General features: G+C 63.9%; 116 protein-coding genes and 1 tRNA gene (1 of these 117 running past the window's edge). 41 read left to right on the top strand and 76 right to left on the bottom strand.

Annotated elements, in window-relative coordinates:
• Positions 1–223, bottom strand: the 5' portion of a protein-coding gene (locus DH08_RS34705) for a glycosyltransferase (RefSeq protein ID WP_192183696.1). 4,361 nt of this gene lie to the left of the window's left edge; the window shows 223 of its 4,584 coding nt (coding positions 1–223); its start codon is at positions 221–223; the stop codon falls past the left edge of the window.
• A 405-nt stretch (positions 224–628) separates the two neighbouring features.
• Here DH08_RS34705 and DH08_RS34700 point away from each other — a divergent pair, with 405 nt between their 5' ends.
• Together DH08_RS34700 and DH08_RS34695 are read left to right on the top strand one after the other, a co-directional pair.
• Complete coding sequence (locus DH08_RS34700) at positions 629–1,441, top strand: ABC transporter permease (protein WP_246801221.1); 813 nt, start codon at positions 629–631, stop codon at positions 1,439–1,441.
• Positions 1,442–1,445: 4 nt separating this feature from the next.
• On the top strand, positions 1,446–2,189 hold the full coding sequence (locus tag DH08_RS34695) for an ABC transporter ATP-binding protein (protein ID WP_192183695.1): 744 nt from the start codon (positions 1,446–1,448) through the stop codon (positions 2,187–2,189).
• Between the two features lie 60 nt (positions 2,190–2,249).
• On the opposite strand, the gene rfbD is transcribed toward DH08_RS34695, so the two are convergent.
• From rfbD to DH08_RS34670, 5 genes are all read right to left on the bottom strand, one after another.
• A complete protein-coding gene (rfbD, locus tag DH08_RS34690; RefSeq protein ID WP_192183694.1) occupies positions 2,250–3,158 on the bottom strand; it encodes a dTDP-4-dehydrorhamnose reductase in 909 nt (302 codons plus the stop codon).
• Positions 3,155–4,252 (bottom strand): dTDP-glucose 4,6-dehydratase, encoded by a 1,098-nt coding sequence (gene rfbB / locus DH08_RS34685; RefSeq protein ID WP_192183693.1) that lies wholly within the window; start codon positions 4,250–4,252, stop codon positions 3,155–3,157. The genes rfbD and rfbB overlap by 4 nt, the downstream gene beginning before the upstream one ends.
• 25 nt (positions 4,253–4,277) lie before the next feature.
• On the bottom strand, positions 4,278–4,832 hold the full coding sequence (rfbC, locus tag DH08_RS34680; RefSeq protein ID WP_192183692.1) for a dTDP-4-dehydrorhamnose 3,5-epimerase: 555 nt from the start codon (positions 4,830–4,832) through the stop codon (positions 4,278–4,280).
• Positions 4,833–5,714 (bottom strand): glucose-1-phosphate thymidylyltransferase RfbA, encoded by an 882-nt coding sequence (rfbA, locus tag DH08_RS34675; protein WP_192183691.1) that lies wholly within the window; start codon positions 5,712–5,714, stop codon positions 4,833–4,835.
• Positions 5,715–5,953: 239 nt separating this feature from the next.
• Positions 5,954–6,547: a biotin transporter BioY gene (locus tag DH08_RS34670; protein ID WP_192183690.1), complete on the bottom strand. Its 594-nt coding sequence runs from the start codon at positions 6,545–6,547 to the stop codon at positions 5,954–5,956.
• Positions 6,548–6,661: 114 nt separating this feature from the next.
• On the opposite strand from DH08_RS34670, the gene DH08_RS34665 reads away from it, so the two are divergent.
• Positions 6,662–7,570, top strand: coding sequence for an MBL fold metallo-hydrolase (locus DH08_RS34665; RefSeq protein ID WP_192183689.1), 909 nt, complete (start codon positions 6,662–6,664; stop codon positions 7,568–7,570).
• A gap of 3 nt (positions 7,571–7,573) precedes the next feature.
• On the opposite strand, the gene DH08_RS34660 is transcribed toward DH08_RS34665, so the two are convergent.
• The gene (locus DH08_RS34660; RefSeq protein WP_192183688.1) at positions 7,574–8,359 is read right to left on the bottom strand and encodes a DUF1499 domain-containing protein; all 786 of its coding nucleotides are present in this window, start codon (positions 8,357–8,359) and stop codon (positions 7,574–7,576) included.
• Positions 8,360–8,441: 82 nt separating this feature from the next.
• Entirely contained in the window at positions 8,442–10,070 is a 1,629-nt protein-coding gene (locus tag DH08_RS34655; RefSeq protein ID WP_192183687.1) for a fatty-acid--CoA ligase, read from the bottom strand.
• Positions 10,071–10,248: 178 nt separating this feature from the next.
• Between DH08_RS34655 and DH08_RS34650 the strand changes: the two genes are divergently transcribed.
• Both DH08_RS34650 and DH08_RS34645 read left to right on the top strand, forming a co-directional pair.
• Positions 10,249–10,605: a hypothetical protein gene (locus tag DH08_RS34650; protein ID WP_192183686.1), complete on the top strand. Its 357-nt coding sequence runs from the start codon at positions 10,249–10,251 to the stop codon at positions 10,603–10,605.
• A 125-nt stretch (positions 10,606–10,730) separates the two neighbouring features.
• Positions 10,731–11,120, top strand: a complete 390-nt coding sequence (locus DH08_RS34645; protein WP_192183685.1) for a DUF427 domain-containing protein — start codon at positions 10,731–10,733, stop codon at positions 11,118–11,120.
• Positions 11,121–11,183: 63 nt separating this feature from the next.
• On the opposite strand, the gene DH08_RS34640 is transcribed toward DH08_RS34645, so the two are convergent.
• The 3 genes from DH08_RS34640 to ppdK form a co-directional block, all read right to left on the bottom strand.
• Positions 11,184–11,921, bottom strand: a complete 738-nt coding sequence (locus DH08_RS34640; protein ID WP_192183684.1) for a polysaccharide deacetylase family protein — start codon at positions 11,919–11,921, stop codon at positions 11,184–11,186.
• A 128-nt stretch (positions 11,922–12,049) separates the two neighbouring features.
• Complete coding sequence (locus DH08_RS34635; RefSeq protein ID WP_345892489.1) at positions 12,050–13,240, bottom strand: glycosyltransferase family 9 protein; 1,191 nt, start codon at positions 13,238–13,240, stop codon at positions 12,050–12,052.
• Positions 13,241–13,345: 105 nt separating this feature from the next.
• Entirely contained in the window at positions 13,346–16,030 is a 2,685-nt protein-coding gene (gene ppdK / locus DH08_RS34630; RefSeq protein ID WP_192183683.1) for a pyruvate, phosphate dikinase, read from the bottom strand.
• A 250-nt stretch (positions 16,031–16,280) separates the two neighbouring features.
• On the opposite strand from ppdK, the gene DH08_RS34625 reads away from it, so the two are divergent.
• A complete protein-coding gene (locus tag DH08_RS34625; RefSeq protein ID WP_192183682.1) occupies positions 16,281–16,625 on the top strand; it encodes a VOC family protein in 345 nt (114 codons plus the stop codon).
• A gap of 121 nt (positions 16,626–16,746) precedes the next feature.
• Positions 16,747–16,821, top strand: a tRNA-Gln gene (locus tag DH08_RS34620).
• Between the two features lie 50 nt (positions 16,822–16,871).
• On the opposite strand, the gene smc is transcribed toward DH08_RS34620, so the two are convergent.
• The 3 genes from smc to DH08_RS34605 all read right to left on the bottom strand — a co-directional run bounded on the left by smc (position 16,872) and on the right by DH08_RS34605 (position 21,828).
• Positions 16,872–20,330, bottom strand: coding sequence for a chromosome segregation protein SMC (gene smc / locus DH08_RS34615; protein WP_192183681.1), 3,459 nt, complete (start codon positions 20,328–20,330; stop codon positions 16,872–16,874).
• A gap of 102 nt (positions 20,331–20,432) precedes the next feature.
• Entirely contained in the window at positions 20,433–21,176 is a 744-nt protein-coding gene (locus tag DH08_RS34610; RefSeq protein ID WP_192183680.1) for a DsbA family protein, read from the bottom strand.
• A gap of 142 nt (positions 21,177–21,318) precedes the next feature.
• Positions 21,319–21,828: a DUF721 domain-containing protein gene (locus DH08_RS34605; protein ID WP_192183679.1), complete on the bottom strand. Its 510-nt coding sequence runs from the start codon at positions 21,826–21,828 to the stop codon at positions 21,319–21,321.
• Positions 21,829–21,862: 34 nt separating this feature from the next.
• Here DH08_RS34605 and mutY point away from each other — a divergent pair, with 34 nt between their 5' ends.
• Together mutY and DH08_RS34595 are read left to right on the top strand one after the other, a co-directional pair.
• The gene (gene mutY / locus DH08_RS34600) at positions 21,863–22,993 is read left to right on the top strand and encodes an A/G-specific adenine glycosylase (protein ID WP_192183678.1); all 1,131 of its coding nucleotides are present in this window, start codon (positions 21,863–21,865) and stop codon (positions 22,991–22,993) included.
• On the top strand, positions 22,990–23,604 hold the full coding sequence (locus DH08_RS34595) for an HAD family hydrolase (RefSeq protein WP_192183677.1): 615 nt from the start codon (positions 22,990–22,992) through the stop codon (positions 23,602–23,604). The genes mutY and DH08_RS34595 overlap by 4 nt, the downstream gene beginning before the upstream one ends.
• A gap of 1 nt (position 23,605) precedes the next feature.
• Here the strand turns inward: DH08_RS34595 and DH08_RS34590 are convergent, their stop codons facing one another.
• A complete protein-coding gene (locus tag DH08_RS34590) occupies positions 23,606–24,739 on the bottom strand; it encodes a site-specific DNA-methyltransferase (protein ID WP_006206321.1) in 1,134 nt (377 codons plus the stop codon).
• Between the two features lie 192 nt (positions 24,740–24,931).
• On the opposite strand from DH08_RS34590, the gene DH08_RS34585 reads away from it, so the two are divergent.
• Positions 24,932–25,621, top strand: coding sequence for an HAD family hydrolase (locus DH08_RS34585; protein WP_192183676.1), 690 nt, complete (start codon positions 24,932–24,934; stop codon positions 25,619–25,621).
• A 29-nt stretch (positions 25,622–25,650) separates the two neighbouring features.
• On the opposite strand, the gene DH08_RS34580 is transcribed toward DH08_RS34585, so the two are convergent.
• Positions 25,651–26,370, bottom strand: a complete 720-nt coding sequence (locus DH08_RS34580; protein ID WP_192183675.1) for a hypothetical protein — start codon at positions 26,368–26,370, stop codon at positions 25,651–25,653.
• 128 nt (positions 26,371–26,498) lie between these two features.
• On the opposite strand from DH08_RS34580, the gene thrC reads away from it, so the two are divergent.
• The 4 genes from thrC to DH08_RS34560 are packed head-to-tail and all read left to right on the top strand — an operon-like array spanning position 26,499 to position 32,698.
• Complete coding sequence (gene thrC, locus DH08_RS34575; protein WP_192183674.1) at positions 26,499–27,896, top strand: threonine synthase; 1,398 nt, start codon at positions 26,499–26,501, stop codon at positions 27,894–27,896.
• A 14-nt stretch (positions 27,897–27,910) separates the two neighbouring features.
• Positions 27,911–29,203, top strand: a complete 1,293-nt coding sequence (locus DH08_RS34570) for a M16 family metallopeptidase (protein WP_120014271.1) — start codon at positions 27,911–27,913, stop codon at positions 29,201–29,203.
• Between the two features lie 15 nt (positions 29,204–29,218).
• Positions 29,219–29,815, top strand: a complete 597-nt coding sequence (locus tag DH08_RS34565; RefSeq protein WP_192183673.1) for a GNAT family N-acetyltransferase — start codon at positions 29,219–29,221, stop codon at positions 29,813–29,815.
• A 3-nt stretch (positions 29,816–29,818) separates the two neighbouring features.
• Complete coding sequence (locus DH08_RS34560; protein ID WP_192183672.1) at positions 29,819–32,698, top strand: EAL domain-containing protein; 2,880 nt, start codon at positions 29,819–29,821, stop codon at positions 32,696–32,698.
• A gap of 3 nt (positions 32,699–32,701) precedes the next feature.
• Here the strand turns inward: DH08_RS34560 and DH08_RS34555 are convergent, their stop codons facing one another.
• Positions 32,702–33,310, bottom strand: coding sequence for a YqgE/AlgH family protein (locus DH08_RS34555; RefSeq protein ID WP_040584182.1), 609 nt, complete (start codon positions 33,308–33,310; stop codon positions 32,702–32,704).
• Positions 33,311–33,525: 215 nt separating this feature from the next.
• Here DH08_RS34555 and DH08_RS34550 point away from each other — a divergent pair, with 215 nt between their 5' ends.
• The 3 genes from DH08_RS34550 to DH08_RS34540 all read left to right on the top strand — a co-directional run bounded on the left by DH08_RS34550 (position 33,526) and on the right by DH08_RS34540 (position 35,510).
• The gene (locus DH08_RS34550) at positions 33,526–34,332 is read left to right on the top strand and encodes a protein-disulfide reductase DsbD domain-containing protein (protein WP_192183671.1); all 807 of its coding nucleotides are present in this window, start codon (positions 33,526–33,528) and stop codon (positions 34,330–34,332) included.
• A gap of 123 nt (positions 34,333–34,455) precedes the next feature.
• A complete protein-coding gene (locus DH08_RS34545; protein WP_192183670.1) occupies positions 34,456–34,932 on the top strand; it encodes a peroxiredoxin in 477 nt (158 codons plus the stop codon).
• A gap of 101 nt (positions 34,933–35,033) precedes the next feature.
• On the top strand, positions 35,034–35,510 hold the full coding sequence (locus DH08_RS34540; RefSeq protein WP_192183669.1) for a DUF2938 domain-containing protein: 477 nt from the start codon (positions 35,034–35,036) through the stop codon (positions 35,508–35,510).
• Positions 35,511–35,512: 2 nt separating this feature from the next.
• Here the strand turns inward: DH08_RS34540 and DH08_RS34535 are convergent, their stop codons facing one another.
• The 13 genes from DH08_RS34535 to coxB all read right to left on the bottom strand — a co-directional run bounded on the left by DH08_RS34535 (position 35,513) and on the right by coxB (position 45,816).
• Positions 35,513–36,115: a histidine phosphatase family protein gene (locus tag DH08_RS34535; protein ID WP_192183668.1), complete on the bottom strand. Its 603-nt coding sequence runs from the start codon at positions 36,113–36,115 to the stop codon at positions 35,513–35,515.
• Positions 36,116–36,154: 39 nt separating this feature from the next.
• Positions 36,155–36,685 carry a ribonuclease HI gene (rnhA, locus tag DH08_RS34530; RefSeq protein ID WP_192183667.1) on the bottom strand — a complete coding sequence of 177 codons (531 nt, stop codon included), beginning with the start codon at positions 36,683–36,685 and terminating at the stop codon, positions 36,155–36,157.
• Positions 36,686–36,690: 5 nt separating this feature from the next.
• Positions 36,691–37,653, bottom strand: a complete 963-nt coding sequence (locus DH08_RS34525) for a homoserine kinase (RefSeq protein ID WP_192183666.1) — start codon at positions 37,651–37,653, stop codon at positions 36,691–36,693.
• A 7-nt stretch (positions 37,654–37,660) separates the two neighbouring features.
• A complete protein-coding gene (gene ispH / locus DH08_RS34520) occupies positions 37,661–38,671 on the bottom strand; it encodes a 4-hydroxy-3-methylbut-2-enyl diphosphate reductase (RefSeq protein WP_192183665.1) in 1,011 nt (336 codons plus the stop codon).
• Between the two features lie 70 nt (positions 38,672–38,741).
• On the bottom strand, positions 38,742–39,497 hold the full coding sequence (locus DH08_RS34515; protein ID WP_192183664.1) for an SURF1 family protein: 756 nt from the start codon (positions 39,495–39,497) through the stop codon (positions 38,742–38,744).
• A complete protein-coding gene (locus tag DH08_RS34510) occupies positions 39,494–39,880 on the bottom strand; it encodes a DUF983 domain-containing protein (RefSeq protein ID WP_006206338.1) in 387 nt (128 codons plus the stop codon). Before DH08_RS34510 ends, DH08_RS34515 begins: the two co-directional genes overlap by 4 nt.
• A 3-nt stretch (positions 39,881–39,883) precedes the next feature.
• Positions 39,884–40,375 carry a L,D-transpeptidase family protein gene (locus DH08_RS34505; protein WP_192183744.1) on the bottom strand — a complete coding sequence of 164 codons (492 nt, stop codon included), beginning with the start codon at positions 40,373–40,375 and terminating at the stop codon, positions 39,884–39,886.
• 141 nt (positions 40,376–40,516) lie between these two features.
• Positions 40,517–41,398 (bottom strand): cytochrome c oxidase subunit 3, encoded by an 882-nt coding sequence (locus tag DH08_RS34500; RefSeq protein ID WP_192183663.1) that lies wholly within the window; start codon positions 41,396–41,398, stop codon positions 40,517–40,519.
• Between the two features lies 1 nt (position 41,399).
• Complete coding sequence (locus DH08_RS34495) at positions 41,400–42,029, bottom strand: cytochrome c oxidase assembly protein (protein ID WP_192183662.1); 630 nt, start codon at positions 42,027–42,029, stop codon at positions 41,400–41,402.
• A gap of 8 nt (positions 42,030–42,037) precedes the next feature.
• Positions 42,038–42,199, bottom strand: a complete 162-nt coding sequence (locus tag DH08_RS34490; protein WP_192183750.1) for a hypothetical protein — start codon at positions 42,197–42,199, stop codon at positions 42,038–42,040.
• 2 nt (positions 42,200–42,201) lie between these two features.
• Positions 42,202–43,146 carry a heme o synthase gene (locus tag DH08_RS34485; protein ID WP_192183661.1) on the bottom strand — a complete coding sequence of 315 codons (945 nt, stop codon included), beginning with the start codon at positions 43,144–43,146 and terminating at the stop codon, positions 42,202–42,204.
• Between the two features lie 73 nt (positions 43,147–43,219).
• Positions 43,220–44,872 carry a cytochrome c oxidase subunit I gene (gene ctaD, locus DH08_RS34480; RefSeq protein ID WP_006206344.1) on the bottom strand — a complete coding sequence of 551 codons (1,653 nt, stop codon included), beginning with the start codon at positions 44,870–44,872 and terminating at the stop codon, positions 43,220–43,222.
• 38 nt (positions 44,873–44,910) lie between these two features.
• Positions 44,911–45,816, bottom strand: a complete 906-nt coding sequence (gene coxB, locus DH08_RS34475; protein ID WP_192183660.1) for a cytochrome c oxidase subunit II — start codon at positions 45,814–45,816, stop codon at positions 44,911–44,913.
• Between the two features lie 387 nt (positions 45,817–46,203).
• On the opposite strand from coxB, the gene DH08_RS34470 reads away from it, so the two are divergent.
• Both DH08_RS34470 and tldD read left to right on the top strand, forming a co-directional pair.
• Complete coding sequence (locus tag DH08_RS34470) at positions 46,204–46,749, top strand: invasion associated locus B family protein (protein ID WP_192183659.1); 546 nt, start codon at positions 46,204–46,206, stop codon at positions 46,747–46,749.
• Between the two features lie 135 nt (positions 46,750–46,884).
• The gene (gene tldD / locus DH08_RS34465; protein ID WP_192183658.1) at positions 46,885–48,297 is read left to right on the top strand and encodes a metalloprotease TldD; all 1,413 of its coding nucleotides are present in this window, start codon (positions 46,885–46,887) and stop codon (positions 48,295–48,297) included.
• Positions 48,298–48,305: 8 nt separating this feature from the next.
• Here tldD and DH08_RS34460 read toward each other — a convergent pair whose 3' ends face one another.
• The 10 genes from DH08_RS34460 to DH08_RS34415 all read right to left on the bottom strand — a co-directional run bounded on the left by DH08_RS34460 (position 48,306) and on the right by DH08_RS34415 (position 57,073).
• On the bottom strand, positions 48,306–49,547 hold the full coding sequence (locus DH08_RS34460) for a class I SAM-dependent RNA methyltransferase (protein WP_192183657.1): 1,242 nt from the start codon (positions 49,545–49,547) through the stop codon (positions 48,306–48,308).
• Entirely contained in the window at positions 49,544–50,308 is a 765-nt protein-coding gene (locus DH08_RS34455) for a TlyA family RNA methyltransferase (RefSeq protein ID WP_192183656.1), read from the bottom strand. The genes DH08_RS34460 and DH08_RS34455 overlap by 4 nt, the downstream gene beginning before the upstream one ends.
• Before the next feature lie 112 nt (positions 50,309–50,420).
• Positions 50,421–50,714 (bottom strand): hypothetical protein, encoded by a 294-nt coding sequence (locus tag DH08_RS34450; protein WP_192183655.1) that lies wholly within the window; start codon positions 50,712–50,714, stop codon positions 50,421–50,423.
• 147 nt (positions 50,715–50,861) lie between these two features.
• Complete coding sequence (gene dxs, locus DH08_RS34445) at positions 50,862–52,820, bottom strand: 1-deoxy-D-xylulose-5-phosphate synthase (RefSeq protein ID WP_246801217.1); 1,959 nt, start codon at positions 52,818–52,820, stop codon at positions 50,862–50,864.
• 63 nt (positions 52,821–52,883) lie between these two features.
• Complete coding sequence (locus tag DH08_RS34440; protein ID WP_192183653.1) at positions 52,884–53,804, bottom strand: pirin family protein; 921 nt, start codon at positions 53,802–53,804, stop codon at positions 52,884–52,886.
• Between the two features lie 14 nt (positions 53,805–53,818).
• A complete protein-coding gene (locus DH08_RS34435; RefSeq protein WP_192183652.1) occupies positions 53,819–54,085 on the bottom strand; it encodes a DUF2277 domain-containing protein in 267 nt (88 codons plus the stop codon).
• Positions 54,086–54,131: 46 nt separating this feature from the next.
• On the bottom strand, positions 54,132–54,383 hold the full coding sequence (locus tag DH08_RS34430) for an exodeoxyribonuclease VII small subunit (RefSeq protein WP_192183651.1): 252 nt from the start codon (positions 54,381–54,383) through the stop codon (positions 54,132–54,134).
• A gap of 3 nt (positions 54,384–54,386) precedes the next feature.
• Positions 54,387–55,313 carry a histone deacetylase family protein gene (locus DH08_RS34425; protein ID WP_192183650.1) on the bottom strand — a complete coding sequence of 309 codons (927 nt, stop codon included), beginning with the start codon at positions 55,311–55,313 and terminating at the stop codon, positions 54,387–54,389.
• 81 nt (positions 55,314–55,394) lie between these two features.
• Positions 55,395–56,381, bottom strand: coding sequence for a hypothetical protein (locus tag DH08_RS34420; protein ID WP_192183649.1), 987 nt, complete (start codon positions 56,379–56,381; stop codon positions 55,395–55,397).
• 104 nt (positions 56,382–56,485) lie between these two features.
• The gene (locus DH08_RS34415) at positions 56,486–57,073 is read right to left on the bottom strand and encodes a TetR/AcrR family transcriptional regulator (RefSeq protein WP_192183648.1); all 588 of its coding nucleotides are present in this window, start codon (positions 57,071–57,073) and stop codon (positions 56,486–56,488) included.
• Positions 57,074–57,192: 119 nt separating this feature from the next.
• On the opposite strand from DH08_RS34415, the gene DH08_RS34410 reads away from it, so the two are divergent.
• Positions 57,193–58,416: an MFS transporter gene (locus tag DH08_RS34410; protein WP_192183647.1), complete on the top strand. Its 1,224-nt coding sequence runs from the start codon at positions 57,193–57,195 to the stop codon at positions 58,414–58,416.
• A gap of 85 nt (positions 58,417–58,501) precedes the next feature.
• Here the strand turns inward: DH08_RS34410 and DH08_RS34405 are convergent, their stop codons facing one another.
• From DH08_RS34405 to aroC, 3 genes are read right to left on the bottom strand one after another with little or no spacing between them, the layout of a single operon-like run.
• On the bottom strand, positions 58,502–58,924 hold the full coding sequence (locus DH08_RS34405; RefSeq protein WP_192183646.1) for a hypothetical protein: 423 nt from the start codon (positions 58,922–58,924) through the stop codon (positions 58,502–58,504).
• Between the two features lie 19 nt (positions 58,925–58,943).
• The gene (gene ribB, locus DH08_RS34400) at positions 58,944–60,044 is read right to left on the bottom strand and encodes a 3,4-dihydroxy-2-butanone-4-phosphate synthase (protein WP_192183645.1); all 1,101 of its coding nucleotides are present in this window, start codon (positions 60,042–60,044) and stop codon (positions 58,944–58,946) included.
• 30 nt (positions 60,045–60,074) lie between these two features.
• Positions 60,075–61,175 carry a chorismate synthase gene (aroC, locus tag DH08_RS34395; RefSeq protein ID WP_192183644.1) on the bottom strand — a complete coding sequence of 367 codons (1,101 nt, stop codon included), beginning with the start codon at positions 61,173–61,175 and terminating at the stop codon, positions 60,075–60,077.
• A 183-nt stretch (positions 61,176–61,358) separates the two neighbouring features.
• Here aroC and DH08_RS34390 point away from each other — a divergent pair, with 183 nt between their 5' ends.
• The gene (locus DH08_RS34390) at positions 61,359–61,613 is read left to right on the top strand and encodes a DUF1344 domain-containing protein (RefSeq protein ID WP_006204310.1); all 255 of its coding nucleotides are present in this window, start codon (positions 61,359–61,361) and stop codon (positions 61,611–61,613) included.
• A gap of 10 nt (positions 61,614–61,623) precedes the next feature.
• On the opposite strand, the gene DH08_RS34385 is transcribed toward DH08_RS34390, so the two are convergent.
• From DH08_RS34385 to DH08_RS34370, 4 genes are all read right to left on the bottom strand, one after another.
• Positions 61,624–62,211 (bottom strand): histidine phosphatase family protein, encoded by a 588-nt coding sequence (locus DH08_RS34385; RefSeq protein WP_192183643.1) that lies wholly within the window; start codon positions 62,209–62,211, stop codon positions 61,624–61,626.
• Between the two features lie 114 nt (positions 62,212–62,325).
• Entirely contained in the window at positions 62,326–63,144 is an 819-nt protein-coding gene (gene fabI, locus DH08_RS34380; RefSeq protein WP_192183642.1) for an enoyl-ACP reductase FabI, read from the bottom strand.
• A gap of 108 nt (positions 63,145–63,252) precedes the next feature.
• On the bottom strand, positions 63,253–64,182 hold the full coding sequence (locus DH08_RS34375; RefSeq protein WP_192183641.1) for a DnaJ C-terminal domain-containing protein: 930 nt from the start codon (positions 64,180–64,182) through the stop codon (positions 63,253–63,255).
• A gap of 101 nt (positions 64,183–64,283) precedes the next feature.
• Positions 64,284–64,745, bottom strand: a complete 462-nt coding sequence (locus tag DH08_RS34370; protein WP_192183640.1) for an RT0821/Lpp0805 family surface protein — start codon at positions 64,743–64,745, stop codon at positions 64,284–64,286.
• Positions 64,746–64,774: 29 nt separating this feature from the next.
• Here DH08_RS34370 and pdxH point away from each other — a divergent pair, with 29 nt between their 5' ends.
• Entirely contained in the window at positions 64,775–65,404 is a 630-nt protein-coding gene (gene pdxH / locus DH08_RS34365; protein ID WP_282595074.1) for a pyridoxamine 5'-phosphate oxidase, read from the top strand.
• A gap of 19 nt (positions 65,405–65,423) precedes the next feature.
• Here the strand turns inward: pdxH and DH08_RS34360 are convergent, their stop codons facing one another.
• Both DH08_RS34360 and DH08_RS34355 read right to left on the bottom strand, forming a co-directional pair.
• Complete coding sequence (locus tag DH08_RS34360) at positions 65,424–66,176, bottom strand: crotonase/enoyl-CoA hydratase family protein (RefSeq protein ID WP_192183638.1); 753 nt, start codon at positions 66,174–66,176, stop codon at positions 65,424–65,426.
• 19 nt (positions 66,177–66,195) lie between these two features.
• Complete coding sequence (locus DH08_RS34355) at positions 66,196–67,965, bottom strand: acyl-CoA dehydrogenase family protein (RefSeq protein WP_192183637.1); 1,770 nt, start codon at positions 67,963–67,965, stop codon at positions 66,196–66,198.
• Between the two features lie 196 nt (positions 67,966–68,161).
• On the opposite strand from DH08_RS34355, the gene DH08_RS34350 reads away from it, so the two are divergent.
• Positions 68,162–68,398, top strand: a complete 237-nt coding sequence (locus DH08_RS34350; protein WP_192183636.1) for a hypothetical protein — start codon at positions 68,162–68,164, stop codon at positions 68,396–68,398.
• Between the two features lie 131 nt (positions 68,399–68,529).
• Positions 68,530–69,645 carry a glycoside hydrolase family 25 protein gene (locus DH08_RS34345; RefSeq protein ID WP_192183743.1) on the top strand — a complete coding sequence of 372 codons (1,116 nt, stop codon included), beginning with the start codon at positions 68,530–68,532 and terminating at the stop codon, positions 69,643–69,645.
• Positions 69,646–69,772: 127 nt separating this feature from the next.
• On the opposite strand, the gene purD is transcribed toward DH08_RS34345, so the two are convergent.
• Together purD and DH08_RS34335 are read right to left on the bottom strand one after the other, a co-directional pair.
• Positions 69,773–71,056 carry a phosphoribosylamine--glycine ligase gene (purD, locus tag DH08_RS34340; protein ID WP_192183635.1) on the bottom strand — a complete coding sequence of 428 codons (1,284 nt, stop codon included), beginning with the start codon at positions 71,054–71,056 and terminating at the stop codon, positions 69,773–69,775.
• Positions 71,057–71,218: 162 nt separating this feature from the next.
• On the bottom strand, positions 71,219–72,010 hold the full coding sequence (locus DH08_RS34335; RefSeq protein WP_192183634.1) for a phytanoyl-CoA dioxygenase family protein: 792 nt from the start codon (positions 72,008–72,010) through the stop codon (positions 71,219–71,221).
• Positions 72,011–72,100: 90 nt separating this feature from the next.
• Here DH08_RS34335 and DH08_RS34330 point away from each other — a divergent pair, with 90 nt between their 5' ends.
• Both DH08_RS34330 and ubiA read left to right on the top strand, forming a co-directional pair.
• On the top strand, positions 72,101–73,012 hold the full coding sequence (locus tag DH08_RS34330; RefSeq protein WP_192183633.1) for a LysR family transcriptional regulator: 912 nt from the start codon (positions 72,101–72,103) through the stop codon (positions 73,010–73,012).
• A gap of 51 nt (positions 73,013–73,063) precedes the next feature.
• Entirely contained in the window at positions 73,064–74,047 is a 984-nt protein-coding gene (gene ubiA, locus DH08_RS34325) for a 4-hydroxybenzoate octaprenyltransferase (protein WP_192183632.1), read from the top strand.
• Positions 74,048–74,149: 102 nt separating this feature from the next.
• On the opposite strand, the gene DH08_RS34320 is transcribed toward ubiA, so the two are convergent.
• The 3 genes from DH08_RS34320 to DH08_RS34310 all read right to left on the bottom strand — a co-directional run bounded on the left by DH08_RS34320 (position 74,150) and on the right by DH08_RS34310 (position 77,315).
• Complete coding sequence (locus DH08_RS34320; protein WP_192183631.1) at positions 74,150–74,716, bottom strand: DUF6101 family protein; 567 nt, start codon at positions 74,714–74,716, stop codon at positions 74,150–74,152.
• Between the two features lie 184 nt (positions 74,717–74,900).
• Positions 74,901–76,331, bottom strand: coding sequence for an FAD-binding oxidoreductase (locus DH08_RS34315; protein WP_192183630.1), 1,431 nt, complete (start codon positions 76,329–76,331; stop codon positions 74,901–74,903).
• 18 nt (positions 76,332–76,349) lie between these two features.
• Positions 76,350–77,315, bottom strand: a complete 966-nt coding sequence (locus DH08_RS34310; protein WP_192183629.1) for an L-threonylcarbamoyladenylate synthase — start codon at positions 77,313–77,315, stop codon at positions 76,350–76,352.
• 165 nt (positions 77,316–77,480) lie between these two features.
• Here DH08_RS34310 and DH08_RS34305 point away from each other — a divergent pair, with 165 nt between their 5' ends.
• Complete coding sequence (locus tag DH08_RS34305; protein WP_192183628.1) at positions 77,481–77,963, top strand: hypothetical protein; 483 nt, start codon at positions 77,481–77,483, stop codon at positions 77,961–77,963.
• Between the two features lie 139 nt (positions 77,964–78,102).
• Positions 78,103–78,492 carry a hypothetical protein gene (locus DH08_RS34300; protein ID WP_192183627.1) on the top strand — a complete coding sequence of 130 codons (390 nt, stop codon included), beginning with the start codon at positions 78,103–78,105 and terminating at the stop codon, positions 78,490–78,492.
• 106 nt (positions 78,493–78,598) lie between these two features.
• Here the strand turns inward: DH08_RS34300 and DH08_RS34295 are convergent, their stop codons facing one another.
• The 8 genes from DH08_RS34295 to DH08_RS34260 all read right to left on the bottom strand — a co-directional run bounded on the left by DH08_RS34295 (position 78,599) and on the right by DH08_RS34260 (position 87,760).
• A complete protein-coding gene (locus DH08_RS34295) occupies positions 78,599–78,934 on the bottom strand; it encodes an ATPase (protein WP_192183626.1) in 336 nt (111 codons plus the stop codon).
• Positions 78,935–79,042: 108 nt separating this feature from the next.
• On the bottom strand, positions 79,043–81,211 hold the full coding sequence (gene glyS, locus DH08_RS34290; protein ID WP_192183625.1) for a glycine--tRNA ligase subunit beta: 2,169 nt from the start codon (positions 81,209–81,211) through the stop codon (positions 79,043–79,045).
• A 402-nt stretch (positions 81,212–81,613) separates the two neighbouring features.
• On the bottom strand, positions 81,614–82,588 hold the full coding sequence (locus DH08_RS34285) for a glycine--tRNA ligase subunit alpha (protein ID WP_192183624.1): 975 nt from the start codon (positions 82,586–82,588) through the stop codon (positions 81,614–81,616).
• Positions 82,589–82,859: 271 nt separating this feature from the next.
• Complete coding sequence (locus tag DH08_RS34280; protein ID WP_192183623.1) at positions 82,860–84,629, bottom strand: tetratricopeptide repeat protein; 1,770 nt, start codon at positions 84,627–84,629, stop codon at positions 82,860–82,862.
• Between the two features lie 179 nt (positions 84,630–84,808).
• Positions 84,809–85,225 (bottom strand): DUF1284 domain-containing protein, encoded by a 417-nt coding sequence (locus DH08_RS34275; RefSeq protein WP_192183622.1) that lies wholly within the window; start codon positions 85,223–85,225, stop codon positions 84,809–84,811.
• A 6-nt stretch (positions 85,226–85,231) separates the two neighbouring features.
• Positions 85,232–85,831, bottom strand: coding sequence for a biotin transporter BioY (locus DH08_RS34270; protein ID WP_192183621.1), 600 nt, complete (start codon positions 85,829–85,831; stop codon positions 85,232–85,234).
• A gap of 162 nt (positions 85,832–85,993) precedes the next feature.
• Complete coding sequence (locus tag DH08_RS34265; RefSeq protein ID WP_192183620.1) at positions 85,994–86,662, bottom strand: GntR family transcriptional regulator; 669 nt, start codon at positions 86,660–86,662, stop codon at positions 85,994–85,996.
• 81 nt (positions 86,663–86,743) lie between these two features.
• On the bottom strand, positions 86,744–87,760 hold the full coding sequence (locus tag DH08_RS34260; RefSeq protein WP_192183619.1) for a polyprenyl synthetase family protein: 1,017 nt from the start codon (positions 87,758–87,760) through the stop codon (positions 86,744–86,746).
• 162 nt (positions 87,761–87,922) lie between these two features.
• On the opposite strand from DH08_RS34260, the gene DH08_RS34255 reads away from it, so the two are divergent.
• The 6 genes from DH08_RS34255 (at position 87,923) to moaB (ending at position 91,681) form a co-directional block, all read left to right on the top strand.
• Positions 87,923–88,147, top strand: a complete 225-nt coding sequence (locus DH08_RS34255) for a putative signal transducing protein (RefSeq protein ID WP_192183618.1) — start codon at positions 87,923–87,925, stop codon at positions 88,145–88,147.
• Entirely contained in the window at positions 88,147–88,947 is an 801-nt protein-coding gene (locus tag DH08_RS34250) for a tRNA1(Val) (adenine(37)-N6)-methyltransferase (RefSeq protein WP_192183617.1), read from the top strand. The genes DH08_RS34255 and DH08_RS34250 overlap by 1 nt, the downstream gene beginning before the upstream one ends.
• A gap of 141 nt (positions 88,948–89,088) precedes the next feature.
• Positions 89,089–89,952, top strand: a complete 864-nt coding sequence (locus tag DH08_RS34245; protein ID WP_192183616.1) for a S49 family peptidase — start codon at positions 89,089–89,091, stop codon at positions 89,950–89,952.
• A gap of 83 nt (positions 89,953–90,035) precedes the next feature.
• Positions 90,036–90,221 (top strand): hypothetical protein, encoded by a 186-nt coding sequence (locus tag DH08_RS34240; protein WP_192183615.1) that lies wholly within the window; start codon positions 90,036–90,038, stop codon positions 90,219–90,221.
• Positions 90,222–90,246: 25 nt separating this feature from the next.
• Positions 90,247–91,143: a 4-(cytidine 5'-diphospho)-2-C-methyl-D-erythritol kinase gene (locus DH08_RS34235; protein ID WP_192183614.1), complete on the top strand. Its 897-nt coding sequence runs from the start codon at positions 90,247–90,249 to the stop codon at positions 91,141–91,143.
• Complete coding sequence (gene moaB, locus DH08_RS34230; RefSeq protein ID WP_192183613.1) at positions 91,130–91,681, top strand: molybdenum cofactor biosynthesis protein B; 552 nt, start codon at positions 91,130–91,132, stop codon at positions 91,679–91,681. The genes DH08_RS34235 and moaB overlap by 14 nt, the downstream gene beginning before the upstream one ends.
• Positions 91,682–91,690: 9 nt before the next feature.
• Here the strand turns inward: moaB and DH08_RS34225 are convergent, their stop codons facing one another.
• Positions 91,691–92,662 (bottom strand): hypothetical protein, encoded by a 972-nt coding sequence (locus DH08_RS34225; RefSeq protein ID WP_192183612.1) that lies wholly within the window; start codon positions 92,660–92,662, stop codon positions 91,691–91,693.
• 203 nt (positions 92,663–92,865) lie between these two features.
• Positions 92,866–93,369 carry a glycosyltransferase family 2 protein gene (locus DH08_RS34220; RefSeq protein WP_192183611.1) on the bottom strand — a complete coding sequence of 168 codons (504 nt, stop codon included), beginning with the start codon at positions 93,367–93,369 and terminating at the stop codon, positions 92,866–92,868.
• A 150-nt stretch (positions 93,370–93,519) separates the two neighbouring features.
• Between DH08_RS34220 and DH08_RS34215 the strand changes: the two genes are divergently transcribed.
• Entirely contained in the window at positions 93,520–94,674 is a 1,155-nt protein-coding gene (locus DH08_RS34215; protein WP_006201974.1) for a PA0069 family radical SAM protein, read from the top strand.
• A gap of 160 nt (positions 94,675–94,834) precedes the next feature.
• Positions 94,835–95,530 (top strand): ribonuclease HII, encoded by a 696-nt coding sequence (locus DH08_RS34210; protein ID WP_192183610.1) that lies wholly within the window; start codon positions 94,835–94,837, stop codon positions 95,528–95,530.
• Between the two features lie 117 nt (positions 95,531–95,647).
• On the opposite strand, the gene DH08_RS34205 is transcribed toward DH08_RS34210, so the two are convergent.
• The 7 genes from DH08_RS34205 to DH08_RS34175 form a co-directional block, all read right to left on the bottom strand.
• Positions 95,648–96,139: a F0F1 ATP synthase subunit B gene (locus DH08_RS34205; protein WP_192183609.1), complete on the bottom strand. Its 492-nt coding sequence runs from the start codon at positions 96,137–96,139 to the stop codon at positions 95,648–95,650.
• A 10-nt stretch (positions 96,140–96,149) separates the two neighbouring features.
• Positions 96,150–96,746 carry a F0F1 ATP synthase subunit B gene (locus DH08_RS34200; protein ID WP_192183608.1) on the bottom strand — a complete coding sequence of 199 codons (597 nt, stop codon included), beginning with the start codon at positions 96,744–96,746 and terminating at the stop codon, positions 96,150–96,152.
• 65 nt (positions 96,747–96,811) lie between these two features.
• Complete coding sequence (locus DH08_RS34195) at positions 96,812–97,036, bottom strand: F0F1 ATP synthase subunit C (protein WP_006206606.1); 225 nt, start codon at positions 97,034–97,036, stop codon at positions 96,812–96,814.
• 66 nt (positions 97,037–97,102) lie between these two features.
• A complete protein-coding gene (locus DH08_RS34190; RefSeq protein ID WP_006206607.1) occupies positions 97,103–97,861 on the bottom strand; it encodes a F0F1 ATP synthase subunit A in 759 nt (252 codons plus the stop codon).
• Between the two features lie 67 nt (positions 97,862–97,928).
• The gene (locus DH08_RS34185; RefSeq protein WP_192183607.1) at positions 97,929–98,324 is read right to left on the bottom strand and encodes an AtpZ/AtpI family protein; all 396 of its coding nucleotides are present in this window, start codon (positions 98,322–98,324) and stop codon (positions 97,929–97,931) included.
• A gap of 267 nt (positions 98,325–98,591) precedes the next feature.
• Complete coding sequence (locus DH08_RS34180) at positions 98,592–99,776, bottom strand: cell wall hydrolase (protein ID WP_192183606.1); 1,185 nt, start codon at positions 99,774–99,776, stop codon at positions 98,592–98,594.
• A 143-nt stretch (positions 99,777–99,919) separates the two neighbouring features.
• The gene (locus DH08_RS34175) at positions 99,920–101,221 is read right to left on the bottom strand and encodes an MFS transporter (protein ID WP_192183605.1); all 1,302 of its coding nucleotides are present in this window, start codon (positions 101,219–101,221) and stop codon (positions 99,920–99,922) included.
• A 113-nt stretch (positions 101,222–101,334) separates the two neighbouring features.
• On the opposite strand from DH08_RS34175, the gene DH08_RS34170 reads away from it, so the two are divergent.
• Complete coding sequence (locus DH08_RS34170; RefSeq protein ID WP_192183604.1) at positions 101,335–102,255, top strand: LysR substrate-binding domain-containing protein; 921 nt, start codon at positions 101,335–101,337, stop codon at positions 102,253–102,255.
• A gap of 45 nt (positions 102,256–102,300) precedes the next feature.
• On the opposite strand, the gene der is transcribed toward DH08_RS34170, so the two are convergent.
• The gene (gene der, locus DH08_RS34165) at positions 102,301–103,728 is read right to left on the bottom strand and encodes a ribosome biogenesis GTPase Der (protein WP_192183603.1); all 1,428 of its coding nucleotides are present in this window, start codon (positions 103,726–103,728) and stop codon (positions 102,301–102,303) included.
• A 66-nt stretch (positions 103,729–103,794) separates the two neighbouring features.
• Complete coding sequence (locus tag DH08_RS34160) at positions 103,795–104,460, bottom strand: tetratricopeptide repeat protein (protein ID WP_040584283.1); 666 nt, start codon at positions 104,458–104,460, stop codon at positions 103,795–103,797.
• A gap of 202 nt (positions 104,461–104,662) precedes the next feature.
• Between DH08_RS34160 and DH08_RS34155 the strand changes: the two genes are divergently transcribed.
• A complete protein-coding gene (locus tag DH08_RS34155; RefSeq protein ID WP_192183602.1) occupies positions 104,663–105,670 on the top strand; it encodes a polysaccharide deacetylase family protein in 1,008 nt (335 codons plus the stop codon).
• A 31-nt stretch (positions 105,671–105,701) separates the two neighbouring features.
• Here the strand turns inward: DH08_RS34155 and sbmA are convergent, their stop codons facing one another.
• The 3 genes from sbmA to DH08_RS34140 all read right to left on the bottom strand — a co-directional run bounded on the left by sbmA (position 105,702) and on the right by DH08_RS34140 (position 108,745).
• Positions 105,702–106,961 (bottom strand): peptide antibiotic transporter SbmA, encoded by a 1,260-nt coding sequence (gene sbmA / locus DH08_RS34150; RefSeq protein WP_192183601.1) that lies wholly within the window; start codon positions 106,959–106,961, stop codon positions 105,702–105,704.
• 121 nt (positions 106,962–107,082) lie between these two features.
• The gene (locus DH08_RS34145; RefSeq protein ID WP_246801213.1) at positions 107,083–108,237 is read right to left on the bottom strand and encodes a YbfB/YjiJ family MFS transporter; all 1,155 of its coding nucleotides are present in this window, start codon (positions 108,235–108,237) and stop codon (positions 107,083–107,085) included.
• A 304-nt stretch (positions 108,238–108,541) separates the two neighbouring features.
• Positions 108,542–108,745, bottom strand: coding sequence for a hypothetical protein (locus DH08_RS34140; RefSeq protein WP_192183600.1), 204 nt, complete (start codon positions 108,743–108,745; stop codon positions 108,542–108,544).
• A gap of 97 nt (positions 108,746–108,842) precedes the next feature.
• Here DH08_RS34140 and DH08_RS34135 point away from each other — a divergent pair, with 97 nt between their 5' ends.
• The 3 genes from DH08_RS34135 (at position 108,843) to DH08_RS34125 (ending at position 111,557) form a co-directional block, all read left to right on the top strand.
• Complete coding sequence (locus tag DH08_RS34135) at positions 108,843–109,757, top strand: LysR substrate-binding domain-containing protein (RefSeq protein ID WP_192183599.1); 915 nt, start codon at positions 108,843–108,845, stop codon at positions 109,755–109,757.
• Positions 109,758–109,841: 84 nt separating this feature from the next.
• Positions 109,842–111,098: an aminopeptidase gene (locus DH08_RS34130; RefSeq protein WP_192183598.1), complete on the top strand. Its 1,257-nt coding sequence runs from the start codon at positions 109,842–109,844 to the stop codon at positions 111,096–111,098.
• A gap of 102 nt (positions 111,099–111,200) precedes the next feature.
• Positions 111,201–111,557 (top strand): DUF488 domain-containing protein, encoded by a 357-nt coding sequence (locus DH08_RS34125; RefSeq protein WP_192183597.1) that lies wholly within the window; start codon positions 111,201–111,203, stop codon positions 111,555–111,557.
• The last annotated feature ends 246 nt before the right edge of the window (positions 111,558–111,803 follow it).

The following is a 111,803-nucleotide window of genomic DNA, read 5'->3' as shown; positions in this document are numbered from 1 at the left end:
CTGCTTGGTCGATGTCGACGCCCGTTATCTCCCGGGCATGCTTGAAATATTTAGCCCAAATCTCGAGCGAGCCGCCATTCTGCACACCGATTTCGAGCAGACGAAGCGGCTTTTGGCGCAGCGGCTCGAAGAGCCTTTCGTACACGTTGAGGTAGTGTTCCCACTTATCTGACACTTTGCCACGGTGTGCGTCAAATAGCTCATTGAGCGGTCTTTGCGTCATTCAGCATCTTCGCGATTCACCGTCTTTTGGGATTTTCCAGCTGTTTTCGGTGGCCTTGACCGCCAGCAGCTCCCTCAACAGCCCACGCTCTCCTGCGGGGTTATGAATCCTTGCATTTGAATTCGGCGCCGTGATAGAGGACCGGCTGACCAGAAGCAATAGCTTGCTTCCAGGGTGGCCATGGCCGCCCAAAGTCGCCGAATAAGGATGGGTCGGCTGGTAATTGAGGTAGGTTGACGCCGGTCCTGTTGGCATGATGCGCATCGTATCAACCAGATTTGATGGTTCTTGGCCCCAGTGAGAGGCACGATGCTGGCGACAATCCCTCAGAACGAATGACGTGTGCTCTATCGCGAGTCGTGGAGACGCCTGAGTTTGGTTTGAGCGTCACCGGGTTTCCCTGAATTGGCCGATGAAATGACAGTTATGACTTTCCCCGACGCCGTCACGGACATAAGCGAGGCCATCAAGAAACACCATCTGGCGACGACGTTTGGCTGGCAAGATGTCGCCCAGCGCTATCGCCGTTCACGGATCGGGGCATTCTGGCTCACCATCAACATGGGCGTGATGATCGGTGCCCTGGGACTTATTTTCGGCAATCTTTTTCGAACGCCGATGCAAGAGTTCCTTCCGTTTGTCGGATGCGGCCTGATTGTCTGGGGTTTTATCTCCTCTTGTCTAAGCGATGGCTGCACCAGCTTCATAGGCGCCGAAGGCATCATCCTCCAAGTCCGAATGCCTTTGTTCACTCATGTGATGAGGACACTTTGGCGCAATACAATAGTGTTTGCGCATAATTTGGTGGTCATACCCGTCGTGCTGGTTATTGTAACGGCACCTATTTCATGGGTCGCGATACTAGCCCTGCCTGGGTTCATACTCGTCTCGCTAAACCTTCTGTGGATGATGCTTGTCCTTGCGACAATTTGCGCACGCTTCCGCGATATGACGCAGGTGATGCAAAACTTTCTTCAAGTGATTTTCTATCTGACCCCAATCATCTGGCAGACGAAGACATTGCCGGTGGGTATGCCTCAGTACCTTTTCGATTTGAATCCATTTTACCATCTGATTACGCTGATCCGCGGTCCGTTGCTCGGCCAGATTCCGTCACCTGTCACCTGGCTTTACGCAATAGCGATGTTAGCCGTTGGTTGGCTGTTCGCGTTGTGGCTGTTCGGCCGTTATCGCAAGCGCATCCCGTACTGGTTGTAATTGCATGGCTAAGATTCACCTAGATAAGGCCTCGGTCTCCTTTCCCGTTTACAACGCTGCGAGCCGGTCTTTGAAGAATCGGGTTCTGAAGGTTGCGACCGGCGGCGCCATCGAAAGACGATTCGACGGGCTGGTCGTCGTGAAAGGTCTCGACGAGATTGACCTCGCAATCCATGAGGGCGAACGAGTAGGGCTTGTCGGCCACAACGGTTCCGGCAAGACGACGCTGCTTCGATTGCTTTCAGGCATCTACGCGCCGACCTCGGGAAGCGCGGCAATCGACGGCGAATGCGTCTCGCTTATCAACATTGGGCTTGGCATAGACCCCGAAGCTACAGGGCGAGAAAATATCAAATTGCGGGCCGCAATGATGGGCATGACGACGAAGGAACTTAGCTCGAGATACGATGAAATTGCCGAGTTCTCAGGGCTTGGAGACTTCTTGGACATGCCCTTCCGTACCTATTCCTCAGGGATGCAGCTTCGGTTGGCTTTCGCGACTTCAACTTCAATCCGACCCGAAATTCTGATCATGGACGAGTGGCTCTCGACAGGCGATGAAGACTTCAAGGATCGAGCAAGACAACGGCTCAACGAGATCGTGAGCTCGACCAAGATCCTGATCTTGGCCAGCCATTCGAGGGAATTGCTGCTAGGGAATTGCGATCGATTAATTTGGCTGGAGCACGGCCGGGTAAGAATGGATGGCCCGGCTAAAGCGATTGCGGATGAGTATTTCGGCCGATAGCGGTCGCGGCGTCAGCTTTCGCCGCCTCCTGAGGTGCGATCCTCGAACGACCGAACTCGTTCACGCGCCCAATGCCTGCCTCGTCTCGCCACCCATCAGCCGACGCACCACCTTCTCCGTCGACCCGCGCCACGCAGGCGCGGTCCATCCAAACGTGGCCGCGAATTTCGCGCTGGAAAGCCGCGAATTGGCCGGGCGCTTTGCCTTGGTCGGATAGTCACTGGTCGCGATGTCGCGTACCCGCGCATGAGGGCCGCCAGACGCCTGGCTTGTGTCCATGATCTGGCGGGCAAAGCCACTCCAGTTCGTCTCCCCGCTGCCCGCCAGGTGATAGAGGCCGTAGGCGGCAAAGTTGCTGTCGCCCTGCAGCATCGCCGCCGCATGCACAACGGCGTCGGCGATGTCGAGTGCCGAGGTTGGATTTCCCCATTGGTCGGCTACCACCGAAATCTCGTCACGATCGGCGGCAAGCCTGAGCATGGTCTTGACGAAATTCCTGCCGAAGGGGCTGTAGACCCAGGCCGTGCGCAGGATGAGGTGGCGCGGATTGGCCGCCGCCACGGCTTTCTCGCCGGCAAGGTTGGAGGCGCCGTAGACGCCGAGCGGCGCGCTCGCGTCGGTCTCGACATAAGCGCTGTCCTTTGCGCCGTCGAAAACATAGTCGGTCGACAGGTGGATCACAGGAACACCGAGGCGTGCCGCTGCCTCCGCCACCTTGCCCGCGCCAACGGCGTTCACGGTGAAGGCCAGGTCAGGCTCGTCCTCGGCCTGGTCGACAGCGGTGTAGGCAGCGGCCGAAACGATGATGTCCGGACCTGCCGCCGCCAGCGCCTCGAATACGGTCTCGGGCCGCGCCAGGTCGAGCGCCGGCCGGCCGACGGCGATCACCTCCACGCCCGTGACCGCGCGCGCCACCTCGCTCAGGCTGGTAGCGACCTGGCCCTCGCGTCCGGTGACGACAAGCCTCACGCCGCGCCCTTCCTGTCTTCAGCCGGGCTGTCTTCAACCGGGCTCTGGCCCAGCCGCTCGCCGGCATAGCGCTGTTCGCGAATCGGTCCCCACCACCATTTGTTGTCGAGGAACCAGTCGACCGTCCTTGCCAGGCCGCTGTCGAAATTCTCCTTTGGCGACCAGCCGAGGTCACGACTTATCTTGGAGGCGTCGATGGCATAGCGGCGGTCGTGGCCGGGGCGGTCTGTGACGAAGGAGATCAGGTCGCGGTAGCGCTTGCCGCCGGCGCGCGGCCTTCTCAGGTCGAGAAGATCGCAGATGGTCTCGACGACGCTCAGATTGGTGCGCTCGGAATTGCCGCCGACATTGTAGCTCTCGCCCGCTTGCCCCTTGGTCGCGACAAGCTCGAGCGCGCGCGCGTGATCCTCGACGAACAGCCAGTCGCGCACATTGGCGCCGGCGCCGTAGACCGGCAGCGGCTTTTCGTCGAGCGCGTTCAGAATGACCAGCGGAATGAGCTTTTCGGGAAAATGATAGGGCCCGTAATTGTTCGAGCAGTTGGAAAGCACGACCGGCAGGCCATAGGTCTCATGCCAGGCGCGCACCAGATGGTCCGACGCCGCCTTGGAGGCGGAGTATGGCGAGGACGGCGCATAGGGCGTCTCCTCGACGAACATGCCGCCGTCGAAGGGAAGATCGCCGAACACCTCGTCGGTCGAGACATGGTGGAAGCGGAAGCGGGTCTTGCGGTCCTCCGGCAGGCCGCGCCAGTATTCCAGGGTCGTATTCAGCATCCGGTAGGTGCCGACGATATTGGTCTCGATGAAGGTGCCTGGACCGTCGATCGAGCGGTCGACATGGCTCTCGGCGGCGAGGTTCATGACGATGTCGATGTCGTCGCGGCGCAATATGTCGAGCACCGCCCGCTCGTCGCAAATGTCGGCCTGCTCGAAGCGGTAATTGTGCGCATTCTCGATCGGCCGCAGCGAGGCGAGGTTGCCGGCATAGGTGAGCTTGTCGAGATTGGTCACCCGGTAGGCCGGATTGGCGCACAAATGCCGGCACACCGCCGAGCCGATGAAGCCGGCGCCGCCAGTCACCAGGAAATTCATGCCGCTCTCCCTCGACGAACAGTCTTCATGGAAACACCTCCGCGGCTGCAAGTAGCGGCGCCTTGAGGTCCTTGTCCGAAAGCTGGAACCCGCCCGATATCGCCGGCCATTCTATGCCGATGGCAGGATCGTCGAAACGGATCGATCGGTCATGCGCCGGCGAATAGGTGTCGGTGACCTTGTAGAGAACCTCAGTGTCCGGCACGAGCGTGATAAAACCGTGGGCGAAGCCCTTCGGCACAAGGATCTGGTTGCCCTTCTCGGCCGAAACTTCGAGGGCGACCCATTTTCCGAAGCTTTTCGAGTCGCGGCGGATGTCGACCGCGACGTCGAGGATCTTGCCTCTGATGACGCGCAGCAGCTTGTCCTGGGCGCGCGGCGGAAGCTGGTAGTGCAGCCCCCTCACCACACCGGCGGCTGCGGAATAGGAATGATTGTCCTGCACGAAGCGCAGGTCGATGCCGGCCTCGGCGAAGCGCTCGGCATTCCAGGTTTCGATGAAAAAGCCGCGCGCGTCGCCGTGCCGCTTCGGTACGATCTCCAGCACGCCGTCGAGACCGAGTTGGCTTACCTCCAGCACCTAGTTCTCCGTCAGGTCGGTGACGCGCCTGCGTAGATAGGCGGCATATTCGTTCTTTCCGAGGCGGGTGGCGCGCTGCAGCACCTTGTCTGCCGTCAGCCAGCCCTGTTCGAAAGCGATCTCCTCCGGGCAGGCGACCTTGATGCCCTGGCGGTGCTCGATCGTGCGCACAAAAGACGAGGCTTCATGCAGGCTGTCATGGGTGCCGGTGTCGAGCCAGGCATAGCCGCGGCCGAGCTGATGGACGTGCAGGTGCCCGCGTTCGAGATAGACGTTGTTGACCGCCGTGATCTCAAGCTCGCCGCGCTCCGAGGGCCGGATCGTCGAGGCGATGTCGACGACGTCATTGTCGTAGAAGTAAAGGCCGGTGACGGCCCAGTTGGATTTTGGCTTCTGCGGCTTTTCCTCGATCGTCAGGGCGGTGCCGCTGAGCTTGTCGAACGACACCACGCCATAGCGTTCCGGATCGTCGACATGATAGGCGAATACCGACGCGCCGCTTTCGCGGGCCGCCGCCGTGCGGCAAAGCTGCGACAGCCCTTCGCCGAAATAGATGTTGTCGCCAAGGATCATCGACACGTTGTCCTTGCCGATGAACTCACGGCCGATGATGAAGGCTTCGGCGAGCCCGTTGGGATGCGGCTGCTCCGCATAGGAGAACTCAAGCCCGAACTCCGAGCCGTCGCCGAGCAATTCCCGGAAAGCTGGCAGGTCACGTGGAGTTGAGATGATCAATATATGCCTGATACCGGCGAGCATCAGCACGCTCAGCGGATAATAGATCATCGGCTTATCGTATATTGGCAGGATTTGCTTAGAGACTGCCAATGTTAGCGGATAAAGACGTGTTCCGCTGCCTCCCGCAAGGATAATTCCTTTCAACAAGCTCTCCTTGAATTACCGAGGGCCCCGCCCCTGACATCAAGTTGCCCGTGCTTAGGTTTCGCGCAATGGCTTGTCAATCTCGCTGCTGGTCGCGCCTGGTGATCTCACTGGCGAAACGAGCTGCAGCCGAAAGTTGGCCGGAGGAACCGACCACCTGTTTCCGCCACCACCTGGCAGTGGCCAAGGCATGAAAAAGCCGGCGGGATCTCCGCCGGCTGGCTTTCATTTAATAAATGTCAGGGCCGCTTCGGCAGCAGCGACCATACTGCCGGGACAAGGCTGGCTGCGAGCGCCACCTTGATCAGGTCGCCGACGATGAAAGGCACGACGCCGAACTGCCATGACTTTTCCGCGCCGATCAGCAGCGCCAGCCAGGCAAAGCCCATCGCCATCATCACGATTTCGGCGGCCAGCATCGCACTGAAAAGCTTGACCGGGTGACGATCCCAGCCACGGTCGGCAGCCCAGCCGACGATGGCGGCCATGACAACGAAGCCGGCAAGATAGCCGCCGGTCGGGCCCACCATATAGGCTAGGCCGATGCCCTTTTCCGGCGTGCCCTGGAAGACCGGGAAGCCCATGGCACCCTCGGCCATGTAAAGAAGCAGCGTGGCGACGCCGAGGCGCAGGCCGAACGCCGAGGCGATCAGGAGGACGGCGAGCGTCTGCAGCGAGATGTCGACGGGGCCGAGCACGACCTTTGCCTTCGCCGACAGGGTCAAGAGCAGCGTACCGGCAATCGCCAGCAACAGCTGCGTCGCAAGCCGTGTCGCGCCTTTTTCAGGCAGAGCCAGAGAAACAAGCGGACGCATCGTCGTTGCAATTGCCATGGTCTTCCCCATTCCGGACAGCCGCCAACATGCGGCCTCGCATTTTTTCTATATTGGCTTCCGTGTTATGCGGCAATCGGTTTTGCCACCTCAGGAACAGAGCTCCCCGCCCTCATGGCCCTTAAATTCGACACCAGCTTCGATCCTGCTTACGGCCAGGCCGTAACCGTCGCGCCAGATGTCCAGCGCATCACCGCCCGAAACCCGAGCCCGTTCACCTTTCACGGAACCAACAGCTATCTTGTCGGGCGGGACACGCTGGCGGTCATCGATCCCGGACCGGATGACGCTGCGCATCTCGAGACATTGCTCGAAGCCATCGGGCAGCGGCCGGTCAGCCACATCTTCGTCAGCCACACGCATCGCGACCATTCACCGTTGGCGGCCCGGCTGAAGGAGCGCACAGGGGCGATCGTGCTGGCGGAGGGGCCGCATCGCCCGGCGCGGCCGCTGCGCATCGGCGAGATCAACCCGCTCGACGCCAGCGCCGACATGGCTTTCGCCCCGGACATGGCGCTCAAAGACGATACGCTGGTCGATGGCGACGGCTGGGCGATCAGATCGGTGCTGACGCCGGGCCATGCCGCCAATCACGCGGCCTTTGCGCTGGAAGGAAGCGGCGTTTTGTTTTCGGCCGATCACGTGATGGCGTGGGCGACCTCGATCGTGGCGCCGCCGGACGGCGCCATGGCCGACTACATGGCCTCGCTCGACCGGCTGATCGAGCGCGGCGACCGTCTGCTTTTACCAGGTCACGGCGGTCCGGTGATGGCGCCGCGCAGTTTCATGCGCGGCCTGAAGACGCACCGCAAGATGCGCGAACGGGCGATCCTGGAGCGCATCCGGGGCGGCGACAGGACGATCAAGGAGATGGTTGCGGCAATCTATCGCGACACCGATCCGCGCCTGCATGGCGCCGCCGGCCTCTCGGTGCTTGCGCATCTGGAAGATCTGGTGGCCCGCGGCCTTGTCGCCACCGATGGCGACCCGGCCATCGACGGCGTTTTCAGGCCAGCGCTGTAGACATTATTCGGCCGGCGCCGCGCCCACCTGGCCGGCCACTTCCTGGTCGAGTTCCCCTAGGAATTCCACGATGCGGGCGGCATTGTCGCCTAGGTCGTATTGGCCGTAGCGCGAGGCGGACCGCATGTCGACAACGACCGTGTCGCCGTCGTCGGTCACACGGATCGCGACATCGGCCGGAAGGCTCAGCACGAAGCTTTTGGCGAGCGCATTGATCGTCACTTCGCTTTGCCCGTCGGTTTCAGGGTACGGCGCCTGAAGCTGCCAGTCGCGCCGGTCGAGCACGGTCTCGACTGCATCGACGACGGTTTCGAAGGGCAAATTGTAGCTGCGACTGGTGACTAAAGGATAGGCATCGCCTTGCAGGCTTTGCTCGCCTGGCGTCGGCGTCGATAGAACGTTCATGCCCTTGGTGCGGTCCGACGTGTCGATCGCTGGCGGATCGTCGAAATCGGTCGAGATGTCGCTCAGCGGCGGCGAAATCGTCGCCCAATAGGCGGCGGCGCCGTAGGGGGCGAGCACCAGAAGCGCCAGCAGGGCGCCGACGGAGAGATCGCGGCCGCCGCGGTCGCCGAAATTCCACAACCTGGAGAAGGCAAGTCCGGCGAACAAAAGGGCAAAGGCGGCGAGCAGCGCGACGATCGCCAACACCCAGAGGAAAACAGGTGTTTCGACGAGATCGAATCGGTGGCCGACGAGCACTGTAAGCAGCAGGACCAGCGAAAAGGCCGCTGTCCCGCGCGACCATCCGGCCGCTCGCGACGTCTGTCGTTCAGGAATACTAACCATTCTCAGCCGCACCACCCCATGCCCGAACCGAGACTTAAAACGTTTTGGCTCAGGCTTGAAGCCGAAAGGCGCATCATGCCCATCAATCCGTCGGCAGGCGATAGTCCTTGAACTGCTCGCGCAAGGTGATCTTCTGGATCTTGCCGGTGGCGGTGTGCGGAATTTCGCCGACGAAGGCGACGTCGTCGGGCATCCACCATTTGGCCACCTTACCGTTCATGAAATCGAGGATATCGGTCTTGCTCGGCTCCTTTCCCGGCTTGCGCACGACGACGAGCAAGGGCCGCTCGCCCCATTTGGAATGGGCAACGCCGATGGCCGCCGCCTCGGCGACATCGGGATGACCGACGGCGAGGTTTTCGAGATCGATGGTCGAGATCCATTCGCCGCCCGATTTGATGACGTCCTTGGCGCGATCGGTGATCTGCATGTAGCCGCCCGCATCGATATGCGCGACGTCGCCAGTATCGAACCAGCCGTCCGCGTCGAACTGCTCGGCGCCGACGCCGCCGTAATAGGCGCGGGCGATTGCCGGCCCGCGCACCTTCAGCCGCCCGAAGGTCTTGCCGTCCCAGGGCATTGCCTTGTCGTCGTCGTCCGTCACCTTCATCTCGACGCCGAAGGGTGGGTAGCCCTGCTTGCCCTGGATATCGAGCCGCGCCTCACCCTTCAGCCCTTCATAGTCCGGCTTCATGGTGCACAGCGTGCCGAGCGGCGACATCTCGGTCATGCCCCAGGCATGGATGACCTGGACATCGTAATTGTCCTGGAATTTTTTGGTGATTGCGCGCGGACAGGACGAGCCGCCAATGACGACCTTGCCCAGATGGGGAAGTTTCTTGCCGGTTTCCTCCAGATGTTGCAGCAGCATCATCCATACGGTCGGCACGGCGGCGCTGAAGGTCACCTTCTCGGTATCGAGCAGTTCGTAGATCGAGGCGCCGTCCATCTTGCAGCCGGGCATCACCAGCTTGGCGCCGATCATCGGCGCGCTCTGGCCAAGGCCCCAGGCATTGGCATGGAACATCGGCACCACCGGCAGGATGATGTCGCGGGCCGAGATGCCCATGGCGTCGGGCATGGCGGCGATCATGGCGTGCAGCACGTTCGAACGATGGCTGTAGAGAACGCCCTTGGGATCGCCTGTCGTGCCCGAAGTGTAGCACATGCCGGCGGCGGTGTTTTCGTCGAAGGTCCTCCAGGCGAAGTCGCCGTCCGTCTCGGCCAGCCATTCCTCGTAGGCGACGGCGTTCGGCAGTGCCGTCTCGGGCATGTGCGCGCTGTCGGTCAGCACGATCACACGCTTCAGCGATTTGACCGATCCGGCGATCTTCTCCAGCAGCGGCACGAATGTCAGGTCGACGAAGATTGCCTTGTCCTCGGCGTTGTTCATGATCCAGGCGATCTGCTCGGGGAAGAGCCGCGGATTGAGCGTGTGATAGATCGCGCCGATCCCCATGATGCCGTACCAGGCCTCGATATGGCGTGCCGTGTTCCAGGCCAGCGTCGCGATGCGGTCGCCAAGCGCGAAACCGTCACGCTCAAGCCGTTGCGCCACTTTCAGGGCGCGGCGGTGAATTTCGGCGTAGGTGGTGCGCACGATCGGCCCCTCGATCGATCGTGACACGATCTCGCGGCTGCCATGCTGGCGTTCGGCATTGTCGATCAGCTTGTGGCAAAGCAGCGGCCATTCCTGCATCAGTCCGAGCATGTCTGTTCCTCCCCTGCGCTTTTTCACGTCTACGCTTTTGCCCCATTGTGGGACGAACCGACGGATTGTCCAGCCATCCCGGCGCATTGGCCGAAATGACAAGGAAAACCGCCACAATCCGGCCATCGTCGGCGTTAAACTCTGTTAGGGGTGCGATTGGCGAATGGAAGAGGCTCGCATGGACGCGCAGCTCGACGACAAGGCACTTGAAAACACACTTGCCGAAAGTCTGGCCGATTTGATGCCGGACGCCAAAACCGTCTCCGAAGATGAATTCGTCGAGGTTGTCGGCGGCGCCCTCGAGGCGGTCGGCGGCACGCTGCTGTTCAAGATGTGCGTCGACAATGGCGGCGAAGGCCAGCATGTCGCAGCGGCATGCGTGGGGGATGGCGGCAACCGCCAGTTCCTGCTGCTGACCCTGCCAACGGTCGGGGGCGCGCTGAAGGTCGAGACGGCGTCGAGAAGCACCAATCCGGTGGCCGGCATCGCTGCCGCCTATGCCGGGCTGATGGATGTGTTCAAGACCGCGGCCTGAAAGTTTCTCGGGACAAGGCTAGTTGACCGCGGGCCAGGCGTGGATTTGGCTTGGCCTTGCGCTTGGCGCTTGCCCGACACACCTATTCCGGACGGCGCCCCATGCCGGACAAGGAAAACCCGCCAATGGACAAGATCGCAAATCCCGCACCCGGCTTCCAGCGCAATCCCGACAAGGTCATCACCATCGAGCCCTATCACGGCACTGTCAGGGTGCGTGCCGGCGAAACGGTGATCGCCACGTCGACGACCGCAAAGCTCCTGTCGGAGCCGCCCTATGCCCAGGTTGTCTACATTCCCTTCGACGACATCGATTTCAGCCGGTTGGCCAAGACCGAGCACTCGACGCACTGCCCTTACAAGGGAGATGCCAGCTATTGGAGCGCACTGCCGGCTGGAGAGGCCGGCAAGGACGCGATGTGGGCCTATGAGCGCCCCTTCGACGAGATGACGGAGATCCGCAATCACGGCGCCTTTTATCCCAGCAAGGTGACGATCGAAGCCACGCCGGCCTAAGCGTTCCGAGCCGAGCACTCACCCAAGGGTGCGCGCGTTGAGACTCAAATCAGGCTGATCCGATCAGTCGGTGGTGCCGTCATTGCCTACGCCATCGGCTTCATCGAGCCGCACAAAGGTCAGGCCCTTTTGCTTGAGCGACAGCAGGCCCTGCACCACGCCCTCGCCGGCGGCATGGGTGGGCTGGTTGATATGGGCGATGATGACGTCGCCATCCCTGGCGGCGGCGATGCGCCGGGCGGTTTCCTTCGCACCCAGCAAAGAGCCGCCGTCGCCGTTTATCGAAAAGCCGGCGATCTTGAAACCAAGCTTGCGGATCATGGCGATGGCGGATGGGCTGTATTCGGCGGTCGCGCCGCGAAACCATTTCGGCGCCGGCTCGCCGGTGCGGGCAAGGGCTGCGGCGCCCGATTCGACTTCGGCCAGTACGGCGTCGGGACTGCCGGCGCTGCGGATGCCATAGATCTTTCGCGGCGTGTCGACTGCCGGAATATGGCGGCCGCCATGGTTCTCCAGTTCGAACAAATCGGGATGCGCGCGCATGATCTCGATCGCCGCTTCATTGCGCTTCAGCCAGATGCCGGTGACGAAGATCGTCGCCGGGATCCTGTTGTCGACCAGCGCCGAGAGGATCCTGGTGTCGGTCTGGCCGCCGCAGGCGTCCAGCGTCAGCGCCACGCGGCCGCTGCCGGCCCGCGGCGTCAAATGCAGCGTAGGTTCGAGAAGCGGTGCGGTGTGACCTGCCGACACGGTGCAGGCCGAGATCGCTATCGCGCAAAGATATTTTCCGAGCAGGCGCATGATTGATTTCCGGATATAGAAGCGGATCCCTGCGGGAGCCGCGCCAGGAAAACCCGCATCAAGGCGAAAATCGGGACGGCGCGCATGCCAAAAGCGGCCGTGGCGACAATTTCCTGGTGTGTGACTTTTCAGCGAGTGGCGCGAACCACGGGTGGCGGTTGCACAGCGACCTCGGTCTGCGCCAGGATTTCGCGCACGGCCTCGATGACAGGCTCGACCTCCAGGCGCCAAACGCAGCAGGATTTGCTTGGGTCCGGCCAACGGCACAGATCGGGCGCCACGCACTCGCACGGCATGGAAGGCTGGAGGCAAATGCTCGGCGCGCCGACTGGCCCCCAGCGGGTTGGCCTTGTCTGGCCGAAAAGGCCGACAACAGGGGTTCCCGCCGCAGCGGCCATATGCATCGGGCCGCTCTCATTGCCGAGGAACAGCCGCGCTTCCTCCAGCAATGCCAGCAGTGTTTCGAGCGACAGGACGCCGACGAGGTTGACGACGGCCGATGCGGTCCCGGCGACGATCCGTTCAGCCGGCGCGCGCTCGTCCGGGCCGCCGACAAGCACGAAGTCCAGCCCGGTCTCGCGCGAGATTTCGTCAATCACGGCGGCGAAGCGTTCCGGCTGCCATTGCCGACCGCGGAAGCTCGCTCCGGCATGCACCGCGACGAAGGCGCTTCGCCGGAGCCCGTGCACGTTCAGTAAGTCCTGGACGCGAGCCGTTTCCAGCGGCAGCGGCTTGATCGAAGGCGTTCTGACGCGCAGATCGATCCCAAGCGCCTCCAGCGGCGAAAGGTAGCGGTAGAGATAGTGCCTTTCACCGTAGCCGAACCGCGTGACCCGAATGTTTGCCGGATTGCGCTCGTACCAGCGCAAGGGCCTGTCCGTCGGGTGATAGCCTACCCTGGTCCTGGCGTTGACGAGCCTGACGATGACCCGAGAGGTTTTCGAATCGCTCAGGTCGATCGTCATGTCGAAGCGGTGCTGACGCAGCCTGCGCACCATCGAATAGAGCTCACGCCCGCGTTGCAGCGGTGAACCACGCAGGCGCGCGCGGCTGAAGGTGACGACGTCGGAGGCGATGCCGTGGGCGGTGAGGAAGCTTGCGAAGCGCGCCTCGCAGAGGAATACGATCCTGACGCCCGGATATTCGAGCTGCAGGTTTTTCGCCAGCGTGGAGGCGAGGACAACATCGCCCATGTACTTGGTCTGGAGTATCAGGATCGAGCGGACGGGAGCGGGGGAAAACTGAAGCATCTGTTTCGGGCACCGGGGGTCGGGCTTGGGAAACTGGGCGGAAACGATGTCGAGATTGAGGACCGTCACGCGCAACTTCGCGTGACTTTGCTCACAAAATCGTAAGTTGGCAACCGCGCAACCGGAGCCAATCGACAGTCATCGATCGGTCATCCATGGCAATAGTCACGGCCATCAGGCGCGCGGCGCAGATGCCTTTGCCACCAGCACCGCTGCTTGCGCGGCGGCCAGCCTGGCGATCGGCACGCGGTAGGGCGAGCACGACACATAGTCGAGGCCGACCTCCTCGCAGAAGCGGATCGAAGCGGGATCGCCGCCATGCTCGCCGCAAATGCCGAGCTTGATCTCGGGCCTGGTCGCCCTGCCCTTTTCGGCCGCCATGCGCACCAGTTCGCCGACGCCGTCTATGTCGAGCGACACGAACGGATCCTGCTCGATGATGCCTTTCTGGCGATAGGTCTCCAGGAACGAGGCGGCATCGTCACGCGAGATGCCGAAGGTGGTCTGGGTCAGGTCGTTTGTACCGAAGGAGAAGAATTCGGCCGCCTCGGCGATGACATGGGCGCGGATCGCGGCGCGCGGCAGTTCGATCATAGTGCCGGTGAGATAGTCGATCTTGATGCCGGTCTCTTCCATGACGCTCTTGGCGACGGCATCGATCCTCGCCTTTACGTAGTCAAGCTCCTTCACCAGACCGACCAGCGGCACCATGATTTCGGGAACCACCAGCGCGCCGGCCTTCTGGCCAGCCTCTACGGCGGCCTCGAAGATGGCGCGCGCCTGCATTTCGGCGATCTCGGGATAGGAGACGGCCAGGCGGCAACCGCGATGGCCGAGCATCGGATTGAACTCGTGCAGGGCTTCTGTGCGCTGCCTGAGCTTTTCCGGCGACACGTTCATGGCGGCGGCGACCTCGGCCACTTCGCCTTCCGTCTTGGGCAGGAATTCGTGCAGCGGCGGATCGAGCAGGCGGATGGTCACCGGCAGGCCGGCCATGATCTCGAACAGTTCGAGGAAATCCGAGCGCTGCATCGGCAGCAGCTTGTCAAGTGCGGCGCGCCTGTCCTTCTCGGTGTCGGCCAGGATCATCTCGCGCATGGCGACGATGCGGTCGCCGTCGAAGAACATATGCTCGGTGCGGCAGAGACCGATGCCTTCGGCGCCGAAGGAGCGCGCCATGCGCGCATCGAGCGGGGTTTCGGCATTGGTGCGAACCTTCATGCGGCGCGCGGCGTCGGCCCATTCCATGATGGCGGCGAAATCGCCGGAGAGTTCGGGCTGCAGCATCGGCACCGCGCCCTTCAGCACCTGGCCGTTGCCGCCGTCGATGGTGATGATGTCGCCCTTGCGGAAGGTCTGTCCCATCGCCATCAGCGTGCCGGTCTTGTAGTCGACGCGCAGCGAGCCGGCGCCCGACACGCAAGGCTTGCCCATGCCCCGCGCCACCACCGCGGCATGGCTGGTCATGCCGCCGCGCGTGGTCAGGATACCTTCCGCGGCGTGCATGCCGTGGATGTCCTCGGGGCTGGTCTCGATGCGCACCAGGATCGCCTTGCGGCCTTGCGCCTTGGCGTCCTCGGCCTCGCCTGAGGAAAAGACGATCTCGCCGGTGGCGGCGCCCGGCGAAGCCGGCAGGCCGATGCCGATCACGTCACGCGCGGCCTTCGGATCGATGGTCGGATGCAGCAACTGGTCTAGCGAGGCGGGATCGATGCGGGCGACCGCCTCCTCCTTGGTGATCAGGCCATCCCTGGCCATCTCGACGGCGATCTTGAGCGCCGCCTTGGCGGTGCGCTTGCCGGAGCGCGTCTGCAGCATCCACAACTTGCCGCGCTCGATGGTGAATTCGAGGTCCTGCATGTCGCGGTAGTGCTTTTCCAGGCTATCGGAGATCGTGACGAAGGACTGGAAGGCGTCCGGCATCAGCTTCTGCAGCGACGGCTTGTCGGAGCCGGCGGCAATGCGGGCAGCTTCGGTGATGTTCTGCGGCGTGCGGATGCCGGCAACGACATCCTCGCCCTGCGCATTGACCAGGAATTCGCCGTAGAGCTGCTTTTCGCCGGTCGAGGGATTGCGGGTGAAGGCGACGCCCGTGGCCGAGGTGTTGCCCATATTGCCGAACACCATGGCCTGGACGTTGACCGCCGTGCCCCAGCTTTCGGGAATGTCGTGCAGGCGCCGGTAGGTGATGGCGCGGTTGTTCATCCAGCTGGAAAACACCGCGCCGATCGCACCCCACAGCTGCTCGTGCGGATCCTGCGGGAACGGCTTGCCGAGCTCCTCCTCCACCTTGGCCTTGTAGAGCGCGATCACGCCCTGCCATTCCAGCGCCGTCAGTTCGGTGTCGAGCTCATGGCCGAGGCTCGCCTTCTGGTCCTCGAGGATCTCCTCGAACACCTCATGGTCGAGGCCCATGACGACATCGGAATACATCTGGATGAAACGACGGTAGCTGTCATAGGCGAAGCGCGCATCGCCGGAATCGGCGGCCAGCGCCTCGACCGTGTCGTCGTTGAGGCCGAGATTGAGCACGGTGTCCATCATGCCGGGCATCGAGGCGCGGGCGCCTGAACGCACCGACACCAGCAGCAGTTTCGACGGGTCGCCGAAACGGCGCCCGGTCAGCCGGCCGATATGATCCAGCGCCACCGTGACATTTGGTTCCAGCTCAGCCGGATAGGTACGGCCGTTGGCGTAGTAGGCATTGCAGACCTCGGTGGTGATGGTGAAACCAGGCGGCACCGGCAGGCCGAGGCTGCACATCTCGGCCAGGTTGGCGCCCTTGCCGCCGAGAAGGTTGCGGTCGCCGGCACGGCCTTCCGCGGCACCATCGCCGAAAGTGTAAACCCACTTGGTCATGCTCGCCCTCCAGATGCCGGAGATTGGAAAGATCGGCGAAACCTGGACGATGGCCCAGGTTCCGACGCGCCTTAGATCGAGCGATAGGATGCTGCACTGCGAAAGGCAAGGCAGGGCAAAGTCGGCCGGCGCCTACAATCGATTAAGAAAAACCCCTACAACCGATTAAAGCGAAGGCTGCGTCAAAAAGACTTGCGGCATCGGAGGTAACGGAATAGAACATAACAAGAACATTGTATGGAGTGGCGTCATGAAACTGACCGGAAAACTCGACTATCTGGAAATGCCGGCGACCGGAGGCACGCTGGACAGTGTGAAGGCTTTCTACAGCGCCGCCTTTTCCTGGTCGTTCACCGATTACGGGCCGACCTATTCGGCCTTTGCCGAAGGGCTCGACGGCGGGTTTCAGGCCGATGGCGGCGAAGCTCCAGCCAAACCGCTGCCCGTGCTTTATTCCCAGGATCTGGAAGAAACGCTCGCCGCCGTCGAAAATGCCGGCGGCACCATCTTCAAGCCGATCTTCTCGTTCCCGGGCGGCCGGCGCTTCCATTTCATCGATCCGGCCGGCAACGAAATGGCGGTCTGGAGCGAGTAAACGCCGCTCCTGGCCGCGGCTGTGGACTGCGAAATCAGGTGGGCGACACCACCCTTCATTGCCATTGTGCTTTTTGGCTGCTCTGCTAATAACGCGCCGCACAAGCGACTCTGATGGCTATTGGGGCGTCGCCAAGTGGTAAGGCATCGGTTTTTGGTACCGACATTCCCAGGTTCGAATCCTGGCGCCCCAGCCAAACCTGCCAACAAAAAATGAGATCAAATCCGGGCTGCTCGCCCGGCCACCTCAGCTCGCCTCGCGCATCGCCTCGGCGGCCTGCAGGTCGACCGAGACCAGCTGGCTGACGCCCTGCTCGGCCATGGTGACGCCGAACAGCCGGTCCATGCGCGCCATGGTGATCGGGTTGTGGGTGATGATGACGAAGCGCGTCTCGGTGGTCTTGGACATCTCGTCCATGAGATTGCAGAAGCGCTCGACATTGTGGTCGTCGAGCGGCGCGTCGACTTCGTCGAGCACGCAGATCGGCGCCGGATTGGTCAGGAAGACGGCAAAGATCAGCGACATCGCCGTCAAGGCCTGCTCGCCGCCGGATAGCAGCGTCATGGTCTGCGGCTTCTTGCCGGGCGGGCGGGCGAGGATTTCGAGCCCGGCCTCGAGCGGATCTTCGGATTCGATCAGCTGCAGTTCCGCCGTGCCGCCGCCGAACAGATGCGAGAACAACCGCTGGAAATGGCCGTTGACCACCTCGAAGGCGGCAAGCAGCCGCTCGCGTCCCTCGCGGTTCAGGCTCTGGATCGCCTGCCTGAGCTTGCGGATCGCCTCGATGATGTCCTCGCGCTCGGAAACGATGGTTTCCAACCGGTCTGACAGTTCCTTCTGCTCCTCCTCGGCGCGCAGATTGACGGCGCCGAGCCGTTCGCGTTCGATCTTCAGCCGGTCGAGCTGGCGCTCGATCTCGGCCATTTCGGGCATCGGGTCGTCGGCTTCCAGGCCGGTATGGCGGATGACCAGATGCGGCGGCGTGTTCAGCGTTTCCTGAATGCGCGCCTCGACCTCCAGCCGCCGCTCGTCGGCCGCCGTCAGTCGCTCCTCGGCGCGGACGCGGGATTCACGGGCTTCGGCCAGCGACTGGATCGCCGCCGTTGCGGCCTTATCGAGTTCGGCCTGCTTGTTTTCCGCTTCCTGCAGGCGATCGCCCGCCGCCTGGCGCAGCGACTCGGCTTCGGCGAGCTGCGACAGCAGCGCGCGCCGCTTGGCGTCGATCTCGTCGGGCGCGTCGGCCAGCCGCTCGCGCTCGGCCTCGGCCTCAGCCTTGCGCTCGCCAAGGGCGGCGATCTGCGTCGAGGCGTTCTCGGCCCGCTCCAGCCAGTTTCGGCGTTCCGCACCAATGGCTTCGAGGCGGCGCGTCCGCGCCTCGGCTTCCCGCCGCAACCCTTCGTGGACGGCACGCGCATCGGCCAGAGTGGCACGGTCTTTTGCGACATTGGCCGAGGACTGTTCGAGCTGCAGTTGCAGGTCGCCGAGATCGGGCGCGCTCTGCAGCAGCATTTCCGCCTCGACGAAGGCGGCCGCCGTCTCTTCATGGCTGTCGACGACGCGGGCGCGCCCCTCGTCGAGGGCAGCGCGTCGGCTCACCAGTTCGCCGCCGGCCTTTTCGGCCTCGGCCAGCGCATTGCGGGCGGCGTCCAGTCCGTGCTGGGCATCGCGGCCCGCCTGCCTGGCGTTGCGCTCGGCCTCGCTCGTCTGGCGAAGCGCCTGCTCGGCCTGGGCAAGTGCTGCTTCGGCTTCGCGCAGGACGAGGGTCGCCTGGACCGCCTCGGCGTCGAGTTCGGCCAGCCGGTTCTTCTGGGCCAGCCGCTGCGCGGCCGCGGTCGGCGCGTCGGCGCTGGCCGTCAGCCCGTCCCAGCGCCACAGCGCGCCTTCACGGCTGACCAGCCGCTGTCCCGGAGCCAACAGAGCCTGCAACCGTCGGCCGTCCCCGGCGTCGACAATGCCGATCTGCGCCAGGCGGCGGGCAAGCTGTGCCGGGGCACGAACCACGCTGGCAAGGCTTTTGATGCCTTCCGGCAGCGCGGCATCGCCGGGCTGGACCGCGCTTTCGCCCCAATGCACCGGAGCGCTGCGGTCGAGCGGGACATCGAGATCCTCGCCAAGCGCGGCACCCAGCGCTGTCTCATAGCCGCGCTCGACGCTGAGTTGTTCGAGAACGGAGGGGAAGAGATCGCCGCTCGCTGCGTTCAGGATCTTGGCCAGCGTGCGGGCTTCGGTCTCGATGCGCGCCAGTTCGGCCTTGGCATCCTGCAGCGGCGGGCGGGCGGCACTTTCGGCCGCGCGTGCCTCGGCGACGGCCTGCTCGGCTGATAACGCACTGGCCTCGGCCTGTTCCAGCAGCGCCTGGGCGTCCTCGACCAGAAGCCGCTTCTCGGCGGGATCGGGCAGGCCGGCGACCTTGGAAATAATCTCTGACAGTTCGCGGTCGACTTCGGCAAGCTGGCGGGCGAAGCGGTCGCGACGCTCAGCGGTTTCGCGCAAGGTGCGCTCGATCTGGTTGCGCGAGGCGGCCGCTTCGGCGCGTTCGGCGGTCAGCGCGGCAAGCTTCGCTTCGCTCTGCGAGAGCGTGGCTGCCGCTTGCTCGAAGGCGCCACGCGTGGTGGCCTCGCGCTCGGCGGCACCGGCATTTTCGGAGTTGAGCGTAGCCTCCTCGGTGCGAAGGCGTTCGAGGATGTCGGCGTTGTCGCGCACCATCCGCCCCTCGCGGGCGATGTCGCCGTCAAGCTGCTGCAGCCGGCGCTCGAGTTCGGCCTGGCGGGCACGGATGCGGCCCGCTTCCTCCTCGATCTGCGTCTTGGCGATCGACAGGCGCTGGAAGACAGCGGCAGCGGCAGCTTCCGCGTCGCGCAGATCCGGAAGCCGGTGGGCGCCGATGCCCTGCTCCCTGGCGGCCGCCATCTGGGCTGCGGCACGGTCGCCGACCAACGTCGTGGCAACCGCCAGCGCCGAACGCGCCTCGCCTTCCTGGGACTTGGCGAGCGTCCAGCGTAGATGCAGAAGCGTCGCCTCGGCCTTGCGGATGTCGGCCGACAGGTTCTTGAAGCGCGAGGCCTGGCGCGCCTGGCGCTTCAGGCTTTCGATCTGGCTTTCCAACTCGCCGACGACGTCGTCCAGCCGTTCCAGGTTCTGTTCGGCCGCCTTGAGCCGAAGCTCGGCCTCGTGGCGGCGCGTGTGCAGGCCGGAAATGCCTGCGGCCTCTTCCAGCAGAGCGCGGCGTGCCTGGGGCTTCGCCTGGATCAGTTCGCCGATGCGGCCCTGCCCGACCATCGAAGGCGAGCGCGCACCGGTCGACTGGTCGGCAAACAGAAGCTGCACGTCCTTGGCGCGGGCTTCCTTGCCATTGATGCGGTAGAGCGAGCCGGCCTCGCGCTCGATGCGGCGCGACACCTGCAGTTCGTCGGCATCATTGAAGGCCGACGGCGCGGTGCGGTCACTGTTGTCGAGGAAAAGCGTGACTTCGGCGGTGTTGCGGGCCGGACGCGTTCCTGAGCCGGAAAAGATAACGTCGTCCATGCCCGACGCGCGCATGTTCTTGTAGGAGCTTTCGCCCATCACCCAGCGCAGCGCTTCGACAAGGTTCGACTTGCCGCAGCCGTTCGGCCCGACGATGCCGGTCAGGCCGCGTTCGATGACGAACTCGCCGGGTTCGACGAAGGACTTGAAACCGAGGAGGCGAAGGCGCGAAAACTTCATTCGCGCCGCCCCACAAGCGGGTCCGGCAGAAGTGTTCCGCGGTTGAGCCCGCGGCAAGGCATAGGCGTGCGCACGCCGAAGCGCAGCCGCTTCGGCGCTGCGTCAGAGCAGAGGGTCGAGGATGGCCGACATTTCCTCAATCGACATCGCCCCTTTGTAGGTCTTTCCATTGATGAAGAAAGTCGGCGTCGAGTCGACCTTGAATTCATCGGCGCCGCGCTTCTGGACCGCTCTCACATCGTCCAGAAGCTTCTGGTCCGTCAAGCAGGCCTCGAAGGACTCCTGTGTAAAACCGGCGAGCTTCGAGATTTGCAGCAAAGCGTCCTTGGTGTTGTTGACGCCAACCCAGTTGGCCTGCTGCTTGAACAGCACGTCCACCATCGGGAAATAGTTGTCCTTGGCGCAGCGCGCCAGCATGAAACCGGCCTCCGCGCTCGGATCGAAGGGAAATTCGCGCAGGATGTAGCGGGCCTTGCCGGTGTCGATGTATTTTTTCTTCAGTTCAGGGAAGGTCGTCTCGTTGAAATGCGCGCAATGCGGGCAGGTCATCGAGGCGTATTCGACGATGGTGGCCTTGGCGTCGTCCTTGCCGAGCTGCTTGTCGGGCAACGCGCCGGGCTTCAAAAGTTCGGCCATGTCGACCGTGCCCTGCGCTTCCGGCACCTTGACGGCGGCCGGCGTGGCTGGGGTCGCAGGGGTGGCGGGAGCGGCAGGCTTCACATCCGCCGCTTTGGCCTCCTCGTCCGAGTCGCTGCAAGCGGCAAGCAGAACCACAGCCGGAACGGCGGCCAGCGAAGACAAGAGGTTTCTGCGAGACAAGCTTTGGCCAAACGGGGAACGGTTCATGCGAATCACCTGACAATAGTTGGATTTTGCAATGCAAAGGCTAGAAAAGGCGAGAGTTAGCGCGAATTAAGGCATCGCTGTCCCCATTCCAATCGCCAAAGACTATATGCATGATCACGAATGCGCGAGATAGATGACGCGTTCATGACCCGCGCGGTTTCCTTTCGCCAAGAATAGTGGCGCCGAGCCGTTCCAGCGAGGCGCGCAAGCCATCGTCTTCGATCTTGCCGACCGTATCGGACAATTTGGCCTTCTCGGCTGATGTCAGCGGCCTGAGAGCCGGTTTCGGCCGGGCTTTTTCGGTCATCACCGGCTTCTGCAGGATCTTGATGCGGCCGATGGCATTGAATCCAAGGAAAGCATTGACGCGGTTGATGATCTCGCCGGCCTCGTGCTGCAAATGCAGCGCGGCCATGCCCTCGCAGGCGATGACCAGCACCGCCGGCTCGAATGGATCGTCCTCATGCAGGCGGCGCGGCCACTGGATCTTCTCGGGGCGCGAACGGCCGGCAAGCCGGGGTCCGGCGATCTCCTCCCATGACTGGACCAGCCCGATCGAGATGCCGGCGCGCTTGCGCAGCACCGGATCAAGGATCTCGGTCGCGAGATCGCTCACCGGAACGGGATTGCCGAAGGGCTTTTTCCCTGCCATGTGCGTTCTCCAGTCCGCTCCAACCAAGCGATCAATGGCACCGCACGATCAGACCCGCAAGGCCGCATCCAGGGAGAGCGAAGAGATCGCGCCCCGCCTGCTTGCCTGGTACGACGCGCATCACCGCGACCTGCCCTGGCGCATCGCGCCTCGCGCGCTGGCGTCAGGTACAAAACCCGATCCCTACCGCGTCTGGCTGTCCGAGGTCATGCTGCAGCAGACCACGGTCGAGGCGGTCAAAGCCTATTTTCGCGCTTTCGTCGAGAAATGGCCTGATGTCGAGGCTCTGGCCGCTGCGTCGACAGAAGACGTGATGAAGGCGTGGGCCGGGCTCGGCTACTATTCACGGGCGCGCAATCTCAAGGCCTGCGCCGATCTCGTGGCGCGGCGTGGCGGCAGCTTTCCGGACAACGAAGCTAGCCTCAGGGAACTGCCGGGGATCGGCGCCTACACGGCGGCGGCGATCGCGGCGATCGCCTTCGACCGGCCGGCGGCCGTCGTCGACGGCAATGTCGAGCGTGTCGTCTCCCGGCTGTTTTCGATCGAAACGCCTCTCAGTGAAGCCAAGCCCGAAATCCGCGCGCTTGTCGAGCGCATGGTTCCGGACAAAAGACCGGGCGACTTCGCCCAGGCGATGATGGATCTCGGCGCGACGATCTGCACGCCGCGTAGGCCACGCTGCATGCTGTGCCCGCTGCGGGCGGATTGCAGCGCCATTCTTTCAGGCGACCCCGAACGCTTCCCGGTTCGCTTGCCGAAGGCGGAAAGGCCCTTGCGGCGCGGAGCAGCCTTCGTGGCCGTGCGTGGCGATGGCGCCATCCTGTTGCGCAAGCGCCCGGACAAGGGCTTGCTTGGCGGCATGACCGAAGTACCGACCACGGCTTGGACGGCGCGGATGGACGGAGCGACTACGGCGGCTGCGGCGCCGTTTGCCGCCGACTGGCAATTTGCCGGGCAGATCGCGCACGTTTTCACCCATTTCGCGCTCGAAATCGACGTCTTTCATGCGCAGGTGAGCGGCGACACCCCAGCCGGCCATTTCTGGTCGCTGCCATCGGACATTTCAGGCGAGGCGTTGCCGACTGTCATGAAAAAGGCAATCGAGGCTGCGATACCCGGCGCAACGAAAAAGCCGTCGCCACATACCGCAAAGAGGCCTGCATGACTGAAATCCGCCACATCGTTTTCGACATCGGCAGAGTGCTGATCCATTACGATCCGAATATCCCGTTCAGCCGCCTGATCCCGGATGCCGAAGAGAGAAAGTGGTTTTTCGACAATGTCTGCACCAGCGACTGGAACATCGAGCAGGACCGTGGCCGGACCTGGGAAGAGGCGGAGGCGCTGCTGATCGCCGAACACCCCGATCATGCTGAAAATATTCGCAATTTCCGCCGCCACTGGCACGACATGGTGCCGCACGCTTATGACGAGAGCGTCGCCATCATGGAGAAGCTGATCGACACTGGCCATGACGTGACCATGCTGACCAATTTTGCCACCGACACGCTTGCCGAAGCCCGGCAGCGCTTCGATTTTCTGAACCATCCGCGCGGCGTGACCGTGTCGGGCGACATCCGCGAGATCAAGCCTGACCGCGCCATCTACGACCATCACGTCGCCGCGTTCGGCCTCGAGCCCGAAGCGACGCTGTTCATCGACGACAGCCAGAAGAATGTCGACGGCGCCAAGGCTGCCGGCTGGCAAGCGGTGCTGTTCACCGACGCCGAAACGCTCAAGGCGGACCTCGAGCGTCTTGGGATCAAGGTGAGCTGAATCAGGCCCCTGCCCGCTCCATGCCGAGGCGGGCAATGCGGCGCAGTTCATCGATCGGGGTGAGGCCGCCGCTGCGCTCATAGTGCCAGAAGGTCCAGCCGTTGCAGGCGTCCAGCCCCTGCACCTCGGCGCCGATCTTGTGGATCGAGCCGGCGCTATCGCCGATGGCCACCGTGCCGTCGGCGCGCACCTTGGCCGCCCAGCGCTTCTTGGCGTCATAGAGCGTGGCGCCGGGCAGCATAAGACCGGTGTCGATCAGGCTGACAAAGGCAACGCGCGGCTCGGCGCGCTTGCCGGTAAGCACGGTGAGATCCTCGCCGTCCAGCGGCCGGACGGCATCGATGCGCTCGTTGGCGGCATCGATATAGGCCTGCTCGCGCTCGATGCCGACGAAGTGGCGGCCGAGGCGTTTTGCCACCGCGCCGGTGGTGCCGGAGCCGAAGAAGGGATCGAGCACGATGTCGCCCGGTTTGGTCGAGGCCATCATGATGCGGGCCAGCAGTGCTTCCGGCTTCTGCGTCGGGTGCAATTTGTCGCCGTTCTCGTTCTTCAGCCGCTCGCCGCCGGTGCAGATCGGAAACAGCCAGTCGGAGCGCATCTGGATGTCGTCGTTGGATGCCTTCAGCGCTTCGTAGTTGAAGGTGTAGCCTTTGCCCTTCTGGTCGCGCGAGGCCCAGATCATCGTCTCATGCGCATTCTGGAAGCGGCGGCCACGGAAGTTCGGCATCGGGTTGGTCTTGCGCCAGACGACGTCGTTGAGGATCCAGAAGCCGAGATCCTGCATCCGGGCGCCGACCCTGAAGATGTTGTGATAGGAGCCGATGACCCAGATGGTGCCGTTCGGCTTCAAGACGCGGCGCGCCGCCAGCAGCCAGGCGCGGGTGAATGCGTCGTAGGCTTCAAAGCTCTCGAACTGGTCCCAATCGTCGTCGACGGCGTCGACCTTGGACTGGTCGGGCCGGTGCAGGTCGCCGTCGAGCTGAAGGTTGTAGGGCGGATCGGCGAAGATGACGTCGATCGATTTTTCGGGCAGCCGGTCGAGTGCCGCGACGCAGTCGCCCTTCAGGATCGTGTCCAGCCATTCGGATTGCTGGGGAGCGTGGGAAAGCTCGTCGAGAAGACGCACGGCTGACATTGTTACACCCAAGGGCACGCGTTACTGTTTTACTTCCTGTTATGGTTACCGATCAGCGTAAATATTCGGTGAAGGGCGGAACCGGTTCGGCCGCCTAGGCCCGGTTAATTTGCGAAGCCCGGCCTGTTGGTGTATGCCGCGCCGCCTGAGCCCTGTCGGGCCGCCCACCATCCTTCCCTTGTTCGGATTGCCATGCCCCAGCCAGACCTTGTCATATTCGATTGCGACGGCGTGCTCGTCGATTCAGAAATCATCGCCGCGCGCATCGAAGCCGAGCTTTTGACCTCGGCCGGCTATGAGATATCGCCGGAGGAACTTGCCGAGACCTATGCCGGGCTGACTTTCAAGGACATCATGATACGGGTCGAAGAAAAATCCCGCATCCCGTTCCAGGTCTCGCTGATCGACCGCGCCGAAGAGCTGGTCGACCGCAAATTGCGCAGCGACGTGCGCGCTATCGACGGCGTGCGCGAAGCGGTCGCGGCGGTGACCGTGCCGCGCTGCATCTGCTCCAACTCGCGCTCCGAGCGGATCGAGTTCATGCTGGACAAAGTGCATCTGCTGCCGTTCTTCGCCGGCCGCATCTTCTCGGCGATGGAAACACCGACCGGCAAAACCAAGCCGGCCCCGGACGTGTTCCTGCTTGCCGCCGAAAAGCTCAACGCGAAGCCGGAAAACACCTTCGTCATCGAGGATTCCGTGCATGGCGTCGCCGGCGCCAGGGCGGCCGGCATGCGCGTCATCGGCTTCACCGGCGCCGGGCACAGCTATCCCGGCCATGCCGACGCGCTGACCGAGGCCGGCGCGGAAACCGTCATTCGCCGCTGGGCGGAGCTGAAAAGCGTGATCGAGGCTTTGTCTGAGTGGTCCGCGGACGCCTGAAAGGGCAGTCCGCAGCCGCTTTAAGCGGGTCAGTTCGTCGCGGGGGCGGCTCTCTTCCTCTTGCCCTTCGGCTTGTCCGTCGCGGCTTTCGGGGCGCCCTCGTCATAGCCGGCAAAGGCCTGGTAGTCCTGCGCTGTCGGCTCCGGCACCACGACGTTCTGGTCGGTGAAGACAAACTGCGTGGCGGCCGAGGGGTCGGTGACCTGGACCTGATAGGGATGGATCTGCGAATAGAGCACCTCGGTGCCATGCATCACCGCGACGCGGATCGGCATGGTGATCGTGCCTGGCGCGAACATCGGTCCCGGAACGACCTTGCCGGCGACCGCGATCTTCATCGACAGCTGGCCGTTGGCATTGCTGCAGTCGCGGGTCACGTCGGTGATCGAGGCCTGGTAGATGACCTTGGCGGGATCGCGATCGGGATCGACGATGGTGCCGTCGGGCGCCGGCTGGGCAGCTGCGGCATCCTGAGCGGCGTCGGTCTTCTTCCTGGGCTTGGCCGAGCCCTTGGCATAGGTGCTGAAGAAGGCCGTGCCGTCGCGCAACGTCACCTTCGGGCAGTAGGCGCGCAACTGGCTGGCGAGCACTTTGGGATCCTGCGGCGGCGGTGGCGCCTGGGTGTCCTTCTTGCCGAAGCCGAGGTTGAGAACGCCATTGTCGCTCGATTGGCAACCGGCGGCGGCAAGCATAAAGCCGGTGAGCGCCAGACCCGCGACAAAGCGGTTGTTGAACGAATAAAACGCCATGAAACTGCACTTCCCTCTCGCAAAGCTGGTGACGTATATCAACCGCGCGGCAAAAATGCGACTGATCCGGCTCGGAAAATTAACCACCTTGCGGTGAATGAAACGCCCGGAAAGAACGGAATGTGACGATGCAATATGTGAGTACCCGCGGGGATGCGCCCGTGCTTGGATTTTCCGACGCGGTGCTGGCCGGGCTGGCGCGCGACGGCGGGCTTTATGTGCCGCGCGAATGGCCGCAGTTTTCGGCATCCGATATCCGCGCCATGCGCGGCCTTACCTATCCCGACCTCGCCATCCGCGTGCTGACGCCGTTCCTCGGCGGTGAAATCGCGGCGCCAGTGTTCGAGAAACTGGTGCGCGAAGCCTATGCGACCTTCCGTCACGAGGCCGTCTGTCCACTGGTGCAGACCGGCGCCAATACCTTCGTGCTGGAACTCTTCCACGGCCCGACGTTGGCCTTCAAGGACGTGGCGATGCAGCTGCTGGCCCGGCTGATGGACCATGTCCTGGCCGAGCGCGACCAGCGTGCAACAATCGTCGGCGCAACCTCCGGCGACACCGGGGGTGCCGCCATCGACGCCTTTGCCGGGCGCAACCGCACCGACATCTTCATTCTCTTCCCGCACGGCAAGGTCTCGCCGGTGCAGCAGCGCCTGATGACGACGTCGACCGCCGCCAATGTCCATGCGCTGGCCCTTGAAGGCAATTTCGACGACTGCCAGGGCCTGGTGAAGGACATGTTCAACGACCACGGTTTTCGCGATCGGGTTTCGCTGTCAGGCGTCAATTCGATCAACTGGGCCCGCATCATGGCCCAGATCGTCTATTATTTCTCCTCGGCGCTGTCGCTCGGCGCGCCGGAAAGGCCGGTGTCCTTCACCGTGCCCACCGGCAATTTCGGCGACATCTTCGCCGGCTATGCCGCCAAGAGGATGGGGCTGCCGATCGAGCGGCTGATCATCGCCACCAATGACAACGACATATTGGCGCGCACGCTTGCTAGCGGCGAGTACCGCACCAAGGGCGTCTTCGCCACCACATCGCCGTCGATGGACATCCAGGTATCGTCGAACTTCGAGCGCCTGCTGTTCGAGGCGGCAGGGCGCGATGCCGCGACAGTGCGTCGCTACATGAACGGGCTCAAGCAGTCCGGCGCCTTCACCATCGAAACAGGCGAAATCGCCAGCATCAGGGCCGAATTCGATGCCGGCCGCTCCGGTGTCGACGAGGTCGCCGCCACCATCCGCTCGACGCTCGAAGCCAGTAATTATCTGCTCGACCCGCACACGGCCGCGGCCATGCATGTCGCCGCCGGCAAGGCCACAGCCGCCGTGCCTATGGTGGTGCTGGGCACCGCGCATCCGGCCAAGTTTCCGGCCGCCGTCGAAGAGGCCTGCGGCGTGTCGCCGGCCCTGCCCGCATGGCTAGGCTCCTTGATGTCAGCCGACGAAAAATACACGGTACTTCCATCCGACCTGAAAATGGTGGAAGATTATGTTACACGCCACACGCGGGCGGCGCGTTAGGGAGTACTAGCCATATGGGTGTTGAGGTAAGCCGTCTGTCGAACGGCCTGACAGTCGCAACCGAAACCCTTCCAAGTCTCGAATCCGTTGCCCTTGGTGCCTGGGTCAAGTCAGGCGCCCGCAATGAGCGCGAAGAAGAGCACGGAATGGCCCATTTGCTCGAGCATATGGCCTTCAAGGGTACGAAAAGGCGCACCGCCTTCGAAATCGCTTCGGAAATCGAGAATGTCGGCGGCGAGATCAATGCCGCCACCAGCGTCGAGACGACCTCCTATTACGCCAGGGTGCTCTCCGACGATGTGCCCCTGGCGGTCGACATCCTTGCCGACATCCTGCAGGAGTCCGAATTCGACCCGGAGGAGCTGGAGCGCGAGCAGCATGTGATCCTGCAGGAGATCGGCGCCGCGCACGACACGCCCGACGACATTGTCTTCGACCGTTTCACCGAAACCGCCTTCCGCCATCAGACGATCGGCCGCTCCATCCTCGGCACGCCGGAGACCGTCAAGTCCTTCACCTCCAAGCAGCTGCATAATTTCATCGAACGCCAATACGGCGCCGAGCGCATGGTGGTCGTGGCCGCCGGCGACATCAAGCACGACAATTTCGTGCGCGAAGTCGAGAAGCATCTGGGCGGCTTCCGCGCCAAGGCCGAGAGCAATATTCCGCAATATGCGCAATATGTTGGCGGCGACTTCCGCGAGGACCGCGACCTGATGGATGCGCAGATCGTGCTCGGCTTCGAGGGCCGCGCCTACCATGTGCGCGACTTCTACGCCTCGCAGGTGCTGTCGATGATCCTCGGCGGCGGCATGTCGTCCCGGCTGTTCCAGGAAGTCCGCGAAAAGCGCGGCCTGTGCTACTCGGTCTATGCTTTCCACTGGGGCTTTTCCGACACCGGCATCTTCGGCGTCCATGCCGCGACCGGGCAGAGCGACATCGCCAAGCTGGTGCCCGTCATCATCGACGAGTTGCAGAAGGCAGGCGAAAACATCCTGCAGGAAGAGCTCGACCGGGCCCGGGCGCAGTATCGCGCGGGGCTGATCATGTCGGCCGAAAGCCCGGCCAGCCGCGCCTCGCAGATCGCCAGGCAACTGCTCCTTTTCGGCAGGCCGATCGCCAAGGAAGAACTGATGGAGCGGCTTTCGGCCTTGACCATCGAGCGGCTGACCGACCTGTCGGCGCGACTGTTTTCGACCAAGCCGACGCTCACCGCCGTCGGCCCCGTGGGTACGCTTGCGCCCTATGAGGCGATCCTCGATTCGCTTTCGGGCACGCAGACGACGGCCCGCAAGCTCGCCGTCTAAGACCTCCCAAGCGCCATGTTCGCGCTCCCTTTCTTTCGCCGCGATCTGCCGGCACTGAAGGGTGACCGGATTACGCTGCGCGTGCCGCTGACCAACGACTTCCGCGAATGGTCGGCGCTGCGCGGCGAAAGCCGCGCCTTCCTGGAGCCGTGGGAGCCGCGCTGGACGCCGGACGAGCTTGACCGCACGGCATGGCGGCTGCGCATCAGCCGCTACCGCGAGGACTATGCGCAAGGCACGGCCATCGCCTTCTTCATCTTCGAGAAGAGCAGCGGCAAGCTTGCCGGCGGCATCACGCTCGGCAATATCCGCCACGGCGTCGCGCAAAGCGGCCATATCGGCTACTGGATCGGCGAGCGCTATGGCGGCCGTGGCCTGATGACCGAAGCGGTCAAGCTGGTGTCGCAATTCGCCTTCGATACGCTGAGGTTGCACCGGATCGAAGCTGCCTGTATTCCCGACAACGCACGGTCGATCCGCGTGCTTGAAAAAGCCGGATTCCGGCGCGAAGGACTTCTGCGATCCTATCTCAGGATCAACGGAATCTGGCAGGACCACTACCTCTACGCCCGGATCGCGGACGATCCGCCGGGCGCTGGAACGAAGGGCTGATTTTTGACGAATTTCCTGCGAATCGGCTCGTTGTTCGCGCTCCTCCTGGTGACGCTCTGCGCTGCGTCTTCGGCCTTCGCCGTCGAGCCGATCAAGATCGCTCGCGACGACGTCGCGCTCGACCTGTCCGGCGCCGTCGAAATCTACCGGAACCAGGGCGAAAATTTCCAGGTCTCGACCGCACCGGGACCCGACGGCATCGTCAGGCGTATCGAGGTCGAGGCCAATGACGCGCGCTCGACCGGCGACTGGGCGGTGTTCGCGCTGGCCAACACCACCGACCAGCAGCTCGACCGGCTGATCGTGGCGCCGCATTTCCGGCTGGTGAATTCGGGCATCTTCTGGCCCGATCTCGGCTCGACCCGCATCGCCGCCATCACGCCCAGCGAAGGCTTCGCGCTCGACCGCCAGACCAGCCCCGACGCCGACGTGTTCCGGGTGACGCTGAACCCCGGCACGGTGATCACCTTCATCGCCGAGCTCGCCTCGCCGAAACTGCCGCAGGTCTATCTGTGGGATCCGGAATCCTACAAGGACTCGGTCAATTCCTACACGCTGTTTCGCGGCATCGTCATCGGTATCGCCGGCCTGCTGGCGCTGTTCCTGACCATCCTTTTCGTCGTCAAGGGAACCTCGATGTTCCCGGCGACCGCAGCGCTGGCCTGGGCGGTGCTTGCCTATATCTGCGTCGATTTCGGCTTCCTCAACAAGGTCATCGAGATATCGCCGGGCAATGAGCAGATGTGGCGGGCCGGAACGGAGGTGGCGCTTGCGGCGACCTTCGTGGTGTTCCTGTTCGCCTATCTCAACCTCAACCGATGGCACGGCCATTTCAGCTACGGCGCGCTGGTCTGGATCCTCGGGCTGGTGCTGATCGCGGGCGTCGCCATCATCGATCCGGCGGTCGCCGCCGGCATCGCCAGGCTTTCCTTCGCCGCCACCGCGGTGACCGGGCTCGGGCTGATCATCTTCCTCGGCATACGCGGCTACGACCGCGCCATCATGCTGGTGCCCAGTTGGGTGATGGTGCTGTTATGGTTATGCGGGTCATGGATGGCGATCACCGGCATGCTCGACAACGACATCGCCCAGCCGGCACTTGGCGGCGGGCTGATCCTGATCATCCTGCTGATCGGCTTCACCGTCATGCAGCATGCCTTTGCCGGCGGCGCGCTGCATCAAGGCCTGTTCTCCGACCTCGAGCGCCAGGCGTTGGCCGTCGCAGGTTCGGGCGACATCGTCTGGGACTGGGACGTGCTGCGCGACCGCGTGGTGACCAAGCCCGATGTCAGCGTGCAGCTTGGCCTGACGCCGAACAGCCTGGGGGGCGCCGCGCGCAATTGGCTGCCGGTGCTGCATGCCGACGATCGCGACACGTTCCGCACCACGCTTGACGTGGTGCTGGAGCACCGGCGCGGCCGGGTCTCGCAGAATTTCCGCCTGCGCGGCGCCGATGGCCACTATCACTGGTTCTCGCTGCGCGCCCGGCCGGTGATCGGATCGGACGGCGAAGTGATCCGCTGCGTCGGCACCATGGTCGACGTGACCGAGCAGAAGAAGTCGGAGGAAAGGCTGCTGCACGATGCCGTGCACGACAATCTGACCGGCCTGCCGAACCGCGAATTGTTCATGAACCGGCTGGAGGCGATCATCTCGATCGCCCGCACCGAGGAGAAGGTGCGCCCGACGGTCTTCGTCATCGACATCGACCGCTTCAAGCAGGTCAATGACGGTCTGGGCATTTCAGCCGGCGACACCATCCTTTTGACCATTGCGCGGCGCCTGCACCGGCTGCTCAAGCCCAAGGATTCGCTGTCGCGCTTTGCCGGCGACCAGTTCGCGCTGATGCTTCTGTCGGAACAGGACCCGGCCCGCATCGCGGCCGTTGCCGACGCCATCAAGCATGCGATCAACAACCCGATCACCTTCGCCAAGCGCGAGATCGTGCTCACCGCTTCGATCGGGCTGATCACCTGGACCACGGCGCAGACTTCGGCCGAGGACATGGTCAAGGACGCCGAGCTTGCCATGCACCAGGCCAAGCGCTTCGGCGGCGACAGGATCGAGCCGTTCCGACCCGCCTTCCGCACCGTCGGCACCGACCGGCTGCAGTTCGAATCGGACCTGCGCCGCGCCATCGAGCGGCGCGAATTCACGCTCGCCTACCAGCCGATCGTGCGCCTGGAGGACGGCAGCGTCGCCGGCTTCGAGGCGCTGCTCAGGTGGGACCATCCGCGCCGCGGCATGATCCCGCCGGGGGATTTCATCCCCGTCGCCGAAAACTGCGGCCTGATCGTGCAGCTTGGCCTGTTCGCCATGCAGCAGGCGGCCGAGGATCTGGCGACCTGGCAAAAGCAGATCGGCGATGCGCCGCTATCGGTTTCAGTCAACCTCTCCAGCCGCCAGCTCATCCGCCGCGACCTGGTCAGCGACGTACGCTCCGTCATCGCGCGCGCCAATCTGAAGCCGCGCTGCTTCCGGCTGGAACTTACCGAATCGCTGGTGATGGACAATCCCGAGCAGACATCGCATGTGCTGAACAAGCTGAAGCAGCTCGGCATCGGCCTGTCGCTGGACGATTTCGGCACCGGATATTCGTCACTGTCCTACCTGACGCGCTTCCCCTTCGACACCATCAAGATCGACAAGAGCTTCGTTGACGATAAGACGCCGAAGCGCGCGGTGCTGCTGAAATCCATGGTCCACATGGCGCATGAGCTCGGCCTGTCGGTGGTCGCCGAAGGCATCTCCGACGAGAGCGATGCGCTGGAGCTGCGCCAGATGGGCTGCGAATATGTGCAGAGCTTCATGTTCGGCGCGCCGATGCCAGGCGACCAGGTGTTGAAGACGCTGAAGGAGCAGTATCCGCTTACGCAGGCGTGATGTTCAGGCGTGGCCGGCGGCCAGGCTGAGATGCGCCAGATCGATGCCGATCGAGGCAAGGATGCGGTCGTATTTGCGCTCGATGTCGGCGTCGAACAGAAGCTCGGGGCTGGCCGGGCAGGTCAGCCATCCGTTCTCGGCGATCTCGCTTTCCAACTGGCCTGCACCCCAGCCCGAATAGCCAAGCGCCATAAGCGCGCGGCGAGGCCCGCGGCCCGACGAAATGGCGCGCAGTATATCGACGGTCGCGGTCAGGCAGATGTCGTCGGAGACGCTGAGCGACGATTCAACCCGGTAGTCGCCGGAATGCAGGACAAAGCCGCGGCTGCGGTCGACCGGCCCGCCATTGCGCACGACGAAGTCGCGCGCCTGCGCCGGCAGGCGTATCGCCTCCTGCTCGTTCATGATGCCGAGCTGCACCAGAAGGTCCGGAAACAGCATCTGCTGCGTCTGGTTGATGATGAGGCCCATCGCGCCCTCGTCGCTGTGGGCGCAAACATAGATGACGGAGCGCGTGAAACGGTCGTCCTTCATGCCGGGCATGGCAATCAGGAACTGGTCGTCGAGAAAGCCGCGTCCAGCAGCCGTCTTCTTGTGGCGCAACAAGTCCATGGCGTGAGGGTAACGCGTTTCCGGGGCGCCGAAAAGATGCGCCTCGCGCGATTTGAGGTCGGCCGCCCGTGCCCGGAGCAGACGAACTCGCGGATCGCGCATCGTCGGGTTGAAAGTCCAACTCCAACAACCCTAGCTGCGATGTCACGCAAATATGATACCGAAAGGGTCATGAGATCATTGCGCTGCCACGAACGGACGATCAAATCACGGCCATGCAAAGCTTGAGAATCCTGCTTGCCAGCGCTGCTGTCGTCTTGGGAACGGGCCTTCCGGCCTTGGCCTCCTCCTCGGTCTGGTACAACAGCGAGGGCGGCAAGGTACGGCTTGTAACCAGCGGCAAGCCCGACGAAGCCGGGCGTATCCAGGGCGTGCTCGACATTGCGCTCAAGCCCGGCTGGAAAACCTATTGGCGCGACCCTGGCGATGCCGGCGTGCCACCGCAAATCGACATCTCGGCCAGCACCAACATCTCCGACGCGCGGTTTTCGTTTCCGCCGCCGCAGCGTCACGACGACGGCTACGGCAAGTGGGCCGGCTACGACCATCCGGTTTCGTTGCCGATTACCTTCACGCTGTCGGCGCCGGATCAGCCGGCGGTCATCGACGCCAACATTTTCCTCGGCATTTGCGAGACGATCTGCATTCCGGTGCAGACAAGGCTGAGCGTCGATCCCGGGGCCGATCCGGACAATGCCAAGGACGCTGCACAGGTGAAGGCAGCGCTTGCCACCCTGCCGGCTGCTCCACGGCCCGATTTCGGCATCAACGTGCTGCCCGGCGACCACGAGACACTGATCGTCGAGGCGAGCTTTCCAGGCGACCCGGAAGCTGCCGACTTCTTCGTCGCCGGTGAAAGTGACTACATGTTCGGTGCTCCGGTTCGCAGCGAAAAAGACGGCAAGCTGTTGTTCACGGTGCCGATCCTCGACCGACCGTCGACGACACCGACCGATGGCGGGCTCTACTACACGCTGACAAGCGCCGAAGGCGCGGTCGAAGGCATGCTGCCTTTCCCGTGACGGCAGAGCGCGGATGCACAGACGGCAACATCCATTGCGCCAGGCGCCATGGCGGTTGCGAGCGACGCCTGACTTCGCTATCGCAAGGACAGGTCCCTTCCCCACACATTGAACGAGGCATCCATGACCATCTCCGTTGGCGACAAGCTGCCCGACGCGACCTTCAAGACGATGACCACCGACGGCGCCAAGCCGATCACGGCGGCCGAGATCTTCGCCGGAAAGAAGGTCGTGCTGTTTGGCGTTCCCGGCGCTTTCACGCCGACCTGCAGCAACAACCACCTGCCCGGCTATCTGGAGAACCATGACGCTATCCTCGCGCGTGGGGTCGACACCATCGCAGTCGTTTCGGTCAACGATGTGCATGTCATGGGCGCCTGGGCGCGCTTCACCGGCGGCGAGGGCAAGATCCTCTATCTCGCCGACGGCAATGGCGATTTTGCCAAGTCGGTCGGCCTCGACTACGCCAGCGACGGTATGGGGCTGCGCTCGAGGCGCTTTTCGATGATCGTCGACGACGGCAAGGTCACCGCGTTCAATGTCGAGACCAAGCCAGGTGTCGACGAGTCGGGTGCGGCGCATATCCTGGGACAGCTCTGAACCTCCACGGCAGTCAGTCGAAGGCCGTCAGGTTCGCCTTGGCGTGACGGCCGCGCGCGTGTAGGTGCTTCTGGATTTTCACTTTTTGGGGGACCTCGGCGATGTTCGATATTGTCTGGCGCAGCGTGGCGATCGGCATTGGCGCGACGGTGCTGATGGATATCTGGGCCCTCTTCCTTCATGTGGCCTTTGGCCAGCCGCGGCCGAACTGGGGGCCGGTCGGCCGCTGGGTCTGGCACTTGAGGAACAAGGTGTTTCACGACGACATCGCGGAGGCCTCGCCCTACGCACAGGAAGTGGCGCTGGGCTGGGCCTTCCACTATGCCGTCGGCATCGCCTACGGCATCATCCTCGTCCTTCTTGCGGGAACGGCTTGGCTTGCCGCGCCGACTTTCCTGCCGGCCTTCATCCTCGGCATGGTGACCGTCGGCGCCGGCTGGTTCCTGCTCGCACCCGGCATGGGTGCCGGCTGGGCAGCCTCAAAGCGCCCCAATCCGATGCAGATCCGAGCGCTCAATTTGGTGTCGCACACCGTGTTCGCGCTTGGGCTCTACGGTACGGCGCTGATGATCCGCTGAATTCAGCTGAATTGGTCGTCAACGCGTTGCACCGCGCCATCGATCGGCCGCCAGCCGTGAAGAACGCGGCGTGCTCCGATATCATAAGCGAAGTAGTTTCCGCCGCCCGCCGGCTGATCCGCTTCGCGGCTGATTTCCCGGCCGCTGAGAGAAAGCAGCAGGAGCGTTCCCACGCCGCCATGGCCCACGAAGGCAATATCGTCGGCGCCGTTGGCGCCAAGCACGGCTTCGACCTCGCTCACAATACGATGCTGGGCGTCGATGGCCCGCTCCCATCCGCGAATGCTGCTTTGTGGATTGGCGAAGAACTGGTCCGCAGCCGCTTCGAACTCCGGCGGCGGCAGGAACCCCGTTGCCGACCGATCGTTCTCATGCATCCGTTCCCTGACCTCGACCGCAAGGCGCAGATGCCTTGCGACGATCTCGGCGGTTTCTATCGCCTTGCGTTCGCCTGACGACACGATACGCCGGATCGACCCGACCCATGGCTGGTCGAGCATTGCGGAGGCTCTTGCTCGCCCGATGTCGGATAGCACCCACTGCGGCACCGGAATGCCGGCATCGATCTGAACCTGGGGATGCGTGATATAGTATGCGACAGGCACGATGGAGGTCTTTCTGCCAGTCAGCGGAGGCGCCCGAATTCAATAACTCTGGGTCGAACGCCGCGCCTTTGCGACCGCCGGTGGCTTTGCCTGTGCAGCTGGCTGCGGCGTCACTGTAGGCTTTGACGGACCCTTCTTGAACGGCGCCATGCCTTCGCGTGCCAGTTCGTCGGCGCGCTCGTTCTCGGCATGGCCGGCATGGCCCTTGACCCAGTTCCAGGTCACCTGATGGCGCCTGTTGGCTTCGTCCAGTGCCTGCCAGAGCTCGCCGTTCTTGACCGGTTTCTTGTCGGCGGTCTTCCAGCCGTTCCTCTTCCAGCCATGGATCCACTTGGAAATGCCGTCCATGACGTATTTGCTGTCGGTGTGAAGGTCGACCGCGCAGGGCTCCTTCAGTGCATTGAGCGCCGAGATGGCAGCGAGCAGTTCCATGCGGTTGTTGGTCGTCTCGGCCTCGCCGCCCGACAGTTCCTTGGTCTTGCCGTTGAAGCGCAGGATCGCTCCCCAGCCACCGGGTCCGGGATTGCCCGAACAGGCGCCATCGGTGAAGATTTCAACCCGCTTGGTCATGTCAGTCATATCAGCCCGTATTCGGAAGGAGATTGGATCGGCCGGTGGAAGCGCATGCGACGGATATACTCGGTCGGGTCGCGCTTCATGACCAGCCCGCCGTTGGGAATGGTCAGCCAGTCATAAAGGCGGGTCAGCATGAAGCGCAGCGCCGATCCCCGTGCCAGGATCGGCAATGCGGCCTTCTCGTCGGGGCTCAGGGACCGCACGCTTTGGTAACCAGCCAGCAGCGCGGTGCCCTTGGTCAGGTTGAACGAAAAATCCTTCTCGAAGCACCAGGCATTGAGGCACGTGGCGACGTCATAGGCATAGAGGTCGTCGCAGGCGAAATAGAAGTCGATCAGCCCGGACAGTTTCTCGCCGAGGAAGAAGACATTGTCGGGAAAAAGGTCGGCATGGATGATGCCCTGCGGCAGGTCCTTCGGCCAGTTGCGCTCAAAATCGACGAAATCGGCATCGACCTCCGCCGCCAGCCCCGGCTCGACTTCGTTGGCGCGGGCATGGGAGGCGTTCCACAGCTTGCGCCAGCCATCTATGGCAAGCGCGTTCGGCCGGCTCATCGAAAAATCCTGGCCGGCAAGATGCAGTTCGGCCAGCGCCTTGCCGACCTCGCCGCAATGCGCTGCCGTCGGCCGGCGCAGCGACAGGCCCTCAAGGAAGGTGATGATGACCGCCGGGCGGCCGGCCAGCGCACCGATGACGGTGCCGTCATGCGCGGTCACCGGAAGCGGGCAGGAAATGCCCTTCCTGGCGAGATGGCCCATCAAGCCCAGAAAGAACGGCAGGTCGGCCTTGTCGACGCGCTTCTCGTAAAGCGTCAGGATGTAGGAACCGCTCGTCGTGTGCAGCAAAAAATTCGAATTCTCGGTGCCTTCGGCAATGCCCTTGTAGGACAGGAGTTCGCCGACCGGATAGGCCTGCAGGAACGTGCCGAGCTCGCCTTCGCTGACATCGGTGTAGACCGCCATGGGCTGTTCACGCGGCTCCGTTGACGAAAGCCATGTCGGCCTTTGTCAGTTCGACATCGCGCAAAACCCGCATGACCGGAAAGTCCTCCGTTTCCGTTGCCGTGATCGCCAGATCGATCGTCACATCGAAGCGCTGGCGGAAGGCATCGATGATTTCGTCGACGATGATTTCCGGCGCCGAGGCGCCGGCCGACAGGCCGAGCGTCGAGATGCCGGCGATGTCATTCCACGGAATTTCAGAAGCGCGCTGCACGAGAAGCGACATCGTGGCGCCGGCGCGTTCCGCGACTTCGACAAGACGCCGCGAATTGGACGAGTTGGGCGCGCCGACGATCAGATAGAGATCGGCACCCGCCGCGGTCTCCTTGACCGCCTCCTGGCGGTTGGTGGTGGCATAGCAGATCGATTCCGCTGCCGGCGCGTGCAGGGCGGGAAAGCGATCCTGCAATGCCCGGATGATGCCGGCGGTGTCCTCGACCGACAGCGTCGTCTGGGTGACGAAGCCGAGTGCCTCGGGATTGGCAGGCGCAAGCTTCGCGGCGTCCGCCTCGGTCTCGATCAGCGTGACGGCGCCGTCCGGCAGCTGGCCCATGGTGCCGATCACTTCGGGATGCCCGGCATGGCCGATCAAAAGCACATGGCGGCCAAGCCGCTGGTGGCGCATTGCCTGCTTGTGGACCTTGGAGACCAGCGGACAGGTGGCGTCGAGATAGAACAGGTTGCGGGCCTGCGCATCGGCCGGCACCGATTTCGGCACGCCATGCGCCGAAAACACGACCGGGCTCTGGCGATGCTCGGTCGGGATTTCCGACAGTTCCTCGATGAAGACGGCACCCAGGCTCTGCAGGCCCTCTACGACGTAGCGGTTGTGGACGATCTCGTGGCGGACATAGACCGGCGCGCCGTATTTCTTCAGCGCCAGCACGACGATCTGGATGGCGCGGTCGACGCCGGCGCAAAAGCCGCGCGGCTGGCAGAGCCTGATCGTCAATGGGGGCTTGGTTGTGGTGTGAAGCATGAATCCGGGCCGGTTGTTCAGAGCCGAAATGAGGTGCGCACCCCTGCCCTGTCAAGGGCGGCGGCAACGATCATTCCGCTTTCGCCGGCCGGCGAAGCCTGAAGATGAGGACGCCGGCAAGGGCAGCGGCAAGGCCGTACCAGGTGAAAGCGTATTGCAGATGGCTGTTGGGCAGGTCGATGATGGTGACGCCGCCGACCGGCAGGCCGCCGGGGTTTGGCGTCTTGTCGGCATCAATGAAGAACGGCACCAGCCGGGCAGCGGCCGGCAGGCCGGCGCTCGCCGACATCGCATCGCGGTCCTTCCAGTAAAAGATGTTCTTCCGGATATCGTTGTCTGGAAGCATCATCGACGGCTTCGCCAGCAGCGGGCTGCGGGCGAGCCCGGTCACTGTCACCTTGCCTGCCACTTGCCCCTGCGGCCGCTTGGCGGCGTCCTTGAGGTCATAGGGAACAAAGCCGCGGTTGATCAGCACGAAACGGCCGTCATCCAGTTGCAGCGGGGTGATGACGTCGAAACCGGCAGCACCGTCCCAGGTCGAATAGAAGTGCCGCTCGCCCTGGTGCAGGAAAGTGCCCGACACCATCACCGGCGTGTAGTCGACATCACCAGAGGAAGCGAACTGGCTTTCGACTTCGGCCAGCGGCCGCGGCGCCGAATGCGTGCGCTGGTCGATGGTCTGGAGAAGGCCTTGCTTCCAGTGCAGGCGTTGGAGCTGCCAGGTCCCTAGCGCCAGCAGGATGACGAACACCACCAGGCTGAGGCCGAGCAGCAATGCCGTCTTCGGCCGCGAACGGCCGGAACTCTTGGCCGATGCTTGGCTCATTCGCTGCGGTCCAGCCGGCCCTCGGCCGCCTTGTTGGCGTATTGCAGCGTCAACAGCACGCCCTTGATCAGCCTGAGCGCCGTCAGGCACAGCACCAGCGCCAACGGTATCCAGATCAGCAGATGCAGCCACAGCGGCGGGCTCAGCGTCACTTCCACCCACAGCGCAAGCCCGACGACGATGAAGCCGATAATCAGGATGACGAACACCGCCGGTCCATCGCCGGCATCGGCGTAGGAATAATCAAGGCCGCAATTCGTGCATCGCTTGCCGACGGTCAGGAACCCGGAAAACAGCCGGCCCTCGCCGCAGCGCGGACAGCGGCCGTGCAGGCCGGCCGAAATCGGCTCGATGGGTGGCCAGATCGCCTTGTCGTCGCTCATGCTCTACGGCTCGATCTCGATTGGAGTTCCATCGGCCACCATGGTCCAGATTTCATCCATATCGGAGTCCGTAACGGCAATGCAGCCGTCGGTCCAGTCGACCAATTGAAGCAGCCAGCCCCACCAGCCATAGCCGTTGGGCTGGCCATGGATCATGATCATGCCGCCGGGTTCGACGCCGGCCGCCTTCGCAGCCGCTATCTCCACGGCAGTCGGATAGGAGATGTGGATCGACTTGTGCGCGATGCTTTCGGGGTTGCGCCAATCCAGCAAATAGCGCCCTTCGGGCGTGCGCTGGTCGCCTTCCCTGTGCTTGTGCCCGACAGGGTCGCCACCCAGCGCGATGCCGTAAGTGCGCAATATTTTGCCATCGCCGATCAGTTCCAGCCGCCGCTCCGACTTGTCGACGCGCACAAGATCGACCATGTCCCCGGCAAGGGCTGGGGCCGCAGCGAGTGTTGATGCACAGATAGCAAACGTGATGGTCAGCCGCATCGGCATTCGATCGACGATCATTGCGCCGAAATGAAGAAGGCGGCCACGTCGCCGCAGCCGCCTTCGCAAATCGTGAACCTTGTCTGCTTGAAGCAGTTCCGGACGGAAAACCGCTACGCGCTTTTCCTGGAATTGCCCTGGTCAGTGGCCTTCGATCAGCGCGCCGTTCGAGGCCCAGACATAGATCGAGGCAAACAGGAACAGCCAGACTACGTCGACGAAGTGCCAGTACCAGGCCGCCGCCTCGAAACCGAAATGCTGCTTCGGGGTAAAGTCGCCCTTCATGGCGCGCATCAGGCAGACAGCCAGGAAGATGGTGCCGATGATGACGTGGAAACCATGGAAGCCGGTCGCCATGAAGAAGGTGGCGCCATAGATGGAATCCTTGAAGGCGAACGGCGCGTGCATGTATTCGTAGGCCTGCACCATGGTGAACAGGATGCCGAGGCCGACGGTCAGCACCAGGCCGTTGATCAGGCCCTTGCGGTCGCCGTGAAGCAGCGAATGGTGCGCCCAGGTGACGGTCGTGCCCGACAGCAGAAGGATGATGGTGTTGTAGAGCGGCAGGTGGAAGGGATCGAGGACCTCGATGCCCTTCGGCGGCCAGACGCCGCCGGTGAAGGTGGTGCGGGCGTAATTCTGGACCTCGCCGGGAAACAGGCTGGCGTCGAAGAAAGCCCAGAACCAGGCGACGAAGAACATCACTTCCGAAGCGATGAACATGATCATGCCGTAGCGCAGATGCAGCGACACGACGCGGGTGTGATGGCCCTCATGCGCTTCCTTGATGGTGTCCGACCACCAGGCGAACATGGTGTAGATAACGATCAGGAGGCCGATGAAGAACAGCCACGGATTGGCGATGTTGTAGCCGAAGATCGGGAAATCGCCAGCCTTGAGATACTGCATATAAGCGACGCCGCCGATAGCGGTCACCAGCGCGCCGATGGAGCCCAGGAAGGGCCACGGGCTCGGGTCGACGAGATGGTAGTCATGCTGTGGTTTTGCGTGCGCGTCGGCCATATCAACCCCCGAGATTTGCTTCGGTATCTGGAACTTTGTTGCTGCTTGCGGCCGGCACTGAGGACGCGACCGGCTTGTTCATTTCGACCGGGAACATGGTGTAGGACAGAGTGATGGTCTTCAAGTCCTTCAGTTCCGGCACGTTGACGATGTCGGGATCCACGTAGAACACGACCGGCATGTCCAGCGTCTCGCCGGGCTTCAGCGTCGTGTCGGTGAAGCAGAAGCACTCCACCTTGTTGAAGTAGGGGCCTGCCAGTTCCGGCTGCACGTTGAAGGTCGCGCGGCCGGTAACGGGGCGGTCGAACTTGTTGGTCGCGGTGTAGTGCGCCTGGACCGTCTCGCCGATCTTGATGGTGATCGAACGGGTGACCGGCTGGAACTGCCAGGGAACGCCGGCGGTGTTGGCGTCGAAGCGGATGGCGACATCGCGGTCGAGTACGCGGTTCGCATATTGCTGGGTGGCGCGTTTGGTCGTGCCGCCATAACCGGTCGCCTGGCAGAACATCGCATAGAGCGGCACGGCGGCGTAGGCCATGCCGATCATGCCGGCGAAGAAGGCAATGCAAACGCCCGCGACAACGCGGTTGGTGTTTTTCTTTACGGGATCGGTGACTGTCTGGCGGGTCATCTTCGGCCTCACATCGACGCGCCGCCGGTATGACCGAATTTCACGATGGTGGCGACGTAGAAGATGACGACAAGAACCGCCAGCGCCAGGCCAATGGCAGCGGAGCGGTTGCGCTGGGCTTTCTTCTGGCGTTCCGTCAACGTGATGAGTTCGAGCTTCTTGTCGACCATGATCATGCTCCGCCGATGGCAAGCGCGCGACTGACGACGCTGTCGGCAAGGTAAATGGCGAAGATGGCAAAGAGGTAGAGCAGCGAGTAGCCGAACAAAGCCTTGGCCGGCTTCATCTCGCGGTCGCCGTCGCTCATGCGCAGTACCTTCCACGCATACCAGACGAAGCCTGCGCCGAGCAGCAGCGCGGCGATACCGTAGGCCGGCGTCGTGAAGCCGAGGACCCATGGCAGCACGCCAATGGGCGCAAGGATCAGCGCGTAGGCGAATATCTGGCGCCGGGTCGAAGCCTGGCCGGCGACGTTCGGCATCATCGGGATGCCGGCCCTGGCATAGTCCTCGGACTTGAACAGCGCCAGCGCCCAGAAATGCGGCGGCGTCCACAGGAAGATGATCAGGAACAGGACAAGGCTTTCGAGGCTGATCGTTCCGGTCACCGCGGCCCAGCCGATGACGGGCGGAATAGCGCCGGCGGCACCGCCAATGACGATGTTCTGCGGCGTCCAGCGCTTCAGCCACATCGTGTAGATGACGGCGTAGAAGAAGATGGTGAAGGCCAGCAGGCTCGCCGACAGCCAGTTGACCAGGACGCCGAGCGTCATCACCGACAGCACGGAAAGCACCAGGCCGAAGGTCAGCGCCTCGCCGGGCTGGATGCGGCCGGCGGGGACGGGGCGGCTTGCGGTCCTGGTCATGACTGCATCGATGTCGGCGTCGTACCACATATTGAGCGCGCCGGAGGCGCCGGCACCGATGGCGATGGACAGGATCGCGATCACCGCCAGCAGCGGGTTGATTGTCACGGGCGCCGCGACCAGCCCGACAAAGGCAGTGAACACCACCAGCGACATGACGCGCGGCTTCAGCAGGGCGAAGAAATCGCCCGCGGTGGCTTCCGACATGCGAAAGCCCGCTTCGTCAATCAATGGTTTGTCGACTAGGGCCATGCGTACTTAAGTCCATCATTCCGTTGGCCAAAACCGCCGGCGTGCCGGCGGTTTCGTATTCGCGGGCAGCCGCCTACTTGATCTTCGGCAGCTGTTCCCACTGGTGGAACGGCGGTGGCGAAGGCAGCTGCCATTCCAGCGTCGTTGCGCCCTCTCCCCATGGGTTGGCGCCGGCGATCCGCTTCTTCTGGAAGGCTTCGAACACGCCATAGAGGAAGATCATCACGCCGACGGCCGAGATATAGGATCCCATGGACGACACCCAGTTCCAGCCGGCAAACGCGTCCGGATAGTCGATGGTGCGGCGCGGCATGCCGGCAAGGCCGAGGAAGTGCTGCGGGAAGAAGATCAGATTGACGCCGACGAAGGTGACCCAGAAATGGGTGTTGGCGATGACGGGCGAGTACATGTAGCCGGTCATCTTCGGGAACCAGTAGTACCAGCCGGCGAAGATGGCGAAGACCGCGCCAAGCGACAGCACATAGTGGAAGTGGGCGATGACGAAATAGGTGTCATGCAGCGAGCGGTCGAGGCCGGCATTGGCCAGTTGGACGCCGGTGACGCCACCGATGGTGAACAGGAAGATGAAGCCCAGCGCCCACAGCATCGGTGTCTTGAACGAAATCGACCCACCCCACATCGTCGCGATCCAGGAGAAGATCTTCACGCCCGTCGGCACCGCGATGACCATCGTGGCGAAGACGAAATAGCGCTGCGTGTCGAGCGACAGGCCGGTCGTGTACATGTGGTGCGCCCAGACGATGAAGCCCACCGCACCGATGGCGACCATGGCGTAAGCCATGCCGAGATAGCCGAAGACGGGCTTCTTCGAGAAGGTCGAGACGATGTGGCTGATGATGCCGAAGCCCGGCAGGATCAGGATGTAGACTTCCGGGTGACCGAAGAACCAGAACAGGTGCTGGAACAGGATCGGGTCGCCGCCGCCGTCCGGCGCAAAGAAGGTGGTGCCGAAATTGCGGTCGGTGAGCAGCATGGTGATGCCGCCGGCCAGAACCGGCAGCGACAGCAGCAGCAGGAAGGCGGTGATCAGCACCGACCAGGCAAACAGCGGCATCTTGTGCAGCGTCATGCCCGGCGCGCGCATGTTGAAGATGGTGGTGATGAAGTTGATGGCGCCGAGGATCGACGAGGCGCCGGCTATGTGGATCGACAGGATCGCCAGATCCATGGCTGGCCCGGGCTGGCCCGAGGTCGACAGCGGCGGATAGAGCGTCCAGCCGCCACCTACGCCGTAGGCGCCCGGCGCGCTCGGCATGAAGGCCGAAGCGATGAGCAGGATGAAGGCCGGCGGCAGCAGCCAGAACGAGATGTTGTTCATGCGCGGGAAGGCCATGTCCGGGGCGCCGATCATGATCGGCACCATCCAGTTGGCAAAGCCGCCGATGAGCGCCGGCATGACCATGAAGAAGATCATGATCAGCGCGTGCGCGGTGCCGAAGGCGTTGTACATGCTCTTGCCGCCGTCGATCGCGGCATCGCCGTTCATGCCGTAGACCATCTGCGCCAGACCGGTGAAGATCTGGATGCCCGGCTCCTGCAGCTCCATGCGGATGACGACCGACAGGGCGCCGCCGACGATGCCCGCGAAGATCGCGAAGATCAGATAGAGCGTACCGATATCCTTGTGGTTGGTCGAATACACCCACCGGACCCAGCCGTGATACGGCTTGTGATCGTGATCGTCGTGAGCTGCAGCGTCTGCCATGTTCGGCTCCGTTCCCTGATCTTATTTCGGTCGCGGCATCAGTTGCCGGCGGCCGCAACCTTGTTTGTGCCGTCGACCTCGGCCATCAGCGCCTTGTTGGCACCGGGAAGGTCCGTCTTGGCTGCCGCCAGCCAGGTGTTGTACTGCGCATCGGAGACGACGCGGATCGCGATCGGCATGAAGGCGTGGTCCTTGCCGCAGAGCTGCGAGCACTGGCCATAGTAGAGGCCTTCCTTTTCCGCCTTGAACCAGGTCTCGTTGGTGCGTCCGGGAACAGCGTCCATCTTGATGCCGAAGGCGGGCATGGCAAAGGAATGGATGACGTCGGTCGCGGTGACCAGCACGCGGGTCATGGTGTTGACCGGCACCACCATCTCGTTGTCGACGGCGAGCAGGCGCGGATAGACCTTGCGATCTTCCTTGCCGGCGGCCTTGCGATCGCCGTCCTGAAGGATGGCCGAGTTGAAGGAGAGCGTCTTGTCGACCTGGTACTCATAGTCCCAGTTCCACTGGTTTCCCGTCGCCTTGATGGTCAGCTTGGCTTCTTCAGGCGGCGTGTATTGCGCAGTCAGCAGCTGGAACGAAGGGATGGCGATGAAGAGCAGGATAACGACCGGCCCGACCGTCCAGATCACTTCGATCAGCGTGTTGTGGCTGGTCTGCGAAGGGGTTGGGTTCACGCTCGCACGGAATTTCCAGATGCAGTAGGCGAGCAGAACAAGCACCAAGATGGTGATCGGAACGATGAACCACATCGTGTAGTTCCCGAACCACTCGATCTGCCGCATCATGTCGGTTGCAGGCGGCTGGAAACCGATCTCCCACGGCTGGGGCTGGGCCGCGTGGGCGGCGCTCGCACCGGCCATGACCATGGCAGCGGCTGCCGCACTTGCCAGAGACTTGGCGCTTGCTAGAGACTTGGCGCCAGCTAGGAATTTTCTCATCGCCCTCATCATCTCCCAGTTCCTCGCGATCGGACCGCAAGAATAACGAACCACGCCGGGATGGGAATCCCGGACAGTCCCAAGGGTGGTTCAAACCATACTCTATTTCCCTCCGCAAGAAAGGAGCGGCCGAAACCGTGCGGCATTTTTGCGCGCAAGCCTCGGCCTTCGCTTTTGGCTGCAAGACGCCTCTCGTCAATCGTTGACGCGCGGACACCAACCGCTACTTTCCGGAATGCTTGGCACTATGCGCCGGGCGGTCGCAATTCGGGCGAATTTGGCTTGGAAAAGCGCATTGTTGCCGGTGTCCGGGCGGACGGGCGGCGGTCTCGTCCTTTACTTGGCCTTGGCGCGGCTTAAAGTGCCGTGATTCGCAATGGAGCCGTCATGATCTCTTGGCTTTCAAAACTTGGGTGTTCGAGAACTTTGGCCAAGGCCATTTTTCTTGCCGCCCTGTTTGGTACCGGCCTGTCGGGCATCGGCCCAGCCAACGCCGCCCAGCCTAGCGGCACGGTGCGCTCGACGCATGGCGCGTGGTCTATCATCTGCGACACACCTGCCGGCGCGACTTCAGAACAATGCGTGATGATGCAGAACGTCGTCGCCGAAGACCGTCCGGAGATGGGGCTGTCGGTGGTCGTGCTGCGCACCGCCGACAACAAGGCCGAGATCCTGCGCGTGCTGGCGCCGCTCGGCGTGCTGCTGCCCAACGGTCTCGGCCTCAATGTCGACGGCAAGGATATCGGCCGGGCCTATTTCGTGCGCTGCTTCCAAGACGGTTGCTATGCCGAGGTCATTCTCGAAAAGCCGCTGCTCGATACGCTGAAGACCGGCACCTCGGCCACCTTCATTGTCTTCCAGACGCCTGAGGAAGGCATCGGCATTCCGGTCGACCTCAAGGGCTTTGCCGACGGCTTCGCCGCGCTGCCCTGATCCGCGATGAATATCGCCATTGCGTTGGCGCCGCCCGTCTGACGTCATTGTGATTGGCGCCATTGCCGATTGTCTCGGCGCGCCTTCGCGCCTACATCGGGGAAAACGCCCAATCCTCCCGCGGACGGACCTGCCATGAACAGCCTGATCGGCCAATTCGATATTTCCGACGATCGCATCAAACAGATTGTCGCAGAGACCATCAACGGTGCCGACGACGGCGAGTTGTTCCTCGAATACAGCGAGAGCGAAGCGCTGATGTTCGACAATGGTCGACTGAAGACCGCCAATTTCAACACCGACCAGGGTTTCGGTCTGCGCGCGGTTGCCGGCGAGGCCAGTGGCTATGCGCATTCGAGCGACCTTTCCGAAGCCTCGCTGCTGCGGGCTGCCGACGCCGTTTCGACGGTCAAGGGCGGCTATTCCGGCACGCTTGCCGCCGCACCGGCGCGCACCAACCGCCATCTCTATGGCGAGGAGAACCCGATCCCCTCGCCTTCTTTCGAGACCAAGGCCAAGCTGCTGCAGGAAATCGATGCCTGGCTGCGCGCCGAGGATCCGCGCGTGCGCCAGGTAACAGCCTCGCTCGCCGCTTCCTGGCAACATGTCGAGATCTTGCGCGCGGACGGCCAGATGGTGCGCGATGTCCGTCCGCTGGTCAGGATCAACGTATCCGTCGTCGTCGGCAGCGGCGACCGCCAGGAGAGCGGCTCCTACGGCATGGGCGGGCGCAAGGCGTTCGGCGAGTTCCTGGTCGAGGAGAGCTGGAAGCATGCCGCCAAGGAGGCGCTGCGCCAGGCGCTGGTCAATCTTGAGGCAATCCCGGCGCCTGCCGGCACATTCGACATCGTGCTCTCCAGCGGCTGGCCGGGCGTCATGCTGCACGAGGCCGTCGGCCACGGGCTGGAGGGCGATTTCAACCGCAAGAAGACGTCGGCCTTCGCCGGCCTGCTCGGCCAGCAGGTGGCGGCCAAAGGCGTCACCGTCGTCGATGACGGGACCATTGCCGAACGGCGCGGTTCGCTAACCGTCGACGACGAAGGCACGCCATCGGCCCGCAATGTGCTGATCGAGGACGGCAAGCTCGTCGGCTACATGCAGGACCGCCAGAACGCCCGGCTGATGGGCATGAAGGCGACCGGCAACGGAAGGCGCGAAGGCTACGCCCACCAGCCGATGCCGCGCATGACCAACACCTACATGACCTCGGGCGACATGGAGCCGGACGAGATCATCGCCTCGGTCAAGAACGGCATCTATGCCGTCTCCTTCGGCGGCGGCCAGGTCGACATCACCTCGGGCAAGTTCGTGTTCGGCTGCACTGAGGCCTACATGATCGAGAACGGCAAGGTGACGCAGCCGGTCAAGGGCGCGATGCTGATCGGCAATGGGCCGGATGCCATGCACCGGGTGTCGATGATCGGCAACGACATGAAGCTCGACAACGGCATCGGCATGTGCGGCAAGGCCGGACAGGGCGTGCCCGTCGGCGTCGGCCAGCCGCATCTCAGGATGAACCAGATGACGGTCGGCGGTACGCGGGTCTGACGCTCGAACTACCGCCTTTTCTTCGGCTTCTCCAGCAGCGCCACCGCCTCGACATGCGGCGACCACAGGAACTGGTCGATCGGGGTTACGCTTTTCAGTGCGTAGCCACCGTCAAGCAGGATGCGCAAATCCCGCGCCAGCGTCACCGGATTGCAGGATACCGCGGCGACGAACGGCACGTCGGAGCGGGCGATCTGCTTCGACTGATCCTCGGCGCCGGCACGCGGCGGGTCGAGGACAAGACCGTCGAAGGCATTGAGTTCCTTGAAGGTGAGCGGACGCCGGAACAGGTCGCGGCGTTCGCTGGTCACCCGCTTCAGGCCATTGGCGAAACGGAAGGCGCGGTCGAGCGCCGCAAGAGCCGGCGCGTCGCCTTCTGCCGCGTGGACCTCCGACTTCGCGGCCAGGCGTAGCGCGAAGCTGCCACAACCGGCGAAAAGGTCGGCGACCTTCTTGGCGCGCGACAGATGCTGGCCGACGATATCGGCCATGGCCTGCTCAGCCGCCTCGGTGGCCTGCAGGAAGGCGCCCGGCGGCACCGCGACTGCCACGGTTCCAAACTGCACCACCGGCTTCTTCGGCTCGACGATGATCTCGCCGTCGACCGAAAGCCTGGCCAGCCCCTCGGCGATGACGAAGTTCGAGGCGATGCGGCGCTGGTTCTCGCCGAGCTTGCCGGATTCGTGGACCGCGACGTCGAGTCCGGACCCGGTGACCGTCACCGTCATGTGGAACGATCTGGTGGTGGCGCAGACCAGTTCGGCAAGTCTCTTAAGACGATCGAGCGCAGCGACGATCACGGGCAGCGAGATCGGACACTCCTCGATGGCAATGATTTCCGACGACAGCGCGCGCACGAAACCCAGCCGCATGCCGGCCTCGGTGCGCCGGGCGGAGAAGACGACGCGGCGGCGCGTCGCCGGCGCGCACGGCACCAAGGCGCCGATATCGCCAACGATGCCCTTGCTCTTCAGCGCATGCACGACCTTGTCGCGCTTCCACTGGCGGTAGGCTTCGGCTTCCAGATGCTGGACGGCGCAGCCGCCGCATTCGGTGAAATGCCGGCAGGCCGGATCGATCCTGAGCGGTGAAGCCTCCAGCACAGACATCAGCGTGGCGCGATCCTTTTCGCGCGCAGCGTTGACGGTTTCGCCGGGCAGCGTGAAGGGAATGAAAACTTCGCCGGTTTCGGTCTCGGCGACGCCATCGCCTTGCGAGCCCAGCCTGGCGATGGTGAAGCGCGCGCTCATCGATCTTTGATCCCACCAAGCAGGAATTCGCGATTGCCGTCGCCGCCCTCGATCGGCGACAGATGCAGCCCCAGCGAGCGCCAACCGGGCATGCTGTCGAACCAGTCCTGCAGCACGCCGGCAACGCGGGCGGCGTCATAGGGATCCTTAAGCAGGCCGCCCTTGCCGATCGCCGCGCGGCCGGCCTCGAATTGCGGCTTGACCAGAAGCACCGCGCGAGCGCCGCTGCCGGCCAATGCGAGGGCTGGCGGCAGCGCCAGCTTCAGCGAAATGAAGCTGACATCGCAGACGATGAAATCCGGAATGCGGCCGTCGAGATCGCCGACGGTGAGGTCGCGGGCATTGAGGCCCTCGATAACCGTGACGCGCGGGTCGCCCGCGATGTCGGCATGCATCTGGCCATGGCCGACATCGATCGCCGTGACATGCGCCGCACCGCGTTCGAGCAGCACCTGCGTGAAGCCGCCGGTCGAGGCGCCGATGTCGAGCGCTTCGCAGCCGGCGGGATCGAAACCGAAATGGTCGATCCCGGCAATCAGCTTCAGCGCCGCGCGAGACACATACCCCTGCGCCGGGTCGTCGATCGCGATCAGGCATTGCGGCAGGACGGTCTGGCCAGGCTTGCGGGCAATGGTGCCATCGACCGTCACCGTGCCGCGCTCAATCGCGTCGCGGGCACGAGAGCGGCTGGCGAACAAGCCGCGTTCGACGAGCAGTTCGTCGAGCCGCTGGCGCGTGCTGGCTGGCAGAGGGGAGTTCATCGGCCTTCATGGCGAAAGCCGGTGATGAACGCAAGGATGTTGGAAAGAGGCGGTCTCTTTGTTTTACGCAATTCCGGACGGAAAACCGCTACGCACTTTTCCTGGAATTGCTTCAGAAGACGGTTCGCGAAACCGGCCGCTCGACCGCCGGCGCCAGACCGTCATTGCGATCGCCGGAAGCCTGCCTGCCCGGACGCTCGGCAGGAGCCGCCGGCGGCGCGACAGGGTCCGGCACGACGACGAATTGTGGACGCTGCTTGTAGGAAAAGCCGCCGCGGATGCCGCCGATCTTGCCGGCGACGATGTCCAGCACCGCCTTTTCGAGATTGCGGTCGTAGCGCGTTTCGGCCATCGCAGGTGCTGCGATGACGGCCGAAAGGGCCATGCCATACAAAAACGTTTTCATTTTTGTCGTCCCCTGCCGGACTGATTTCTAGCAGGGCGCCGTTGAAAAACGGCCAAGAGACACGGTAAGCGAAACGCCAAACGGAAGCGTTAACAATAAGTTGCCGCCGAAAGCCGGCAAACTGATTCAGAGGCTTGAGATTTAGATTCAGGCGCGTTGCGCGTGCGCGGTATGGCCGAGCGCGGCAAAGACGGTGCGCACGATGCCGGCCGAGTCCAACCCGGCGTCGGCGTACATCTTCTCGGGCTTGGCGTGGTCGGTGAAATCGTCCGGCAGCACCAGCGGACGCACCTTGAGGCCGCTTTCGAGCAAGCCTTCATGGGCGAGGAACTGCAGCACGTGGCTGGCGAAGCCGCCGACCGCACCCTCCTCCACCGTGACCAGCACTTCGTGCGAGCGGGCGAGCCGGCGGATCAGATCCTCGTCGAGCGGCTTGGCGAAACGGGCGTCTGCGACGGTGGTGGACAGACCGGCGGCACCTAGCTCCTCGGCCGCCAGCAGGCAGTCCTGCAGCCGCGTGCCGAAGGACAGCAGCGCCACCTTGGTGCCTTCCCTGACGATACGGCCTTTGCCGATTTCGAGCACGGAGCCGCGCTCCGGCATGTCGACGCCGACGCCGTTGCCTCGTGGATAGCGGAAGGCGATGGGGCCGTCATCATAGTGCGCGGCGGTGCGCACCATGTCGCGCAGCTCCGCTTCGTCCGCCGCCGCCATGACGACGAAGCCCGGCAGCGTCGCCAGAAAGGTGGTGTCGAAGGCGCCGCAATGGGTGGCTCCATCGGCGCCGACAAAGCCGGCACGGTCGATGGGGAAGCGCACCGGCAGTTTCTGGATCGCCACGTCGTGGACGACCTGGTCGTAGGCGCGCTGCAGGAAGGTCGAATAGATGGCGGCGAAGGGCTTGTAGCCTTCGGTGGCGAGGCCGGCGGCAAAGGTCACCGCGTGCTGCTCGGCAATGCCGACGTCGAAGATCCTGGTCGGAAACGCCTCGCCGAACAGATCCAGGCCGGTGCCATTAGGCATGGCGGCGGTGACTGCGACGATACGGTCGTCCTCGCGGCCTTCCTGAACCAGGCTTTCGGCGAAGACCTTGGTGTAGCTCGGCGCGTTGGCAGGCGCCTTGGCTTGCGCGCCGGTGATGACGTCGAACTTGTTGACGCCATGATATTTGTCCGCGGCGGCCTCGGCCGGGCCATAGCCCTTGCCCTTCTGGGTCACGACATGGATCAGCACCGGGCCGTCGCCATTGTCGCGGACGTTCTTCAGCACCGGGATCAGGTGCTCGAGATTGTGCCCGTCGATCGGGCCGATGTGGTAGAAGCCGAGCTCCTCGAACAGCGTGCCGCCGGTGACGTAGCCGCGCGCGTGTTCGACCGCCCTGGTGATGGCGCGATCGGCGCGCTTGCCGAGGTAGGAGGTCAGCTTCTTGCCGAAATCGCGCAGGCCCAGATAGGTTCTGCCGGAAGCCAGACGCGCCAGATAGGCGCTCATCGCACCGGTCGGCGGGGCGATCGACATGTCGTTGTCGTTGAGGATGACGATGAGGCGGGCGTCGAGCGCGCCGGCATTGTTCATGGCCTCATAGGCCATGCCGGCCGACATGGCGCCGTCGCCAATGACGGCGATGACGTTGTTGCGACCACCCGACAGGTCGCGCGCCATCGCCATGCCTAGGCCGGCGGAAATAGAGGTCGAGGAATGCGCGGCGCCGAACGGGTCGTATTCGCTCTCGGCGCGGCGGGTGAAGCCGGAAAGGCCGCCCTCCTGGCGCAATGTGCGGATGCGGTCGCGGCGGCCGGTCAGGATCTTGTGCGGATAGGCCTGATGGCCGACATCCCAGATCAGCCGGTCGTCCGGCGTGTTGAAGACATAGTGCAGCGCCACCGTCAGCTCGACCACGCCAAGGCCGGCGCCAAGATGGCCGCCAGTGTGCGAAACGGCATCGATCAGTTCGGCGCGCAGTTCCGAAGCCAGCTGCGGCAGCTGGCCTTCGTCAAGCGTGCGCAGGTCGGCCGGAATGCGGACCTTGTCGAGAAGCGGCGTATGCAGCGTTGCGTTCACTGTTAAAGGGCCTGCTGAAATCTGAAGTTCATGCGCGTCGATCATGGGCGAAATATGCCGCCCGCCGGCGAATGTAAATGCGTGTCAGTGACGCGGGTAGCTCTGGCGTTAATTGTTCGGTAACGGAATGAATTCTTCCTCATCTCCAGGAACGATGTCGAAGCGGCCTGTCTTCCATTCTTCTTTCGCCTGTTCGATGCGTTCCTTCGACGACGAAACGAAATTCCACCAGATGTAGCGCTTGGAGCCGAGCGAGGCGCCGCCGAACAGCATGAAATGGGCGCCCGTCTGCGACGACACGACGATTTCGTCGCCGGGTTTGAATACAAGCAACCGCTCGGCCGGGAAGCGGTCGCTGGCGATCGAAACCTCGCCTTCCAGCGTGTAGATGGCGCGCTCCTCGGCATCGGCAGGGATTTTCACGCTGGCGCCGGGCGCCAGTCTCAGATCGGCATAGAGCGTATCCGAGGCGGTCGTGACCGGAGATTGCAGACCCGAAAGCGCGCCGATGACGACGCGGCCGCTGATGCCTTCGGCATCGATTTCGGGCAAATGAAGGGCGGCCGTGTTCTCGAAGACCGGGGCGACCTCCTCCTTGCCGTCGGGCAGCGCCAGCCAGGTCTGCAGGCCGGAGATCGACATCGGCGCGCCGCGCAATTCCTCCGGCGTGCGCTCGGAATGGACGATGCCGCGCCCGGCGGTCATCAAATTCACGTCGCCGGGCTCGATCACCATTTCGGTGCCGAGCGAATCGCGATGCCTGATCTTGCCATCGAACAGATAAGTCACCGTCGACAGGCCGATATGCGGATGTGGGCGCACATCGAGCGCCTGGTCGGCGCGCAGGATGGCCGGGCCCATGCGGTCGAAGAAGATGAAGGGACCGACCAGCCGCCGCCTGGCGGTCGGCAAGGCGCGGCGAACCTGGAAGCCGCCAATGTCCTTGGCGTTCGGAATGACCATCAGCTCGATCTGGTCGCAGGCGAAGGCGTCGCCAGGCGACGGGTCATTGCCGGGAAAGAAGCTCATCAGGTTTCCTTTCCTCAGGCGAAGCGGAGCGCCGATTTGGCTTTCGCCTTTGCCGCCACTTCCTCGCGATTGCGCGGTTCCTGCGTGGTTTCCATCGAATCGAGCAGCTCGCGCGCAGCGGCTGCGATCGCCTCGATGGCATGATTGAAGGCATGCTCGTTGCGCTTCGAGGGCTTGGTCGAGCCGCTGAGCTTGCGCACGAACTGCAGTGCTGCGTCATGCACCTCGTCGTTGGTCGCCGGCGGCTCGAAGTTGAACAGGGTCTTGATGTTTCTGCACATCGCTTGAACTCCTTGCCTGTTTTCCCTTGCCCCGCCCTCGTTCCAACTAATCGGCGTCGAGCGGCTCCGTTCCCACCGGCTTGCCGTCGCGCGACAGCCTGATCTTCTCGACCTTGTCTTCCGCCGCCTTCAGCAGCCGGTCGCAATGCGCCTTCAGCGCCTCGCCGCGCTCGTAGATGCGGATCGACTGGTCGAGCGGCACGTCGCCGCGCTCCAGATCGTCGACGATCTTTTCCAGCGCGTCGAGCGCCTGCTCGAAGCTCATCGCCTTGACGTCGTCGTTGCCTTCGCCTGCCATACTTTATCCCTTCATCAGCCGCCCGACATGGGCGGCGACCGAAAATGCCAATCCCTGCAGATCGTAGCCGCCCTCGAGCAGGCTGACGAGCCGGTTGCCGCTGTGGCGCCCGGCACGCTCCATCAGCTGGCCGGTCGCCCAGTCGAAATCCTCCTCGGTCAGGTTGATCTCGGCCAGCGGATCGCGATGGTGCGCGTCGAAACCGGCTGAAATTATGATCAGGTCGGGGGCGAAATCGTCGAGCGCGGGCAGGACGCGCGACAGGAAGGCATCGCGAAAAACCTCGCTGCCGGTGCGTGGTGCCAGCGGCGCGTTGACGATGTTGCCGGCGCCGGTCTCGTTCTTCGCGCCGGTGCCGGGATAAAGCGGCATCTGGTGCGTCGAGCAATAGAGCACCGACGGATCGTCCCAAAAAATGTCCTGCGTGCCGTTGCCGTGATGGACGTCCCAGTCAACCACGGCAACGCGCTCGGCCTGATGCTTCTTTTGTGCATAGCGCGCCGCGATCGCCGCGGTGTTGAACAGGCAAAAGCCCATCGCCGTGGTCTTCTCGGCATGGTGGCCGGGCGGCCGCGCGGCGACGAAGGCATTGGCGGCGCGGCCCTCGAAGACATCGTCGACGGCGGCATTGGCCGCGCCGATCGCTGTCACCGCCGCCTGCCAGCTTTTGGGGCTGGCGCTGGTGTCGGCGTCGATCGAGACGATGCCGGTCTCGGGAATCGCGGCGCGGACGCGCGCGACGAAATCCTCGGGGTGGGCATAGAGGATGGTTGCCTCGTCGCCTTCAGGCGCCTTGATCCGGTCGAGCGCGGCAAAGGCTTCGTCGTCGAGCACGCGCTCTATGGCGCGCAAGCGGTCTGGCCGCTCCGGATGGCCGGATGGCGTCAGGTGTTCGAGGAAGATCGGGTGGGTGTAGAGCCTGGTGACCATGCCCCGATATAGGCGCGTGCGGGCGCTTTGACCATGTTTTCGCGCCCAGCTCGCGTGATGTTCAACAGGGATTAGGTGAGACTATTGGTTATTGGGTGCCGGCTGGGTCCAGCGCGAGCCGCCGAACGAGGCCAGCGCCTTGTCCTTGAGTTCCCTGAATTTCGAGGAGGCTTCCGACAGCCGCCGGTCCCATTCGGGATTGGGCACCTGGCCCTCGATGGTGCTGAAATAGACCTGCATCAAAGAGGCGATGGCGAAGGGCTCGATGAAGGCTGCCTTGAAGGCCCAGGCAAAGACGATGGCCAGCACGAAAGCCCAGCCGGCGAGCTGTCCCGGCATGAACCAGAGGATCGCGCCGGCGGGCGCCAGCATCAACAGGAAGATGACGAAGGACACGCCCCACATGATCACTGACAACCAGATCGCGTTCTTGACCATGGTCTTGCCGTTCTGCGCATAGAGCACGATGCCTTGTCTGGCCGTCTCGAAGGGCGAGGTGGAATTGATGCGGATGTTGTAGCCGAGGATGATCTCGTCGACATAGGTCAGCGACATGCGGATGACGGTGTTGATGAAGCTGACCAGGCCGCTCAGGCCGGGGATGGGCAGGAAGGCGGCGATGCCGCCGATCAGGCCGGTGATGGCACGAATAGCACCCTTGACCAGTTGGTCGAGCACGAACAGGACGTTGGCCTCGGCGAAACGCTCGGCCACCACGGCCCTGGCATAGGAGATCTGGTCCTGGCCGCCAGGCACGTCCTGGCCGTCGATCAGGTGGACCATGACCGCGATATGGCCGGCCTTGACGATGTAGAGGATGTATTCGCGGATCCAGTAGACGGCGATCGAAACGACGCCGAAGCCGACCACGCCGCCCCACAGCGCAAAGGACATTGGTCCGTCGGGGTCGGTGGAGATGTGGCCGACGCCGTAGCCGACACTGGCGCCGGTGCCGGTCGCCATAATGTAGGCCAGCGTGATGCCGAAATAGACGATCATGCGGAAGACGATGAAGGGCCATGTCCTGATCATGATGGACACCGACCTGCCGATTTCGAAATCCCACATGCGCGCCCCGAATCTCCCCTCAGAGATGGTGGCGGAGGATGAACTCAGGCTGGCGATTGTCAATCTCAGGCAGGATCGACCGTCCTTGCCTTACAGCCTGCCGCCTATTTCAGCAGACCGTCCAAAAGCACGTTGAATGCCTTCACCGCCTTCTTTGACGTGGCTTCGGGATCGTCCGAATTTGCGATCCACTGGGCTGCATGCAGCGATGCACCGCTGATCACCCGGGCAGCGGCTTCGGCATCGATGGCAACGATGGTGCCTTCGTCCCTTAGTTTCTGAAGGTTCTCGGTCATGGAGCGTATGCATTCACTTTGGCTCGGCCATTGCGAAGGATCGCCAAGCACCGCCGGGCCATCGCGAAGCACGATGCGCTGGATTTCCGGCTCCAGGGCCATCTCGATATAGGCCGTGCATTCATCGACAAAGCCGCGCCAGAGAGTGTCCGCCCTGGTTGAAACGACTTTCAGCCTGGCGAACATTTCAGCGTCAATTTCGGCGATGACCGCCTGCAGCAGCCCCTTCTTGTCGCCGAAGTGATGATAGAGCGCGCCGCGCGTCAGCCCGGCCGACGCGGTGAAATCATCCATTGAGGCCTCCGCATAGCCGACGGTGCCAAAGGCACGGCGCGCGGCGGCGACCAGCTTGGCACGTGTCTCGGCGATCATCTCCTTGCGCGACCTGTGCGCCATTCAATTTCTCCTTTCACATACGGCGCGTATATTATTGACATACGCCTCGTATGATATTATCTCAATAAACATACGCCACGTATATAAGTGACTTCGCCGCAAAAATCCAGGAGCTTTCCATGCCCAACCCCTATCGCGAAATCTTCAAGGCACGAGGAGCCAAGGGCTTCGCCGCAGCCGGCTTTGTTGCCCGGCTGCCGATCGCCATGGCTCCGATCGGGATCGTCGCCATGCTGTCGCAGACGCACGGCGAATACTGGCTGGCCGGCGCCGTCTCCGCAACATACGCGCTGGCCAACGCTTTCGTGGCGCCGCAGGTATCAAGGTTGGTGGACCGCCTTGGTCAGACGCGGATTGTCGTGCCCACCACTGCCGTTTCCGTGCTCGCTTTCGCGATACTGATTGTGGCGGCCAATCAGGACTGGCCTATATGGACACTGTTCGTGTCGGCGCTGCTGGCCGCCGCCATGCCCAGCATCCCCGCAATGGTGCGCGCGCGCTGGACCGAGATTTTTCGGGATCGCCCCGAGATGAACACCGCATTCGCCTTCGAGTCCGCGGCGGACGAGCTGGTCTATGTCGCCGGGGCATCGCTATCGGTGGGCTTGAGTGTCGCCTTGTTCCCGGAAGCAGGAATGCTGGCGAGCACATTGTTCCTCGCCTTGGGCTCGACGGCCTTCATCGTGCAGCGTTCGACCGAGCCGCGGGTGCGACCGGTTGGACATGGTTCGCGCGGCTCGGCAATCCGCCTGCGCGCGGTTCAGATCATCACCCTCGCCCTGATCTTCATCGGCGCGACCTTCGCGACCACGGAAGTCAGCACCGTGGCGATCACCAAGGAGCTTGGCCAGCCGGGCGCCGCCAGCCTCGTCATCGGCGTTTACGCGCTGGGCTCGTTCGTAATCGGCATCATCGTCGGGACGCTCAGCCTGAAATTGCCGCTGCAACGCCAGCTTGCCATCGCCATTGCCATCATCGCGCTCACCACGCTGCCGCTGCTGGTCGCCGACACGGTGCCGCTTCTGGCGCTGGCGGTCTTCGTCAGTGGCCTGGCGATCTCGCCGACCTTTATCACGGCCTTCGGCTTGATCGAGTGGCACGTGCCGGAAGCGATGCTGACCGAGGGCATCACCTGGGTAACAACCGGCATCGGCATCGGCATGGCGCTGGGTTCTTTCGCCGCCGGCGCGGCAGTGGACGCGTTCGGGGCTCAGAACGGGTTCTGGGTATCGGTGGCATCGGGTGTGGCCGCGTTGGCCACCGTACTGCTCGGCATGCGCAGCCTGGCAACACAGGATTGCGACACCGATGCATGCGAACTGTCCGCGGTTCCCGCGGAATAACCGCATGCAGGTCTGGTTCGGCACGGGGACAGAGACGTTCAGGAGAGCATCCTAGGTCCAGTTTTCTTCGAAGGAATCTGGCTTCCTAGGATCGTTCAAGCCTATTGCGAATCTCGTCCCCATCAACAACGACAATAGGACTTCCCAACGCCTCGACCATATCCGGGCTCAGGTGGGATATGGTTTCGGCACGCCCAACCATCGGCGGGCATTCTCCTGCGCAATAGACGGCAGAATTGGTAGCCTGAAGGACCTTAAGCATCGAAGCGAACAGGCGCGGGTTGCCAGTCGGTCGCGCGACCAATCGAGATTCATCTTCAGGATCCAGTGTCAAATAGAGGTCGCTTTGATCCAATGCCGGTGGGGTATCATGATAGGTAACGACCCAGCATGAGGATTCCGGATCACGACTGGTGATGAACGGAGCAAAGGCGTCATCCACTACCGATGTCGGGAAGTAGCTTTGCTCGCCGTTCTCGAAACAGCTGAGATATGCCTCGAAGCTCATCCCAATTGCCTCCAAGAGCCTAGAGAATCTCGGTCTTCGCGATGTGGATGCCAAACCCTTCGAGGCCGACATAGTGGCGCTCGCGCGAGGCGATCAGGTTGATCGAGGAAATGCCGAGATCCTTGAGGATCTGCGCGCCGAGGCCGATCTCGCGCCATTCGTTCTCGCGGCGGCGCGCCTCTTCATGGTCTTCGCGCTCGCCGCTCGCCGGGCGCTTGCGCTCCTGATGGGCAACGCCGACCGAGCCTTCGCGCAGATAGACGATGACGCCGCGCTTGCGCTCGCCCATCGCCTTCATGACGCCGTCCAGCCGGTGGCTGGTGCCGAACACGTCGCTCACCACATCCTCGGAATGGAGCCGCACCGGCACTTCCTCGCCGTCGCGGATGTCGCCGAAGACGATCGCCACGTGGTGCATCGAATCCCAGGGCAGCGTGTAGGTGAAGACCTGCGCCTTGCCACCCGCCGTGTCGATGTCGGAGCAGGCTACGCGCTCGACCAGCGTTTCCTTGCGCTGGCGGTAGGCGATGAGGTCGGCGACCGAGATCTGCTTCAGGCCATGCTCTTCGGCGAAGGCCTGCACCTGCGGGCCGCGCTTGACCGTGCCGTCATCGTTGACCAGTTCGGAAATGACGCCGATCGGCGGCAGGCCGGCGAGCTTGCAGAGGTCGACCGCGGCCTCGGTATGGCCCGAGCGCATCAGCACGCCGCCTTCGCGTGCGATCAGCGGGAAGATGTGGCCGGGGCGGACGAAATCGGAAGCGCCGACATTGCCGTTGGCGAGGTTGCGCACGGTCAACGTACGGTCGTCGGCCGAGATGCCGGTCGTGGTGCCGTGCTTGAAATCGACGCTGACCGTGAAGGCCGTCGTGTGGGCGGAATCGTTGTCGGCCACCATCGGCGCCAAATTGAGGCGTTTTGCCTCCTCGCGCGGCATTGGCGTGCAGACGATGCCGGAAGTGTTGCGGACAATGAAGGCCATCTTTTCCGGCGTGCAGTGGACGGCGGCGACGATCAGGTCGCCCTCGTTCTCGCGCCCGTCATCGTCCATGACGACGACGATCTCGCCGCGTTCGAAGGCGCGCAGGGCTTCGACGATTTTCTTCTGATCGTAAGGCATCGACGCTCGCTTCCGCTTGCAGGTTGAAGGTCAGACGCGCCCGGTCTGGCCGCGATGACGCAAATAGTGATCGGCGATCGCGCAGGCAACCATCGCCTCGCCGATCGGCACGGCGCGGATGCCGACGCACGGGTCGTGGCGGCCCTTGGTCATGACCTCGACGTCCTTGCCGTCCTTGTCGATCGACTTGCGCGGCGTCAGGATCGACGACGTCGGCTTGACGGCGAAGCGCGCAACGATCGCCTGGCCGGTCGAGATGCCGCCAAGGATGCCGCCGGCATTGTTGGACAGGAACACCGGCTTGCCATCATTGCCGATGCGCATCTCGTCGGCATTCTGTTCGCCGGTGATGCGGGCAGCCTCGAAGCCGTTGCCGATCTCGACGCCCTTGACGGCGTTGATCGACATCAGGCCCGACGCGATGTCCTGGTCCAGCTTGGCATAGATCGGCGCGCCGAGGCCGGCCGGAACACCGTCGGCGACGATCTCGATAATAGCGCCGACCGAGGAGCCGGCTTTGCGGACACTGTCGAGATACTGGGTGAAGACGGGAACGGAAGCCGGATCGGGCGTGAAGAATGGATTTTCGACATCGCCGATGAAGTTCCAGTTCCAGTTGGCGCGGTCGATCGACTTTTCACCCATCGACACCAGCGCGCCACGCACCACCATGCCGGGCACGACCTTGCGGGCGAGCGCGCCGGCCGCCACGCGCGCCGCAGTCTCGCGCGCCGAGGAGCGGCCGCCGCCACGGTAGTCGCGCAGCCCGTATTTGATGTCATAGGTGTAATCGGCGTGGCCCGGCCGGTACTGGCGGGCGATCTCGCCATAGTCCTTGGAGCGCTGGTCGACATTTTCGATCAGCATCGACACCGGCGTGCCGGTGGTGATCATGGTCTCACCGTCCTCGTCGAGGATGAAGCCGGACAGGATCTTGACCTCGTCGGGTTCTCGGCGCTGCGTCACAAAACGTGACTGACCCGGCCGGCGCTTGTCGAGCTCGGCCTGGATCTCTCGCTGAGTGAAGCGGATGCCGGGCGGGCAGCCGTCCACAACGCAGCCGAGTGCCGCCCCGTGGCTTTCGCCCCAGGTGGTGACGCGGAACAGGTGGCCGAACGTGTTGTGAGACATGGAGAAGCGCCCTGCCCGGCGGCGGAGCCGGTTCAAGCCTGCCTTCTATTGGCGTTTTCCACAGTGGTCAAACTGTGATCTGGCGGTTTTAGTTTTGACACATTCGGTTGGTTTCTGCTCTCTTCCATCCGCCGTTGAGGATCCGCCGCTACCCATGCCGGCGCAATGATAATGAGGACGACGATGCGTACCCTGATTGGCGCTGTTGCCGCCACCCTGCTGATTTCCACTGCCGCCTTCGCCGGCCAGACCGAGGGCCTGATCAAGAAGATCGACAAGGATACGCTGACGCTGACGCTGGAAGACGGCAAGTCCTACAAGCTGAATGCCGAGACCGATCTCGATGCGCTGAAGCCCGGCATGGACATCGTCCTCGCCTATGACGTGACGAATGGCGAGAATGTCGTCACCGACATGGAACTTCCGGACACCGAGTAAGTCTAGCGCCCTATAGCCACTCCAGGCTCCGGCCCTGCAGCCGGAGCAGGCGATCCTGAGGCACGTCCAACCTGACCGCCTCTCGCGTGGACATCCCCAGCACTACGCGAAACAGCGCACGCACGACGCCGCCATGGGTCACGCAGACGGTGTCGCGATCGAGCGCGTCGAACCATGGCTTCACCCGCTCGAGCAGCATCTGGTAGCTTTCTGCGCCCTCGCCCGGCGGCTGGAAATTCCACTTGTCGAGGCTGCGCTGCCTGGTCGAACCGGGATCCCTGGCCTCGAGTTCGGCAAAGGTGAAGCCCTGCCAGTCGCCGAAGCTCAACTCGACGAGCAGCGGCTCGGTGCGATAGGCAAGCGGATCGAGCTTCATCGCCGCGCGCAGACGCTCCATCGTCTCGCGCGTGCGCCGCATCGGGCTGGCGACAAAATCGAAATCATCCGGATTATGGACGAACTCGGCCAGCCGCTGTCCATTGCGGCTCGCCTGCTCGCGGCCGAGCGCATTGAGGTCGGTGTCAGCCTGCCCCTGCAGCCTGGCTTCGGCGTTCCATTGCGTCTGACCGTGGCGCACAAAGTAGACGAGCGGATACATCAGGTCTTCCGAGGCTCGGGCCAGACTTGGTCGAAAGGGATCAGTCGGAAGCTAACCGTTTGTTTTTGCGCAATCCCGGACGGAAAACCGTTACACACTTTTCCTGGAATTGCTTCAATCCTTGACGGTCGAAATGTCGGGGGCGTCGACCGCCTTCATGCCGACGACATGGTAGCCGGAATCGACATGATGGATCTCGCCGGTGACGCCGCGCGACAGGTCGGACAGGAAATAGACGCCGGAATCGCCGACTTCCTCCTGGGTGACCGTCTGCTTCAGCGGCGAATTGTACTCGTTCCACTTCAGGATGTAGCGGAAGTCACCGATGCCTGATGCGGCCAGCGTCTTGATCGGACCGGCGGAGATGGCATTGACGCGGATCTTCTTGGCGCCGAGGTCGACCGCCAGATAGCGCACGCTGGCTTCGAGCGCAGCCTTGGCGACGCCCATGACGTTGTAGTGCGGCATCACTTTTTCGGCACCGTAATAGGTCAGCGTCAGCAGCGAACCGCCATCGGTCATCAGCGGCTCGGCGCGCTTGGCGATGGTGGTGAAGGAATAGACCGAAATGTCCATGGTGCGCAGGAAGTTGTCGCGCGTCGTCTCGACATAGCGGCCGGTCAGTTCATCCTTGTCGGAAAAGGCGATGGCATGGACGAGGAAGTCCAGCTTGCCCCAGTGCTTAGCGATGTCGGCGAACACCGCATCGAGGCTTTCCGGATCGGTGACGTCGCAATGGCCGGCAACATGGGCGTTGAGTTCGGCCGCCAATGGCTCGACGCGCTTCTTGAAGGCTTCGCCCTGATAGGTCAGGGCAATTTCGGCGCCGTGATCGACACAGGCCTTGGCGATGCCATAGGCGATCGACCGATTGTTCGCGACGCCGAGGATCAGCCCGCGCTTGCCGGCCAAAAGGCCCTGTCCACCCGCCATGTGAGCACTCTCCGCAAGAATGTCTGCTTTGTGGAGTGCCCTATCGCACAGGCACAGGGCCCCATCAAGCGTTCAAAACGGACAGTCCAGCGGAGAAAACTCTCTCGATCAGCCTTTTCGACGGCGCATCAGCGCCTCGAGCTCGCTGTCGCCGCCCTCGGGCAGCATCAGTCTGACATGGGCGTAGAGATCGCCATGGCCACCGGTTTTTTCCGGCAGGCCCCTGCCCTTCAGCCGCAGCACCTTGTCCGAGCTCGACCATGGCGGAATATTGACCGCCAGCCGGCCGGTCGGTGTCTCGACCGCCACCTTGGCGCCCAGCACGGCATCGGCCAGCGCCACCGGCAGATCGGCATGCAGGTCGCGGCCCTCGATACGGTAGCGCGGATGGCGGCGGAAACGGATCTTGACCAGCGCGTCGCCCGGCTGTCCCGGTCCCTGCTCGCCCTGGCCTTTCAGACGGATGGTCTGGCCGTCCTCGACATAGGCTGGCAGCTTGACCGCCACCTTGCGGCCGTCGGGGAACATCGCCGTCACCTTCTCGGCGGTGGCCGCCTCCTCGATGGTGACGTCGAGCGTCACGTTGAGGTCGGCGCCTGCCGCCGGCTGCCGGCGGTCGCCCGCACCGGGCCCGCGCGCGCCAGAGAAGGCGTCGCCGAAGATCTGGCTGAAAATGTCGCTGTTGCCGTCGAACGGATCGCCGCCTGGACGCCCCGAGCGGAACTCGAATCGCGAGCCGCCGGCGCCCTGCTGGCGGCGGAAGCCTGCGAACGGATCGCCACCGCCCGCCGCGCCCTCGAAGCCCTGGAAGCGCGGCTTGCCGTCAGCGTCGATCTCGCCGCGATCGAAGGCGGCGCGGGTCTTCTCGTCGCCGACGATCTCGTAAGCCTGGTTGGCGGCGGCAAAACGGTCCTTCGCCTTGGGATCATTCGGATTCTGGTCCGGATGATGTTTTTTGGCGAGTTTGCGGTACGCCGATTTTATGTCCTTGGCCGATGCGTTCTTGGCAACGCCCAGGACCTCATAGGGGTCGCGCATGCTTCCTGCCCTGGAGAAGGAGTGAGTCCATGGTTGCCCCCTATATGCGCTCGCATAGGAAGAAATTCCAGTGGCGCAAGGAGAGAAATGGCGGTGGAAAATCAGAGCGCCTTGAAGTCCTGCATGTGCCAGCCGCCGGCGCTGGCCATGCACAATTCGCCCTTGAACAGCGAGACGCCGTCGAAGCTCTCGCGCGACGCGGTAAAGCGGCGGCAGGTCTGGCCCACGTCCTTCAATTCGACCAGTTCGGTGATCGAGCCACGCGAGCCGGTGCCTGCATTCGCCCATGGCACCGCCTGGCCGCCGAGCTCTTCGATGTCGGCGGAAGACACGGCATTGCCGATCGTGGTCTGGTCCGAATCGCGGTCCTGATCGGTCGGAGTGGCGGAAGCAGGTGTGCTGCTGGTCAGGATCGAACGGTCGACCTCGGCCTTTTCCAGGCTGAAGCCGCCGGCGCCACACGCGGCAAGAGGCAGCGCGACCATCACGATCGCGGCTTTGGCGCTGGCCGAAGCGATAACGCCCCATTGCCTGCTGTCAAAAGCTTGCGCGATACGCAACAATCGGCAACCTCCCCAGCCATCGTGACAATTTGAGAAAAACTATGAGCGAAACTGAGTTAACAACCGGTGACTTTACCGAGGCCGCCGAGCCATTCCGATTGTTTGGCGTCTGGCTCGACGACGCGACGAAGAGCGAGATCAACGACGCCAACGGCGTGGCACTGGCGACCGTCGATGCCGACGGCATGCCGGATGTGCGGATGGTGCTGCTCAAGGGGTTCGATGAAGGCGGGTTTGTGTTCTACACGAATTTCGAGAGCGCCAAGGGCCGCGAGATTCTTGGCAGCATGAAGGCGGCGATGTGCTTCCACTGGAAATCGCTGCGCCGGCAGGTGCGCGTGCGCGGACCGGTGGAGATTGTCAGCGATGCCGAGGCGGATGCCTATTACGCGACGCGGCCGCGCGGCAGCCGCATCGGCGCCTGGGCCTCGAAACAGTCGCGGCCGCTGGAAAGCCGCTTCGCGCTGGAAAAGGCCGTCGCCGAATACACGGCGCGCTATCCGATCGGCGAGATTCCGCGCCCAAAGCATTGGTCGGGTTTCCGCATCGTGCCGCAGACGATCGAGTTCTGGCACGACCGGCCGTTCCGGCTGCACGACCGCCTCGTCTTTTCGCGCAATGCCGCGGGCGGCTGGGACAAGACGCGGTTGTATCCGTAAGGCGCGGCGCCGGCCGGCGTCATCCCTTCTTCCTGGTCATGAACGCCGTCAGCGCGGCACGCGCTTCGTCCGACTTCAGGCGCTCGCGGAAGTGTTCGCTTTCCACACTGATGCGGGCGACGAGCTCTTCGCGCGAGCCGCGCATGAGGTCGCGCGCGATCTTCAGCGCTTGCGGCGGTTTGGCCGCGATCTGGCTGGCGGCTTCCAGCACGGCAGCTTCCAGTGCGCCTTCCTCGACCACCTCATAGATCAGCCCGGCGGCCTTCGCCCGCTCGGCGGAAAAGCCTTCGCCGAGACCGAGCAGTGCGAAAGCGCCTTGCTGCCCCAGGATCCGCGGCGCAAGCAGGCTCGACCCCGCCTCCGGCACCAGGCCAAGATCGACGAAGGGCGTGCGGAAGACCGTGCGCTGGGTGGCGAAGGTCAGGTCGCAATGCAAGTTGATCGTGGTGCCGATGCCGACCGCTATGCCGTCGACGCCCGACACTATGGGCTTTTCCACTTTGGCGAGCGCCATCAGGAAATCCCAGACCTCCGTGCCGCCCTCGCCGCCGGTGGCGATGACCATGAAGTCGGCAAGATCGTTGCCGGAGGAGAAGGCGCCGGGAACGCCGAGAAAGACGTGCGCGCGAACCGTTGGATCGGCGTCGCCTTCGGCAAGGGCAGCCGACATTGTCGCGTACATGGCGCGTGTCAGGGCATTCTTCTTGTCCGGACGGTTCATGCGGATGATCTGGATGGCGCCCTGGCGCTCGACGAGGATATGGTCTGTCACGGTCTTTTCCTTGTGAACGTCAGGCAGAAATGAGCGTCTTGCCGGCTGCGGCAAGGCTTTCGGCGCCGCCGACAACGCGCTCCTTCAAGGCACGCACCTCGCCAAGCAGGTTTTCGGCAAAAAAGCGGCAGAGCGCGACGCGGCCATGGTCGGCAAGCGCGCCTTGCGCCAGATAGGCGCCGCCGGCGGCAAGCGAGATCAGCCTAAGATAGGGCGTGGCGCCGGCCAACGCCTCGTCTGAGCGTCCTTCCGCCAGCAACTTCTGCAGGAAACGCGTGGCTTCGGATAGATCATCGAGCGCCTGATCCAGGCTATCGGCGGTGCGGCCAAAGCCCTCGACATTGGAGATCCGCACCGCGTCGGCTACCGCCTTCAGTTCGCCGATATAGCGATGCACATGCTGGCCGCCGCCGAGCGGCAGCTTGCGCGCCACCAGATCGATCGCCTGGATGCCGTTGGTGCCTTCGTAGATCGGCGCGATGCGGGCGTCGCGATAGAGTGCTGCCGCGCCCGTCTCCTCGATGAAGCCCATGCCGCCATGCACCTGGACGCCGAGCGATGCGACATCGACGCCGACATCGGTCGAAAAGGCCTTGGCGAGCGGCGTTAGCAGATTGGCGCGGTCGCGCCAATTGGCGGCGGCCTCGCCCTCGGCGACACGGGCGCGGTCGATGGCATGCGCGCAGGAGTAGCTGATGGCTCGGGCGATCTGAGTCAGCGCCTGCATGGTCAAAAGGTTGCGCTGCACGTCGGGGTGATGGACGATCGGCGCCATACCGGCGCCGGCGTAGTCCGAAGCCTTGCCCTGGCGGCGCTCATTGGCATAGGCGATCGCCTTCTGCGTCGCCGTCTCGGCCACCGCCACGCCCTGCATGCCGACGCAGAGCCGGGCATTGTTCATCATGGTGAACATGCAGGCGAGGCCCTTGTTCTCCTCGCCGACCAGCCAGCCGATGGCGCCGGGCTTGGCGCCTGCAAAACCGTCGCCGTAGATCATGGTGCAGGTCGGCGAGGCATGGATGCCCAGCTTGTGCTCGAGACCCGAGCAGAAAACATCGTTGCGCGCGCCGAGGGCGCCGTCGTCGCCGACCAGGAATTTCGGCACCAGGAACAGCGAGATGCCGCGCGTGCCGGCCGGTGCGTCGGGCAGCCTCGCCAGCACCAGATGGATGATGTTGTCGGTGAAATCGTGCTCACCATAGGTGATGAATATCTTCTGGCCGAAGATGCGGTAGGTGCCGTCACCGGCCGGCTCGGCCCGGCTGCGCAAGGCGGCGAGGTCGGAACCGGCCTGCGGCTCGGTCAGGTTCATCGTGCCCATCCACTCGCCGGAAACGAGCTTTGCCAGATATTTGGCCTTCAGCGCCTCTGACGCGTGCTTGTCGAGCGCTTCGACCGCGCCCATGGTCAGCGTCGGGCCAATGCCGAAGGCCATGGCGGCGGAGTTCCACATTTCGAGCGCGGCGACGCCGAGCATGGTGGGCAGCGCCTGACCGCCGAACTCTTCCGGTCCGGACAGAGCATTCCAGCCGCCATCGATCCAGCGCCGGTAAAGCTCCTTCCAGCCTGGCGGCATGGTGACGGCGGCATCCTTCAGCACCGCGCCCCGCTCGTCGCCGATCTTGTAGAGCGGCGCCACCTCGTCGGTGGCGAAGCGGCCGGCCTCGGCCAGGATGGCATCGACAAGGTCCTCGCCGAGATCGCCGAACGTGCCGGCTTCCAGCGCCGGCTTCAGGCCGGCCACATGCTTCAGCGTGAAGGCGATGTCCTCGACCGGTGCCCGATACATGCCGCTTTCTCCTCCTCAACTTCCGTCGCCGACCCTAAGGCCGGCGCGGCCGCAAAACCATTGGCCCTTCGCTCCCATCTTCTTTTTACGTAAACGTCAAACTTTGTCACGTGGATTTTGCAATCGCGGCGGCGCGTATTAGAATCGGGGTCAGCCCCGGCATACGGGGGGCGACAGATCGGAGCGGAACCCATCCATGCTCGCCAGACCCGACGCTTATCGCTGCATCGAATGCGGGCTGCCCTACCGGGCTGCGGGGTTCTGGTATCATCATGGCAGACTGGAGAACGGCGCCGCCTACTGGTCGGATCGCGGCTTATTGTGCTCGCCGCAATGCTCTCTCGCCCACCATCGCAAGCGCGCGGCCGAGGGGACGCTGTCGCAAGAACCGGCGCCCGATCCGTTCAATATCCAGCCGCTGATACGCCGGTGACAGTCGGTTGCCGCGCTACAAAAGCATTTCCTTAACCATAGCGGTTCACCATCGGTATTTGGTCAGCGGGGACTCCCTGTTTGAAAACGCCTGCGCATCTTCTTCGCCGCTCAGCGCTCGCTCTCGCGGCGATGGTGGCGCTGACACTGGCAGCAAAGGCCTCGGATTTCTCCGAGCCGTGGAAGAATGCCGACCGCGCGCTGGTGATCGACGCCTACGAATACAATTCCATCGACTGGGCTGAGCTTGCCACCGACAAGCGCGTCGTCGGCTTCATCAACAAGGCCTCCGACGGGCTGCCGCCGCCCTATTTCTGCTCGGGTGACGAGACGGAAGTGCGGCTCTGCAAGGCGCTGTGGAAACGCCATGCGGTGACACGCGAACTGTTCCAGACGCGCAAGGTGGTGGCCAAAGCGCTCGGCCTGAAATGGGGCGCCTATCATCTTGCGCGTCCCGGCAATCCGGTCGAGCAAGCCAACAATTTCATCGATTTCGCCGAGCCGGCGCCGGACGAACTGATGGCGCTGGACCTCGAGGGCAACGACCCGACGCAGTGGATATCGCTGGAGGATGCCGAGGAATTCGTGCGCCAGGTGCATCGGCGCGTCGGCCGCTTCCCGGTGCTCTACACCAACGGCAAGACCGCCCAATATATCGCCGACAATCGCTACCAATACCGGCTCCTGTCACGGCTGCCGCTCTGGTATGCGCGTTACAAGCCCGACATCGACGTGCATTTTCCGATGGGCAACTGGCAGGGTTACGCACTCTGGCAATTCTCGGCGCAAGCCAATTGCGGGCGCTTCCGCTGTCCCTACCGGGTGGCAGGGACGCCAAATGACATCGACGTCAATGTCGCGCCGATGAACGGCGACCAGTTGCGCGCGCAATGGGCCTTCGGCGGCCTGATCGATGTGCCGACGGACTATCTCGCCTCGATACCGGTGCCGGTCTCGCGCGCGGACGGGCTCGCCGGCAGATTCACCATCACCTACGCCGATGTGGCGACACCGCCGACAATCGAGGAAATGGTATCGGTGCTCGGCGCGCGCTGGCAAAGGTTCCGCGACGGCTTCCGCATGCCGGTGGTGAAGACGGTGCCGCGGCGGCAGCGCTTCGGCATTGCCGACTATGTCGCCTGGAAGCGGACAGATCAGCGTTCAACCGCGCAGCTCGAGGCCGCCTTCGCCGCAGCGGCAGACCCGGTCAGCACCGCCTCGACGGAACTGGATCGTCGCAGGCGCTGAAGGCTTGCCATCCGCGTGCGCGAGCCTAGAGCGGTTCAGCTTTTCAAAGAATCGCTGCCCCGCTCTAAGCATTTGTTTTTACGTAATTCCGGACGGAAAACCGCTACGCACTTTTCCTGGAATTGCTCTAGTTGGCGCCAACCTTTTCGCGTGCCACTGCCTGCCAGCCAATGTCGCGGCGGCAGAAACCTTGCGGCCAGTCGATGCGGTCGAGCGCGGCATAGGCGCGCCTCTGCGCTTCGCCGACGGTTGCGCCGGTCGCGGTGACATTGAGCACCCGGCCGCCATTGGCAACCAGCGCGCCGCCATTGATTGCGGTGCCGGCGTGGAATATCTGGGCGCCGTCGCTGGCGGCCTCGTCGAGGCCGCGGATGACCGAGCCCTTTTCCGGCGTGCCGGGATAGCCCCTCGCCGCCATCACCACGGTGAGCGCCGCCTCGTCGCGCCAGCGCACCGAGCTGTGCGCAAGCTGGCCGTCGACGGCGGCGTTGAGCAGCACCAGCAGGTCGTCCTTCAGCCGCATCATCAGCACCTGGCATTCCGGATCGCCGAACCGGGTGTTGTATTCGATCAGCTTCGGCCCCTCGTCCGTGATCATCAGCCCGGCAAAGAGAATGCCGGCAAACGGCGCGCCGAGTTCGGCCATGCCGTGCATTGTCGGCTCGATGATCTCGCGCATGGTGCGCTCGACCATGTCAGGCGTCATCACCGGCGCCGGCGAATAGGCGCCCATGCCGCCGGTGTTGGGGCCGGTATCGCCCTCGCCGACGCGCTTGTGGTCCTGCGCGGTGCCGAAGGGCAGCGCGGTGGTGCCGTCGCACAGGCAGAAGAAGCTTGCCTCCTCGCCGGTGAGAAACTCCTCGACCACGACCTCGGCTCCGGCCGCGCCAAAGGAGCCGTCGAAACAGGCGTCGAGTGCTGCGAGCGACTCGTCCAGCGTCATGGCCACGGTGACGCCCTTGCCGGCGGCCAGACCATCGGCCTTGATAACGATCGGCGCGCCCGTCTTTTCAACATAGGCTCTCGCTGAGACCAGGTCGCCAAAGCGGCCATAGGCGGCGGTCGGGATGTCGTATTTGGCGCAAAGGTCCTTGGTGAAACCCTTGGAGCCTTCGAGCCGCGCCGCCGCCCTGGACGGGCCGAAGACGCGGATGCCCCATGCGCGCAAATCGTCGGCAATGCCGGCCACGAGCGGCCCTTCCGGCCCGACCACGACCAGGTCGATTTTTTTCTCCTGGCAGAAGGCGGCGACAGCGGAGTGGTCGGCAATGTCGAGCTTGACCAGTTCGGCTTCACGGCCAATTCCCGGATTGCCGGGCGACGCGTAGAGCTTTGTCAGCAGCGGCGAGGCGGCGATCTTCCAGGCGAGCGCATGTTCGCGGCCGCCCGAGCCGAGAAGAAGAACATTCATGGCCACCTCTTGCTGCCGATCGTCCTCGTCCAGAACCCGCTATTGGTCTCGGGGCGACGGGTCAAGGCGTCTCGACACTTTGGCGGCAATTGCGCACGGGAACCTTGCCCGCCGATGGGATCGAGGAGGCAAGTTCGCGCCTGACGAAGGTGATCCGGCCCGTCAGCTCTGGAAGACGACCGGGAACCAGTCCTCGCGCAGTTTCTGCGCGGGCTTCATGTCATGGCCGGGATAGGGAGGAGACGTGCGGCCGGGTCGTTCGACATAGCGCGCATCGTCGCCGACCCAACGCAGCGACAGCGCCCGGCGCCGGGCCGCGGTCAAATTGCCGCGCGCGCCATGCGCGGTCCTGAAGTCGAACAGGATGGCGTCGCCCGGCTCCATCTCCCATTCGAGCACCTTCATCGAGGAATCCTGGTCGGGATCTGGCACCGGCAGGTAGTCACCCTCGCCGGCGTAGAAATTGCTGTCGTCGAGCCAGCGCACCGGCAGGATCATCTTGTCCCATTTGTGCGAGCCGGCGATCAACCGTAAGGTCGCTTCCTTCACCGGATCGATCGGAATCCAGAAGCTTACGGTTTGCCTTCCATCGACGAAGTAATAGGGAATGTCCTGGTGCCAGGGCGTCGGCTTCTGCGTGCCGGGCTCCTTGACCAGCACATGGTCGTGGAAGAACTGGGCGCTGCGCGATTGCATCACAGCAGCCGCCAGTTCGGCGGCGGGCGAGTTCCGCACCACGTCGACGAATTCGGGAATGCGCTCCCAGTTGCAGTAATCGTCGAAGAAGCTGCCGCGGCCATTGGCGATGTCGGAGGCGGTGGCGCTGCGGTTCTGGATGTTGCGCTCGATGCCGTCGGCAATTGTCTCGACCCAGTCCTTGAAGGCGCCGCGGATCCAGACCGCGCCATCGCGCTGGTAATCGGCGATTGTCTCAGCATCGATCTGGGCGGCCATCGCAATTCTCCTTGGTTGATGGCCCGACTATCGCAGCCCCAGAACATCGCGTAAAATAATAACTTGTCATTTCGCTTATAGTTTTTCCCTATGAACCTAACCCTCACCCAGCTGCGTTATCTCGTCGCCGTGGCGCGCCATGGCAGCGTCACCGCGGCCGCAAGGATGCTGAACGTCTCACAGCCGTCGATCTCGGTGGCGATCGACAATGTCGAAGCGACGCTCGGCCAGAAACTGTTCGTGCGCCAGCGCGGCAGCGGCATTGCGCTGACCTCGTTCGGCCGCGGCGCGGTGGCCAAGGCGAAACAGGTGCTGGCCGAAGCAGACGAACTGATAGGGCTTGGGACGCGTGACGCCGACGTCGCCGGCGAGCTGGTGCTTGGCTGTTTCGAGGATCTGGCGCCCCATTTCGCGCCGGCGCTGATACGCTCGTTTGCGCAGCGCTGTCCTGCCGTCACCGTCATCGTCCGCGACGAGACCTTCGAGACGCTGGGGCGGCGGCTCGCCGATTCCGCCATCGATCTCGGTCTCACCTATGATCTCGGCCTGCCAGCGCATTTCGCCCGCATCCTGCTGCACGAGCTGCGGCCACACGCGCTTCTGCCGCAAGGCCACGCGCTGGCCAGCCAGGCGACGGTCAGCCTCGCCGACCTTGCAGCCCATCCGCTGATCACCACCGACCAGCCGCACAGCTGGCAGCATATGCTGGACCTGTTCCTAAGCCGTGGCCTGTCGCCGGTCGCGCACTCGACAACGAGCTCGTTCGAACTGCAGCGCAGCATGGTGGCTAACGGCTTCGGCGTCGCCGTCAGCTACACCAGGCCGTATGGCGACATGAGCTATGACGGCTTGCCGCTGGTGTGCAAGCCGCTGTCCGATCCGCTGCCGATGCAGCGCATCATCCTCGCCCACGACACGCGCCAGCGGCTGTCGAAGGCGGCGCTGGCGTTCACCGAGGTGGCGAAGGAGTGGTTCCTTGGTCACGATGTTTTCACCGGGTGATGGCTTCGCCTGACGCTTGACGACGCCCATCGCTGCTGCCACTCCAGCAGCATGGAACCCATCCAGTCGAAAGCAGCCCAGGGTCGTGTCGCCGATGCGCCGAGCGGCCATTGGGCTTACCGGGCGCTGCCGCGCTGGCTCTGGCCCTACGCGCAGCTTGCCCGCTGGGATCGGCCGATCGGCTGGCAGCTGCTGTTGTGGCCGTGCTGGTGGTCTGCCGCCCTTGCCGCCAGTGCCTATCCCCGGCCCACGGATCCGCTGCTGACACTGCTACCCGCGCCCTGGTATCTGCTGCTGTTCCTGATCGGCGCCATCGCCATGCGCGGCACCGGCTGCACCTATAACGACCTGGTCGACGAGGACATCGACAACCAGGTCGAGCGCACGCGGTCGCGGCCGCTGCCGGCAGGCAAGGTGACGCGCAAGCAGGCCCGGGTGTTCCTCGTCATCCAGGCGCTGGTGGGCCTGGCAGTGCTCTTGCAGTTCAACAGCTTTGCCATTCCGCTCGGCATCGCCTCGCTCGCCGTGATCGCCATCTATCCGTTCATGAAGCGGTTCACCAACTGGCCGCAATTCGTGCTTGGCCTCGCCTTTTCCTGGGGCGCGCTGATGGGCTGGGCGGTGGAATTCGGCGATCTCGATGGCCCCGCCATCATGCTCTATATCGGCTCGATCCTGTGGGTGATCGGCTACGACACGATCTATGCGCATCAGGACAAGGAAGACGATGCCATCGTTGGCGTGCGCTCGACCGCGCGGCTGTTCGGCGACAACACCAAGATCTGGCTGGTCGGGCTCTACGGCGGGGCGCTCATCTGCTTCGCCATCGCTTTCGCCTCGGCGCAGGCGCCGGTGCCGGCGCTGGCCGGGCTGATCGCCGCCGGCGCGCATATGGCACGGCAAATCGCCGTGCTCGACATCGACAATCCTGACCAATGCCTGCGGCTGTTCAGGTCGAACAACCAGGTCGGCTGGCTGATCTTCCTCGGCCTGATCGGCGGTTCGCTCTGGGTGGCGTTGAAGCCGCTGGTGTAAGGGCCTGTTGCTTGCTCGCACCAGCCCTTCGCAGGCTCAGGGCGCTCGAAGCTCGAAAAGCCAAGCAATTGGCTTTTCGTCCGCTGTCGCGGACCGCTTCTCTCACTCCCGCGCAATGATCTCCTGGCCGTCGACGACCAGCCTGAGGCCGAGATCGCCAGCCCGGCGGCGGGCGAGGAAGCGCGGACGGCGCATGGTCGAGGCGCGGCCCTTGCGGCGGTCCTGCGGCGGCAGCGCCTTGATGGCGGCGCCGAGCGATTCCTCCAGCGTGCGGGCGATGCCGTCGGCCTCGATCAGCAGCATCGGCAGACGGTAGGCGTCGGCCCAGGCACGCCAGTCGGCGGCGACGTCGTCGAGATCGTCGGCCACCAGCAGCGGCACCGACAGCATCGGATCATTGTGCAGGAGCTCGAGCGTCACCGTGACGTTGCCATCCGGATCCTCCATCGCGCGGGCGGCGACGCCACGAAACGCGTTGGCGGGCAGCGCGATGATCGCCGGCACGCCGCTCATCTCCAGCATCCGGCGAATGACGGCGCCACGCTGGTCGATGGTGAAGCTAACGTCGCCATAGTCGTCGCGCGTCGCATAGCTCACCATTTGCGGCAGGCGGAATGGGTCGAGACGCATGTTACGTCCGGCCCAGACTGGCTTCAGTCCAGTGTTCATCGATTGCCTTCCTGTTACTCCTGAGGGCCGTTTTCCGGTTCTCTCCGGGCCGGTTTTTCCGACCTCGTTTGTGCAGGAATATTAGCGCGGGCTTCTTACCGCTGCGCTTAAGAAAGTCGGTTAAATTTTGCTGATCTCAGGCGATGGTTATCGGAATGCGACCAACAACAACATGTTGGAAGGATCAGATAACCTTACCGGGATTCATGATGCCGGCGGGATCGAAAGCAGCCTTCACGCGGCGCATCAGATCAATCGCCATCGGCGGCGCCGTCGCGATCAGTTCATCGCGCTTCAGCTGGCCGATGCCATGCTCGGCCGAGATCGAGCCGTGGAAGGAGCGCACGACATCGTGCACGGCCTTGTTCATGGTGTGGTAGAGACCGAGGAAGGCCTCGTCGTCGCCACCTTCCGGCCGGGAGATGTTGTAGTGGAGGTTGCCGTCGCCCATATGGCCGAAGCAGACGACGCGCGCATCAAGACTGACCAAAGCGACCGCACCGGCGGCCTTTCCGATGAATTCGGGGATCGATGATATCGGCACGGAAATGTCGTGCTTGATCGAGGCGCCCTCGGGTTTCTGGCACTCGGGCAGCACCTCGCGGAAATTCCAGAAGGCGTCGCCCTGGGCCAGGCTTGCCGCGATCACCGCATCGCCGACGATGCCTTGCTCAAGACCGGCCGACAGCACCTCCTCGATCAGCGCCCTGCCATCCTCTTCCGAACGGCCCGAGGACACCTGCATCAGCACATACCAGGGCCAGTCCTCGGCCAGCGGCCGCGTAACGCCTTGCGCATGTTTCAGCGTGTAGTCGTAGGGTCTTTTGGCGATCAGCTCGAAAGCGGTAAGCGAAGCACCGGCCCGGTCCATCGCCAGACTGAACAGAGAGAGCGCAGCCTCCGGCGACGACAGGCCGGCGAACGCCACTTCCCTACCCTTCGGCTTGGGGAAGAGTTTCAGCACGGCGGCGGTGATGATGCCCAATGTGCCTTCGGCGCCGACGAACAGGTTCTTCAGGTCGTAGCCGGTGTTGTCTTTCTTCAGCTTGCGCAGATCGTCGAACACCTCGCCGGTCGGCAGCACCACTTCGACACCAAGGCAGAGCTCGCGCGCATTGCCGTAGGCAAGCACGCCGGTGCCGCCGGCGTTGGACGACAGATTGCCGCCGATCTGGCAGGAGCCTTGTGCAGCGAGCGACAGCGGAAACAGCTGGCCGGCGGCGTCGGCCGCCTCCTGCAGCGTCTGCAGGATGACGCCGGCCTCGACCGTCACCGTGTTGGAGAGCACGTCGATCTCGCGGATGCGGTTCAGCCGCGACAGCGACAGCACGATCTCGCGGCCGGAGGCATCCGGCACCTGGGCGCCGACCAGCCCGGTGTTGCCGCTCTGCGGCACAACCGGCGTCCCGGTCTCGGTCGCCAGCCGCATGATGCGGCTGACCTCCTCGACGCTGCCCGGCCGCAGCACCAGCGCCGTCCGGCCGTGCCATAGGCCGCGGCGCTCAGTCAGGTAGGGCGCGATGTCCTGCTGGTCGCGCAGCGCATAGTTGTCGCCGACGATTGCCGCGAAGCGGTCGATGAGGGCGGGGGCGAGATCGGAGGAGGCGTCGTTCATGGGCAGAAACTATGGCCCTCAATCGGCCTTGTCACGTGGGGCGGCGGCACGAAAGAGCCGGTCGTTGATCGCCTCGCCCAGCCCGTCGAAGGGGATCGGCTCGACGGCAATGGTCGTGGCGCCGCTCTGGTCGAGCGCCTGCAGATGGGCAAACAGGTTGGTGGCCGCTTCGCGCAGGTCGCCGCTCTCCGACAGGTTGCGCAGAGCGGCGGCATCCTGCCAGCCTCCTGCGCGGCGTTTTCCGAAGGCGAGCAGCGCTTCGCCGCCGGCGACTTGGCCGGCATTGAGCCGTACCGCGGCACCCGGCGCATAGTGCGAGGCGAGCATGCCGGGCGCCTCGATGCCGGTGGCCGCGCCGCGCAGCAGCTTGACGCCGGCCACCGCCTCGATATCCCCCGCGGCAACGCCGCCGGGCCTCAGCAAGCGCAAGTCTCCGCCCTCGACCTTGACGATGGTCGATTCCAGCCCGACCGGCGTCGCACCGCCATCGACGACCAGCCTGATTTTCGCGCCGAGGTCGGCCGCCACGGCCTCCGCCGTGGTGGCGCTGATCCTGCCCGAAGAATTGGCGCTGGGCGCGGCCAGCGGGCGGCCGAGCCTGGCGATCAGCTCGCCGCCAAAACCCCGGGGCATGCGCAGCGCGATCGTGTCCAACCCTGCCGTGACCAGCGGATGGATGCCATTGCCGGACCGTTGCGGCAGCACCAGCGTCAGCGGCCCCGGCCAGAATGCCTCGGCCAACCTTTTCGACAGCGGATCAAAGACGGCAATGCGCTCGGCCATGGCGATGTCAGCGACATGAGCGATCAGCGGGTTGAAGCGCGGGCGACCCTTGGCCTCGAAGATGCGCGCGACGCCGCTGCCGTTGGTGGCATCGGCGGCCAGCCCGTAGACGGTCTCGGTCGGGATGGCGACGACATCGCCGCCTTCAAGCAGCGCCAGCGCCCGCTCCATCGCCTCGCCGACGGCAAGTATCTCAGCCAATCTCGTCACCTCTACAGATGCCGCGCTGCGTAATACGGCGGCGTTCACGGGGCAAGTGCGGGCGTTGGCGAATTATCAATCCCTAAAATGCTATGTTTTCGCGCAAGCGGGCATCAATCCCCCGGGAATAGGATGCCGGCTCCAAGGGTTTGGGGAGTTTTCATCGTGTCGAAGCGTATGCTTGCAATGCTTGGCATCAGTCTGACGGCAATGGCCGGCGGGGCGCATGCCTCGTCCATTCTCGTCCTTGCCGCGTCGACCACGACGCCATCCGTCGTCAAGCTCGGGACATCCGAGCCGATGAAGATCGCTTCCGCGCCATCGGTCGTGGCGCTGGGAGAGGTCGTCCCGGACGTCACCGACGAGAAGGTGGCGGCGATCCCCGAAAAGCCTCGCATGCAGAGCCCGATGATCATTCGCGGCGGCATCGTCGGCGGCGCCTTCGCAACGCCCGCCGCCGAACCGGCCAAGGCCACTGCCGCCGCCGAACCGGCAGCGGGAGACACCAAGCCCGCGGCAGGCACCAAACCCGCGCCAGACGGCAAGCCGGCGGCGACTGCCTCGAACGGCGAGCAGCAGCCCGCGCCGCAGCCGGAACCGACAGCAGCGCAGCCTTCACCGATAGCCCCTGTCGGAAAAGCCATGTAAGCTGCCGGCGGAGGCGGGTCGGGTTGTCCGGCGTAGGCATCCGGAGTGCGATCCTCTTCTCCAGTCTCTTTGTCGCGGCCGGTTCGAATTTGGTCGAGCGGCTCCGGCAGGAGAAGTCGGGGGTTTCAAAGGGGGCATCATGAACAAGGCAAGAGCGTTTGCCGTCGCCGGACTTTTGCTGGCGTCGGCGCTGAGCACAAGTGCGGCGAAGGCCGACGACATGCTCGGATCCTATGTCGCGCGCATTTCCGAACGCGACCACCAGGCCAGCGATGGCTTCCCGCTGGACAGTGCGGCGCAGATGGTGCGGCAGGACCGCGCCAACTGGCACAAGTTCCATCGACGCGACAGCGACGACGAGGGCGACGACTGGTTCAGGAGCAATGACGACCGCGCGGATCTGCAACGCATGCTGGAGCGCGGCGGCGCGATGAGTTCCTCGACGCGGCGCGCCATCGTCAACGGCGAGCCGCTGATCCAGGTCGATGTCTATTCACGCAGCGTGCGCGTCAGCATCCTGGAAGATTGACTAAGTCAATTTCTGGAAGAGCGACCAAGTCAGCGTCAGGAAGACAAACGCAGAGAGGGCGGCGCGCAAGCGCCGCCCTCTTCGCAACCCGGCCTGCGAAAATGGCTCAGGCCGCCTCTTCCTTGTCGTCGTCCTCTTCGTCCTCTTCGTCCTCGGACTCACCTTTTTCGCCAGCGTCGCCGCCTTCGGCCTTCAGGCTGTCTTCGTCTTCGTCCTCGTCGTCTTCTTCGTCGTCCTCGCCGTCTTCATCCTCGTCGTCGTCCGAAAGGGTGGCTTCCTTGTCAGCGTCGTCCTCGTCGCCTTCCTCATCGTCGTCGGACGGATCGGCGGCTTCGACCGCCGCGGCGGCGGCATGGTCGAGGATGTTGTCGGAAGTGGATTCGGTCGCCTCGGTGGCGGCCGGCGTCTCTTCAGTCACATCGATGTCGTGAGCGGAATTCATGGGAGCCTCCGTGGGGTTGGGGAACAAGTCAGTTCTGCCACGGGGAGATCATCGTCATATGACTGTAAGCCGGCTCGAATGGCCGGCCGGTACAATTTTTATTGCGGCTTAGCCGGCGATCCTGGAGAAATCCGCGACCTTACCGGTCGCGGCGCGGATGCGGGCAAGCAACGCCAGGCGGTTGGCGCGCACGGCCTGGTCCTCATCATTCACGAGAACGCGTTCAAAGAATGAATCAACCGGTTCACGCAAAACACTAAGCGCCAGCATGGCGGCGGAAAAGTCTTCGTTTTGAATCGCTTCGCCGGCTTGCCTCTCGGCCTGATTCACCGCCGCAAACAGCGCCTTCTCGGTCTCTTCGCGAAACAGCGCCGGCTCAACAGTCTCGGCGACCTGCGTTTTCTTCTTCTCCTCGGCCGCCAGAATGTTGGCCGCGCGCTTGGTTCCGGCCAGCAGGTTCTTTCCATTCTCGCGGTCGAGGAAGGAGCCGAGCGCTTCGACGCGGCGGACGATCTGCAGGAGGTCGTCGGACTGCGGCGTGATGACAGCATCGATCAGATCATGCCGTGCACCCTGGTCGCGGAGGTACACCTTCAGGCGGTCGTGGAAGAACGACAGGAGGTCGGAGCCATTGGCCCCGCCAGCCTTCGACGCGAGATAATCCGCCACTTCGTAGGCGCTTTCAAAGGTGGGTGTCAGTGGCAGCCGGATACCATTCTCGACCACAATCCTCACCACGCCCAGTGCCGCCCTGCGCAGCGCATAGGGATCCTTGGACCCTGTCGGCTTTTCATCGATCGCCCAGAAGCCAACCAGCGTGTCGAGCTTGTCGGCGAGCGCCACGGCAATCGAAACAGAGTCGGTTGGCACGCGGTCGGACGGGCCTTGCGGCTTGTAGTGCTCCTCGATGGCGGCCGCTACCGAAGGATGCTCGCCCTGCAGCAGCGCATACTTGCGGCCCATGGCGCCCTGCAATTCCGGAAATTCGCCGACCACCTCGGTTGTGAGATCAGCCTTAGCAAGCATGGCTGCACGGTGCGCCAGTGCGGGATCGGCGCCGACGATCGGCGCCAACTTTTCGGCCAGCTTCTTGATCCGCTCCACGCGCTCGCCTTGCGTGCCGAGCTTGGCGTGGAAGGTGACGCCGAGATGGTCGAGGCGTGCCATGCGCTGGTCGAGCGGCTTTTTGAGATCGAGCCCGAACTTTTCCGCCGATGCCTTGAGCTGGTCGAGATCGGGCAGGTCGCCCTGGTCGGTCTTCCAGAAATACAGCGCATCGGAGAGGCGCGCGCGCACCACCTTGCCGTTACCGTAGGCGATCTCCTTGCCGCCGTCCTTCGCCTCGATGTTGGCGGTGAGGATGAAGCGGTTGGAGAGATCCTCGACGGCGCCCTGCGGCCGGCTGACGAAGCACTTCTGGTTGGCGCGGATGGTGAGCCTGATGACCTCGGCGGGAATAGCGAGGAAATCCTGCTCGAATTCGCCCATCAGCACGACCGGCCATTCGACCAGGCCGGACACTTCCTCCAGCAGCCCCTCATCCTCGACCAGGTCGAGCCCGTTGGCGAAAGCGAGGTTGCGCGCATCGGCCAGGATGATCTCCTTGCGGCGGTCGGCGTCTAGCACGACCTTGGCCGCTTCCAGCTTGGACACATAGTCGCCGAAGCGGCGCACCGTGATTTCGCCCGGCGCATGGAAGCGGTGGCCGTAGGTGACGTTGCCGGAGCGGATGCCGTCGATCTCGAAATCGACCACCACCGGCTCCTCGGTCTCCGGGCCAAAGGTGCAGAGGATCGACTGCAGCGGCCGTACCCAGCGCAACGAGCCGGGCTTCGCCGAGGCCGGTCCCCAGCGCATCGATTTCGGCCAGGGGAAGCCGCGGATGATGCCCGGCACCAGTTCGGCGATGATCGCCTCCGCCGCCCTGCCCGGCTTCGAAATGTGGGCGACATAAAAATCGCCCTTCTTCGGGTCGGAGTGGACATGCGCCTCGGCAATCGAGGCAAGGCCTGCCTTGCGCAGAAAACCCTGGACCGCCTGCTCCGGCGCCGAGGTCGCTGGGCCCTTGATCTCTTCGTGGATGTCCTTCGAGCGCGCGGTCAGGCCGCGAATGTCGAGCGCCAGCCGCCGCGGCGTCCAGTACTCGCGCGCCGCCTCATAGGTCAGCCCGGCCTCAACCAGACCGTCGGTCAGCATCTTCCTGAGGTCGCCCGCCGCCTTGCGCTGCATGCGCGCGGGGATTTCCTCGGAGCGAAGTTCCAGAAGCAGGTCAGGCATAGCAAGGGCTCGCGCGGCAAGAAGGTCCGGGGCGGGGCATAGCAACTCGGCTGGCCGCTGTCACCCTGCATGCCGATCGCCTGTTCGACCTATTTCCGGAAATTTTCATGGCTGTTGTCGGGACGGAGGGAGCCCGCCCGTCCTTAGGGCAGAAAATTCCCATGAACCAAACGCAGCGCTGAAGCGACCAACGCTCAGGCAGGGAACTATTGGCTGAACGATCATGAAAACGGCATCGAGACTTTTGCAGATCCTCGCACTTAGCGCTTGCTTCGCCGCGCAGGCTCACGGTGCTTTCTCGATGCCGGGTGTCAGGCAAGCGCTGCGGACAATGGCAGGCCCGAGTGGCCAGATCCTCTCCCCGATCGCCGCGCCTCTCGAAATGATGAAGCGCGTCTGATCTCAGGCGGCCAGCCCACCAGCCTGCGTCAGCAAGAACGCCTCGCCGCAGGCTTTCGCCAGATTACGCACCCGCAGAATGTAGCTTTGCCGCTCGGTGACCGAAATCACGCCGCGGGCGTCGAGCAGGTTGAAGACATGGCTGGCCTTGATGCACTGGTCGTAGGCCGGCAGGACCATGCGGTGCATCGCCAGATTGTCGTTCGAAGCCGGCGCGCCCGCATCGAGCAGCGCCTTGCACTCGGTTTCGGCGTCTTCGAAATGCCTGAGCAGCATCGCCGTGTCGGCATGTTCGAAATTGTGGCGCGAATATTCCTGCTCGGCCTGCAGGAAGACATCGCCATAGGTGACCTTCTCGGCGCCGTCGCGGCCGTTGAAATTGAGGTCGTAGACATTGTCGACGCCCTGCACATACATGGCCAGCCGCTCCAGCCCGTAGGTGAGCTCGCCCGCCACCGGCGCGCATTCGATGCCGCAGACCTGCTGGAAATAGGTGAACTGCGAGACTTCCATGCCGTCGCACCAGCATTCCCAGCCGAGCCCCCAGGCGCCCAGCGTCGGGCTTTCCCAGTCGTCCTCGACGAAGCGGATGTCGTGCAGCAGCGGGTCGACGCCGATCGCATTGAGCGAGCCGAGATAGAGCTCCTGCAGATTGGGCGGGTTGGGCTTAAGGATCACCTGGTATTGGTAGTAGTGCTGCAGCCGGTTCGGGTTCTCGCCATAGCGCCCGTCCTTGGGCCGACGAGAGGGCTGCACATAGGCGGCGTTCCAGCGCTTTGGCCCCAGTGCGCGCAGCGTCGTTGCCGGATGGAAGGTGCCGGCGCCGACCTCCATGTCGTAAGGCTGCAGGATGACGCAACCATAGTCCGCCCAATAATTGTGCAAGGTCAGGATCAGCCCCTGGAAGGAGCGGCTGGGATGCATATGGGTTGGGATGTCGATCGTCACGGCGGCCTCGGAAAGCGCGGAATGAAGCATTCCCTAGTTGCCGGGCCGGCGAGCGTCAAGGCGGGGTGCCGCGCGCCACTCTCCCCTCGAGGGGAAGATGCCCGCGCAGCGGGCAGAGAGGGTCCCCTCAGGAGGCATTGCAAGCAAGGCGTCGAGCACTGCGCGAGCGACCCCTCCCGACCAGACTTCGTCTGGCCATCCTCCCTCAAGGGGTATCAGCGCCAGCACCTCGGCGGTTCCAGCTCTTGTGAAACGAAAACGGGGCTCAACGAGCCCCGTTTTGCAGACAATATCGAGATCCTTACCCCTTCGGCGCCGGCGTCGGCTTGACCTTCGGGGTCTCCTGCGCCGTGTTGGATTCGATCGGCGGCAGGCCTTTCAGCAGCTTCTGCTGCACGGCGGCAAGCACATCGGGGTCCGGCTTCAGGTCGCGCGCCTGGTTCCACTGGAAAGTGGCTTCCAGCTTGCGGCCGACGCGCCAGTAGGCATCACCGAGATGGTCGTTCAGCACCGGATCTTCCGGCTTCAGCGATACGGCACGCTCCATTTCACGCACGGCGTCGTCGAACCGACCAAGGCGGAAATAGGCCCAACCCAGCGAATCGACGATGTAGCCGTCGCTTGGCCGCAGATCGACGGCCTTCTGGATCATCGCCAGGCCTTCCTTGAGGTTCATGTTCATGTCGACCCAGGAATAGCCGAGATAGTTCAGAACCTGAGGCTGGTTGGGAAGCAGTTCCAGCGCCTTGCGGAAATTCGGCTCCGCCTTCGGCCATTCCTTCAGCCGCTCATAGGCGATGCCGCGCTGGTAGAAAATGTTCCAGTTGGCGCTGGTCGGCGTCTTCAGCACCTCGACCGCCTTGTCGTAGAGATTGGCGGCGGAGCGGAAATCGTCCTTGGAGGAATAGACGCCACCAAGCGCCAGATAGGCACGCATGTCGCCTGGATGCTTGTCGACGAACGCCTTCAGGTGGGCGATCGCCTCCTCGTGGCGGTCGAGATCGGCGAGGTTGAGGCCGAGCTGCAGGTCGGAAAGCTCCTTCAGCGGCGAAGAATCGGGAATACGGCGATAGAGCGCGATCGCGCCCTCGCCGTCCTTCAGCTGCTCGGCGACGGCAGCGAGTTGCACCAGGGCGGCATCGCTGTTGGGCTTCAGTGCCAGCGCATATTGCAGATAGAGGCGGACGAACGGCTCGCCGCCGCCGCGGTTGAGCGCGGTTGCGAGGTCAAGCAGGATCTCGGAGGCACCTTCGGACGGGCCGGCGACGAGAGGCTCGATCTTGTCGCCCTTGTTGATCCTGTCGCGAAGCGTGGTGATTTCCAGCTTGCCCGGCGCAAATGCCTCGGCCTGGTCGAGCACGGACAGCGCCTTGGCCTTGTCGCCCTTGCGGGACAGGAAGGAGGCATAGGCCTGCGCGTTGCGCATCCACGTCTCGGGCGCCGCACCACCGGCGGCAGTATCTGCCAAGGTCGCGGCATAGATTTGATCGGCCTTTTCGGGCAGGCCCGCGGCGTCGGCGATCAAAGCGCGATGGTAGGATTTGAACAGGCCGAACCAGTCCGGTCCCTGCAGCTTGTCGATGAACGCCATGGCGTCGCTGGCTTCACCAGCGCCTTCCATGGCCCAGCCGCTCATGACGCCGGACAGAAGCCGGTCGAGATCGGATTCGAGCGACAGCTTGAGCCAGTATTGCGCCTTGGTGAAATCCTTCTTGTGGAAGGAATCGACGGCCAGCGCCATACGCGAGAAGCGCTCGACATCGGGCACTTCCTTGAGCTTGTCGGCATAGACCAGGGATTCCTCGAAGCGGCCTTGCGCGATCAGCGACAGCATCAGGCTCTGCTGCAGCGCCGTGTCGCCGGGCGCGAAGGCAAGCGCCTGCTTGTAATAGGCGATGGCGCTGTCGAGGTCGTTGTCGCCCTCGGCGATCCGGGCGGCGAGATAGGCTCCCGAGAAGGATGTGATCTTAACCGGCTCGGTGGTTTCCTTGGCATGCGACGGCAGAGCCGAGATCGCCATGCCCGCCACAATTGCCAGCCCTGTGAGCCAGCGCGCACGTCCTTGCCGCATCGTATCCCTTTCAGCCAGACGCAATCCCCAAGTCGGTGGGACCGCCATAGACTCGCACTTTTCCGGGTAAAGCATGGCCTTTTTGGGGTCAGGCTTCAATCCGGGCCGAATTCACAATCGGGTCACCCGATCAACAAACCATGGCGACGACGCATCATAGCAGATTGCGGACGCGGACCCTACACCCTGGTATCGCGATAGGTGTTGATGGCAACAGTGGTGCACAGGCCGGCCCACTCGCAGCCCTGGCAGGCCTGACGCGTCAGGCCGGCTGAAAAGGCGGCGCGCATGCCGGCCAGGGTCGCCGCATCCAGGCTCAGGCGGGCGCCGACCCGGATCGGCCGCGCGAGCAATTGCTCCACGTCGCGTGCCGCCAGCCGGTCCCGCTCGGCAGCACTTTCGCGCAGGCAGTGCGGTTCCGGCTCGCCGAGCAACGGGGCGCAGATATCGTCCGGACCCGAGACGATCAGGATGTCCTCGCCCCGGCGAAGACGCTCGGCGATGCCGTCATAGTTGGCGATGAAGGCGGCGCTGTATCCCTTGCCGACATAGGTCAGCACGCAAAGCAGATGATGGGCGCGCAGCCTGACGGTCATCGCCGGCTATGATGCGGTTTTGGCCGGGTTCGTCTTGTTGCCTGCAAACAACTTGAGCGTGGCGGCGCCGAGCGCGGACTTCAGCAAGCCGCCAACAATGAAGGGCAGGAAGCCGAAGGTGATGGCCTGTTCGGCGCCGATCATGACGGCAAGCCACGCCGTGCCGAGGACCAGGCAGGCGAGATTGCCGAGCATCATCGCGGCGAAGGCCAGCATCACCCGGTTGCCGTTCCAGCCGCGCTCGGCCAGCCAGCCGACGAGCGCGCCGGTGAGGGGGAAGGCGAAGAGATAGCCGCCCGTCGGCCCGAGGAAATGCTGCACGCCGGCAGCACCGCCAGCCAGCACCGGGAAACCGACCGCGCCTTCGACGAGCCAGGCAGTGATGGTGATGGCGCCAAGCCGCCAGCCATAGAGCGCGCCGATCAGCGTCACCGCGAAGGTCTGCATGGTCACCGGCACCGGCACCATCGGCACTTCGATGTAGGACGACAGCGCCAGAAACAACGTGCCGAGGACGACGGCGCCAGCCTGCCAGCCAAGCGAGCGGTCTTGCAGGCGCAGCGGGCTGAAGGACGGCTTTGAGGACGAAAAGGCGATGTCGGTCACGGCGGTTTCCCTAGCTGATTTGAAATTATAGATAATTTTTGCTTTTGATCTATTATCAAATCCATATTTACGGCGCGATAGCAAGCCCTCGCCCCGAAAAAGCTCCGAGATCGCATTGGGGCATCTGCGCCTGGCGCTGGCCTTCAGCTGATTTTCCGATCCCTAGCCGACGATAGCGAAGGCGTCGCGGGTCCTGCCGGAGGCGGTCTTGACCGGCTTCTGGCCGATCCACTGCACATGCCGGCCAAGGGTGGCGGCGGCCGATTCGGCATTGCCCTGGCGGAGCGCGCTCAAAATCGCCCGGTGGTCCTGGTCGGTGCGGATTTCCCATTCCGAGCGCCAGGCGGCGAACAGGAAGCGGGCGCTTGCCGCGTGCAAATCGTCGATGGTGGCAAGCAGTCGCGGCATGCCGCACGGCTGAAGGATCAGCCGGTGGAAGGTGCGGTTGGCTTCCTCCCAGGAGCGGACGTCACGAGACTTGTCGCCGGCCTTGGTCGCCTCCTCGGCGAGATCGAGAATGGCTGCGGTCAGGTGCGGCGCGGCATGACGCAGCGCCAGCACTTCGAGTGCCGCCCGCATTTCGGCGACTTCCCTGACCTCGCCAAGGTCGAAAGACGCGACACGCACGCCACGGCGCGGCTCGCCGATCGCCAGACCTTGCGCCTCCAGACGCCGGAACGCTTCGCGCACCGGGACATGGCTGGTCTGGAATTCCTCGGCGATATGGTCCTGTCGCAGCCGGGCGCCCGGTTCGATGGCGCCCGATATGATGCGGTCCGCCAGCACCTTGCTGATACGGACGGCGATGGTGTCGTCTGCGGGCTTTGCCATGATTTATAGATAATTTGCATCGCGACGACTTGTCGAGACGGCCGTTGCGGATTTCGCGGCAAAGTTGCCTCGGCGCGGACCTCAGTTCACCCGGCTGATGCAGAAATCGATGACGTCGATCAGCGCCGATTTCTGCGGCGTCGCCTCCAGCGGCGCGAGCGCGTCGCGGGCGATCTCGCCGAAATGGCGGGCGCGGCCGATCGTGTCGGCGATGGCGCCGTGGCGGGTCATCAGGCCGATCGCTTTTTCCAGCCCGGCATCATCGGTGACATTGTCCTCGATGGCGCGCTTCCAGAAGGTGCGTTCGGCCTTGGTGCCGCGCCGGTAGGCGAGGATCACCGGCAGCGTCACCTTGCCTTCGCGGAAATCGTCGCCGACATTTTTGCCCAGCTCCTTGCTGGAGCCGCCATAATCCAGCACGTCGTCGATGAGCTGGAAGGCAAGGCCGAGATTCATGCCATAGGAGCGCAGTGCCGCGCGATCGTTGCGCGTTGCCTGGGCGATCACCGGGCCGACTTCGGCGGCGGCCGAGAACAGCGCCGCGGTCTTGGCCTTGATGACGGCGAAATGCTCGTCCTCGGTGGTCTCCAAGTTCTTGGCGGCGGCAAGCTGCATCACCTCGCCCTCGGCGATGATCGAGGCCGCACTCGACAGGATGTCGAGCGCTTCCAGCGAGCCGACATCGACCATCATGCGGAACGCCTGGCCGAGCAGGAAATCGCCGACCAGCACGCTGGCCTGGTTACCCCAGATCATGCGCGCGGTCTTCTTGCCGCGGCGCATGCCGCTCTCGTCGACGACATCGTCGTGCAAAAGCGTGGCGGTGTGCATGAATTCGACCGATGTGGCGAGCTTGACGTGGCCTTCGCCGGAATAGCCGAACATCTGGGCTGCGGCCAAAGTCAGCATCGGCCGCAGCCTTTTGCCGCCGGACGAGATCAAATGGTTGGCGACCTCCGGGATCATTTCGACGTTGGAGCCCGCCTTGGACAGGATGAGTTCGTTGACGCGCCCCATATCGGCCGCCGTCAGGTCGATCAGGTCCTTGATGGAGGCGGCTTCCCGCTTCCCGTTTTCGATGTTGAGAACGACACCCACCACAAACACTCCCGTCTATTCCATGCGCACGACGGCACCCTGTCCCGGATGGACTCTAGGGCGGCACCCACGGGCACGGCAAGAGGCGAATTGGCGCGGGTTGCAACCCGCAAGGCGATCGCCCACGTTTACAGGAACGCCGCAACCTGCGATTTTCGTCCGATGATAGAGCTCATCCGCACCAACGATGCCGTGATCATCTCCTTTGTCGTATCGCTGATGCGCGACGCCGGCATTGCCTGTTTCGTCGCCGACCAGAACATGAGCGTGCTCGATGGTTCGATCGGCATCCTGCCCCGGCGCGTCATGGTCGACGCCGAACAGGCGGATGCGGCGCGGCGCATTCTGACGGATGCCGGCATCGCCAACGAGATCCGCCGAGAATAATGTCCGCTTCACCCGCCGCCCTTGTTCCGGACACGCCGGCCCACACGGTCGATGGCTTCCATCGCGGCCGCTTCTGGCTGGTGCAGCCCCGGTCGGGCGGGCACCGCGCCGGCATGGACGCCATGATGCTGGCCGCTGCCGTGCCATCCTCCTTCGCCGGCCGGCTTGCCGATTTCGGCGCCGGCGCCGGTGCTGCGGGCCTGGCGGTGCTGTCGCGCTGTGCTTCCGCCCGGGCCGTGCTGGTCGAACGCTCCGAGGAAATGGCGGGATACGCGGCGACCACGCTTGCCCATCCCGGCAATGCCCATCTCGGCGATCGCGCCTCGGTGCTGGCCGCCGATGTTACGCTGTCGGGCAAGGCGAGAGGCGGCGCCGGCCTTGCCGACAATTCCTTCGATTTCGTCATCATGAACCCGCCCTTCAACGCCGCCGATGATCGCGCCACGCCCGACCCGCTGCGCAAGCAGGCCCATGTCATGGAGGACGGGCTGTTCGAGAGCTGGATCCGCAGTGCAGCAGCAGTCGTGAGGCCGCGGGGCGGGCTGGCCGTCATTGCCCGGCCGGAGCAGCTCGGCGCGCTTCTCGACGCGATCGAGGGCCGCTTCGGCGATGCCGAAATGCTCTCTGTCCACCCTCGCCCCGAGGCGGCGGCGATCCGCATCGTCGTCAGGGCAGCGCTCGGCGCGCGCGGAAAGCTGTCGATCCGCCCGCCGCTGATGCTGCATGGTGAATCGGGCAACGGACCAGCGGAACGGACCGAGATGATCAACAACGGACTGGCGACGCTGTTCGGCGATTGATCCTGCCGGCCACATGGCATTGCTGTTGGCCGGAAAATCCCTACATGCGCGGAGCAAGATTGCCGCGCCGTCCGAAAAAAAGAATTGACCGAACCTGACCTTATCTTGCTCTTTGCACATTGCCCCGGAGATCCTCCCCTCGTGAAACGCCTTTTGAACCGCCTGCTGCCGAAATCCTGGCGCTCCAGTGTCGTCACTGTTCCGGTCATCCGGCTGCAGGGGACCATCATGCCTGGCGGCGGCCAGTTCCGGCCGAGCCTGTCGCTGGCATCGACCGCCGGCCTGATCGAAAAGGCGTTTTCCTTCGATGCGCCAGTCGTCGCCATCTCGATCAATTCGCCTGGCGGCTCGCCGGTGCAGTCGCGGCTGATCTTCAAGCGCATCCGCGACCTGGCGACGGAAAAGGACAAGAAGGTGCTGGTCTTCGTCGAAGACGTCGCGGCATCGGGCGGCTACATGATCGCGGTCGCCGGCGACGAGATCTTCGCCGACCCCTCCTCCATCGTCGGCTCGATCGGCGTGGTGTCGGCCTCGTTCGGCTTTCCCGAACTGATGAAGAAGATCGGCGTCGAGCGCCGCGTGCACACGGCCGGCCAGAACAAGGCCGTGCTCGACCCGTTCAAGCCGGAGAAGAAGGAAGACGTCGAGCGGCTGAAAGCGCTGCAGCTCGAGGTGCATGAGACCTTCATCGACCTCGTCAAGGAGCGGCGCGGCACCAGGCTCAAGGACGACCCGGACCTGTTCACCGGCCTGTTCTGGACCGCAAAGAAAGGTCTTGAGCTCGGCCTTGTCGACGCGCTGGGCGATATGCGTACCGTGCTTAAGACCCGCTTCGGGCCGAAGACCCAGCTCAAGCTGATCACGGCGCCGCGCGGCCTGTTCGGCCGCTTCGGCCTGTTCGGCTCGCGCAGCGGCTTTTCGGCGCCCGATATTGCCGCAGTGGCTGCCAGCGGCATCATCGATGCGGCGGAAGAGCGCGCGCTATGGGCGCGCTTCGGGCTTTGAAAAAACGGTGAAACCGTCTAGCATATCGGCTTGACCGACCCGACCGGCCGCCGTCGCCGCCTTTTCGAGGGAGGAGTTTTGAGATGCCGCAGATCATTTTCTTCGTCGCCGTTGGCGTGCTTGCCTATGTCGGCTATCGCTCCTTCGTCAGGGAAGCCGAACGCGTGACGGCCAAGATCCGGCGCACCGAAAAGCAGGTGGCCAACGGTACGATGGGAACTCTGGTCAAGGACCCCAAGACCGGCGAATACCGCCTGGCCAAGGACTGACAGCATTTCCCTTGCAGCCGACACATTGAACGCCGAGGCCGAAGCCCGGATATGGCTTGCGCCCGCCAAGATCAACCTGGCGCTGCATGTCACCGGCAGGCGCGCCGACGGCTATCATTTGATCGAGAGCCTCGCCGTCTTCACCCGCTTCGGAGACAGGGTCGAGATCGAGCGCGCCGACAGCGATCTTTTTTCCGTGTCCGGCAAGTATGCGTCCGCGGTCCCGCTCGACGACAGCAATCTGGTGGTGAAGGCTCGCGAGGCGCTGCGGCGGGAAGCCGATCCGCAGCGGACGCCGCCTGTCGCCATCAGGCTGGAAAAGAACCTGCCGGTTGCCTCAGGCGTCGGCGGCGGATCGAGTGATGCGGCGGCGGTGCTGCGCGGGCTCGTCCATGCTTGGGCACTGGATGTCGATGACGCCGAACTGGCGCGCATCGGCCTTGCGCTTGGCGCCGACATTCCCATGTGCCTGGCGGCAAAACCCCTGGTCGCGCGTGGTGTCGGTGACGAACTGTCGAGCGTGCCGGATTTTCCGGCGCTCGGCCTGGTTCTGGTCAATCCCGGCACCGCCGTCTCCACTGCCGAGGTGTTCAACGCGCTTGCCAGCCGCGACAATAACGGGCTGCCGCCGCTGCCCAGCAGGATCGACTTTCACAGCATCCGCAACTGGCTGGAAATCACGCGCAACGATCTGGAGCCTGCGGCCCGCGCGATCCAGCCGGCCATCGGCAAGGCATTGTCGGTGCTGAACAGGGCCGGGGCGGGATTTGCCCGCATGTCGGGCTCCGGCGCCACCTGCTTCGGGCTGTTCGAAACCGGTAATGTCGCCAAGCGCGCTGCGCTCGACATACGCAGCCGCCATCCCGACTGGTTCGTTGCCGCGACGCGAAGCATGGAGGCTGACGCCCATGGCCAGGATTGACGAAAGCCGAACCTTCATTCCGGTGCGCATCGCGGTTCTGACCGTTTCCGACACGCGCAGCCTCGCCGACGACAAGTCCGGCCAGACCCTGGCCGACCGTATCACGGAGGCCGGCCATATCCTTGCCGCCCGCGACATCGTCACCGACGACCGCGACAAGATCCGCGACAAGGTGCTTGGCTGGTCGCAGGACAAGGACATCGATGTCGTCATCACCACTGGCGGCACCGGGTTCACCGGCCGCGACGTGACGCCGGAGGCGCTGGAGCCGATCTTTGAGAAGCGCATGGACGGCTTTTCCGAAGTGTTCCATCGCATCTCCTACGACAAGATCGGCACGTCCACGATCCAGAGCCGGGCGACCGGCGGCGTCGTCAACGCCACCTTCGTCTTCGTGCTGCCGGGCTCGCCTGGCGCCTGCAAGGACGCCTGGGACGGCATATTGAAGCCGCAGCTCGACTACCGGCTCATGCCTTGCAACTTCGTCGAGATCATGCCCCGCCTGGACGAGCATCTCAGGCGCGGCAAGACCGGATAAGATCCCGGATCAGCGGATGACCGGCTCGCCGTGGAAGCGGCGGCGCGACGGCGCCGAGACGCCGAAGCCGACTTCCATCATCAGACGCGGCGTGCGCGTCGGCACGGTGCCCATGTGGAAACCGAACGGATCCTCGACGAAGCCGAGACCGGCTTCTCCGGTCAGCGTCACCGGGCTGTCGTCGCCGTAGACGTCGAGGACGTCCTGCGCCGGATGGCCGACGAGCAGCGTCAGCTGATGCTTCACGGCGCGGCGCTTGTGGCTGCCGCGGACATAGACATGCGGACCGGTGTCGGCATCGACGGGCTTGAGATAGAAGAAGAATTTCAGCATCCGCCAGTCGTCGAGGTCGAAGTGGTATTTGCCGAGCGACGCCAGGTTCTTGTCGGCCTCCGAGGCCGCGCCGGTCGGAAAGCTCCACCAGACGCGCGTCGTGATCAACTTCGCCTGGCCGCCGAGATAGTGCGCGGCGATATCTAGCAGCAGCGGGTCGCGCTGAATGGCCAAAGCAGCATCGCAATCGAGGATACGTTCGAAAAAATGCCCGCTGAGCAATGGGCGGCCAAAACGCTTTTCGGCCTCGGCATGCTCGCCCGGCATGAATTCGAGACGACGATCGAAATTGCCGAAGCACGGCGTGCGCTCGGCAAAAGCGGCGATTTCCTCGTGAATGGCCTGCGGCAGCACCAGCCCTGAAAACAGCCCGTCCGCTTTCAATGCGCCGACGGCCGCGGCGCGGTCGACGCCGGCAAATATCGTATCTGTGTTGCGTGCCGGCTTGGCCTGCCTGGCACCAAGCCAGTGCAGACGCCGCCCCGGCATGGTGCGGGCGAGGACGAACATCGGCAGCCAGGCGGGATTCTCGCGAAGGTCGGTCAGATAGGTCGGGATGCGCGCGGCCATACGGCGCAACATGCTGCCATTTCGCGCAATTGCCTCCAAGCTGGCGGCGCCGGATTTGTCAGGGCTTGTAAAGGTCATCGGGTCCTCGGGTATGAATGCGGCGCCGACGCAGCGTTGCTCACCGCTCCGGCATTACCCAAACCCGATTGTCCCGCGTGAAGGGAATGCTACGCCCACGCCATGTTTTGTGCAATGCACAATAGACAACGCACCTGCAATGAATCACGTGGCCGTGGGGCCGGTGAAACTCCGTCCGTTCGCGAAGGCGGGGCAAAAAAGCCTCACTTCGACGGCGCGACCCAGATCTCCGCGTTGAGCCTCCTTGTCGCAAGGCCGCGCGCAATGGCCTCGGCGCTACGGGCGCTTTTCGACAGAGCTGTGGCCTGGCGTTTGCTGATCACCAGCCCCTCGGCCAGGGCCCGGTTGCCTGAAAAGACGCGTGCCAGGAACGGCGTGCGGCTGCCGCGCGCCCGCGCAAACCGCGCCGGCATGGTTTGCCTCCCCGTGTGGGCGACAAGCTCGTCGATCCAGCCTTCCGAAAGTCGCGCGCCAGGCTCCAGCAACAGCAGCCAGTCGCCCTTGGCCTGCCTGATGCCGGTCGCGATGCCGCCGGCGACATAGTGGCAGCCGGCATGCTCGGCGACACGGTGCGTCTGGTCGGTCGAGCCGTTGTCGCAGACGATCACATCGCGCACCACGCCCTCGACCGCGCCGCCGATCAGCGAGGCGAGCGTGCGGGCAAGGCCCTCTTCGTCGTTCATGGTTTCGATGAGAACACTGAGCATGGTTAGCCGAATAGCGGAAAGCCGTAGGCCGCGCCAGTTTTTGCATCGCGGCATAAAAAGTTCTTGCTTTGTTCTCATCGGCAAAATAGGAATAGTTTCATGAACAGAGCGATTCGACAGCCTGCCGACAGTCCCTGGGAGAGGGCAAAGATGGAACAGATCGTGCGTGCCGACATTGCAGCCTTCGGGGCCGGGAGAGCCGAGATGGCGAATGCGATGATCGAGCAGAGCGGCATGCGCGTGCGGCCGGACCGCAATCGCGGCCGCTCCGCCGGCATCAATCCGTCCGGTCGCTTCGAGCCGGTCAGCCGGCATGTCTTCGACGACGGCTGGAATTCGCTGGAGGAACTGCCGCCGTTCAAGACCGAGGTGCAGGTCGAGAAGCCGCGCACGATCATCACCCGCAACGAATCGCCCGACATTTCCTTCGACCGCTCGATCAACCCCTACCGCGGCTGCGAGCATGGCTGTGTCTACTGCTTCGCCAGGCCGACGCACGCCTTCATGGGCCTGTCGCCGGGGCTCGACTTTGAATCGAAGCTGTTCGCCAAGCCGGACGCGGCACGGATGCTCGACAAGGAATTGTCGAAGCCCGGCTACCAGCCGCGTACCATCGCTATCGGCACCAACACCGATCCCTACCAGCCGATCGAGAAACAGTACCGTATCATGCGCGAGATCCTCGAAGTGCTGGAAGCCCGCGGCCACCCGGTCGGCATCGTCACCAAGTCGGCGCTGGTGACGCGCGACATCGACATATTGTCGCGCATGGCCGAACGAGGCCTTGCCAAGGTGGCGCTGTCGGTGACGACATTGGACCGGATGCTGGCCAGAACGATGGAGCCCCGCGCGTCGACGCCGACCAAGCGGCTGGAGGCGATCCGGCAGCTTTCGGACGCAGGCATTCCGGCCTCGGTCATGGTGGCGCCGATCATACCCGGGCTGACCGATCCGGAGATGGAGCGCATCCTCGATTCGGCACGCGCCGCCGGCGCGCGCGAGGCCGGCTACGTCATACTTCGCCTGCCGCTGGAGGTGGCGCCGATCTTCAAGGACTGGCTGCTGCGCCACTATCCCGACCGCTACCGCCACGTGATGTCGCTGATCCGTTCGATGCGCGACGGCAAGGACTACGATTCGGAATGGGGCAAGCGCATGAAGGGTGCGGGACCCTATGCCTGGCAGATCGGCCGCCGCTTCGAGATCACCGCCAAGCGGCTCGGCCTCAACGCCGAGCGGCGGACACTCAGGACCGACCAGTTCGTCGCCGCGGCCAATGCCACGGAGCAGTTGATGCTGCTTTAAGGAAGATCGAGCACCGGCCTTCGCCGGCCGGTGCATGAGAAAAGAATCCCGTCCGGCCCTGTCCCCCCCGGCCTGCAGACGGTGCCCTCCCGGTCCGGCGCCCCACCCCGACCCGGAGGGACTTGCGGAGAATCGGAGCCGATGCGAACCTCGCCGCAACATGGCTCGCGCGCGTTCCGATTCTCCGCTTCTTTTCGAAATCGTCGAGAAGCCCGACTTCTCCTTCGAGACGAAGGCGATGGCCGAAGGCCTGTGGCCGGTGGCGGGGATGGACGAGGCCGGTCGCGGACCGCTGGCCGGGCCGGTCGTCGCGGCGGCGGTGGTGCTCAATCCCGCCAACATCCCGGAAGGGCTCGACGATTCCAAACGCCTGACGCATCTGCAGCGGGAGGGGCTGTTCGTCAGGATCCTCGGATCCGCCGTAGCCGTCTCGATGGCCTCGATCAGCGCCGAAGGCATCGACGGCAGCAATATCCTCAAGGCCAGCCTGGAGGCGATGCGCCGCGCCGTCGCCGGTCTTTCCGTGCAGCCGAAGCTGGCGCTGGCCGACGGGCGTGACGTGCCGCCGGGCCTCACATGCGCCGGGCGCGCGCTGATCAAGGGCGACCAGCGCTCGCAGTCGATCGCCGCCGCCTCGATCGTCGCCAAGGTAATGCGCGACCGCATGATGTGTAGCTGCGGCAACCACCACGACCGCTATGGCTTCGAGGTCCATATGGGCTATGCCACGGCCCGCCATCGCACGGCGATCGAAGCACACGGCCCCGTGGCGCGGCTGCACCGTGTGTCGTTTGCGCCGTTCCGGCTCGGCGGAGCCGAGGTGGTCGAAGAAGAGAGCTTCGCCGGGTTGGAGTGAGGCGGCGGCGACAGCCGATCTCCCCCCGAGCGGGGAGATTGCGCGCTCAGCCGCCCCGCAAAACAAAAAAGCCGCCAGGTCGCCCGGGCGGCTTCATGCTAGCGGCTCGAAGACCACTCAGTTCAGCTTGGCCTTCACGTCCTGCAGCGAGGCGTTGAACAGGTCGGCCCCTGCCTTGGCGTCGATCTTGCCGGCAAGCAGCGCACGCGCCGCTTCGACGGCGATGTCGACGGCGCTGGCGCGGACTTCGGCTACTGCCTCGCGCTCGGCCTGGCCGATCTTCTGCTCGGCAAGCGCGGTGCGGCGGGCGACATAGTCCTCGGTCTTCTTGTGTGCCTCGGCGGCGAGCAGGTCGGCCTCGCGCTTGGCGGCGGCGACGATGTCGGCGGCCTCCTGCTCGGCTTCCTTGCGCTTCTTCTGATACTGGCCAAGCAGCTGCTGGGCCTCTTCGCGCAGCCGGCGGGCTTCGTCGAGCTCATTGCTGATCTTGGCGGCGCGGGCGTCGAGCGCCTTGGCGATCAGGCCCGGCACCTTGATGTAGACGGCAACGCCGAGGAAGATGACCAGGGCAACCGTAGCCCAGACTGTCGCGAGAGATGTGGCGTCCATGATGCGCTCCTCACCGGGCCACGGATTTGACCGCAGCCGCGATCTCGGCCTTGCTGGCCTTGCCGCCGACAAGCGCCTCGACGATGGCCGAAGCGGTGTCCTCGGCGATCGAGCCGACTTCCTTCATGGCGCTGGCCTTGATGGAAGCGATGCTGGCTTCAGCCTCGCCGAGCTTCTTGTCGAGGGCAGCCTCGACCTTCTTGCGCGCGGTCTCGGCCTCGGCCTTGGCGGCGTCGTTGGCCTGCTGGCCGATCGCGTTGGCCTTGGTCTTGGCTGCGGCCAGTTCCTGCTCGTAAGCGGCAACGGCGGCGTCGGCCTCGCCCTTCAGCTTGGCGGCGTGGTCGAGGTCTTGCGTGATGCGGTCGTTACGGACATCGATGATGCCGCCGAGACGCGGCATCACCACCCGCTTCAGGAACAGGTAGAACAGCCCGAAGGTGATCGCCAGCCACAGAAGCTGCGACGGGAACGTCGCCGGATCGAATGGCGGGAAGGTGCCGTGCGCCTCGCCGGGCACCGCGGTGCCGGCATGCGTTTCGGCTCCCGCACCGGCGGTGCCTTCGGCAGCCGGCGCTGACTCTTCTGCAAAGGCAGATGTCACGAACATGGACTATCCCCTGATATCAGGCCTGCCGCAGGATCGCGGCCTGCCTGCCCAATCTTCCCGAGTGCTCAGCCGAACAGGGCCAGAAGCGCGATGAGAAGGGAGAAGATGCCCAGCGCTTCGGTCACGGCGAAGCCGAAGATCAGGCGGCCGAACTGGCCATCGGCGGCCGACGGGTTGCGCAGAGCGCCCGCCAGGTAGCTGCCGAAGATGTTGCCGAGGCCAATGCCCGCGCCGCCCATGCCCAGGCAAGCGATACCAGCGCCGATGTACTTTGCTGCTTCTGCGTCCATTTCAAACTCCTTTGGATCTATAATTCCGTTGCATTTCCATCCGGCGGCAATGCCGGAAACTTGTCGTCAGTGCCCGGGATGCAGGGCGTCGTTGAGATACATGCAGGTCAGCACGGCAAAGACGTAGGCCTGCAGGAAGGCGACCAGCAACTCAAGCGCCGTCAGCGCGACGGCCATGGCCAGCGGCAGAACCGAACCGGCGACGCCAACCGCGCCGAGCGCGCTGAGGCTGACGACGAAGCCAGAGAACACCTTGAGCGTGATGTGGCCGGCCAGCATGTTGGCGAACAGACGCACCGAGAGGCTGACCGGGCGCGACACGAAGGAGATCACTTCGATCAGCACCACCAGCGGCAGCAGGAACACCGGCACGCCATGCGGCACGAACAGCTTCAGGAAGCCGAGGCCATGCTTCATGAAGCCGTAGACGACCACGGTTCCAATGACCAGCGCAGCGAGGCCGAAGGTGACGATGATGTGGCTGGTGACGGTGAAGAAATAGGGGAACAGGCCGAGCAGGTTGGCGACAAGAACGAACATGAACAGCGAGAAGACGAAGGGGAAGAACTTCAACCCTTGCGTTCCCGCAGCGTCCCTCAGCATGTTGGAGACGAATTCGTAGGCCATCTCCGAAACCGACTGCAAGCGTCCCGGAACAAGGCTACGGCTCGAGGTGGTGAGATAGAGGAAAGCCGATGCGACGGCGACTGTCGCGACCATGAACAGCGCCGAATTGGTGAAGGACAGGTCGTAGCCGCCGATGTTGATCGGAATCAGCTTGACGATATGGAACTGGTGGATCGGATCGACCTTGTCAGCAGCCACTTTACATCCCCGTCAAAGCCGCGTGCGGCTTCAGTGTCCTGTTTCGCGCCTTTGACAGCGCCTCGTCTTAGTCTTTCGGATCGTGCGTTTTATCGCCCTGTCCGAATTGCGCCACAAGTCCCGCCGAGCGCAGGACATTGAGCACGCCGGCGCCAAAACCCAGCAGCAGGCCGACGATCAGACCCCATGGCGATGTTCCCGCCATACGGTCCAAGAACCAGCCAAGGCCGACGCCCACCACTATGCCGGCGATGAACTCGCTGGATAGTTTGAGCGCCTGACCATATCCGGCCACACTGCCCGCTTTCGCGTCTTTCCCCTCGAGCCGGTCCGGCCGTCTTGTCGCAAGCGATGCTTCAAGATCGCGCCGGCGGCGCTCAAGATCGTCGTCGCGGATGTCGGCTTCGTGCTGTTTGCCGCGGCCGGTTTCTCCGGTTCCGTCTGGCCCGTTTTTGTCGGCCATCGCAACCCCCCTGCCCGGTCAGATCGTCGCCGTCCATCCGCTACCAAAGTCGCCGGCAACATAGTTAGAGGGTCCGCGCCCGTCAAGCCACGGGCCGAACTTCAATGTGATGTATTTTTCCTAGCTAAATCAATCACTTATTTAGGTGCGACATCGTGCCCGCCGCAGTTGCGGGCATGTGCCTGCCGAATCCTTGCGGCGACAGGTCTTTGGCTGCCGGGTCTTGAAGCCTCTCCGGCTCGCCGCGAACGCCTGTTCAGGGAATACTCAGCTCCAGCCGCCGCCATAGGTGCGGTAGAAGATATGCAGGCCGATTTTGGTCATCTTCTTCATCGTGCGCGCCCAGCCAGGATGGACATAGTTGGCGTAATAATGGGTCGAGGAGCCGACTTCCGGAATGAAGATCTTGCCGGCGGTGACGGCCATGGCGACATCCTGGGCGGTCTTGTAGGCGACAGGATTTTCGATGCGCTTCTTGCGGCCGTCGCAGGCGAAGGAGAACTGGCAGCGATTGTACCAGTGGTCGTTCTGGTAGACGACGCCGCAGATCGAATTCGGATAGGCCGGGTTGCGGACGCGATTGAGGATGACCTGGGCGACGGCGGCCTGGCCGCGCACGGATTCGCCGCGCGCCTCGAAATAGATGCCGTTGGCAAGGCATGCCTGCTCCTTCTTGGAGAAGACGCTGGCCGGCAGCGGGTTCTGGATCCAAGAGTGATCGCCCTTGCTCATCGGCGGGATGAAGCGGCCGTTGTTCGGCTGCTCGTCCTGCAGCAGGGCCTCGAAGGGCGAGGCCTTGGCGTAGTCGGGTTCGGCCTGCGCATAGGCGGTGGCCAGCACATCCGGTTTGTCATTGTTGACGAGAGCCGCCAGCATGGCCGGGACGCCGGGATCGGGCTTCTCCTCCTCGCGGATATGGAAGGCCTGGGCGATCTGGATTTCCTTGCCTTTTATGCCAGGCTTGGCGAAGGCGAGCTTCAGCCCACTGTCCATGCTCGGGCGCAGCAGCGAGGAGGTGCGTTCGAAGATCGAGCCGGCGTTGAAGTTCTTCGGCGGCGCTACCGGCGAGATGTGGACGATGCGGCCCTTCTTGTCGCCGCGCACAATGCGGTCCTCGTCGGGCGCCGTGCCGGCCACATTGCCCTTGCCGCGAAACGATACGCTGCCGATGCCGGGCAACTTGACGCCCGACCCGGAGATCGAGCCGGTGGAGACGGAATCGACGAACGGCATTTCGGCGGCGTGCACCGAACCGGCGACGGATTTCTCGACATAGGCGTTCCAGCGGGCGTTCGGCTGCTCCAGGCCGGAGACCAGGCTGGTCATGTCCTGATAGGCAATGACGGTCGGAAAGCCAACCCAGATGCCGAGACCAATGACCAGCGGAGACAGGAAGGAACGTTTTTTCTCACCGGCGACGGCGGCCAGCCGCTTCAAGACACGTCGATGCACGGAACTCTCCAGAAACGCAACTGACCCTCTGGAGAGCCAAAATGATGCATTAACCTTGATGGGGCGTTAACGGGTTCGATCGTGTTTTTTTGATGTTGGTCCGAAACGAGACGCTGCCGGCGCCCCCTCACCCGAGCAGAAAATCAGGCCGGCCGCAGGAAGATCGGCCAGGCGGTCAGCGCACAGACGGAAGCCACCAGCCAGACCCCCGGCCACGACCAGACCAGCAGCAATCCCGGAATGGCGGTCGGCACCACAAAGAAGGCAATGAAGACGAAGCTGTTGGCGAGGCCGAGCGCCGTTCCGGCGCGGCTGGCGCCGGCAAGGGTGGCGAGTTCGGTGTAGGCGACACCATGCCAGGCGGAGACCGAGATGCCGGCAACGACCAGAAGCACCGCGATCGCCGGCATCAGCGCGGCATGCGAGCCCGGCATGGTGGCCGCCGCCAGGACCAGCAGGCCAAGAGCCGCGAAGGCAGCAGCGCTCGACACGCTGCACAGGCGCAGGAACGAACGGCGATTGCCATGGCGGTCGGTATAGCGGCCGCTCCAGACGCGCATCACCATGGCGCCGGTCTGGACCGCAGCAAGGCTGGCGCTCATCACCAGCGTGCCCATGCCGGCGAAGTCATGCAGGAACACGGAGGCAAAGGTAAGCACCGCTACCTGCGGGAAACAGAGCAGACCGATGCCGGTGGCGATGCGCCAGACCTCGACATTGCGCAACGTCGCCGGACCGACCGGCCTGGCCATGGCAATGCTGCCGGGAAGATCGATCTCCGGTGGCTGGTGCAACCAGCGCCAGGCGAACAGTGCCGAGACAGCGTTCAAAGTTGCCAGAAGCCCGAACACCAGTGCAAAGCCATGCACGGACGCCAGCGACGGCAGGACAAGGGCACCGAGCCCACCGCCGAGCGGCACCGCGGTCTGCCTGATGCTCATGGCAAAGCCACGCTCGCCTTCGTGGAACCAGGCCATGATGGCGCGGCCGCTGGAGCCGTTGACGCTGCCGCCGAGCAGACCGGTGACCAGAAGGCATGCGGCCAGCATCGCAACGCCGGGCACATAGGCCATCGACGGCACGATGAACAACGCCATGAGCAGCAGCCAGGCCGCCGTCGCGCCGAGACCCGTCAACAGCACGCCGCGATCGCCCCAGCGGTCGGTGAGCAAGCCCCAGGGCAATTCGCTCAGGGCAACCCCTAGCCCGAGGAGGCCGAGGACGAGGCCGAGATTGCCGTTGGAGAGATGATAGCCCGAACGCAGAAACACCGCCGTCGCCGGGATGCCGGCGAAGGTGGCGGAGAAACTGGCATTGGCGGCGACGCCGATGCCCAGCACCTTCCAGCGGTGATTCCTATCGGGAGAAGCCTTGTTGGCAGACGTGACGATGCCCGGCCGAGGCCTCCCCTGGAGGCGGTTTGCGTGTGTGGCGATGACCGACATGGCGCGGCTCCTGTGATGATCTAGGACCTTGACGCACCGTCTCTACCGCCATAGCTTCATCCTGAATATCGGGAAGTTTTTGACATTCATTCCCGAAAAACAGGATTGTTATCATGCGACGCGTAACATTCGACCTCGACGTCCTCAGAAGCTTCGTCACCGGCATGGAGCTGGGCAGCTTCGCCAAGGCCGCCGACCGGCTTGGCCGTTCGACCTCGGCGGTCAGCGCGCAGCTGAAGAAGCTGGAGGAACAGGCGGCGACGCCGATCTTCCGCAAGGCGGGGCGCGGCCTGGCGCTGACGGAAGCCGGTGAGACGATGCTCGGCTACGCCAGGCGGCTGATCGAGCTCAATGACGAGGCGGCGTCCGCCATCCACGACGTCGAGCTGGAAGGCTGGGTGCGGCTCGGGCTGCAGGAGGATTTCGGCGAAGCGGTGCTGCCGGAAGTGCTCGGGCGCTTCGCCCGCGCCCACCCCAAAGTCAAGATCGAGGCGCGGATCGCGGGCAGCCAAGAGCTCGCGAAGCGGATTACCTCAGGCACCCTCGATATCGCGCTGGCCTGGCACAATGGCGCGACGCTGCCCTACACCCGGCATGTCGCCGACGTGCAGATGCGCTGGATCGGCCCGGCACGGCTGATCGAGGCCGGACTGCGCCAAGGCGAGGCGCTGCCGCTGGTGGCGCTGGAAGCGCCGTGCCTGCTGCGCACGGTGGCGACCGAAACGCTCGACCGCGCCGGCCTGTCATGGCGAATGGCGTTCTCAAGCCCCAGCCTTGGCGGCATCTGGGCGGCGGTCGCCGCCGGGCTCGGACTGACGATCCGCACTGATATCGGCCTGCCCGCCAATGTCAGGGCAATGGCGCCACAGGCGCTTGAGCTGCCCGCGCTGCCGAAAATGGCGCTGGTCCTGCATCAAAAGGAGGCCGAACTCGATCCCGTTGCGGCGCGCCTTGCCGACATATTGTTGCAGGCGGCGTTGCAGGCGCTGCCCGAAAGTGCGGAGGCAAAAGAGAACCTACCGAAAGTCGCCTAGTTTCTCCGTGCCGTGGAGATTGGCCGAAGGCCTCTCAGCTGCCGCTCAGCGCTTCTTCGCCCTGCCGGCGAAGGGATTGTCCGAGGTGCGCAAGGCGATGCGGATCGGCACGCCCGGCATGTCGAAGGCCTCGCGCAGACTGTTGGAGAGATAGCGGACATAGGATTGCGGCATCGCATCGGGCCGCGAGCACTGGACGACAAAACCCGGCGGGCGGGTCTTGGCCTGGGTGACATATTTGATCTTCAGGCGGCGGCCGGCGACGGCTGGCGGCGGATGATGCGCCAGAATGCCTTCCAGCCAGCGGTTGAGCTTGCCGGTCGAGACGCGGCTGTTCCAGACCTTGTGCGTGCGGATGACGGCATCCATCAATTTATCGAGGCCGCGCCCGGTCTCGGCCGAGACGGTCACCGCCTGCATGCCGCGCGCCTGCGGCAGCAGCCGCTCGGTCTTCTCGCGCAGTTCCGCCAAGAGTTCCTGCGGCTTGTCGATCAGATCCCATTTGTTGAAGGCGATCACCGGCGCGCGGCCCTCGCGGATGATCAGGTCGGCGATCTGCAGATCCTGCTTCTCGAAAGGGATGGTGGCGTCGAGCACGATGATGACGATCTCGGCAAAGCGGATGGCGCGCAGGCCGTCCTGCACCGACATCACTTCCAGCTTTTCGTGAATCCTGGCCTTGCGCCGCATGCCGGCGGTGTCGAACAGTTTTAAGCGGCGGCCGCGCCAGTCCCAGTCGACGGAGATGGAGTCGCGGGTAATGCCGGCCTCCGGCCCGGTCAAAAGCCGCTCCTCGCCGATCAGGGCATTGATCAGCGTCGACTTGCCGGCATTCGGGCGGCCGACGACGGCGATGCGCATCGGTTTGGTGTCGTCATAGCTCGGCTCGGCATCCGGGTCGGTGATGTCCTCGCCGATCAGCACTTCGCTGGCGGCGACCTCCTCGACGTCGTCCTCTTCCTCGCCGAAGGCGCGCTCCTCGCCGAGGGCCGCGATCACGGCGTCGCGCAGATCGGGCATGCCCTGGCCGTGTTCGGCCGAGACCGGGATCGGCTCGCCGAGGCCGAGTTCCCAGGCTTCCAGCATGCCGCCCTGGGCACCCTTCGCCTCGGCCTTGTTGGCGACCAGAACGACCGGCTTGCCGGATTTGCGCACGATTTCGGCAAAGGTCCTGTCGTCTGGCAAGAGGCCGGACTTGGCGTCGATGGTGAAGAAGATCAAGTCCGCCTCGCGGATGGCGATCTCGGTCTGCGCGCGCATGCGGCCGGGCAGCGTCGAGGCGACCGCGTCCTCGAAGCCGGCAGTGTCGATGACGTCGAAATGCAGGTCGTAGAGCTTTGCCGCATGAACGCGGCGATCGCGGGTGACGCCCGGCGTGTCGTCGACAAGCGCCAGCTTCCTTCCCACCAGCCGATTGAAAAGAGTCGATTTGCCGACGTTAGGCCGGCCGATGATGGCGACTTTGAATGTCATCCGGCTCTACATTTTTGGTGCATGTCGTTGATCCCAAAACCGCTGCGCACTTTTGGGCGACATGCACTACGACGCGCTGCCCGACCCGCGGATCAGCTCGGACATCAAGGTCGCCCGCTGGCGGGCATTGCGCGGGGCACCGTCATCCGAGGCGATCTGGTCGAACAGTTTCAGCGCGTCCTGAGACTTGCCTTCCTTCCAGGCGGCAAGACCGAGCGCCTCGCGCGCGGTGTGGCGCAGCGTGTTGGTGTCTGCGGTCAGCGCCTCGACGCGGCTGGAGACGTCGGCGAAGGAGCCGTGGTCGACGAGCAGGAGTGCCGCCCTGAGGCGGGCCATGTCGCGGATGCCCGAAGGAATGGCGGTGTCGGCGGCGACGTCGTCGAAATCCTTGACGGCGGCATCGACGTCGCCCTTGTCGGCCTTGACGGTCGCCGCACGCATGCGGGCGAGCAGCGGATAGGCGCCGTAGCCGTCCTTCTCCAGCGAATCCAGCGCGGCCAGCGCCTCATCGCTCTTGCCGTCATTGGCGAGCTTCAGCGCCTGCGAGAAAGCATCGCCCGAGCGGTTGGCGCGGCTCTCATCCCAATAGCGGTAGCCGACGACGGCGGCGGTGCCGAGCACCACCAGAATGGCAAGGACAAGCAGGGCCGGGCCGAAACGGTCCCACAGCGCCTGCGCCTGTTCGCGACGAATCTCTTCGTTGACTTCGCGGATAAAACTGTCGTCCGACATCATCAAAACCATTGCAGCCCCGGCCGGGGCGCTTCTTGAGCCCGCGTTTTAGCGAAATTTTGTCGGCATGGAAGGGGCTTGGCAGGAAAATCGGCGGATAGAGGTCGAGGCGCGCCAAAGAGCACCTCTGCGGGTGACCGCACCCGTGCCACATTTCGCCGCTAGCCGGTCCTCGACCTTCCGGATACCCAGACCTTTGCCGATGCCTCCTCTGTCCCGCGTTTTTGCGTCGTCTCTTGCCTCGCTTGCGATGGCAGGCGGTGCCTTTGCCGATCCGCCCGCCACGCCGGCGAAGCTGAAGCCGAAGCAGGTCGTCATCATCTCGTTCGACAGCGCCCGCGACATTTCGCAGTGGAAGCGCAGCCGGGCACTGGCTGAGCGCACCGGCGCGCATTTCACCTATTTTCTGTCCTGCGTCTTCCTGCTCTCGCCGCAAACGCGCTCGGAATACACCGCGCCCGGCAAGAGCGCCGGCAAATCGAATATCGGCTTTGCCGCCTCGAAACAGGACGTGGCCGAGCGGCTCGAGCAGATCCGGCTTGCCGTTTCGGAAGGCCACGACATAGGCAGCCATGGCTGCGGCCATTTCGACGGCAAGGGCTGGAGCAAGGCCTTCTGGCTGAGCGAATTCGGTTCCTTCCAGCACATCCTTGAGAAGGCCTACTCGATCAACGGCATTGCGCCCGAGCCATCAGGCTGGCGCGCTTTCGCCCGGCATGCGGTGGTCGGCTTTCGCGCGCCCTATCTGTCGGCGAACAAGGCGCTTTACGAGGCACTTCCCGCGGCCGGCTTCCAGTTCGACGCCAGCGGCGTCTCGAAAGGCCCCGCCCAGCCACCGGAGAGAAACGGTATCACGCGCTTTTCACTGCCGCAGATTCCGGAGGGCCCGAAGGCAAGACCGGTGATCGCCATGGACTACAATCTCTATGTCCGCCATTCCGGCGGCTTCGAGCGACCGAGCGGAGCGGCGGAATTCGCTGAGCGGACCTATGACGCCTTCCGCGCCGCCTTCGACAGGCAATACCAGGGCAAACGCATTCCGCTGGAACTCGGCTTCCATTTCACGCTGATGAATGACGGCGCCTACTGGAACGCGCTGGAGCGCTTTGCCGGAGAAGTCTGCGTCAAGACGGATGTCGAATGCATCAGCTTTCGCGATTATGTCGCGCGGCAACGCGCCGGCAACAGACAGGCAGCGGTGGGCGGCTGAGCCGCCCACGCTTTCCCCGACCAAAGTGTGATCAGGCCGGGTCTTCGGCGCCCTGCCTCGCGAGATAGCGCTGATCGATTTCAGGCAGCGGCTCGCCTTCCAGCGTTGCTTCGAAGGCGCGAAGGCGCTTGTGCACCGACTGAAGCTCGACGATGGTCGACCACGAGCTGAGCAGGAACTGCAGCGACCCCGTCACCTTGCCGAATGCGTTCGATATCTGGTTCAGGGCTCCGAAGGTAATCTTGTGCGCCACGAGCGAGGGGCCGAGGATCAGCAGGGAGAAGATGTTGTCGGCCTGCAAGTAGGTGTACCGGACCACATTGAAATAGATGTAGTGGAAATAGAGCCTGAAGTAGTTGTGACGAACATTGGCGAACAGCTCGGCGGTGGTCGCCGGCTGGGCCCTGTCGGCATAATCCTCGCCGTAGACGAGTTCCTTGCGATAGGCGGCCTCGACGCGCTGGTTGCGGAACTGCAATCCCGGCAACTTCATACCCGCAACCATCACTGAAATCGTTCCGAACAGACACCAGGCAAGTGCTGCAACAACCAGCGGCTGGGGGACTGCTCCGACAATCGGCAACTCAGTGATGTGGGCCTGCAACTGGATCATGACCGGCAGGAAGGCGATCAAGGTCATGATCGACTGGACGAAGCTGGAACCCAGATCTTCCATGATCTGCGAGAACCGCATCGTATCTTCCTGGATACGCTGTGAGGCACCTTCGATGTGGCGCAGCCTGCTCCAGTTCTCGACGAAATAGTTGTTCATCGCCGTGCGCCAGCGGAAGATCCAGTGGCTGACGATGAAGGCATTGACCACCTGCACATTCATGCCGACCAACGCCAGCCACGAAAAATCAGCCAATCCAAGATAGAACTCGCTATCGGTCGACTTTCCCGTGCCCGACATCAGCCCCTGCACGTAGTCGAAGAATGGGCCATACCAGGCATTGACCGCGACGCTGACCTGCACATTGAAATAGATGAAGAACAGGATGACGGCCGTCATCAGGATCGACCAGTTCTGCCAGGGATGCGGGGAATACCAGGCCCAGAAGGCGTAGAAGGCAGCGACGCAAAGTACGAAGTAGATGTAGAACCATAGGAATGGCTTGGACCAGAGCACGGCGATACCGATAATGGGCGGCGCACCGGCGGCAGCGGGCGGCAGGCCAAGGATGGCGCCCACTTGCTCGCCACCGAAGAACCAGAACAGGATCGCGGCAAGACTCCAGACGGCGGCCGAGGTGAAGAAGAGCTTCGGCTGCGGGAAAAAGGATACGAACACGGTGGCGGGTTCCTCGGTCGAATCGCAAATCAGCGAGGTTGCTGTAAGCGGGCATAAGTTCACACATTAGGGGGAAAGAAAATGCCCGTGCCCGATGCCCGGCACCGAGCAAGCCCACAAATCATGGCGATTTTGGCGCAGCCGACCATGCGATCAACCCGGACGCCAAAAGAATGACGGCCGCCATGATCGAGGCGAGCACGTAATTGCCGGAGGCCTGGGCGAGCAGCCCAGCGGCGATCGGACCGATGATCTGGCCAATACCGAAGGCGGCCGTCATCATCGCGAAGACCCGGCGAGGCGCCTGCGGGACCAGCTGCCTTGCCGTTTGCAGGCCGAGCGCGGTAATCGCGATGAAGGTGCCGCCGAGCAGAACGCCGGCAAGCAGCGGCCCGGCATAACCGCCGACGGCGACACTGGCGGCGACACCGACCACCTCGACGAGGCAGCCGAGGGCATAGGCCGCATAGAGCCCGAGCCTGGCGGCGACCTTCTGCCACAGCCAGACGGACGGAAAACCGGCAAGGCCGGTGACCAGCCAAACGGTTGCTTCGAAGACACGGCCGCTGCCGCCCTGGCGGACGATGGCGACCAGGAACGTCGCCGTCACCACATAGCCGAAACCGAACAGGCCGTAGGCGACAATCATCTTCAGCAGCCGCCTGTCCTTCGGCAGCGCCGGCTCGCGGCCATCAGCGCCATTGACGGTGGAGGTAGTGCCGACCAGCAGGGCGACAGCGGCCAGGCCGCAAGCTGAAATCGCCGCCGACCACAACCAGCCCGCCGCCCAGCCGGCATGGTCGGTGACGAGAGCGGCCATCAGCGCCGAAGATGCCGCGATGCCCAGGCCGACACCGCCGAAATGCAGCGCCTGCAGATCGTTGCGGTCGGCCCGGGTGAGATGGCTGAAGACGATGCTCGACATGAACACCATGACGAAGGCGCTGGCGAGGCCGGCAAGAAGGCGGATGGCGAGAAAGGCCGCAATTGTTTCGCTGAGCCCCATCAGCCCGGCAAGCACGGCGCTGGCGGCAAGGCTCGACAACATCAGCAGCCGTTCGCGCCCATGCGCCCAGCCGCCGGCCGCGGCCAGCGCGCCGACGAGGTAGCCGAGATAGTTGGCGGACGCTATCCAGCCGGCGTCGGCCGGCGTCAGGCCAAGCTCCTCCATCATGCCGGGCAGGATCGGCGTGTAGACGAAACGGCCGATGCCCATGGCGACGGCGAGCGCAAGCATGCCGGCGACGGCGAGACGCAAGGGCGAAGCGGTTTTCATTGCAGCGCACAATAAGTGCATGCGCCGGTGAGACAATCCGCTTGCGTTGGGCCAGCGCGTCTGTGCCGGCATCGACCATCTGCTCCGTCGCGGGCGATTTTCGCCGTCGCGCTGCCCCTCATCCGCCTGCCGGCACCTTCTCCCCGTATAGTGACGGGGAGAAGGGTCTGGCTGCAACCTCGGCTCGATTTTCTGCAACGCCGACGATTGGCGAAACCATCGATGACAGCGTCTTTCTCTCCGTCACTATACGGGGAGAAGTGCCCGGCAGGGCGATGAGGGGCGGCGCCGACGTCAATCGATCTTAACGGCAGCCAACCGAAGCGGTCTCGTAAGCCGTGCGCCGCGCCGTCAGGCGAAACGGCACGTCGCCCAGTTCGCGCTCCGACATGGTGTCGAGCACCGGGTGCGACAGCGGGTCGATAACCCAGCGAGCGATCTCGTCATGGCGCCGGTCTTGCCCTGCTCCGGAGACGGACAAGACTTTCAGCAATGATAAAATCTTCATCGTCTTTGCCTCCAAGGTCTGGCTTTCCTCCATAAAATCTGCCTTTCTACCCGGTATTTCAATTGAGATTTCGGCCATATCAGTTTAGAAAAACTTCATGGCTATACTCAACCGCGTCCACCTGAACGGGCTGCGCGCCGTGGAAACCGTTGCCCGGCTGGGATCGCTCGCCGCGGCGGCTTCCGAGCTCAACGTTTCCGTCAGCGCCGTCAGCCAGCAGATCAAGCGCACCGAAAAGCAGCTCGGCCAGACGCTGTTCGAACGGACGCCGGGCGGACTGGTTCCGACGGAGTTCGGGGCTGTCTTCACGGCGCGTCTCAGCGCCGGCTTCCGCGAGCTTGCGCAGGCTGTGGCGCTGGCAGGCGAGGCGAGCGAATGCACGCTGGTGGTTTCGGTGGCGCCAGCCTTCGCCTCGAAATGGCTGCTGCCGAGACTGTCCAGGCATTTCGCCCGGCATCCGAACGTGCTGCTGCGCATCGACGCTTCGGGTCGGATCGCCGATCTCGACCATTCCGACATCGACATCGGCGTTCGGATGGGTGACGGCAAATGGCCGGGCGTGCGCGCGGAACTGCTGCTGGCGCAGGAGGTCTTCCCGGTCTGCGCGCCGTCGATCGCGGCCAAGCTCAGGTCGATCGAGGATCTGGCGCAGACCTGCGCCATCACCGACGAGCGGTCGATGATCAGCTGGGACAGCTGGTTCGAAGCGGCGGGCGTCGAGCCTGTGACCTTCCTCAAGGGCGCGCGCTTCACCGACCCGATGCTTTGCCTGGAATCGGCGATCGCCGGCCATGGCGTGATGCTGGCCTGGCAATTGCTGACGGCCGACGCTCTCACCGACGGCCGGCTGGTGGCGCCCTTCGGCGTGCGCGCCGAGAGCGGGCTGGGCTATTGGATGGTGACCTCGGCGACCAAGGCCGAAAGCCGCAAGGTGCGCGATTTCAAAGCCTGGATCCGCGAAGAGATCGACGCGACAATGGCGCAGTTCCGGACGCTCGACAGCGCCGCCTGACACTGGTCCACCGCAATGCGGTGGAAAGGATAGCGGCGCCGGTCTATGTATGGATCAGACTCCCACATCACGGCAGGCAGAATCATGACCACACATTCGCGCGGCGTTTCCGCAACGATCGACCCGGTGAAGCTCGACAGGCTGGCCGAGGTCGCCATCAAGGTCGGGCTGCAATTGCAGCCGGGACAGGATCTGGTGCTGACCTCCTCGATCGCCGCCCTGCCCTTGACGCGGCGCATCGTCGAGCATGCCTACAAGGCAGGCGCCGGGCTTGTGACGCCGATCTTCAACGATGACGAGATCACGCTGGCGCGCTTCCGCTACGGGGCCGATGCCGGTTTCGACCGCGCCGCCGGCTGGCTTTATGAAGGCATGGCCAAGGCCTTCGCCGGCAATGCCGCACGGCTTGCGGTGCGCGGCGAGGACCCTTCGCTGCTGTCGGCACAGGATCCTTCGAAGGTGGCGCGGGCCAACAAGGCGAATTCGATGGCCTACCAGCCGGCGCTGGAGAAAATCACCGGCTTCGACATCAACTGGAACATTGTCGCCTATCCCGACCTCGCCTGGGCCAAGCAGGTGTTCCCCGATGACGCCGACGACGTCGCGGTGGCAAAGCTCGCCGATGCCATCTTCGCCGCCTCGCGCGTCGACGTAGAAGATCCGATCGGCAACTGGACGGCACACAATGCGGCGCTCCGCAGCCGCACCGAATGGCTGAACGGCCATAATTTCCATGCACTGCATTTCACCGGGCCGGGCACCGATCTCACCGTCGGACTGGCCGACGGCCATGAATGGATGGGCGGCGCCTCGACCGCCAAGAACGGCGTCACCTGCAACCCGAACATCCCGACCGAAGAGGTGTTCACCACGCCGCATGCACGGCGCGTCTCGGGCCATGTCTCCTCGACCAAGCCGCTGTCCTACCAGGGCACGCTGATCGACGAGATATCGGTGCGCTTCGAGGAGGGCCGGATCGTCGAGGCCAAGGCCTCGAAGGGCGAGGACGTGCTGAAGAAGGTGCTCGACACCGACGAGGGCGCGCGCCGGCTTGGCGAAGTGGCGCTGGTGCCGCATTCCTCGCCGATCTCGGCCAGCGGCCTTTTGTTCTTCAACACGCTGTTCGACGAGAACGCCGCCTGCCACATCGCGCTCGGACAGTGCTATTCAAAGTGCTTCGTCGACGGCGCCTCGCTCAGCCACGACGAGATCGCCCAGCGCGGCGGCAACAAGAGTTTCATCCACATCGACTGGATGATCGGCTCGGACAAGATCGACATAGACGGCGTCGGCAAGGACGGCGGCCGCGTGCCGGTGATGCGCAAGGGCGAATGGGCCTGAGGTTTTATCTTTTTCGCGCAATTCCGAACGGAGGGCTACGGCGAAGGCGCCGAGCCTAACCGCTGCACACTTTTCCCGGAATTGCTTGGCAATGGAGGCGTTATGGCCTTCGAGATAGCGGTGAAGCGCATCTACGAAGCGCCGGCGAAAGCGGACGGCCAGCGGGTGCTTGTCGACCGCATCTGGCCGCGCGGCGTCGCGAAGAAGGATGCAGCGCTGGCGCTATGGCTGAAGGAGATCGCCCCGAGCGACGAGCTGCGCAAATGGTTCGGGCATGAACCGGAGCGCTGGGCGGAGTTTCGGAAGCGGTACCGTGCGGAGCTGGACGGGAACGAGGAAGCGGTGGCGCAACTGCTCGATCTACTTCGCAAGGGCAAGGTGACGCTTCTCTATGGCGCGCATGACGAAGCGCACAACAATGCGGTAGCGCTGGCGGAGTACTTGCGGGGGAAGGGCTGATGTACCCGCGCTCGGGGTGGTGATCGGCGAAGGCCAAAGTGACGTCCAATCTCCCCCCTTGCGGGGGAGATGCCCGGCAGGGCAGAGGGGGTGCTGGCCCGCCGTCATCTCAATAGATCGCGACCACGTACCAAGGTAGGTCGCGCAGGAATAGAATCCGCCGGCCGCGTTCCTTCACACCCCCCTTGTAACTCAACATTGGCCGAATCCGTTATTGTAGCGGATGCGGTGGCGGACGAGAGACCG

Source organism: Mesorhizobium amorphae, assembly GCF_014843845.1.
Classification (GTDB): Bacteria; Pseudomonadota; Alphaproteobacteria; order Rhizobiales; family Rhizobiaceae; genus Mesorhizobium; species Mesorhizobium amorphae_A.
The sequence above is the reverse complement of the archived record's forward strand: the minus strand, read 5'-3'. Positions and strand labels throughout refer to the sequence as shown.

Coding starts and splice junctions, on each gene's coding strand:
- DH08_RS34695 (WP_192183695.1), top strand. CDS start 1,446: ATGGCTAAGATTCACCTAGATAAGGCCTCGGTCTCCTTTCCCGTTTAC.
- rfbB (WP_192183693.1), bottom strand. CDS start 4,252: ATGAATTTCCTGGTGACTGGCGGCGCCGGCTTCATCGGCTCGGCGGTG.
- DH08_RS34670 (WP_192183690.1), bottom strand. CDS start 6,547: ATGGCAATTGCAACGACGATGCGTCCGCTTGTTTCTCTGGCTCTGCCT.
- DH08_RS34665 (WP_192183689.1), top strand. CDS start 6,662: ATGGCCCTTAAATTCGACACCAGCTTCGATCCTGCTTACGGCCAGGCC.
- DH08_RS34660 (WP_192183688.1), bottom strand. CDS start 8,359: ATGGTTAGTATTCCTGAACGACAGACGTCGCGAGCGGCCGGATGGTCG.
- DH08_RS34655 (WP_192183687.1), bottom strand. CDS start 10,070: ATGCTCGGACTGATGCAGGAATGGCCGCTGCTTTGCCACAAGCTGATC.
- DH08_RS34650 (WP_192183686.1), top strand. CDS start 10,249: ATGGACGCGCAGCTCGACGACAAGGCACTTGAAAACACACTTGCCGAA.
- DH08_RS34645 (WP_192183685.1), top strand. CDS start 10,731: ATGGACAAGATCGCAAATCCCGCACCCGGCTTCCAGCGCAATCCCGAC.
- DH08_RS34640 (WP_192183684.1), bottom strand. CDS start 11,921: ATGCGCCTGCTCGGAAAATATCTTTGCGCGATAGCGATCTCGGCCTGC.
- ppdK (WP_192183683.1), bottom strand. CDS start 16,030: ATGACCAAGTGGGTTTACACTTTCGGCGATGGTGCCGCGGAAGGCCGT.
- DH08_RS34625 (WP_192183682.1), top strand. CDS start 16,281: ATGAAACTGACCGGAAAACTCGACTATCTGGAAATGCCGGCGACCGGA.
- smc (WP_192183681.1), bottom strand. CDS start 20,330: ATGAAGTTTTCGCGCCTTCGCCTCCTCGGTTTCAAGTCCTTCGTCGAA.
- DH08_RS34610 (WP_192183680.1), bottom strand. CDS start 21,176: ATGAACCGTTCCCCGTTTGGCCAAAGCTTGTCTCGCAGAAACCTCTTG.
- DH08_RS34605 (WP_192183679.1), bottom strand. CDS start 21,828: ATGGCAGGGAAAAAGCCCTTCGGCAATCCCGTTCCGGTGAGCGATCTC.
- mutY (WP_192183678.1), top strand. CDS start 21,863: ATGGCACCGCACGATCAGACCCGCAAGGCCGCATCCAGGGAGAGCGAA.
- DH08_RS34595 (WP_192183677.1), top strand. CDS start 22,990: ATGACTGAAATCCGCCACATCGTTTTCGACATCGGCAGAGTGCTGATC.
- DH08_RS34590 (WP_006206321.1), bottom strand. CDS start 24,739: ATGTCAGCCGTGCGTCTTCTCGACGAGCTTTCCCACGCTCCCCAGCAA.
- DH08_RS34585 (WP_192183676.1), top strand. CDS start 24,932: ATGCCCCAGCCAGACCTTGTCATATTCGATTGCGACGGCGTGCTCGTC.
- DH08_RS34580 (WP_192183675.1), bottom strand. CDS start 26,370: ATGGCGTTTTATTCGTTCAACAACCGCTTTGTCGCGGGTCTGGCGCTC.
- thrC (WP_192183674.1), top strand. CDS start 26,499: ATGCAATATGTGAGTACCCGCGGGGATGCGCCCGTGCTTGGATTTTCC.
- DH08_RS34570 (WP_120014271.1), top strand. CDS start 27,911: ATGGGTGTTGAGGTAAGCCGTCTGTCGAACGGCCTGACAGTCGCAACC.
- DH08_RS34565 (WP_192183673.1), top strand. CDS start 29,219: ATGTTCGCGCTCCCTTTCTTTCGCCGCGATCTGCCGGCACTGAAGGGT.
- DH08_RS34555 (WP_040584182.1), bottom strand. CDS start 33,310: ATGGACTTGTTGCGCCACAAGAAGACGGCTGCTGGACGCGGCTTTCTC.
- DH08_RS34550 (WP_192183671.1), top strand. CDS start 33,526: ATGCAAAGCTTGAGAATCCTGCTTGCCAGCGCTGCTGTCGTCTTGGGA.
- DH08_RS34545 (WP_192183670.1), top strand. CDS start 34,456: ATGACCATCTCCGTTGGCGACAAGCTGCCCGACGCGACCTTCAAGACG.
- DH08_RS34540 (WP_192183669.1), top strand. CDS start 35,034: ATGTTCGATATTGTCTGGCGCAGCGTGGCGATCGGCATTGGCGCGACG.
- rnhA (WP_192183667.1), bottom strand. CDS start 36,685: ATGACCAAGCGGGTTGAAATCTTCACCGATGGCGCCTGTTCGGGCAAT.
- DH08_RS34525 (WP_192183666.1), bottom strand. CDS start 37,653: ATGGCGGTCTACACCGATGTCAGCGAAGGCGAGCTCGGCACGTTCCTG.
- ispH (WP_192183665.1), bottom strand. CDS start 38,671: ATGCTTCACACCACAACCAAGCCCCCATTGACGATCAGGCTCTGCCAG.
- DH08_RS34515 (WP_192183664.1), bottom strand. CDS start 39,497: ATGAGCCAAGCATCGGCCAAGAGTTCCGGCCGTTCGCGGCCGAAGACG.
- DH08_RS34510 (WP_006206338.1), bottom strand. CDS start 39,880: ATGAGCGACGACAAGGCGATCTGGCCACCCATCGAGCCGATTTCGGCC.
- DH08_RS34505 (WP_192183744.1), bottom strand. CDS start 40,375: ATGCGGCTGACCATCACGTTTGCTATCTGTGCATCAACACTCGCTGCG.
- DH08_RS34500 (WP_192183663.1), bottom strand. CDS start 41,398: ATGGCCGACGCGCACGCAAAACCACAGCATGACTACCATCTCGTCGAC.
- DH08_RS34495 (WP_192183662.1), bottom strand. CDS start 42,029: ATGACCCGCCAGACAGTCACCGATCCCGTAAAGAAAAACACCAACCGC.
- DH08_RS34490 (WP_192183750.1), bottom strand. CDS start 42,199: ATGGTCGACAAGAAGCTCGAACTCATCACGTTGACGGAACGCCAGAAG.
- DH08_RS34485 (WP_192183661.1), bottom strand. CDS start 43,146: ATGGCCCTAGTCGACAAACCATTGATTGACGAAGCGGGCTTTCGCATG.
- ctaD (WP_006206344.1), bottom strand. CDS start 44,872: ATGGCAGACGCTGCAGCTCACGACGATCACGATCACAAGCCGTATCAC.
- coxB (WP_192183660.1), bottom strand. CDS start 45,816: ATGAGAAAATTCCTAGCTGGCGCCAAGTCTCTAGCAAGCGCCAAGTCT.
- DH08_RS34470 (WP_192183659.1), top strand. CDS start 46,204: ATGATCTCTTGGCTTTCAAAACTTGGGTGTTCGAGAACTTTGGCCAAG.
- tldD (WP_192183658.1), top strand. CDS start 46,885: ATGAACAGCCTGATCGGCCAATTCGATATTTCCGACGATCGCATCAAA.
- DH08_RS34460 (WP_192183657.1), bottom strand. CDS start 49,547: ATGAGCGCGCGCTTCACCATCGCCAGGCTGGGCTCGCAAGGCGATGGC.
- DH08_RS34455 (WP_192183656.1), bottom strand. CDS start 50,308: ATGAACTCCCCTCTGCCAGCCAGCACGCGCCAGCGGCTCGACGAACTG.
- DH08_RS34450 (WP_192183655.1), bottom strand. CDS start 50,714: ATGAAAACGTTTTTGTATGGCATGGCCCTTTCGGCCGTCATCGCAGCA.
- dxs (WP_246801217.1), bottom strand. CDS start 52,820: ATGATCGACGCGCATGAACTTCAGATTTCAGCAGGCCCTTTAACAGTG.
- DH08_RS34440 (WP_192183653.1), bottom strand. CDS start 53,804: ATGAGCTTCTTTCCCGGCAATGACCCGTCGCCTGGCGACGCCTTCGCC.
- DH08_RS34435 (WP_192183652.1), bottom strand. CDS start 54,085: ATGTGCAGAAACATCAAGACCCTGTTCAACTTCGAGCCGCCGGCGACC.
- DH08_RS34430 (WP_192183651.1), bottom strand. CDS start 54,383: ATGGCAGGCGAAGGCAACGACGACGTCAAGGCGATGAGCTTCGAGCAG.
- DH08_RS34425 (WP_192183650.1), bottom strand. CDS start 55,313: ATGGTCACCAGGCTCTACACCCACCCGATCTTCCTCGAACACCTGACG.
- DH08_RS34420 (WP_192183649.1), bottom strand. CDS start 56,381: ATGTGGGATTTCGAAATCGGCAGGTCGGTGTCCATCATGATCAGGACA.
- DH08_RS34415 (WP_192183648.1), bottom strand. CDS start 57,073: ATGGCGCACAGGTCGCGCAAGGAGATGATCGCCGAGACACGTGCCAAG.
- DH08_RS34410 (WP_192183647.1), top strand. CDS start 57,193: ATGCCCAACCCCTATCGCGAAATCTTCAAGGCACGAGGAGCCAAGGGC.
- DH08_RS34405 (WP_192183646.1), bottom strand. CDS start 58,924: ATGAGCTTCGAGGCATATCTCAGCTGTTTCGAGAACGGCGAGCAAAGC.
- ribB (WP_192183645.1), bottom strand. CDS start 60,044: ATGCCTTACGATCAGAAGAAAATCGTCGAAGCCCTGCGCGCCTTCGAA.
- aroC (WP_192183644.1), bottom strand. CDS start 61,175: ATGTCTCACAACACGTTCGGCCACCTGTTCCGCGTCACCACCTGGGGC.
- DH08_RS34390 (WP_006204310.1), top strand. CDS start 61,359: ATGCGTACCCTGATTGGCGCTGTTGCCGCCACCCTGCTGATTTCCACT.
- DH08_RS34385 (WP_192183643.1), bottom strand. CDS start 62,211: ATGTATCCGCTCGTCTACTTTGTGCGCCACGGTCAGACGCAATGGAAC.
- fabI (WP_192183642.1), bottom strand. CDS start 63,144: ATGGCGGGTGGACAGGGCCTTTTGGCCGGCAAGCGCGGGCTGATCCTC.
- DH08_RS34375 (WP_192183641.1), bottom strand. CDS start 64,182: ATGCGCGACCCCTATGAGGTCCTGGGCGTTGCCAAGAACGCATCGGCC.
- DH08_RS34355 (WP_192183637.1), bottom strand. CDS start 67,965: ATGTATCGGGCACCGGTCGAGGACATCGCCTTCACGCTGAAGCATGTG.
- DH08_RS34350 (WP_192183636.1), top strand. CDS start 68,162: ATGCTCGCCAGACCCGACGCTTATCGCTGCATCGAATGCGGGCTGCCC.
- DH08_RS34345 (WP_192183743.1), top strand. CDS start 68,530: ATGGTGGCGCTGACACTGGCAGCAAAGGCCTCGGATTTCTCCGAGCCG.
- purD (WP_192183635.1), bottom strand. CDS start 71,056: ATGAATGTTCTTCTTCTCGGCTCGGGCGGCCGCGAACATGCGCTCGCC.
- DH08_RS34335 (WP_192183634.1), bottom strand. CDS start 72,010: ATGGCCGCCCAGATCGATGCTGAGACAATCGCCGATTACCAGCGCGAT.
- DH08_RS34330 (WP_192183633.1), top strand. CDS start 72,101: ATGAACCTAACCCTCACCCAGCTGCGTTATCTCGTCGCCGTGGCGCGC.
- ubiA (WP_192183632.1), top strand. CDS start 73,064: ATGGAACCCATCCAGTCGAAAGCAGCCCAGGGTCGTGTCGCCGATGCG.
- DH08_RS34320 (WP_192183631.1), bottom strand. CDS start 74,716: ATGAACACTGGACTGAAGCCAGTCTGGGCCGGACGTAACATGCGTCTC.
- DH08_RS34315 (WP_192183630.1), bottom strand. CDS start 76,331: ATGAACGACGCCTCCTCCGATCTCGCCCCCGCCCTCATCGACCGCTTC.
- DH08_RS34300 (WP_192183627.1), top strand. CDS start 78,103: ATGAACAAGGCAAGAGCGTTTGCCGTCGCCGGACTTTTGCTGGCGTCG.
- DH08_RS34295 (WP_192183626.1), bottom strand. CDS start 78,934: ATGAATTCCGCTCACGACATCGATGTGACTGAAGAGACGCCGGCCGCC.
- glyS (WP_192183625.1), bottom strand. CDS start 81,211: ATGCCTGACCTGCTTCTGGAACTTCGCTCCGAGGAAATCCCCGCGCGC.
- DH08_RS34285 (WP_192183624.1), bottom strand. CDS start 82,588: ATGCTTCATTCCGCGCTTTCCGAGGCCGCCGTGACGATCGACATCCCA.
- DH08_RS34280 (WP_192183623.1), bottom strand. CDS start 84,629: ATGCGGCAAGGACGTGCGCGCTGGCTCACAGGGCTGGCAATTGTGGCG.
- DH08_RS34275 (WP_192183622.1), bottom strand. CDS start 85,225: ATGACCGTCAGGCTGCGCGCCCATCATCTGCTTTGCGTGCTGACCTAT.
- DH08_RS34265 (WP_192183620.1), bottom strand. CDS start 86,662: ATGGCAAAGCCCGCAGACGACACCATCGCCGTCCGTATCAGCAAGGTG.
- DH08_RS34255 (WP_192183618.1), top strand. CDS start 87,923: ATGATAGAGCTCATCCGCACCAACGATGCCGTGATCATCTCCTTTGTC.
- DH08_RS34250 (WP_192183617.1), top strand. CDS start 88,147: ATGTCCGCTTCACCCGCCGCCCTTGTTCCGGACACGCCGGCCCACACG.
- DH08_RS34240 (WP_192183615.1), top strand. CDS start 90,036: ATGCCGCAGATCATTTTCTTCGTCGCCGTTGGCGTGCTTGCCTATGTC.
- moaB (WP_192183613.1), top strand. CDS start 91,130: ATGGCCAGGATTGACGAAAGCCGAACCTTCATTCCGGTGCGCATCGCG.
- DH08_RS34225 (WP_192183612.1), bottom strand. CDS start 92,662: ATGACCTTTACAAGCCCTGACAAATCCGGCGCCGCCAGCTTGGAGGCA.
- DH08_RS34220 (WP_192183611.1), bottom strand. CDS start 93,369: ATGCTCAGTGTTCTCATCGAAACCATGAACGACGAAGAGGGCCTTGCC.
- DH08_RS34215 (WP_006201974.1), top strand. CDS start 93,520: ATGGAACAGATCGTGCGTGCCGACATTGCAGCCTTCGGGGCCGGGAGA.
- DH08_RS34210 (WP_192183610.1), top strand. CDS start 94,835: ATGGCTCGCGCGCGTTCCGATTCTCCGCTTCTTTTCGAAATCGTCGAG.
- DH08_RS34205 (WP_192183609.1), bottom strand. CDS start 96,139: ATGGACGCCACATCTCTCGCGACAGTCTGGGCTACGGTTGCCCTGGTC.
- DH08_RS34200 (WP_192183608.1), bottom strand. CDS start 96,746: ATGTTCGTGACATCTGCCTTTGCAGAAGAGTCAGCGCCGGCTGCCGAA.
- DH08_RS34195 (WP_006206606.1), bottom strand. CDS start 97,036: ATGGACGCAGAAGCAGCAAAGTACATCGGCGCTGGTATCGCTTGCCTG.
- DH08_RS34185 (WP_192183607.1), bottom strand. CDS start 98,324: ATGGCCGACAAAAACGGGCCAGACGGAACCGGAGAAACCGGCCGCGGC.
- DH08_RS34175 (WP_192183605.1), bottom strand. CDS start 101,221: ATGTCGGTCATCGCCACACACGCAAACCGCCTCCAGGGGAGGCCTCGG.
- DH08_RS34170 (WP_192183604.1), top strand. CDS start 101,335: ATGCGACGCGTAACATTCGACCTCGACGTCCTCAGAAGCTTCGTCACC.
- der (WP_192183603.1), bottom strand. CDS start 103,728: ATGACATTCAAAGTCGCCATCATCGGCCGGCCTAACGTCGGCAAATCG.
- DH08_RS34160 (WP_040584283.1), bottom strand. CDS start 104,460: ATGTCGGACGACAGTTTTATCCGCGAAGTCAACGAAGAGATTCGTCGC.
- DH08_RS34155 (WP_192183602.1), top strand. CDS start 104,663: ATGCCTCCTCTGTCCCGCGTTTTTGCGTCGTCTCTTGCCTCGCTTGCG.
- DH08_RS34145 (WP_246801213.1), bottom strand. CDS start 108,237: ATGAAAACCGCTTCGCCCTTGCGTCTCGCCGTCGCCGGCATGCTTGCG.
- DH08_RS34140 (WP_192183600.1), bottom strand. CDS start 108,745: ATGAAGATTTTATCATTGCTGAAAGTCTTGTCCGTCTCCGGAGCAGGG.
- DH08_RS34135 (WP_192183599.1), top strand. CDS start 108,843: ATGGCTATACTCAACCGCGTCCACCTGAACGGGCTGCGCGCCGTGGAA.
- DH08_RS34130 (WP_192183598.1), top strand. CDS start 109,842: ATGACCACACATTCGCGCGGCGTTTCCGCAACGATCGACCCGGTGAAG.
- DH08_RS34125 (WP_192183597.1), top strand. CDS start 111,201: ATGGCCTTCGAGATAGCGGTGAAGCGCATCTACGAAGCGCCGGCGAAA.